The sequence below is a fragment of the Vogesella sp. genome, assembly GCF_046297735.1.
Classification (GTDB): domain Bacteria; phylum Pseudomonadota; class Gammaproteobacteria; order Burkholderiales; family Chromobacteriaceae; genus Vogesella; species Vogesella urethralis.
In genome coordinates this window covers 167679-279847 of sequence record NZ_JBKBHK010000001.1, presented here as the reverse complement: position 1 = coordinate 279847, position 112169 = coordinate 167679, and the positions used below count along the sequence as shown (strand labels likewise).

Here is a 112169-nt window from a genome sequence, read left to right as displayed (position 1 = left end):
ACAAACTCTCTTTTACTACAATTCGGATGAAACCATGCTATTGCACTTTAGCCATTTTGATAATTTCCGAATATGCAAACACCTTTTCCTGATGAGAAAACCTATATAGCGCCAATAGTACACAGTACAAATAATCGCCTGGCGTTCAGCATGGGGCTATAATGACCAATCAGAACACGATCGAGAATCACATCCCTTATGATAAATCCATCTCATTTCGACATTCAATCTCTTCGAATATTTTTGCAAGTCGCAGAGACTGGCAGCCTGACCAAGGCAGTGGAAAAATCACACATAACCATGTCAGCCCTGAGCAAACGTATAGCTGAACTTGAGCGTATAGTAGGCTGCCCTCTATTTTTTAGATTGCCACGTGGACTAGAACTTACACCGGCGGGAAAGGAGCTTGTTCACCATTCTCGTGCAGTTCTAGACATGATATCCCGCATGGCTAGCGGGATGAGTGACTTTGCAGATGGTTTACGTGGGCATATCCGAGTTTGGGCTAACACTTCAGCAATTGTTCAGTTTCTGCCTCAAGACCTAGCCAGTTTCTTGGGAGCTCACCCCCTAGTTCGCATCAGCCTGCAAGAAAGTTTAGGAACAAAAATTACAGCCGCACTAAAATTGGGAGAGGCTGACATCGGTATTTTTGCAGGTAACGTTATTGCAGAAGGAATAGATAGATTTCCCTATCGACAAGATTCTTTAGTTGTCTTAGTGCCTGCAGGGCATATTCTATCATCCCGCCACGAGGTCGAATTCCTTGAAACGCTAGACTTTGATTTTGTTGGACTTAATGAAGGCAGCTCCCTTTTACAGCTCATGACTGATGCTGCGGCTTCTCATGACAGAACAGTACGCTTGCGAATACAAGTTAGCAGCTTTGATGGTGTTTGCCGTATGATTGAGGCTGGATTGGGGATAGGTATATTACCAGTCGGAGCGGTACGACATGAGACCCTAGGAGCGGGTTTACAGGCTATTTCTTTAAAAGATAACTGGGCCAAACGTGAATTATGGCTTGGGGTTAGATCAGGGGTAGTATTGCAGCCGGACACCTCCAATCTACTAATGCATTTAAGACAGAAAGAAGGCCACTAAATTACTCAGCTGAATCGCCCCAGCTTCTCTAGACACTCCGGAGCTGTTGGTGGACTGACCCGACTCCTGTAGGCAATCCTGCCCTATGATTTGAGCATAGGAGGATGTCCATGAGCACACAGCGTTTCACCCCTGAATTCAAAGAAGAAGCCATCAAGTAGGTTACTGAACGCGGCTACTCTGTGGCCGAGGTTTCTGCCCGGCTTGGGGTTTCCAGCTGCGTAATTGCACAAACTTGATCACGAGTTTGCTTTCGGCATGCGCACTTGATTGCATTGCTCTGCTCATTTCTCACCGGGGGGCATCTCAGAGTTGGGGAAAAACCGTATGCTAAGGGTGCAAGTTGTCCGGTTGAAACCATAGACACCGCACCAATAGCACCGGAACACTGATGCCGCCACTATCGTGCCACCCACGAAACGAAACAATGCCATTATTCGGCCTCCTCTCGGATAGGCAGACGTAGCTTTGCCGCGATGTCGAAGCTCATAGCGATCTCGCTGTGCAGGGCAACCGGTTGCCTCTCTGTCCGGTACTCGATCAGCAGTTGGCCAACCTTGGTCACGGTCGACGTCCCCCCAATCTCAGTAGCACTACACTTTAGAGTCCAAGGCTAATTTACCGAATTTCTCCGCCAGTAATTTGGCGTAGGCCGCTGGCGTCAAACCGCCCAGCGCTTTCTTCGGCCTTTCGTTGTTGTATTCCCTTCGCCAGACTTCGATTACGATGTGAGCATGGTGCAGACTGGTGAACCAGTGTTCGTTCAGGCATTCGTCCCGGAAGCGCCCGTTAAACGATTCGATGTAAGCGTTCTGATTTGGCTTGCCCGGCTCAATGAGGAACAGCTGAACACCCCGAGCGTGCACCCAATCCAACATCGCCCGGCTGCAGAACTCCTTGCCGTTATCCGTCCTGATGGCTTTGGGCAAGCCACGCGTCTGCGCCAACTGATCAAGGACACGCGTCAGGTGCACGCCGCTCATTGCCCGTTCCGGCACAATGGCCACCGCTTCGTGCGTGGCGTCATCAACGATAGTCAGGCTCTTGATGACACGCCCCTCTGCTGTCCGGTCGAACACGAAGTCCATCGACCAAACCTGGTTGGCCGCCATCGGTCGCGCCAGCGGATGACGGTCTGCCACCGGCACTTTCTTGCGCTTGCGCGGACGAATTTGCAGACCCGTTTCGGCATAAAGTCGGTCCACGCGCTTGTGATTGACCTGCATACCTTCCTGCCGCAGTTTCAGGTAAATCATGCTGGCCCCGTAGCGCCGGTGGCGCTGCGCCAGGGTGATGATTTTTTCCTTGAGCGTGGCATTACGATCTGGCTGAGGCTGGTAGCGGAAGGCACTGGGGCTCATGCCCGCCACACGCAACGAGCGGCGTTCACTCAGTCCCTTGCCCATCAGGTGGCGCACCAACTCACGTCGTGACGGTGCGCTCACCACTTCTTTCGGAGAGCTTCCTTGGTGATCTCGTTCTCGAGCATGGGCTCAGCCAGGAGCTTCTTCAATCGTGCATTCTCGGCTTCCAGCTCTTTGAGACGCTTGGCCTCCGAGACATTCATGCCGCCAAACTTGCTGCGCCAGAGGTAATAGCTGGCTTCCGAGAAGGCATGCTTGCGGCACAGTTCAGCTACGGGCATGCCGGCTTCTGCTTCACGCAGGAAGCCAATGATCTGTTCTTCGGTGAATCGTTTCTTCATGTCCAACTCCTTGTCATGGTGGATTGGACGCTAAAGTCACGCGCTACTCAAGATGGGGTGGACGTCGGGGGGACGTCGGTGGGCCAAATGCGCTGTTCGCTCCCCCCCAGCACTGCTCCTATGACACGAGAAATCACGATTTCAAATCGTGAAGTGCAACATTCTCAATCGAAGTGCCCACCGACCAGCCTACCTGTTGCGACTTACCAATTTCTCAATCTAAAAATTCCATAAACATCAATCATTTGCATGCCATTTTGCATAAATTCTGGTATGATTACAGTGTAATCAATTGGTGCGCAAATGACAGCGACGCGGAAGAAGCAACTAGCCACAGCCCAAGATGGATATCGCAAACGCCGCCGCAAAGAAGGCTTTACGCGGCTACAGACATGGCTTCCTAGAGAGGCTATGCAGAACTTGGCGGAACTCAGAGAAGTCTTGGGGCTAGGTCAGGCAGAGATACTGGAATTGGCGCTTGCCAATTTGAAGGGTGAGTTACAAACTCGCGATAATGAGGTGCAAATATGACAACAGTAAGCAAAATAGAGTGGACTGAGCGAACTTGGAACCCGACGGTGGGCTGCACCAAGATTTCCCCGGGCTGCAAGCACTGCTACGCAGAGGGTATGGCCGGTCGGTTACAAGCGATGAAGACTCCTGGCTACGAAAACGGTTTCGAATTGACGCTGTTGCCGCAACGCTTGGAAGACCCTCTGAAGCGCAAGACACCGACCACTTACTTCGTGAACTCCATGTCGGATCTGTTCCATGAGGACGTGTCATTCGACTACGTAGCTAAGGTCTTCAACGTCATCGAGCGCGCGCATTGGCACACCTTCCAGATCCTGACCAAACGGGCAGATCGCCTGGAGGCGTTCTTTGCAGGAAAAACCGCGCCACGCAATGCCTGGCTCGGCGTATCGGTAGAGGATCGCAAATATGGCGTGCCGCGCATTGATCACCTGCGCCGTGTCGATGCTGCGATCCGGTTCCTCTCGGTTGAACCGCTACTCGAGGATGTAGGCATCCTGGACTTAACCCACATTCACTGGGTCATCGTAGGTGGAGAGTCCGGACCAAAAGCTCGACCGATGAAGATCGACTGGGTCGACTCGATTCGCGGTCAATGCGAAGACGCCGGTGTCGCATTCTTCTTCAAGCAGTGGGGGGGCTGGGGTGCCGATGGCGTGAAACGCGCCAAGAAGTACAACGGTCGTGAACTGCATGGTCGCACGTGGGACCAGATGCCGGATGTAGAACAACGAATCTAAGACAGAGAAACCAGAAACGGATGACAGCCAAAAGCAAGTATTTGTGGAAGCTAGGGTTCCCGCTTCCAGAACTGCAACAACACAGCGCGGTCAAGCACAAGATCATCGAGTCCTATGTGCGCGATTACATCATGACGCTGATGAAACGCGCCAACATTCCTAAGCTGCAACTGACCTTGGTAGATGGTTTCTCTGGCGGCGGCTGTTATCTGGACGAGGGCGGCATGCCAGTCGACGGCTCCCCTCTGCTGATGATGCGAGCTGTGCAAGAAGCGCGCGCTCTCATCAATCTCGAACGAACCATTCCGCGTGAAATCAGTGCCGATTATGAGTTCATCGATATCTGCCCCGATACGGTCGATTACCTTCGTTATTGGCTGAACGGCCGCACCGAGGAAGGGATCCTCCCCTCCCATGATACTCAGCGTGCCCGGGTGCAATGCGGCGACTTCCTCAAGGAGCTACCACGACTGATCGACACGATTCAACGCCGCAAGATGGGAGAACGGGCCATCTTCGTGCTCGACCAGTACAACTACTACGATTTACCGCTTCCCTATATCAAACAGATCCTGCACACGCTCAAGAGTGCAGAGGTGATCTTGACTTTCAATGTCGGCGCAATGATCACCTTTCTGTCGGATCGAGCCGCTAACCGGAAGCCGATCGAGCATGTCGGCCTAGACAAGTACATCCCCTGGGAAGACCTCAAGCGACTCAAGGCCCAAGAACAGCAGACCTGGCGTCGCACTCTGCAGCGCTATATCGCCCATGGCATCCAACAGGAAACTGGCGCACACTATGCAACGCTGTTCTTCGTGAAGCCGCATGGGCTGAACAAGTGGGACTACTGGCTAGTCCACCTCTCCAAACACTACAAGGCCCATGAGGTAATGAAGGATTTACACTGGCAGCACGCCACCGAGTTCGGCCATGAACTAGAACCTGGGGTGTTCATCCAGGGCTACGATGCCAATCAGGATCAGGATTACACCGGCCAGGACACCTTTGACTTTAGCAAGACATCTCGGGCTGCTTGTGTGGATGGATTACGTGAACATTTTGGCCACCAGTTGGCCGCATTGCAGCAACCGATCCAGCTCGGTCAACTCGTCCATGCTTGTGCGAGTCGATCACCCGGATCGACCCAGCATTTCCTCGATGCGGCCAAGCTGCTGCACCATTCAAACGACGTGATCATTACCGGGGCAGATGGACGTAAGCGGCAGCACTCGAAGCATTACCGCCTAGATGACGTGATTGAGTTCTCCCCACAGATCCGGCTGATCTAGAAGATCAGCCGAATAACCCCTCCGAGCCAACCACCTGCCCAACACGCAACGGCTTGGTTCTTAGCATTCCGGTCAACTGCATGTTCAACAGGTGACCGGCAATCCGTTTGGTGAGCTTAACGGCGCTCTGGCTGGGATTGGCAGATGCAAAGAACAAGGCAAAGATGGGAGACCCTTGATCTGGTAACTTGATCGGGTCTAGCACAACGGGGAAGATAGTGCGCAACCGACGTTGCATGTAGGCCAGAATCTCGTCTTGGCTGAGCACCCGCTGGCGCTTCACGGCCATCTCCTCTTCCGCGAACAAGTCAGTTTGGTCGGTATCCCGATAAAAGTCTTCCACCCAGTCCGTCGTGCCAAACAAACGCGTCAGCGCTTCCGACTTGCTGGCATCGACCTTGTCGAACTGATTGGCTGCCTGCCGACACACTGCGTTGAGTGGGAACAGATACCAGAGATCGATCGCCCCGGTGGCTGCGATCTGCTGCAAGGTCTCCCAACGTACAGCCATGCCATAGGGATCCAGAAACATGACGGCCCGACTACCCTTCCAACCGATCTGCTGGAGTAACTCACCGACCCGGGCATTACCGTCTCCGGCCAACACCGCAACTCGTTTCCCGGGGTATGTCTGCGCCAGCTCGTTGAGTGCTTTGACATGCTTGGCCTTGAGGTCGATGAAGTAATAGTCATCAAACCCAGGTTGGACCTCGAGAGCCAGCTTGGCCGAGCCATCAATCCGAACGGTTTTACCATCAAGGGTGATCGCGCACTCACCAGTGCCGGCGAAAGCATCGATGAACACCCGCCGAAACGGCGAGCTGGGCAGCGGCTTACCCTGCAAGGCTGTGTTGAAAGCCTCCAAGTAGCGCTGCAGCATTTCCAACTTGATCACCGTCCAGTTACCACCAAAGCCGTGATAGTGCAGATCGCTCATCACCAAAGACCCCAACAATACCAATGTCTTTTGTTTACCACATAAGCATTCAGAACGACAAGGCAAAGGGAAGTGGTCTAAGGAGCTGAAGCCGCAGAACAGCGATCCACGCCTTGATGGTGCGCAAAAGCAACAAACCGCAGAGCGATACACTGGCGGTGCCACTCAGCTTTTAGACTGTACTGACCTCCAAAAATGGGAGCAGCTCCTCAATTCTAGTCAGCAAAACGTCACTCCACGACTTCGGATTCAACCGTGGTTTTTGACTTCCAGTCTTCTCCCCTTCCTTGGGACGAGGCACTCGCGGGTGATTGATACGGTGTATCTCTATCGCAGCAAACAGTTCTTTCGCCCGCTTGAAGTGGTTGTCTTCTTTCCACTTGTTGTGCCGATCTGGCCAGCGGTTCTGGACTGCCGTCAGCACCAGTAATTCTTGGAACGTCTGATCATCAAGTCGAGAGAAATCATTAGTATGCAACAGGATGGTGCATTGGCCATTCATCTCGCCAGGCTTCAGTTCCATTTCCAGCAGGTAAAAAAACTGACCTTCACTGCCTGGCACTACCTCGACCCAGACCACCTGTCGTGGTCGCACATTACCGTCTGGATCGGTGATTTTGTGCCAAGTACGTCGTTTACCGACTTTCTCTGGGAAGAGCGCAATCGCCTCACCGCCTACCACCAAACCATCGCCAAGTTTGCGTGTCGCGATCATCCAGTACTCAGCCGCTGTCGCCACACGCAGATACCGCAGCATCTCCAGGAACAGAGTCAGCTCCCGGTCGACCTGTTCGACTCGGCTTTGAAACTCGCTGACCCCTTGCGTACCGAGAGTGTCCTCGGCGTGACTGCCATCTTCCATGGTAAAGGCATCGACAAGCACATCAATCGTACTGCCTGGCAGACTGGCTGGGCGATCGACTTTGGGGCGACGCTGTTTGAACTCCAGGTCATCAAATGCGCTGAACTGGTTAGTACGGTTGAGAACGACCAGACGGGGCAGGCGTTGATCTGCGGGCTGATCCTCAAGATCGTAATCGTCTTCCTCATCGTCATCAAGGAGAGGATTGTAATGGGGTGGCTTCCCACTTCCCGTTCCATCGGCCTGCCCTCGCCCATCAAACGGATCGTCGCTTTCCAGTTCAACGCCGGAGAACCCGAATGAATGCGAGCACCCCCGCAACTCCATGGCAAAGACAGCCCACTGGTCCTTGTCACCCGTATTGGTCAGTGGCATCCGCTTACCGGATACCGCGAGCAGAGTCGTGTCGGTAAACGGAAAGTTGGCTTTAATAGTGAGAGGCCGTTTACTGCTCTCACTCAACGGGGCGTTATTGGCCTGGATGGTGGCTAAGTGCTGATGCCCCCCCAGCAAGACAGCTTTGGCTGTCGGCGAGGCAACTGCACGTGCTAGCGTCGCCGCTTCTTTACGGTTGAGACGTTGCTTCACATGGAGGACGGGCGTTCCGTTTTCCATCCGGCTTTTGCCCCAATCCACGTAATTCTCAAGTCGCCCTTGCAAGGCGCCGGACAATAGGCGGGAAGACACTCCAATATAGAAACGCAACAACTCGGAAGAAGGGACAACCAACCACTTCGTCATTCGGTCGCCCAGAACAGGGACGATCGCGTATAAGGTGGACGCAAGCTGGGCGCGATTGTCTTTACCAAAGCATAGATAGCGTTCTGGTAAGACCGTCGGAACCAGCTGACCATTAAGGTCGACGGATTCATCAAGCATGACCAGCCGCACTTGGCTCACATCGACGCGGAAGGGAGTTTCAACCACCGGCGGTCCAGCAATGCGCTTACCATCCAGCCAAATTGTTCCGACTTTGTACTCTCGTAGAGAAGCGGAGTGCACACGAAACGCTAGAGTTTTGTCATTAAGTGACGATTTTTTGTATGGCTCGCCAAATCCGGCTGAGGTCAGGCCGGAAAAATAAACCATAGCACGTGCTCCAAGCCGGCCTCGTGCCTCGATAGGACCAACGCCATCCACACGCCAAATCCCCTCATACCGGGCTAAACGCTTGTCTGTAAACCGCGCCATTATCTAAAGTGATTTCCAAATAATGACAGATATTCTCACTATGAATTGTTGATTTGCAAATATTTCTAGAACTTACACCACCACTAGGTATACGGTGCGGTGCGACGACAATGATGCGGGACTCGACACCAATACGCTGTGCGAGATCCTTCAACACTCCCGACTTGCCGACGCCGCCGGCACCGCAGATCTCGAGGTACCTACCCTTCGCCAGCGCTGAGAATGCGGCGGCAACATGGCCGCTACGGTCGATCGCCACGCCGTGTACGCTGGTGCCGATGGTGTCCAGCGCGCTCACCGCCATCTCAGCGAGCTGCTCGCGCGCGACATGCAGGCGCCGGTCACCTGCGAGCCGATAGCTGCGGTCCCTGGTAAGTCGATCGCGCAGCTCGGCGGCATCTAGGTCCCCACCAGCAGCATCGACCTGTAGTGCGATTTGTTGTAGTGAATCCCACAGTTCGCCGGCTCGCCCCGCGTCCTGGGGTGCGAGTTGCAGTGCGCAGCGTTCGCGGGCCAACTGCGCGCAGATCGATCCGGGTTGCTCGAAATCGAACGCCAACACCTGGAAGTGTGAAAGCAATTGCCAGACGGCCTCGTCATCGTAGGTCGCACCGGCCGTGCGCATGTGCCCCCGGAAAGCAGCGACGAACTCGCGCATCGCCTGGTGTGCTGCACCGGGCTGGTTCAGTCGGCCGAAGAAGCCATCAGCGTCTTGGTACTCGCGCGCCCACTTCAACACATCCTGGATGTGCAGCTCGATCTTGGTAGACGTGCGCGCAATCGCCACCGCGAGCTCGTAACGCATCGTTTCGAACTCGACCTTGGCAGCAGCCCGGCAGGCCAGCGCAACCACATCCGCGAAGATCTTGTCGCTTGCAGAAAAGGCGATCGTGCGCTTCGCCTGCAGTTCCAGCGTGGCCGGGTGACCTTGGCGGTCGTGGCCGGTGATGATGACGTCGTCCATTGGATGGTCAAAGCCGGCCCGTTGGAACGCCACTCGCGTGACCACGACGCCCGGAAGTCCGCGGGCCTCACCGCCAGACAACAGCGGCAGCAGGTACTGCGCGCCTACATGGCCCTCTAGCAGAGCGCCGGAGGGGCCAGCGGCAGCCGGACTGGCAACAGAAGGGGCGCCATCAGCGCGGCGAGATATACTCGCACGCTTGGCCCCTATCGCTCCGGTCTTCTTGGTGGAGGCATTCTTGCTCTTGGGCACGGGCTTGGAAGGCTTGGTCTCGGGCATCGCCATGTTTGTCCGTCGCTATTGCATCGCACGCCGCCAGTGTCAGGTTCATTTGGCGCGCGACAGGTATTTCTAGAAATTGTCGCACCAAGGGCGCAACGAGGATAGTCGCGCAGTCCGGCAGAGTCGGTGTACCCACCAGCGCAATGTCTTGCCTTCCCAAGCTGGAAACGAAGATGCGGGATGAATTGACCTCAGCTCACAGACTCGACTTCCGTATGTCCGCTGTTTTGGCATTCGAATGTTGTTTATCGGGCGCCCCCTGTCACTCGGTCCACGTGACCGGGCTTTCCGTTGCTTAGCTCATGTAGTGACGGACAGCGTCGTACACAAACTTTGGCGCAATGATGTGACGTAGTGCTGCTGCGGCGCGATTACCTGTGGACTGCCCTGAGACGCAACGCATCATGAGGGATACCATGAAGTACATCATCGGCTATCCCTGCTTCATCAGCTCGGAAGAACGCAAGACAAAGGTTATCCGCTGAACCTTGAAAAGAGATAGTGAAACTGAAGGGCGTAAATAAAAAACCCGCCTGTGAGGAACACAAAGCGGGTTTATCTAAATCGAGGCGGGATTCGAACCCGCAACCGCCCCTTCGTTAGAGAGGTGCTCTGTCCAGTTGAGCTACACGGCTAAGTACTACTTTACGTAGAAATAATACCATAGTCAACTTTAAAGCGCGTATTGGCCCGTACATTCTAGGAGGGCATGTTCGGTATTCGGTGTGAGCCAGCTGCTTCCCATGAGTCTGTCGATAGGCAGCTTTGGCCGAACTTCAGACGGTCAAGCTGCCAGCAAAGATGGCCAACGCCAGCACTAGAGCCTAGAAGTGGCCGGGTGCTACCGGCACAGCAGGCCCGACTCACCGGAATCTGCAACTGCTTAAGCATGCCATCCTGGTACTGACTACTTGTTGGCAGGCCGACTTCCCACGCGGGTACCACGGGGTTGCCAAACCCGAATAGGCAAACAAAACCTTTCTTCCCATACATGTGATGCTGCCTGGCCTTGTAATTGCAATCCAGGTATTACAAGGGCCTTGCCGACGTGGTTGGCCAGCTTGGCCAGCGTTTTGCCGGGGTGAAGATCCTTGTCCTAGCGTCAAGCACTTACAGCTTCGATTACCGATTCACGCGAGGCTTTGCGCTTATCGTGAGAAATGGGCTTGTTCGAAATAGCGCAGCCTGAAAACTTTCTGTAATCCACAAAAACATTGTACGCAAGTATTTTATACTTTAGTATTAGAGAAATTACTGCCTACCCTTCGGTTTAATCGTTGGGTTCTTACTGCCTAGGGATCCTTTCGGATCCCTTTCGCTTTTCTGATCAGATAGTCTGCGATGCTCCCCAATATCAGTGCAAGAAGGGCCACCGGCTCATAGGCAGTGTCATAGACAATGATCAGGTTCTTGGTGACCCAGCTTTCCGCTAGTGCAGTCGAACACGAAATCCATCGGCAGGACCTGGTTAGCTGCCATTGGCCGAGCCAGCTGGTAACGGTTGGCCATAGGTACCTTCTTGCGTTTGCGCCTGCGGATTTGCAAGCCCGCCTCGGCATAGAGTCTGTCAACGCGCTTGTGATTGACCTGCATGCCAGCCTGCCTCAACTTCAGGTAAATCATACCCGCGCCATAACAACGGTGGTGCTGCGCCAGCGCGATGATCTTCGCCTTGAGGGCAACATTGCGGTCAATGGCGGGCTGGTAACGGAATGAACTGGGGCTGATGCCGGCCAGGCGCAGCGATCGACACTCGCTGCGCCCCTTGGTGACCAGGTGGTGCACCAGATCCCGCCATGACGGTGCGCTCAGCACTTTTTTCGGAGGGCTTCCTTGGTGATTTCGTTCTCGAGCAGCGTTTCGGCAAGGGGTTTCTCCAGCCGCGCATTCTCAGCTTCAAGCTCCTTGAGGCGCTTGGCTTCTGACTCATTCATCCCGCCAAACTTGCTGCACCAGGGGTAATAGCTGGCTTCCGAAAAGGCGTGCTTATGGCACAGTTCGGCGACGGGGATGCCGGTTTTGGCTTCAAACAGGAAGCCAATGATCTGTTCTTCGGTGAAGCGCTTCTTCACGTCCAACCCCTTGTCATGGTGGCTTGGACGCTAAAGTCTCGTACTACTCAGATGGGGTGGAGGTCGCGTCAAGCCCACGTCCAACAGCCTCCTCCCATGACTCTCCCCGCATAAGCCGAGCGCTAATTTGTTCCTGCAGACGGTCCGATTCTGGTTTTAGGAAAGCCCACCGATGACGCTCCATATCAAAGTCAGAAACAGAAATTGACTCCCTCACTTCCACATCCGTGACGTATCTCCGCGCTGCATCCCAAAACCTCTCTGCACTCTCCAGCTCATGGACAGGGATAATGGGCTGCCTATAAGTTTGAGCCAGATACTGCAACACGGCTAGACCGTATCCCCGTCGCACAAAATTTTTATCAATTATTATTTCATACAAATACAAGCAATCATTAAGGGGAGATAATGCATAGACAGCAATGCCAACACGTTCACCCTCGGAGCTGAATATGATTCCACTATAATCAGGGGCTGGTGACGTTAGAGTATGGTCATAGCGTAACCTTTTCTCTACCGTGATTTGTGGTGGGTTAAAAAATTCGGAGTGTAAGGGTTTGCGACGGAGCCACTTCGCCATCGCCAGTTTAATCAGTTGATACTTCATGTTTCATGCCTACGCTTAATCGAATGTATTGCTCTGAAAACGCGGCGAGCCTAGATTTTCTGACGGAAATATCATCTTTCGACGAGCTGCTAGACCGCCTTGGAATGTATGCCTCTATTACGTCACCAAGGTGGGCATGAAGCATCCCTGATTTATTCAATATCCATGACCCGTTAGCACGGCCATCACCCATATCAACAATCATTTGACATGAAACTTGACTCAAAAACAACTGAACAAGCCGGTCCCTAGTAGCAATATAAGGGAAAACTAGAGCATTTCCATAGCTTTTAGTCGGAAAGAGTGCAAGCGCAGGCAGTGCTAAATCATATGAAATATTCTGCAGCTTTGTCTGCTGCTCTTGCTGGCTTTTTGCTATCTTCATGTCACTTTTAATTTTCTTCAAATCCTTATTGGTAAACAATTCTGGGCGTTCTGCGGCCAAGAACATTAGGGCTGCAAAGTAATAGTGGAGTTGAAAGAAAGGAAGGTCTGAATTTTGCAAAAGGCCTGACAACCACTCCAGCTTGCTAGCCGCTGTTGCAGTCTGATGAAATAAGTAGACGATGGCAGCAAGATAACCTGACAGCAGTTGAACATTTGCTGCGATAGCCTTGCGTGTTGCCTCCATCGAAGCATCAAACTCAACTGCACCCTGTTTTGCCTCAGACCAGCCAAAGTTACGTTCGAGAAGCTCTGCATACTCGTGTAGTTTTTCAGAGGCTCCGGCATACTTTTGCCTCTGCTCAATCATCGCGATTACAGGATTAAGTTCGATTGGATGGGATCGTAGCAATTTGGCGATGTACTCACTATTCTCAGGTCGCCTATTCTCAACAAGGTCACTGAAAATGTTGTTATCCAGAATCAGCGAATGAAGAAAAATTCGATCGTCTACTGCCACCCCTGTCGACTGAATAAGTGGCTTGATATATAGAGCATCATCTTCCACCGGTCGTGTTTCTTGAGGAACACCATCCAGAACCCATTGCTCATCAATTAGTGATTTAATTAGCATGCCTTTTATTTCCTCCCTGTGTTGGCCATAAGCCCATGCTGGCAAGTTCAGCTAAATTGGCAATGCAGTAGCCATCCTTGATAAGAAATCTTTCGATGTACACATCAAGTGATACTTCATTGGTTTAGCAGGTCATATCCTTACCCGATCTAGACCAAGATGCAACAAGATTATCCTTCAGTCACTTTTCGATAAGTCCGAACCCAACCATAGCAACCCTATCAAAACTAAAAACATGTTCAGCTGGCGACTCCTCACAACGCCCGACCAGTCTATTTTGAAACTGGCGGCCACCTCTTCTCAATAGGATCCGAGCTGAACAAATTGGGCACTGAGCGCTGTAGCGAACCAAGCGTATCTCTCTTTTCGCGCCAGATGGGTCATCTGAAAGAGTCACCAATTCTAATTGTGCGTGATCTACCTCGTTGAATGCCGTGAATAACAGCGGAGCCATCGTAATGCGCCAGTTGACTAGCTGTACATAAGGCTCTAGCCATAGAAAGCCCATGATGCCGACACCGATAGCGGAGCCAACTACCTTAATAAAATCAGAAAAGCCATGTTGGTCGTAAACTATTGAGATAAAAGACAGCAGGAGGTAGCTACCGACGAAAATAAAGGTAATAACGCAATAGGTGAGAAAAAGCCATTTTCTCCAGCCATACAGTTTGTACCCTGACTTAAGAAACCAGCCAATCCACCAGGCTGGTTGAATCTGGGTGTCCATGATGTACTGAACCGTGATACCTGCTGTGGCTGTACCTGAATGACTGGGAACAGTTTGCTTTGGGATAACAGCGAAGTAGCAGAAAAAATACTTGGAGGTGTTGCCTGAGCCGCCCGGGCTTGCCTGCTTGGCCGGCAGGCAAAAGCCTGAGTAGCCATGCTGGGCAGCCCAGCTTCTTAAACCATCACCATGAATTTCATCGAAATCTTGCAAGACCTTCCAGGTCGGCGCCAGCCACCCCGATGCAGACTTGTCGCTAATCTCGTCCAAGCAAGCCCGGAGATTCTCTGCGTCATATGCAGTGGAGCTATGCCCCTCCCCAACACGCTGGATTTCATAGTCCAACCACGCCTGCAACACACGATACGGCTTCGTCGTCTTTCGCACATGCCGAAGGAAGCCCTGCAGGCATAGCAAGCCTGACAGATAGTCTTGCAGACTAGCCATGGCATCGTCGACTGCCTTTTTCTCTTGTTTTTCAATCGCTTCCATAACTGTCCAAAACAGTTTTATGACAAATTGAGACTATTCTAGCCGCATATCTGGCTCTAGCGTGACTTCTGTGTTCAACGCCAAGAGTAAACGCCATGACCAACGCTACCCAACCGATGATGACTTTCGCCCTCGCTGATGATGGGCGAGTGGTCCACGTAGATGATGTACCAACCGGCATGAACTGTGAGTGCACCTGCCCTGGTTGTCATAAGCGCCTGATTGCAAAGAATGCCGGACGCGAGAAAACCCACCACTTCGCCCACGAAGCAGGAACCGATGCGCAAGGGTGTGCTGAGACAGCTCTGCACCAAGCCGCCAAGCAAGTGGTGTTGGAGTTTCACCGCATCAAAGCACCCGCTGGGCAACTCTCTCTGCAACAAGATGCAGAGCTACATCTGACGAATGTGCTGCTCGAGCATCGACTGCAAGCTGTCAGTGGTGATGTAGTCGTCGACTGCTATGCCCAGTCCGCACATGGCGCTTTTGCCATTGAGATTGCCGTCCATCACAAGGTCGATGAGGTGAAAGCCGACAAACTGCAGGAGTTGTCTCTACCGACCTTGGAGATTGACCTCAGTGACATGGTTACCCTGCCGTGGAGCTGGACTGAGCTTGAAGGTGCCGTTCTGTTTGATCTTGAAAGAAGGAAGTGGATTGAAGTGGCGACCGAACCTTTATCATCCGCTGGTGAGCTGGATGCTCTGACACCCATTTCCAACCTGATGGATCAGTGCCCGGATGCGCAACGCTTTGCCGTCGGTAATGTATGGATCTGGTTCAGACGGTTGCCCCATGGTAATTATTCGGTTTTCCACCGCTTTGATGAGCCAACCCGGCGCATTGTGGAATCCATTTGCCGAGGCCGTGGACGCTGGGAACCACGCTACAAAAACTGGATTATTTTCGATCGGTTCAAAGACGTCGTGTTATCCGAGCTTATCAGTCGAACAGAGCCGCTTGACCAATGACGCCACGAGGTAAATTTAATTACTCTGATACAGATAAAGCCAGAAGCGACGTACTTCTGGCTTTTTTGCGGCAAACCTTGGAAATTTATTTCCAACGTCAGAAATGGCATGCCAATTTAAATAAATCATTAACCTAAAAGAAAAAATAGATTTTGACTTTCGTAAAATACCGAACTAGCTTCTTGTATATGTACCAAATGTTGTGAACTTTTGAAGAGGTGTCACATGAGAACGCCTGAGCAAGTTCGAGCTGAGTTTGATCGGTGCGGAATATCTATTCGTACTTGGGCAAGATTTCACGGCTACCCGGCAGCACTGGTCTACCAGGTTTTAAAAGGGAATAAGCCTTGCCGAATTGGCATGAGCCATGAAATTGCCGTCCGTCTAGGCTTGAAAGACGGTGTGGTCAGTGACCCCCAAGAGCTGACTAACACGCTGTCGGCAGAATTTTCAGAGAAAATTGAAGCCATGACTGGCTGACTATTTCCACCCAGCCATTTCATATTCATATAGGAGAGTGCCATGTAAAACCCGTGCGCGATGTTGAAAGTTGAAGAGCACGGAAAGGCAAAGCCCCCAAGTTCTGCGAAAACCTGAGGGCTTTATGAAGCTGACTAGATATGCACCCAGTCAGTTCCATTCTGGCTTTTCCGATAGGGACAGTCAAGGTCGATTTGCCCGAGACCGTCCCTGCTCATCCCTGTCAAGCTAATTCACGCTTTCAGTGAATTGGCCGCCGAAAGGAAAAGCCATGAAGCCCCATCCAGAATGGAGGGCCCCTACGGTCCGCCCCCGTCCAGAGCAGCCGAGCATTCAGCTCGACATGTACCACGCCCATCAGCTCTGGCATCCTCGAGATGCCACACACCACAGCCTCCTTGTCGTGGTCGACAGAACCACCAGGCTCATTCTGAGCACGTTCCTTGTAGCCAACGCTAAAAGCCAAGAGCTGCACAATGCACGGGAAGGTGAACAATCATGCTGATCCCTTCCGTCCGCAAGATTCACAACCACAACAGCCATAAAGTCATCGGCCTTTCCTTCAGCTACAAAATGAACGGTCAGATCCCTTGGGAAAGCACCCTGGAGAGAGACTGGCTGCTTCATCTGGAAGCCAACCCAGCCATTCGCGAAATATATGGGCAACCGCGGAAGTTTCACTATTGCCTTGATGGTGAGTGGCATCAGTACACCCCAGACTTTGAAGTGCACTGGAAGGACAAGAGCCGGCTGGTAACAATTTACGAAGTCAAGCCAGAAGAAAAAGCATTAGATGCTGCCTTCAAGGCGATGGCCAATGCCATTGGACTTCACCTTGCCACATTGGGCTACGAATACATCGTGGTGGATAGCAAGCTCATCCGTTCTGGCAACCAACTCGCCAATCTGAATTTCCTGAAACACTATGTGGATGTGTTTGTTACCCAACGGGATCGACAGCACATCGCGAATTTTCTATCCCAGGTCACGACCTGCCGATTGGCAGGGCTGGCCATCCGTTTTGGCAACAACGACCTCACCTTGGCAGGGCTGTACCGACTGCTTTGGGAAGGATGGCTGGACTACGACAAGCGAAAAAAAGTAAGCCCACTGCTCACGGTACGCCTGGCCGAAGGAGCACGCATATGACACATTTTTTACGCGCTGGGCTCTCGCTCACCCTTTATGGCCAGCCATTTCGTGTCCTCACTGCCCAGCCTGACCAGGGCGCAACCCTCCTGAATGAGCGAACCTCCAACGTCAAGCAGTTAAGCTGCGAAGACATCGAGACCTACGACCAACAAGGCGTCCTGAAAATTGCCGTGGACCAGGATGTCCTGTTCCGGGACGATGGGCTACCACCTATTCCCTCCGCTCTTCCAGAGCATCATCGACGAACACTACAGCGGCGACTACAGTATGTGCGTGCCGTGCTCGACAACACCCAATCTTTTTCACGGTCGTGGGAAGTGGCGCCGATTGCCTCGAAGATTGCCACCATGATCGGCGACGCCAAAGCACCAAGTACCACATCCATCTACCGATGGTGTCGTTCCTTCCTCAGTAGCGGAGAGGACGTGATGTCACTTGCGCCCCTAACAGCCAATTGCGGTCGCCATTACGGCCAGGTGGATGCCGAAGTGCTGGAGCTGTTCTACGAAACGGTTGATACCTTTTACCTGACCCGCGCGCGGCTCAGTAAACGCGACGCGCATGCCGAGCTGGTGGACCGCATCACGGAGGCAAATGCGGCACGATCTGCCGACGCCAAGTTACGAGCTGTCAGCTATGGCGGGTTTTGCAAGCTCATCAACCGTCTGCTGGACCCCTTCATTTTGAAGGCAAGACGCTTCGGTGAAAAATACGCGCGTCGCTACTTCAGAACGCGTCGTAACGGGCCGATTGCCATGTTCCCATTGGAGCGGGTGGAAATCGATCACACCCGGCTGGATGTCATCGTTGTCCACCCAATCACAAAACAACCGCTGAAAAGACCGACCTGCACTGTTGCAATCGACCGGAGAACCCGAATGGTGTGCGGCATCTACATTGATCTAGAGCCTCCCTCGAGTATTGCGGTGCTGATGTGCTTGCGTCAGGCCGTTACCAGTAAGCAAGCCATCCTGGATAGCTTGCCGAATGGCAGCAGTTTCACCTGGCCGGTAGAGGGGCAGTTCCGTCTGATCTGCATGGACAATGGCCCGGAATTTCATGGCCATGCTCACAAGCAGTTTTGTGCGGGCATGCACGCAGACATGCAGTACTGCCCTCCAGGGATGCCGTGGTACCGGGCACCTGGCGAGCGGTTCATCGGCACCCAGAATCGACGGCTGATCCACAAACTCCCCGGAACAACCTACTCGAACACCAGGGAACGTGGGGATTACCCTTCTGAAAAGCTCGCCCACCTGACGCTGCATGAGCTGCGCCAACTGGTCTATCGCTGGGTCGTGATGGAATACCACAACACTCGTCACAGCGAACTTGGCGAGACACCGTTGCAGTGCTGGACCCGTCTGGTTGAAGAACACCCTATTCCACCCTTACCCAGCAGCCTCACCCTCGAGGTCGAGACCGGGCTCACCTTTGAACGAACAATCAGTAATGGGCGCATCGGCACCAAAGGTTTGATCTACCACCACCCCTATCTCATACACCTGCAGGAGCGCTTGGCCGCCAAACAGAAAGTGATGCTGCGGATCGACCCTGAAGATGTCACGCAAGCGTACATCTACGACCCCATCAACAAGGGCCTGATCCGGCTGGAATGCCTGACTCAGGATCTTGAGCCAGGGACAAGTTGGCTCGATTTTCAACGTAAACGCAAAGGCAGAACCGTTCAATCCGATACCGTCGAGGGTCGCACACCTGATGCAGAAACACTGCGGCAAGAAAAGGCTAAGTTGCGGCGAGAAGTTCACCAACTCCACCAAGACGCCGAGCATGATCTTGCTCAGCAGAGTCGGAAGCGCACGAAGACGAAAAATCGTAACCAGACAGCCTCCTCCCAAGAACAACATCGCAGCACAGCATCAACCAGCCTATATCCAGCTGAAAGCTTGGGCGAGGACTGGTTTATTGATCTTTCACCTGATCCGGGAGCCACATCATGAAACATGATCCAAAACGCATTCATGAGCTGCTGAAAAAGGTCGCGACTATCCGAATTCGTTATCCCTTATTCAACGCTATCCTCGCCGACATGGATCGATGCCTGACCGAATCGCCAGATCTGCGTGAGCCGCTCTGCATGCTCATCACCGGTGATACAGGCGTAGGCAAAAGTACTCTGATCGACACTTTCCACGGTATGCATCCTCCGCACAGCACGGAAGAAGGGACCGAAATACCCGTTCTAGTTGCCTCGGTACCCCTTCCTGCCACCATCGGTGGGCTGTTCAGTTCAATGTTGTATGCCATGGGAGCTCCGTTCCCGGATCGAGGAAACATCGAATTCAAGCGCCGGCGCCTGATCGAACTCCTGAGACGATGCCATACACGGCTAGTGATCCTCGATGAATTCCAGCACCTGGTGGAAAGAGGAAAGCGGCAACGCATCGAAGCTGTTGCCGATGCTATCAAGAGCCTGATCAATCAGTCCGACATCCCTTTCCTCTTAGTCGGCATGCCAGCAGCACACTCGGTTTTGGAGTATAGCCCCCAACTCGCTGGGCGTTTTCCGCTACGCCCCAAGCTACCATCCTTTAACTGGCTCGAACGACCATCCGATTTCGAACGCCTGCTGGCCTGTTTCGAGCAGGCACTCCCCTTTGAAAAACCAAGTGGCTTCTGCGACGACACCCTGCCCGCTCGCTTCTACCTGGCAACAGGCGGCAACTTCCGGTCGTTTACGACGCTGATCCACGATGCATCGCGCACGGTCTTGATGAACGACGGTGTCCGGATTGAGCGGGAGCAACTCATTCAAAGCTACGACAAGCTACTGGCTGCAAACCGCCGCCTTCGGGCCAATCCATTCAAGGAAAAAAATACTGCCATTGAGCATTGGGTCGATCAGCTTCGGGAGGCCGGCCGTGACTGTTAGCAATCCAATCAACCCTTCGCGGCTTCCTCGCCTCTTGTTCCGTTTTCGACCCGATAAAGCGGAAAGCTTCGCAGGATATCTGCTACGTCTGGCTGATGCGAACTACATGCACCACGCGCACGAGCTTCTGGAATACCTGCAGCAAAAGCGGGAAAGACGAGATCAGGGTTCATTCATTCCCCAACTTGGCGTGTATTCACTTTACCCTATCTGCCTGGAAGTCGGGATATCCGCGGAAGAGTTTGCTTGGTGGTGCAAACCAATGGATACACTGAACAACAGGTATCGCAAGTTCCTGCACCATGGTTGTAAATGGCCTGTGCATCTACTGCGCAACCAATATCGAGCGTGGTGCCCCGCTTGCCTGAGAGAAAAGGCGCTACACCTTTCCGTTTGGGATTGGCATCTTACCACTTGCTGCCATAAGCATCAGGCGCTGCTCGTCGATCGTTGCCCTGCGTGCCAGCAGCGGGTGAAATGGCGCTACTCTCAATTGCGTTACTGTTCATGCGGCTTCCCGTTATATGAAGGAGCCTTCCCTATCGTTCCGGAGGGAAAAACGCTGGACATCGAAGCCCTGTCGCCCACGGAGCTGCAGCGTTTCATCACCCTTGCACTGCTGATGCACTCACCTAGTTCTAGTCAGCTGGACATATCGCTACTGGCAAAATCAAATGTTGCTCAGCTCCACCTTACCCTAACCGCAATCCCCCCCGAACAGCTACTGGACGCGACCCAATTCGAAAAGGCTGTGTGCAAGCAACTCGATGTGCGTCTCTTCCAACAGCCCACTTGGGGGCCGCGCTACGCGGCCTCGCCGCTATTAGGTGGACTGCAAATCGATGCCGTATTCGATGAAGAGCTCGTCACAATCGCTGATAGTTGGATGCAAGCCTTGCCCCTGGATGCCACTGCAGGTGCCCCGCGCTCGGTCACATCGCAAACATCACTGCCGATTGGGGCAGTCGCTATCACATTGAACGTCACGGCCCATGTGGTGCGCAGACTGATCAAGAAAGAGGTATTGATTGGTTTGGCGGATACGGCCTGCGCGGAGCAGCGCCGGCGACAGTCTCACATGGTTAGCGGTGAGAGCCTGGCACGTCTTCAGCAAGCGCTGTCGACAACGACTTGCCGCGATACGCAAGGGAAACTCGTCCGATTTGACCACTTCGGCATTGATTTTGCGACCCGGCTCAACCTTTTCAAGGATGTCCTCAATGGGAGCCTGGCCATTTGCACCTTTGATCCACGTATCGGATTACCTAGCGTCGAATTGATCATTCCGGAGAAGCACACAAATAATCCTAACCGTATGAATGTAGGCATGGTCGCAAAAGCGCTCGGGATTTATACCGATGCCGTTTATCGCGTTGCAAAAGCGGGCTTGCTTCGTTACGAACCTTATCGGAGGCGGCAGTTGCTCATCTCCATCGAGGATCTGCAAGCCTTCCATAGAGAGTACGTCTTTGTTCGGGAGCTGGCACAACAACTAGGCTGCAATGCCACCAATCTTGCCGATAAGCTCATGTCCGCGGGCGTTCAGCCAGTGCACGGTCCAGCAATCGATGGTGGGCTAGTTTATGTTTTTCGTCGAAGTGAACTCGATCACCTGGATCTCAATACAATCGCGGCCAGCAGTACTTACCACAGCCGCTGCGGCCGCGGTCACAAGCGCCCCGTGGTGAACAACGATATCTCCGATCTACTGACACACAAGGCTGCTTGCCAACTGCTCGGGATTACACCATCTCAGTTAGACAAGATTTGTCGATCAGGACTACTCTCACCATCATATACCGAAACCCATGGCTCACAAGTAACCTACTCTATTGAAGCAGTGGAAGCATACCGGATCCACTACCAAACAAATCCAAATCTTATAACCCGACATGAAGCGGAAGCAATCACAAATAGCAAAGGCATACGTTTTAGATTTGATGTCCTGCGGCAGGGCCTTGTCATTCAAGTTTTTAATGGGATTGAAATTCGCTACAAAAAAGACGAACTAGAGAAGGCAATTGATTTTTTACAGTCTACCATTGATACAAAAAAACTGGCATCAATTACAGGTGTGAGCTTGGCAAGGGTAAGGTGGGAAGCTAAGTATGGGTGCCTTATTGGCATGGCTGTTCATACAGGGTATGGAGTCAGACGATTTCTCTTTCCACTCACTGCCATTTCTGTGTTGCAGGAAGTTGCAGCCTCTCGAACACCATGGAAACGAAGAAAAGAGTCCGCCCACCAAGTCAACTCTCCAACTCACTGATCAGTAGCTTGCTTTTCATTTTTCAAGATTTCCTCTCCAACAATCCTCAAAAACTGATCCGCAGGTATGTTCAGCCCACGACTCAGCAGGTAAAGGGTCTCTAGCGATGGGGACCTCTTACCTCCTTCAAGTAGAGAGATATAGGTTCTATCCAAATCCGCCTCGAACGCCAACTTCTCTTGTGACAGCCCCGCCTCCTTCCGCATTCTTCTAAGTAGCGTCCCAAATAATTCATTAAGCATGTGCAACTCACTCTATCGGCGTTGTTCCGTACAGAATAGCTAATTGCAAGCTTTGTGTACATCCATGTAAAATTTCAAATTTTCCCCACATTAAAAATCACTCATATCAGGCGCGGCCGAGCATAAGTCAATAATATTCAAAGAGTTTCATTTCCATTTTTAGCCCCTTGCGACAATATCGCATTTTATTGACATGTAGTTATGCAAAAGGCACACTCTTCGGTGTGCCTTTTTTATTGGGGCAATTGCGGAATCAGAAATCATGAAAAATAACCTGATAGGTTCGGACTATTCAAAACTAGGCCAAGCGATTGTTTCTAGTTTTTTTGTGGATCAAAACGAGAAAGAACTGTCGATATTTCTGTGTGGCGGCGCAATGGCAAATGGGAGTGCGCGACTAAAATTTTGGGAAGTCTGCAAAAATGAAAAGAATATTATCGTAAAATTCCCAGAAGGCCTCTTTGATGAGTTGCTAGAAAAGAATGCATACAATCTACTGGAACTAGAAGAAATTCTGGCAGATAGCGTTGATGCCATAGTTATTTTCCCAGAAAGCCCAGGATCGTGGGCTGAGCTGGGTGCCTTTGCCGAGAATAGCCACCTGCGGAGAAAAATTGTATGTATTGCCGAGAAGAAATTTAGATCAAGTTTTTCATTTATAAATCTTGGTCCAATTCGCGTCCTAAAGAAAAACGAACCATCAAAAATAATTGATTTTAAATATTCTGATTTGTCAGACAGAGAAAGAACAAAAGAGTTAATAGCCTTGGTCGCACATGCCGCCAAGAAAATAAAGCGCCAATTTCCCAGTAGGAAAGTTGGCCTCTTTAGGCTGGAGGAATTAATACAACTCTCCTTGTATTGCATCGACTCTGCGGACTGGTCACAAATGAAACAAATATATAAAAATGTAGAAATTGGTATCTCGTCAGAAAAGTACGATAAAATTTTCGACATTTGCATTAATATGCTACTAATTCAGGGGAAAATTGAAAAAGATGGCGAGGGGAAATTTTTTCTAAGTGATTTTCATACTAGGCAAATTGAAAACAAAATGTACAGAGAAAAAATAAGACAACTACAGAGAATCAGAGTGGAAATTATGAATGCAAGTTTTCGTAGACATGCTGAAGTGAAGATGGGTAGAATGATAGCACTCTCTCCCTAGCGGGTGATGCTATCCTTGATAGCTAGCCGAATGGTGTTTCGCCATTCAACATTGCTGCCTGGTGGTGGACATTACAGACTTGGTCTGTAAATGGCCCCGCCATTTACAGACCAAGTCTGTAATGTTAGACCTTATGTCGTAGGGAGAGAGTCCATGCCTCCATCACATCCTCTAAAAAAGCCTGAAGCTCTTTACAAAGCCAGAATTCTAGGCTTTCCTGAGATCGATTCAGTATCAGATTTGAGCAACAAACTTAGACTTCCAGTCTCTACGATAAATTATTATGCGTATCGCAATGAGAAGTTTGGGTACAAAGAGTTTTCGATCCCAAAGAAGCCACACGGCAAAAGAATACTCCACTCTCCAGTTAGGCAGTTGAAGTTTATACAGGCCTGGATACTGAGAAATATTCTTGACAAATTAAATTCAAGCAATGCTGCGACGGCGTTTGAAATAGGAAAAAACATCGCCACCAATGCAAGAATACACATTGGTCAAAGTTACATTGTCAATGTTGACATTAAAGATTTCTTTAGCTCGACTCCAGCAAAAAAAGTCTACTCAATATTCCGCTCGATTGGATACTCTGATCAAATTTGCTGGACTCTAACAAATTTAGTTACTTTTAATGGATTTCTTCCCCAGGGCGGCCCGTGCTCACCAAAGTTGGCCAATTTGATTTGCCATAGACTTGATGCAAGACTATTAGGCTTTTCCAAGAAAAACAATCTATCGTATTCCAGGTATGCCGACGATATTACAGTATCAACATCCAGTAGAGTGCATATAGCTAAAATACTAAGATTTTTGAATGTTGTCATTGCCGAAGAAGGGTACTCGCTCAGGCATGAAAAAACTTGTATTTTGGGTAGAAGGCGAGCAAAAAAAGTGACTGGCCTTGTCGTATCCAATGAAGTGCGAGTTGGCAGGAAAAAATATCGAGAGCTTAGGGCAATTATATACACCGGTATAAAAGACAATGATCCTAGCAAAATTTCATACGCAGAAGGGTATTTGAATTTTTTAAAAGGAATCGATAATAAAACTTATCGGCAGTTGAAGAGATACTGGGAAAAACTAGCCTCCCAGCATCAGACGGATCCACGCGTAGCGGGCAGCCCGGATAAGGCGCAGCCGCATCCGGGAAACAACGCCACCGCCCCACCATAAAAAGGTTGGCCGCATTACCCCTTACAGGGCATGCGGCCAACCTTTTTGCCTTCACCCTCGCCTGCTATCTGCTTGTCGGCGCTACACCCTTCCCCGGATGCGCCGTTGGCTTATCCGGGCTACCTGTTACCCACCGCAACCATTGCCCACCGCAGGTTTGGCCTGACTGCCGTTTTTAATGCCATGCCCTGTTGCGCGATGCTGCTGGCGGGAGGTGGGGCGATGGTGCAATATCGACGAAACCGCGTGGCGGGTGGCTGCTACTTTTTTACCGTCACCTTGCAGGACCGGCGGCAGCGTTATCTGGTGGAGCATGTGGTGTGGCTGCGGGAGGCGTTTCGGGTGACGATGCGGCGGCGGCCATTCGTGATCGACGCCATCGTGGTGCTACCCGATCACCTGCACTGCATCTGGACGTTGCCACCGGGTGATGATGACTACCCGGCGCGCTGGCAGGCCATCAAGGCGCATTTTGTCAAACGGCTGCACCGGCTGGGCATACGCGGCAAGGCCGGGCCGGATGGGGCGGCGGGCATCTGGCAGCGCCGCTATTGGGAGCACACCTTGCGTGATGAGGCCGATTTTGCCCACCACGTGGCCTATATCCACCACAACCCGGTGAAGCACGGGCTGACCGTCCATGCGGATGATTGGCCGTTCTCCAGCATCCACAGCCGCCGCTGGCAGGAACAAAACCGTAGCCCGGATAAGGCGTAGCCGCATCCGGGGAGCAACGCCACCGCCCCACCATAAAAAGGTTGGCCGCATCACCGTTTACCCGGTATGCGGCCAACCTTTTTGCTTCTGCCCTCGCCCGCTTGCTGCCTGTAACCAACATGCCATGCCCCGCCTGCAGCGTTGGCTTATCCGGCCTGCCGCTTTTGACAGCTATACGTCGCTGCGTATGCGCTGCTGGCCTGCATGGCGGCGGGCGGCGGGTTTACAGGTGGCGCTCGAAGTGTTGTACCAGGCGGCGCAGGTCGTCGGCGGTGGTGTGCAGTTGCGCGGCGTAGTGGTGGGTCTGGCTGATGTTGTGGCTGTTTTGTTCGGTCAGCGCGTTCATCGATTCCATGTTCAATGCGACTTCGGTGGAGGTGGAAGATTGCTGCTGCAGCATGTCGGCTACGGTTTGTGCGGCGCTGGATACGCCGTGGCTGGCCTGACGGATGGCACCCAGGCTGTCGCTGGCCACACGTACGGCCTGCTCTACCTGGGCTACCTGGGCCAGGGCGTCCTGAATGTTGCGGGTGACTTCGGCGGTGCGTTGCGCCAGTACGTCGATGGACTGCTCGATTTCCTTGGTATTGCCGGCGGTGCGCTCGGCCAGGCTGCGTACTTCGTCGGCCACTACCGCAAAGCCGCGGCCGGTTTCGCCGGCGCGGGCGGCTTCAATGGCGGCGTTTAGCGCCAGCAGGTTGGTCTGGTTGGCAATGTCCTTGATCACCAGCGCCACATTGCCAATGTCTTGCGTGGATTGCTGCAACACGGCAATGGCGTCGTTGGTGGCGTGAAATTCCTGCATGGCCAGGCTGGTGGCGTGCTCGGTCTGCTGCATGGCTTGTTCGCCAGCCACGGTGAGCTGGCGGGCCTGGTCGGCGTGGCCGGCACCGTTACGTGTAGCGTGCGAGATTTCGGTTACCGATACCGACAGTTGTTCCAGCGCGGCGGCCACGCGGCCAATGCCGTCCAGCGCCTGTTCGCCACGCCCTTTGAGCGCAGCGGCTTGCTCGTGGACGGCCGCTGCAATATGGCCAACGTCATTGGCGCCGCCCACCACATCGGCAATGACGGCACGGGTGTTGATGCGCATGGATTCCAGCTCGGTGCCGATGTCGCGCATGTCGGCACAGCCGTCGGCAACAAACGGCACGGCAAAGTTACCCTCGCCCAGTTGCTGGATGCCGTGGCGGATGCGTGCCAGCGGCTGTACGGCCTGCCGGCGCAGCAGCAGGGCGCCGGCGATCAGCCAGGCCGCAGCCAGCAGGCTAAGTGCCAATTGCGCGCCGTCGGGCAGCAATAGCTCGGTAAACAGCGCCAGCACGGCGGGGGCTACCATCAGCAACAGCAGGCGGTCCAGGCTGGCACCGTGGTCGATACGGGTGCGCGGCATGCTGGCGCGCTTGGCACGGATGGCGGCGTACAGCTGCTCGGCGGCGGCAACTTGCTGGCGGTCCGGGCTGTTGCGTACTGACATATAGCCGATGATGTTGCCGTTTTCGCGCAGCGGGGTGGCGTAAGCGTCTACCCAGTAGAAGTCGCCATTCTTGCTGCGGTTTTTTACCAGGCCGCGCCATGGCTGGCCGGCCTTGATGGTGTGCCACATGTCTTCAAATGCCTCTGACGGCATATCGGGGTGGCGCACGATATTGTGCGGCTGGCCGATCAGTTCGTCCTCGGTAAAGCCGCTGATATCGATGAAAGCGCGGTTGGCGTAGGTGATGGTGCCCTGCAAGTCGGTTTTGGTGACGATGGGGCGTTTGGGGTCTAAAAAGCGTTCGGTCTGAGTAACAGGCAGGTTGCTACGCATGGTGGGTATCCTTGGCTAATGCCGCGCCTCTACATGTTAATTTATATCAATTGGTGACAATATATTATAAATAAACCTATAAATAAGCAATTGACATGAATAAAGACCGGCACGTGTCGTGGTGCCAGGTATTGTTCTGACTGCAAAACAGATTGATCTGTCTATAGACATACAGTAGACATTTAATAAGTAACAGTTCAACGATAGCCTAAAGCGTTGATTTTTGCGCGGCATATGTCATGCAAATTACTTACAAGCCCGCATGGCTATTGCTGCTTGCACTGTTGGCGGTGGCGGTACGAGGGCACGCTCACCAGCCGTTGCTGATCGCAGTAGACAGCCACAGCCCGCCGTTTGCGTTTGAAAACGCGCAGCGGCAGCCGCAGGGGATTTATGTAGGTATTCTGCAAGCCGTGGCGCAGCGTAGTGGCGTACCGTTGCAGGTTCGGGCCATGCCGTGGCGCCGCGCCATGCAGGGGCTGGATTTGTCGCAGCATGGCGTGGCCGGGCTATACAAGAACGCCGAGCGCGCAGCGCGTTACCTGTATTCCGACCCTATCTGGCAAGAAGACGTGCACCTGTTTACCCTGCCCGCCTCCAGCTTGCAGGCACAGCGGGCCGAGCAGCTGGTTGGCACGCGGCTGGGCACGCTGGCCGGCTGGTACTACAGCGACACGCTGCAGCAGATGCAGCAGCGCGGTGAGGTGGTGCTGGAAACCAGCGAGTCGGACGCGCAAAACATCGGCAAACTGCGTGCACGACGGCTGGACGGCGTCCTGGCGGTGAAAGATTCGGTGCATTACCTGCTGCAGCACCACCCGCGCCAGCGCCAGGCATTGCGTGATGGTGGCCTGGTCGTCAGCAACGCTACCTATATCGCGCTGCCGTTTACCCCCGGCAATGTGGTGCTGATGGACCGCATCAATACCGCTTTGCGGCAAATGGGCACGGCCCGCTCGCCGGCCACTACCGGGCGCTAACGCCTGCCAGAACGGTGAACAGCGCCGCCACCCGCAGTGCCGCCCCCTTGCCGGCTAACCGCAGCGGGCCGCGGTAAGGCGGCAAGCGCAAGCTGCTGCCCCTCATGCGTTTTCAAAACCCTGCAGCACGTTCACGGCATTGATGCCGATTTCGTCCACCCTGTAGCCGCCTTCCATCACGAACAGCGTCGGCACGCCCACCGCCGCAATGGCGGCGCCGATGCGGCAGAAATCGGCCGTGGTCAGGCGGAAGTGGCTGATCGGGTCGCCTTCGTAGGTATCCACCCCCAGCGACACCACCAGCAGGTCGGGTCGGTACTGACGCAGTTGGCCGCAGGCGTGCTGCAGCGCCTCGCCGTAGCCATCCCACGCCGTGCCGTGCGGCAGCGGATAGTTGAGGTTGAAGCCCAGGCCGGCGCCACGGCCGGTTTCGTCGCGGTGGCCGGAAAAATACGGGTAGGATCGGCGCGGGTCGCCGTGCAGCGACACGAACAGCACGTCGTCACGGTCATAAAAGATGCTCTGCGTGCCGTTGCCATGGTGGAAGTCCACGTCCAGCACCGCCACGCGCTGGCTGCCGTTGTCGCGGCTCCACTGCGCGGCAATGGCGGCGTTGTTAAGGTAGCAGTAGCCGCCCATGTACTCGGCAGCGGCGTGGTGGCCGGGCGGGCGGCACAGTGCAAAGGCACTGCGTTGGCCGCCGTGCAGCAGGCTGGCGCCGGTCAGCGCCAGGTTGGCGCTACTGCTCACGGCCTGCCAGGTGCCGGCGGTAATGGCCACCCCGGCGTCCATGGCATAAAAGCCCAGCTTGCCGTCGATGTGTTCCGGTTCGATGTCGCTGCGCAGGTCACGCACCGGCCAAACCAGCGGCAGCGCGTCGTGCTGGTGGCCCAGTGCCTGCCACTCGCCCCAGGCCTGCTGCAAAAAGCGTACATAGCGCTTGCTGTGTACGCGGGCGTAGTGTTCCGGCCCAAATGCCTGCGGCGCCACGATATCGCCCAGCCCTACCTGCAGGCTGCGCGCCAGCACGATTTCGGCGCGTTCCGGCATCTCAAAACACGGCGACACCTTGCCGTCTTTCAGTTCGCTGGCGTGGTGCAGCTGGTGGTCGGGGCTATAGATGGTCAGCATGGCGGTGGCCTCAAGGCAGTCGGAATAACGGCCAGTCTACGCCCGGCGCCGGGCAATATTTTTGCTTTTCTTGCCCGCCAATGCAGAATACGGGCAAAGAAAACCAGCAAAAAAGCCATCATGAAAAAAGAAACCGCCAGCAACACCCTGGACGCCACCGACCGTGCCATTCTGCGCCACGTGCAACAAGACGGCGCGCTGTCTACCCCGCAGCTGGCCGAACGGCTGGCGCTGAGCGTGACGCCGTGCTGGCGCCGGCTAAAACGGCTGCAGGACGACGGCTATATCCGCGACTATCAGGCCAACCTGGACCGGCGCCGCCTGGGGCTGGACGTGCTGGCCTACGTCAGCCTCAGTTTTGCCAGCGTCGGCAATCCGCAGCCCAACGCCTTCGAGGCGCTGATTGGCGACCACGCGCAAGTGCTGGCCTGCCACAAGATAACCGGCAACGCCGACTACATGCTGGTGGTGGTGGCGGCCAACCTGGACCACTACAGCCAGTTTGTGGAATGGCTGCGCGCCATCCCCGGCATCCACACCATTCATTCCAACCTGGCGCTAAAGGAAGTGAAAGCCGATAGCCGGCTACCGCTGGGCGAGTAAACAACGCGCCCTGGCAGCGCTGCAGAACACCGTGTTTTGCCCCCACCTTGCCTGCCCGGCCAACCGCTGCGCTACACTGGTTCGCTACGGTCGCCAACGCGGCCAACCTTGCCCAACCCCTTATCGAGAAAGCCCCCTGCCATGCAATACCGCACCCTTGGCCATACCGGCATCGACGTCAGCCTGATCTCGCTGGGCACCATGACCTGGGGCGAGCAAAACAGCGAAGCCGACGCCCACAGCCAGCTGGACCTGGCGCTGGAACACGGCGTCAACCTGATCGACACCGCCGAGATGTACCCGGTACCGCCACGCCCGGAAACCCAGGGCCGCACCGAACAATACATCGGCAACTGGCTGGCCGCCGGCGGCCGCCGCGACCGCATCGTGCTGGCCACCAAGGCCGCCGGCCCCAGCAGCGACCCGAAACGCCCCAGCCATATCCGCGCTGGCCGTACCCATTTCAGCCGCGCCAACCTCACCGAAGCGCTGCACGACAGCCTGCGCCGGCTGCAAACCGATTACGTGGACCTGTACCAGCTGCACTGGCCGGACCGCAACGTGAACATCTTCGGCCAGGCGCTGTACCCGTACCAGGACGACCCGGCCGGCAGCGTGGCCATCGAAGAAACGCTGGCCGTGCTGCAGGATTTCATCCGCGACGGCAAGGTGCGCGCCATCGGCGTCTCCAACGAAAGCCCGTGGGGCGTGGCGCGCTTTCTGGCCGCCGCCGAATACCGTGGCCTGCCGCGCATTGCCAGCATCCAGAACGCCTACAGCCTGCTGAACCGCAGCTTCGAAAACGGCCTGTCCGAATTCAGCCACCGCGACGGCGTCGGCCTGCTGGCCTACTCGCCGCTGGCCTTCGGCATGCTCAGCGGCAAATACCGTGACGGCGCCCGCCCGGCCGGTGCGCGGCTGTCGCTGTTCGACCGTTTCACCCGCTACAGCAACCCGCAAGCCGAAGCCGCTACCGAACGCTACGTGGCACTGGCCGAAGCACGCGGCCTCAACCCGGCGCAGATGGCGCTGGCCTTCGTCAACAGCCGCCCGTTTGTGACCAGCAACATCATCGGCGCCACCACCCTGCCGCAGCTGAAGGAAAACCTGGCCAGCCTCAGCCTGACGCTGGACGCCGACACGCTGGCCGCCATCGACGCCATCCACCACGGCCAACCCAACCCGGCTCCCTGAGCGAGCACGCCATGCACATTGCCATCCTCACCTTCGACGGTTTCAACGAGCTGGATTCGCTGATCGCGCTGGGCATGCTGAACCGCGTGCGCGACGCCGACTGGCGCGTGTCGCTGGCCTGCCCGGCGCGCTGCCCTGAGGCGGCAGGCGGTTGCCTGGGCGAGTGCCCTCCCCGGATGCGCCGTTGGCTTATCGGGCTAGGGTCTATGCTGAGGCGGTGAGCGGCTAACCGCGTGAATGCCCTCCCCGGATGCGGCTGCGCCTTATCCGGGCTACCACTCGGCTGCAATGAAGAAGCTTGGCCGCAACACCGTACATCCGGCTTGCGGCCAACCTTTTGCCCCCTCGCCTGCCCACCTGCTTGCCGGGGTCAGGCCACGCCCGGCCCGACAATCTGCAGCGTGGACACGCCCAAGCCGCCGCCCTTGTGCAGGCGGATCTGGCTGCCGATACGTTCTTTCATCGCGTCTACGTGACTGATGACGCCGATCATCTTGCCGCTGGCCTGGATGGCGTCCAGCGCGTCCAGCGCCACTTCCAGCGTATCGCCGTCTAGCGTGCCGAAGCCTTCGTCCAGAAACAGCGAATCGATCGACGTCTTGTGGCTGACCAGGTCGGACAGCGCCAGCGCCAGCGCCATGCTCACCAGAAAGCTTTCCCCGCCGGACAGCGTGCGCGTGTCGCGCACGGCGTCGGCCTGCCAGGTATCGACAATTTCCAGCTCCAGTTCGCCACTGCACTTGCGCTGCAGCAGGTAGCGGCCGTGCAGCCGTGCCAGGTGGCGGTTGGCCAGGTGCATCAGGTGGTCCAGCGTCAGCCCTTGTGCAAACTTGCGGTATTTGTCGCCCTCGCGCGAGCCGATCAGGCTGTTCAGCCGCTGCCACAGGTCGGCCTCGCCAGCCTGCTGCGCAATGTCGGCCAGCAGCGCCTGTTGCTGCTGGCGGCGGCTGGCGTCGTCCTGCAGCAAGGCCTGCAGCGCGCCCAGCTGTTGCGATAACTGCTGGCGCTGGCTATCCAGCGCCGCCAGCCGGGCGTCCAGCTCGGCCAGGCCCAGCGTGGTGAGTGCCTGTTGCTGCAAGCCCTGCAAAGCCTGGGCAGCATGCTGCTGCACGCTGGCGGCGGCCTGTACCGCAGCGGTCAGCTGCTGCAGGCGGGTCTGCAAGGCTTGCCTGGCCTCGGCCGGCAGGCTGGCTTGCTGCCAGGCGGTTTCGTCGGCAAACGGGCTGGCGGCCAAGGCGGCCTGCCACGCGGCTAGCTGCCGGGCCAGGGCGTCGTCGTCGCGGGCCAGGTCGGCCGTCAGCTGCACCTGCTGGCCCTGCAAAGCCGCCAGCTCGGCGCTGCTGGCTTCCACGCTGGCCGTCCAGTGCGCCAGGTCCGGCCCGGTATCGGCCACCGCGTCGGGGGCTGGCAGCTGCAGGGCCTGCCAGCGTTGCTGCCACTGGCCGGCCAGCTGGCTGGCCGCGTGGGCGTGTTGCTGCAAGGTGGCCAACTGTGGCGCCAGCGTCTGGCTGGCCTGTTGCTGCGCCTGCCATTGCTGCCATAGTTGGCCGCAGGTAGCCAGGGTGGCCGCCAGGTCTTGCTGCCAGGTGATGCCGCTGGCGGCAATGTCAGCCTGCAAGGCCGCCATCGCGGCGGTGTGTTGCTGTTCGGCTTGCTGCAGGTTGGCCGCCAGCGTGGCGAGGGCGCTGCCGGCGTGCTGGCAGGCCTGTTGTTGCAACGCGCATTGCTGATCCGCCAACTGCCGGCGCTGCCGGATGGCGTCGGTACGCTGGCGTGCCGTCTGCTGCGCCGCCTCGGCCAGTTCGGCCTGCTGCAGCCGCTGCTGCAGTGTGGCCTGTCGCTCTCGGGCGGCGGCCAGGCTGGTGTCGATGGCGGCCGCGTCCTGCCATGGCAACGAACCGGCCTGCGTTTGCCAGGCGGCCTCGGCCTGCATGTGTGCGGCCACGGTGGCGTCCAGCGCCTGCTGCAGCCGCTGCTGGCTGCCTTCCAGCCGTGCCAGTTCGGCACCGGCCAGCCGGCCCTGCTCTTCCCGTTGCGCAAGTTCGGCTTCTTTCTGCTTCAGCGCGCGCTCGGTGTCGGAGACGTCCAGCTGGCGGTAGGCGGCGATACCGGGGTGCTCGTGGGCACCGCATAGCGGGCAGGCTTCGCCCGGCTGCAAGGCGGCGCGGTGGGCTTCCAGGCTCTGGATGCGCTGCTCCTGTGCCAGCAGCTGCCGTTTGTCGGCAACCTGCTCTTTCAATTGGCGGTAATCGGCACGCAGCTGTGTCAGCTGCGCCTGTGCCGCGTGCTGTTGCTGCTGCACGGCCACCAGCTCGTCCTGCTGCTGGCGGCGGGTACTGTCCAGCTGGCGCAGGCGTTCGGCCTCTTGCTGGCGCTGTTGCCAGCTTTGCTGCTGGTCGCGGGCGGCGGCCCAGTCGTTGCGTAGTGTGGCCAAGGGCTGGCCTTGCAACAGGCCGTCCAGCTGCGCATCGGCGGCGGCCAGCGCCGCTTCGCTGTCGTGCAGTTCGGCGTCCGCGGCGGCCAGCTGCTGCTGGCTGGCAGCCAACTGCTGCTGCGCCTCGTCCAGTGCCGCCTGTTGTGCTTGTTGCGCCTGCCGCTGCCGGGCAATGGCTTGCGCGGCCTCACTGGCGGCGTGCTGACGCACCTGCCAGCCGGCCAGTTGCTCGCCCAGGCCAGCAAGGTGCGCGTGCTGACCTAGCCAGTTGGCCAGCTCGTCCTGCTGCTGCTGCGCCTGCTGGTGCTGCTGCGCGGCCGCCACGGCCAGGCGGCTAGCGCACTGCCAGCCTTGCCAGTGGGCGTGGCGCCGGCGCTGTGCGGTGTCGTCCAGCTGGCGGGCCAGCTGCTGCAGCGCGTGTTGCGTGTGCTGCTGCCGGCCGGCCGCGTCTTGCCAGGCCTGCCATGCCGGACGCAGCGCCTCGGCCGGCTCGGCCAGCTGCAAGGCGTGCTGCTGCGGCGCGGCGTCCGCCAGCGCCTGCTGTGCGGCCAACAGCGCAGCCTCGGCCTGGCCGGCGTCGTGTTCGGCCTGCTGCAGTGCCTGCCGCCACTGGCGCCAGCCCAGCACGCTGCCGTGCTCGGCCTGCAGGCTGGCCAGCTGCGTGCCTAACGCCTCGGCCTCGGCCTGCATCTGGCTGCGGCGCTCGTCGTCCAGCAGCTGCACGCCGTCGGCGCGGGCTTGCAGCTGGGCCAGCTGTTCGCGGGCGTCACGCGCCTGCTCGAACACGCGCTGCGAGATCTGGCCGTAGATGTCGCTGCCGGTGAGTTCTTCCAGCAGTTCGGCGCGCTCGTTGGCGCTGGCATTCAGGAAGGCGGCAAAGCCGCCCTGCGCCAGCAGCATGGACTTGGTAAAGCGGGCAAAGTCTAGGCCGGTAATGGCTTCGATGCGGCGCAGCTTGTCGTTGATGTGGGTGGTGAGGATGGTGCCGTCGGCGCTGGCCAGCTCCACCTTGGGCGCTTGCAGCGCGCCGTCGGCCTTGTCGCGGGCGCGGCGCTGGCTCCAGAACGCGCGGTAGACCTGGCCTTTGACCTCGAACGCCACCTCGGCCAGGCAGTCGGCGGTGTGGCGGCTCATGATGTCGTTGGCCGAGGCGGAGATGGTCTTCAGGCGCGGCGTTTCGTGGTATAGCGCCAGGCAGATGGCGTCCAGCAGCGTGGATTTGCCGGCGCCGGTGGGGCCGGTAATGGCAAACAGGCCGCTACCGGCAAACGGTGGCCGGGTGAAGTCGATGTGCCATTCGCCTTGCAGCGCGTTGAGGTTTTTCAGGCGCAGGGTCAGGATCTTCATGCCGTGCCCTCCTGCAGGCTGGCCACCACGCTGGCGTAGCGTGCGGCCAACTGTGCGCGCAGCGCGTCGTCCAGCTGCTCTTGCGCCAGGCGCTTGTCGAACACGTCGAACGGCGTCAGCTCGTCCAGCGTTTCGCGCTGGCTGGCTTGCAGCGCGGCCGGGGCGTTGCTGCGCGCGCGGCGCAGGCGCAGCACCTCTACCGGCAGGCCGTCGCACAGCGCCTGCACGCGAGGCTGCAGGTCGCTGAGGTAGTCGTCGCCGCGTACCTGGATATCCAGCCACACCGGTTTGCCGCCCTCGCCCAGGCTGGCGGCCTGCTGCAACTGCGGCGCCAGCTCGTCCAGCGTGCCGGCCAGCGACAGCATGGGCTGGAAACACGGCACCGGCAGCGCGGTAATGCCCATCAGGCCCAGCGGCTCCAGGTCGACCAGCAGCACTTCTTTTTGCTGCCGGGCTTCGTCAAAACCCAGGGCAATCGGCGAGCCGCTGTAGCGGATGTGCTCCAGGCCGCCTACCCGCTGCGGGCGATGGATATGGCCCAGCGCAATGTAATCGGCCGGCGGAAAGGCGCTGGTGGGAAACGCTTCCAGCGCGCCCACGTAGATCTCGCGCACCGCCTCGCTGGCGCTGGCGCCGACGGTAGTAAGGTGGCCGGTAGCCACAATGGGCAGCGGCAGGCCCAGCGCCTCGCGCCGGGCACAGGCGGCCTGGTAAACAGCCTGGTAATGGGCGTGGATGGCGGCTTGCAGGGTGAGCTGTTTGTCTTCGGCGCTTTGGCCGGCCTGGCTTTGCATCACGTCGCGGGCGCGAATGAACGGAATGGCACACACGATGGCGCCGGGCTGGCCGTTTCGCTGCGGCAACACCAGCACTTGCTCGTCGGGGTTGGCCGCTACCGCCGGCACCACACTGGCACCCAGGCAGGCCAGCAGCGGGCCGCTTTCACCCAGCGTGGCCACCGAGTCGTGATTGCCGCCCAACACCAGCAGCCGGCAGCCCAGCTGGTGCAGCGCCACTACCAGCCGGTTGTAGCATTCGCGGGCATAGCTGGGCGGTGCGCCGGTATCGAACACGTCACCGGCGACGATGACGGCGTCTACCGCGTGTTGCTGCACCTGCAGCAGCAGCCAGTCCAGAAAAGCCTGGTGTTCGGCCAGGCGGGTCTTGCCAAGAAAGTGCTGGCCGAGGTGCCAGTCGGAAGTGTGCAAAAGGCGCATGTGGGAGCCATGACGAAACGATGCGCCGATTGTAACAAGCCCGCCGTGCGGGCGTGCAAGGTTGGCCGCAGCGTCTGCGCTACTTATGCTCAGACCGCCTGGCGGGTACCCGGATACTTTTCGTCCACCATGGCATTGATCAGCCGCACCACGTCGGCGCTGGCAGCGTCGGCGCGCGCCATGCTGGCAATGATGGCGTCCAGCGTCTGGTTATCGTGCATCCAGTCTTCGGCCAGATGGTGCAGCGCCTGGTGCACCGCGTGGTGAACTTGCTGATGCGGTGCCTCGATGCCACGGAAGCTGGGGTAAGCGCCAAACTGCGCCTTGCCGCCGCCTTCGTAGTACCACTTGCCTAGGCGGCAAGCCTGGTGATCCACCTTCACCGCACCGGCGGCGTCGCTGTCCAGCCCGCGCTCCAGCGCCGAGTAGCCGTTCTGCATGAAGATGACGTGATCCAGCTTCACCAGCGAGGCAAACGCCAGGTCCTTGGCGTAGGACACATTGCTGATGTTGGCCGCCGCGGTACGTTCCACACGCTGGAAACCATCGCGGAAGCCGCCTACCTTGCCGCTGATATCGGCGCTTTGCCCGCCCAGGCGCAACACCTGCTCGACGATGGTTTCGATACGCGCCGACAGCGACGCAATCACCACGCTGATCTCGCCGGTGGCGTTGTGGGTACGGTCGGCCAGCTTGCGTACTTCGTCGGCCACCACGGCAAAACCGCGGCCAACCTCGCCGGCACGCGCCGCTTCGATGGCGGCATTCAGCGCCAGCAGGTTGGTCTGATCGGTAATGTCGGAAATCAGCGCCACGGTCTGCCCGATACGGGTGCTTTCCTCCGCCAGCTGGCGGGCGCTGGCTGCCATGCCCTGCATTTCTTCGTTCATGCCTTGCAGTTCACTACTGAGGGCGGCCACGGTAACCATGCTGTCGCTGGCACCCTGACGGCCTTCGTCGGCGTTGGCCAGCGCTTTTTCCATTTGCTGGCTCAGCGTGATCAGGTCCAGCTGGTTGCCCTTGAGGTTGCGCAGCAAGCCGGCCGTGTTCTGGGTATGCAGCTCGCCCAGCAGCTGGTTGCGCCGCGACAGCTCTGCCACCTGCTGCATGGCGTCCAGCGAAGCATTGATATTGCGCGACAGGTCGGCAAACTCGCCGGGTAGGCCGTCCACAAACGCGCGCCGGTAATATTCGCCGTGGCTGGCGCGCTCGAAACAGCCCTGTACGTCTTTGGAGTGCGATTCGACAATGTCGAGAAAATCATTCAGCGCCCAGGCGATCTTGCCGACTTCGCCCAGGCCTTTGGTGCGCGTCACACGGACGTGCAGATTGCCGCGGGCGGCTTCCTGCAAGGCCTGGTAAATGCGTTCAAAGCCTTCGTCGACGCGCTTTTTCTTGTACAGCGCGTGCCCGACAAAGGCAAAGGCCAGCGGCGGCAGGATGGTATTGGTCAGGCTGGGGCCGTCGTGCCACAGGCTGAGGCCGGCCATGATGACGGTCAGCAGCAGGAACAGGCCATACGCCAGCATCTGGTGCTGGCCGATGAACAGGTGGCCACGGCTGACGGAGCTGGTGCGGGAAAGGACTTCGGTCATGACAGGTCTCGGCTTACAGGGCTTCTTGTTGGTACAGGTCGAGGATGAAACGCTCGTAACTGGTTTTGCGGTTGGCCAGCGTTTGCATCAGCCATTGCCATGAGGCTTGCGGGGCATTGGCGGTACCGGCTTGCTGCTCGATGCTCAGCATGTCACGGTAAATGCCTTCCATGGTGGTGCGCATGGTGATGGTGATGGGACGGCGTACCGAGAAGTAACCGACCACCTTGCCATCCTGGTAGTCGGGGCGCACGTCGGCAAATACCCAGTAGTGGTCGCCGTTGGCGGTCATGTTCTTGACGAAGCCAAAAAACTCGCGCTGTTGCTGCAGCGTCTGCCACAGCCCGAAAAAAGCGCCACGCGGCATGTCCGGGTGGCGGATGATGTTGTGCTGCACGTCGATCAGCTGCTCTTCGCTGAAGTCGGCCATGCGCATAAAGGTTTTGTTGGCGTAGGTGATGCGGCCTTTGAGGTCGGTCTTGCTGACGATCAGCTCTTCGCTGCTGAACGGTATTTCTCGCTGCGTGGGTACCACTCGCTGCTTCATGCTTGCCCCTGCGGATTATGTTTGCAGGCAACTTAGCATGGGCTTGACATGCCATGGACATGCCATCGATATGCTTGACCAAGATCAGCAAAAACCGGGGCATGCCGCCATTCAGGCCGCCACTACCGGGTATACCGCGTCGCCCCACAGGGTATCGGGGTGTTCCAGCATCAGCGTGATCAGTACCGGAATCAGCTTGCCCAACAGACGCACGCAGTCGCGCAGCTGCTTGCGGTTGACCTGGCTATTCCAGGTGGCGCCGCCATGTACCAGCTGGTTGCGCAAGGTATAAAGCCGGTTGAACACTACGCCCAGCAAGGCTGGCGTATCGCCGCTGGCCAGCGCATGCAGCGCACGGCGCTTGCCCTGTTCGAAACGCTGCAGCCAGTCTTGCTGGCTGATCTTGCCGCTTTGATGGTCCCAGAAGCTCTGGAACAGATACGGCGTATCCAGCATGACGCGGATATTGCCGGCGTACTCCTGCCACACCAGGTTGTGCAGCTGCCGCGCGTGGTCCAGCCCGTGCAGTTTTTGCAGGAAGGCCTGGAAGCTGGCCTGCTCCGACAAGCGCTGGCTGTCTTCGATATCTTGCGCATAGGCAGCATTGAACGCGATCCACAAGAAAATAAAGCGGCCGTCGTCATCGTCTGCCTGCAGCGCGCGTTGCCACCAGCTGAGTGCCCGATGCAAGCGCAGGTTGAGGTTTTCCGGGTAGTGGTCGCGCACCTGACGGTGCCGCTGCTTCAGGGTGTCGTAGTGTGCCTGGCTCATGATGATCCCGTGCCGGTAATTCAGGTGAATGAACATGCCGTCCGACTATATCAATAGAGCCAAGCAGTATGCCGGTGGCAAATCATGCCCTAATAGCCAGCAGGCAGCGGGCCGCTATTCTGCCAGCATGCCCGGATCTGTCCTGATAAAACGGAATGCGTCCATGACACGTTACCTGATTTTGCTGACGGGCCTGCTGGCCCTCCCCTCCTTGGCGGCCAACGTGGTGATCTTCCGCGGTGCCGGCACGTGTGACGGTTGCCCGGAAGCGGTAGGCAAGCTGCTGCAACAGCAGCACCATCGCGTCAGCTATGTGGACGAGCACACGCTGTCGGCGCAACGGCTGCGGGGTGCCACACTCTATGTACAGCCGGGCGGCTCCGACGATATCGATGAAACCCTGCAGGCCTTGCAGCCAGCCCAGGTACAAGCGTTGCGCCGCTTTGTGGCCAACGGTGGCCACTACCTGGGGATTTGTGCCGGCGCCTACCTGGCGGCGCGCTACAGCGACCGCGCGGCGGCGACGCCGGCTTTCGGCCTGCTGGCCATCGACGAGCTGCACGCGGAAGTAGCCGATCCTGCGCCTTCGCTACTGCCGATGCGCTGGGGCAAACAGGTACGCCGGGTATACAACCAGAGTGGGCCACACATGGGTACTACACCGCCGGCCGGTGCCAGCGTACTTGCCCGCTATCAGGCCAGCGGCCGCATTGCCGCGCTGGGTAGCCGCTACGGCAAGGGCCGGTTACTGCTGATCGGCCCGCACTTCGAGGCCGATGCCGACTGGTACCGCAGCGACGGCCTGACCTTGCAGTACGGTTTGAATACCGATCTGTTCTACCGCGCACTGGCCTGGCTACCCCTGCCGGCAGCGGTGCGCTGAACGGCAACGCGCCCCCGGTGCAGACAGTCTGGCAACGGGGGCGCGGCTACGGCCGAGGCAGTCGGCTATTACAGCTTGTCGCTACCGTTCAGGCCCAGCATGAAGGTGCCGTGCGGGCGGATAGGCAGGTAGCGCTGGTAGAAGCCCAGGTAGGTCGCCAACGGGTTCAGGTCGCGGAACAGGTCCGGGTACAGCGTTTTGGCGACGTACTGCAGCAAGGCGGCGTCCATCACGCTACGGGTTGCACCGTGGTACACGGCGTAGACGCGCTGGTTTTTCACCGCTGGCAGGTCGGCCCAGCCGGGGCGCTGGGTAAAGCCCTTCAGCCGCTGCAAGGCGCTGGTGGCCGCAATGTCCTGGCCGATTTGCATGGCGCTGGGGCTGGTAACGCTTTCGTAACCGGCGATCAGGATGACTTCTGGCTTGCTGGCCATCAGCTGTTCCGGGTGAATGGTGCCCCAGTCTTTGACAAACGGCTGGGCAATATTGTCCCCGCCAGCCAGCTGGGCCATGGCACCCCACATATTCTTGCCACAGGTATAGCTGTATTCGGCCGGGCCCTTGTCGCCCAGCTCGATATAGATGCGCGGCGGCGTACGCTTGGCCTTGGCGACGCGCTGGGTAATGGTTTCCACTACCTGGCGGTAGTCATTGGCAATACGCTGCGCGCGGTCGGTTTCGCCGCTGATCTGCCCCAGGATGCGGGTGCTGGCCAAGTCAAACTGGACCTGCCCGCCAAGCGCGTGGTGCTGGGCTTCTACTTCGAAGACTACATGGCCATTGGCGGCGAAAAGGCGTACGACAAGGTGGTAGGCATCTCGCGCGAAGCATGGGAAGGCTGGCGCCCGGCCAACTGGGCACTGTTTAGCGCCAAGCGCCCGTCGCTGAAAACACTGGCCGACGTGGGCGAGGTAGAAGTGCAGACCTTCTCGGTTGAAAAAGTGCTGGCGCTGAAGCCGGACGTGCTGGTACTGGCCGAATGGCAGTACAAGGGCCTGGGCCCGGACGTGAAGCGCCTGGAGGACGCCGGTGTGCCGGTGGTGGTGGTGGACTACAACATGGAGCTGCCGGCCAATCACCGCGCCAGCACCCTGCTGCTGGGCAAGATTGCCGGTGACGAAAAACGCGCCACCCAGCTGGCCAACGAGTACACCCAAGCCATCACCCAGGTGCAGCAGCGCATCGCCAAGGCCGGCCTGCCCAAGCCGCGCTTCTACGTGGAATTCGGCAACAAGGGGCCGTCCGAATACGGCTTCAGCTACGGCAAGGGCATGTGGGGCCCGCTGGGTGCGCTGGCCGGCGGCGACAATATTGCCGCACCGTTCGTGGAATGGTACGGCCCGATGAACCCGGAAAAGGTGCTGGCAGCACAACCGGAGGTGGTGTTCATCTCTGGTACCGAATCCACCAAGAACCCTACCGCCATGCTGCTGGGCCAGGGCGTGGACCGCAAGATCGCCACCCAGCGCCTGCAGGGTTTCAGCCAGCGCAGTGGCTGGGCCAGCCTGCCGGCAGTGAAGAACCAGCGTGTCTATGGCGTCTACCAGGGCGCATCGCGCACGATACTGGACTACACCATGGTGCAGTTCATGGCCAAGGCGCTGTACCCGTCGCTGTTCAAAGACCTCCAGCCAGAGGCCAACTACCTGCGCTTCTACCAACGCTACTTGCCGGTTGCTGCCGGCGGTACCTTCATGGTGGGCCTGTAAGCGCCGGCAACCCGGGCAACCGGGTTGCACGCTGGCCCTTTTTACACCGGCAGGCTACAGGCCTGCCTTTTTCCGTTTCCCGTACCGGAGTCACCCATGCTGGATTCCACCGCGCTACACAGCGCACTTGCCCGCCAGCGCTCACGCGAAAAGCGCCGCTGGCGTTACCTGCTGTTCTTTGTACTGCTGATTGCCGGCAGCCTGCTGCTGGACGTCGCCACCGGCCCGTCACTGCTGCCATTGCGTGACGTGGTGACCACCTTGCTGTCGCCATCGCAAGCCGACAGCATGACCCAGGCCATCGTGATGGACATGCGCCTGCCCATTGCGCTGATGGCGCTGGTCGTTGGCGCGGCGCTGGGCCTGGGCGGCGCGCAGATGCAGACCCTGCTGGACAACCCGCTGGCCAGCCCGTTTACGCTGGGCCTGGCGGCGGCGGCCGGATTTGGTGCCGCGCTGGCGCTGGTCAGCGGCGGTTTCGGCCTGTCACCGCTGATTGCCATTCCGGTGGGTGCCTTTGTTTGCTGCATGTTGGCCGCAGGCTTGCTGTTCGGCCTGGCGCTGATGCAGCACGTGAGCAGCCAGACCATCATCCTGGCCGGCATTGCCTTGCTGTTCCTGTTCCAGTCGCTGCTGTCGCTGCTGCAGTTCCTGTCGTCGCCGGAGCTGAACCAGCAGATCGTGTTCTGGCTGTTCGGCAGCCTGATGCGTACCACCTGGGACTCGCTGGCCATTACTGCCGCGGTAACCGTACTCTGTGCCGTCCTGCTGTACCGCGACGCATGGCAGCTTACCTGCCTGCGGCTGGGTGAGGCACGGGCACGCAGCCTGGGGGTAGACGTTACCCGTCTGCGCCTGAAAACGCTGGTGCTGGTGGCCTTGATGACGGCTACCGCCATCAGCTTTGTCGGCATCATCGGCTTTATCGGCCTGGTGGCACCGCACATCGCCCGCATGCTGATCGGCGAAGACCAGCGCTTCCTGATTCCGCTTTCTGCCTTGTGCGGCGCCTGCATGCTGTCAGTGTCGTCGGTACTGTCCAAATCCATCATCCCCGGGGTCTTGTTCCCGATCGGTATCGTCACCGCCATCATCGGCGTGCCGTTTTTCATCTGGCTGATCCTGGGAAAGGGGCGCAAACGTGCTTGAGCTGAACAAACTGACGCTGGCCATCGGCAAGCAAACGCTGGTAGACGGGCTGAACCTGCAACTGCAGCCCGGCCAGCTGCACGTGATCATCGGCCCCAACGGCACCGGCAAGACCAGCTTGCTGCGTGCGCTGTTCGGCGAGCTTGCCCCCGAAGCAGGTGACATCCGTTTTGACGGCGAGCCGCTGTCGCGGCTGCATCTGGCGCGCTGGCGCAAACGCTTTGGCTACATGCCGCAGAACATCCAGCTGGAGCTGGACCTGAGCGTGCTGGAAGTGGTGGTACTGGGCCGCCTGGACAGCCTGAGCATGCGCCTGGCCGACGAAGACATTCTGGCTGCGCTGCAAGCGCTGCAGGCGCTGGGCATCGCCCACCTGGCCGACCGGGCGCTGTACTCGCTCAGCGGCGGGCAACGCCAGATGGTGCTGTTTGCCCAGGTGCTGCTGCGCGACCCGCACATCATGATGCTGGACGAACCGGTCAGCGCGCTGGACCTGCAACACCAGATGCAATTGATGGAACACCTGCACCACCAGACCCGCGCCAAACAGTGGGTAAGCCTGGTAGTACTGCACGACCTCAACCTGGCCGCCCAGTTTGCCGACCAGCTGATCGTACTGGCCGGCGGCAAGCTGCAGGCCTTTGGCCCGCCTGCCCAGGTGCTGGACGCCGCGCTGATCAGCCGCCTGTACCAGGTGCCGGTAGACATCCACCACGACCGCGACGGCCAACCGTATATCCGTACCCTGAGACAGGAGCACCCGCAACCATGCTGAACCGTCACCCCCTGGCCACTGCCCTGCTGCTGGCTACCCTCGCCACCCCGGCGTTGGCCGCCGAGCACGTTGTCCGCATGCTAAACATCGGCAGCGATGGTGCCACCATGGTGTTTGAGCCCGCCTTTGTCCGCGCCGAAGTAGGCGACACCGTACGCTTTGTGCCGGAAACCAGCGGCCACTACGTGCGCAGCCTGGCGGTACCTGCCGGTGCCAGCAACTGGCAAAGCAGCGAAGATCAGGCCTATACCGTCACCCTTGGCCAGCCCGGCCTGTACTTTTACCAGTGCCCGCCCCACCTGATGATGGGCATGATCGGGCTGATCCAGGCCGGGCCTGCGGCCAACCTGGCAGCGGTGCAAGCCAGCATGCAGGCACAGAAAGGCCGCATGTACAGCAACAGCCAGCGCGTGGATGCGCTGCTGCAACAAGTGGCACCCTGAATGGCATCGCTTGCCGACAGCCGCCGTACGTGGCAGCAACTAAGCCCGGCGGCACGGCTGCTGGTCGCCAACGGCCTGGCCTTCAATCTGGGCTTCTACATGATGATGCCCTTCCTAGCGCAGCACCTGGGCGGCACGCTGGGCATGGCCGGCTGGGCCGCCGGTCTGGTGATGGGCATGCGCGTGTTCAGCCAGCAGGGTTTGTTCTTGCTGGGCGGTACGCTGGGCGACCGCATCGGCTACCGCCCGGCCATTATCGGCGGCTGCCTGGTGCGCAGTGCCGGCTTTGCGCTGCTGGGTTGGGCCGAGCACTTGCCGCTGCTGTTACTGGCCGCCTTTCTTACCGGTTTTGCCGGGGCGCTGTTCACGCCGTGCGCGCAAGCCTATCTGGCCGCCGAGTGCCGCGATGTCACGCAAAGGCAGCAGGCGTTTGCCCTGCACAATCTGGCCAGCGAGGCCGGCATGCTGTTGGGGCCGCTGGCAGGCATGCTGCTGACCGGTGTCAGCTATGGGCTGACCGGCATGGTGTCAGGCGGCGTGTTCCTGTTGCTGACCGTGCTGCAGTGGCGCGTCCTGCCGGGCGAACCACCCCGCGCGCAGCGCGGCAAGGACAGCATCTGGCAACAATGGCGCACGCTGCTGCAGAACCGTGCGTTCCTGCGCTTTACCGCGCTGGCCAGCTGTTACTCGCTGCTGTTCCACCAGCTGTACCTGGCGGTGCCCGCCTTCATTCACAGCCAGCCGCATGCCACCTGGCTGCTGGGCAGCGTATTCACCGTTACCGCCGCCATCGGGGTGTGCATGCAGTTGGCCGCCACCCGTCTGGTGCAGCAACGGCTGGGCTTGGCCACCGGCATGGGCTTGGGGCTGGCACTGATGGGCAGCAGCTACCTGCTGCTGGCATGGCTGGCCAGCTGGCCAGCGCTGGCGGTGTTGGGCATGGCGGTGCTGTTTTCGCTGGGGTCCATCCTGTGCTACCCGCTGTTCTCGGCGCATCTGCCGCATTACGCCGGGCAGCAGCCACTGGGTGGCTATTACGGCTTTCACGCCAGCAGCGGCGGTTGCGTGGCCTTGTTGGCCAATGTGGGCATCGGTGCCGTACTGGGCGAGGCTGGCAGCACGCCGCCGCCAGCGCTATGGTACGGATTGGCCGCCGCCGGCCTGCTGGCGGGCGCTTTGCTGTACCGCCAGTTGCGTCAGGAGCGGACGGCACAAGGCTAGCAGCACGTTCAGGGTGATTCGCACGGGTCTTGCTGGCCGAGCACACTGTGCGTGGAGCGCAAGTGGAGGTAGCTGACGGATTGGCCCAAGCTGGATTGAATGGCCGCCCGCGCTTCGCGCTGCAGTCGGCGCAAGCTGCCGTCCTGCTGCATGGCTCGCAGGCCACTTTCGATGGTGGCAAAACGTTGCGTGTCTTGCCTTGTTACATGGAAAAACTGGCCGGCCGGGTAACATACGGCCAGATGGCGGTGCACCTGCAGGCCACGGCGTATCAGGTCTGCTTCGTTCAGCAAGGCCTCGCGGGCAGACCATAGCACGACGTCGAAACGGCGATGCTGCAGCATGCCCAGCAATGACGCCATACTCAGCGCGGGTTCGACCGACAGCCCGTTGTCGCGCAGGATGGCAGTATCGGGCCAGTCTCGTACCTGGCCAATGCGCAAGCGCTGCAAGTCAGGCAGGGTACGCACCGCAGCCAGCGCATCGGCATCCGCCTGGCGGCTAATCAGCAAGCGCATACCATTCAGGCCGCTGTCCAGGTTGATCGGAATGCGGTCAAGCTGCTTTTCGCGGTGTGCGCTATAGCCGCCAGCAAACACGTTGATAGCCCGATTGTCATTGCGCAACTCGCTAATGACACGATTTTTGACGGCCGCCATCGGCCGCAGTCTGACGTCGCAGTGTTTACAGGCGCGCGGCACCGCTTGCTGCAGGATGGCGGCTGGCCCGTATTGCTGCAAACCCACCTCGCGGGCGGCAATATTGAAGACTAAGCTCGGCGCCTGCGAGGAAGCTGCAGCCTGGGTGGGCATGGTAGCCATCAGTAACAGTGGCAGTGCAAGGGAAAGTCGTGGCATGGGCATTTCCCAAGACAAAACAGCATTCTAGCCGAGGCGTATCGGCATTATTAATAATATTAATCTATCAAATTGCGAAGTGCTATCAAGCTGGTGGCGTGACTATCGGCGGTGGCGCTTTGCTGTCAGTGCCGGTGAGACTATCATCCGCCCTTCCGCTTTTTTGGCCCCGACAGCCATGCCTTATCTGATCACCGTCACCGCCTTGTGGGCGTTTTCTTTCAGCCTGATCGGCGAATACCTGGCCGGCAAAGTGGACAGTGACTTTGCCGTGCTGCTGCGCGTGCTGGTGGCCACCGCGCTGTTCCTGCCGTTTACCACCTGGCGCGGTTTGCCACGCCGGCTGTTGGGCGGCTTCTGGCTGGCTGGCGCGCTGCAGTTTGGTGTGACCTACCTGTGCCTTTACCGCAGCTTCCATGTACTGACGGTAGCCGAAGTCTTGCTGTTTACCGTGCTGACACCAATCTACGTCACCCTGCTGGACGACGCCCTCTCGCGCCGGCTCAACTACTGGGCACTGTTGGCCGCAGCAGTGGCGGTGGGCGGCGGCATCATCATCCGCTTCCAGCCGCTGACGGGGGATTACCTCACCGGTTTCCTGTTGCTGCAGCTGGCCAACCTCACCTTTGCCGCCGGCCAGGTATTATGCCGCCGCCTGCTACAGCGCTACCCCACCGCAGTGCCGCTGCACCGCCTGTTCGGCCACTTTTTTCTGGGTGCCATGCTGCTGGCGCTGCCTTCTTTCTTGCTGTTTGGCGACAGTTCGCGCCTGCCGCAGACCAGCCTGCAATGGGGGGTGTTGCTGTATATGGGCGTGTTTGCCACGGCGCTGGGCATGTACTGGTGGGTGAAAGGCAGTACCCGCGTCAGTGCCGGCACGCTGGCCATCATGAACGAATTGCACGTACCGGCTGGCTTGCTGGTTAACGTGCTGCTGTGGCACCGCGACACCGACCTGCAAAGGCTGGCGCTGGGTGGCGGGGTGATCTTGCTATCGCTATGGCTGAACCGTCTGGGCCAGACTTCATCGCGAGCAACGCTATAGCCAGCCGTGCAGAGGCGTGTCGGGCATGCAGTTTGTGCCGGCTTGCGGTACCCTCTGCCCTCTCATCGTTTTACAGCGGCAGCTCGCGCTGCCCCAGATTCATGCGTATCCAGGATTTTCACCAGCAGTTGGCCGCCATCGGCGCGCGCCCCTGTCACATCGGCCGTATCAATCGTGCCTGGCTCAAGGGCCTGCCGCTGGACAACGGCACCCGCCACCAGAAGAGCGAACACTACTTTCCGCTATCGGTACGCGACGGCTTGCCGCCGATCAGCGCACAAATGGCCGCGCTGGCGCGCATCCACTCACAGCACGAAGCCGCGGACGGCTCTTTGCGCCTGCTGGTCAAGCTGGCAGACGAACAAATGGTGGAAAGCGTGCTGTTGCCACGCGATGGCTTGTGCGTGTCCAGCCAGGTGGGGTGCGCCGTCGGCTGTACGTTCTGCATGACCGGTAAATCTGGCTTGCTGCGGCAGCTGGGTAGCGCCGAGATTGCGGCCCAGGTGGCGCTGGCGCGCCAGCTGCGTCCGGTGAAAAAAGTGGTATTCATGGGCATGGGCGAACCGGCGCACAATCTGGACAACGTGCTGGAAGCCATCGAGCTGCTGGGAACCGACGGCAATATCGGCCACAAGAACCTGGTGTTTTCCACGGTAGGTGACGAGCGGGTGTTCGAGCGCCTGCCGCAGCTGCGGGTAAAGCCGGCACTGGCGCTATCCTTGCATACCACCCGCGCCGAACTGCGCGCCCAGTTGCTACCGCGCGCGCCGCGGCTGACACCGGAACAGCTGGTGGAGATGGGCGACGCCTACGCCCGCCAGGTCGGCTACCCCATCCAGTACCAGTGGACCCTGCTGGCCGGCATCAACGACACCCAGCAAGAACTGGACGCCGTCATCCGGCTACTGAAGGGCCGCTACGGTTTGCTGAACGTCATCCCCTACAACAGTGTGGAAGGCGATAGTTACCAGCGGCCGGATGATGCCCGTGTACTTGCCATCCGCCGCTATCTGCACGAACACGGCGTCCTGACCAAGGTACGCAACTCGGCGGGGCAGGACGTAGACGGTGGCTGCGGCCAACTGCGCGCACGCGCCGCCAGTGTGATCGACCATAGCCGCCTGCTGCGCCGCAAATCGCAGCAATTTTGACAAATGCATGCTACGGGGGCTATTTCTTGCCCTACGGCATTCGTTAAACGCGGGGCTGATTAACGACTATGCTGGCAGCGCATGTCGCCTGACGGCGGCATCCCGTTTTTTCACAGGAGACCGCGCATGAGCCAGCCAGCCCCCCTTAGCCACGCACCGGCGGCCGATACGGCCGAATACAACGCTTTTTTCCCCTCTCCCTATTCGCTGTCACTGTATACCTCCCCGCACACCGACTTCGACGGCGGCGATTACCCGCAGCCTTACCGTGGTGATGGCAAGGTGCTGGTAATAGCCAGCGACGAACGCTATCTGAAGATGGCCAACGGCAAACTGTTTTCCACCGGCAACCACCCGGTCGAGACCTTGCTGCCACTGCTGCACCTGCACCGAGCCGGTTTTGCCATCGAGATCGCTACGCTCTCCGGCAACGCCGCCAAGCTGGAACACTGGGCCATGCCCCATGCCGACACGGCAGTGCAGGATTTTTACCAGCAGTTGCTGCCGCAGCTCCAGGCCCCGCGCAAGCTGGCCGACGTGTTGCCGCAGCTGGGTAACAGCACAGCGCCTTACCTGGCGCTGTTCATTCCCGGTGGCCACGCTGCACTCAATGGCCTGCCGTTCAGTCGCGACCTGAAACAAGCGCTGCACTGGGCCATACAGCACGAGCGCTTCGTCATCTCGCTCTGCCATGGCCCGGCCGGCTTGCTGGCGGCAGCAGTGGATGAGGCAGATGACAACTTTTTGTTCAGCGGCTATTCGCTATGCGTGTTCCCCGACGCCATTGACGCCGGCGCCAATCTGGACATCGGTTACATGCCGGGGCCGATGCCTTGGTTGTTGGCCGCAAAGCTGCAACAACTGGGCATGACGGTGCTGAATGAGGGGATTAGCGGCCAGTGTCACCGCGACCGCCTGCTGCTGACTGGCGACTCGCCACTGGCGTCCAATGCGCTGGGGCGTCTGGCGGCCAACGCGTTACTGGAGAAGTACGGCCACTAAGCCACAATCTGGCGGGCCATGCCCATAGCCGCCCTGCACGCTGGGTTGTCTTTGTCAGGGCGGCTGAAGGGCATGCTCAATAATCTTCGCCATGCGTGGCAAAGATTTGCGCCACACTATTCGGCACCAGGAAAGGACACCTCATGCTTACCAAGCGATCTGCAAAAGAACGCGGCCATGCCAACCACGGCTGGTTGGACAGTTATAACAGTTTTTCCTTTGCCGCTTATTACGACCCGGCGCACATGGGCTGGGGTAATCTGAGAGTACTCAACGACGACCGCATTGAGCCCGATAGCGGTTTCGGACGTCACCAACATCGTGACATGGAAATAGTGAGCTACGTACTGGAAGGTGCGCTGGCACACGAAGACAGCCTGGGCAACCGTAGCGTTATCCCGGCCGGAGACGTGCAGCGTATGAGTGCCGGTACTGGCGTCATGCACAGCGAGTTCAACGCTTCCAAAGGCGAAACCCACTTCCTGCAAATCTGGCTCTATCCGTTGGCAGAAGGCATGGCACCAGGCTATGAACAACGTGCGGTGCCCGCTACCGACAAGCGTGGCCGCTTGTGCGTGATTGCCTCGCCGCAAGGTAGCGATAGCGGTGTAACCATCCACGCTGATGCCACCCTGTATGCCGGCCTGTTTGACGCAGCAGAACACGCTACCCTGGCACTGAATGCGCAACGCAAGGCTTATGTTTTTCTGGCACGTGGCCAACTCAGTGTAAACGGCGAGATTCTGCAGGCCGGTGACGCGCTGCTGGTTACGGCGGAGAGCCAGTTGTATTTCAGCGACGGGCAGGATGCCGAAGTGCTGGTTTTTGACCTCGGCGATTAGTCAGACAGCGTTAAAAACCGCCGCCGGCATGCTAAAGACTTGCTGGCGGCGTAATTTTTACAACCGGCGCATATGCCACTCTAGCGTCAGTCGATATATTGTCCTGTCAAGCGGGCGTATGAATATAATGTCGTGTCGTTCAGATCTGTACCGTTTTTTATCGCCCCGCGGGATACCCCAACTTGCACAGCCCCACTCTCGTTGCTATCGCTGCCATCCTGATGGTGCTCATGACGCTCATGCTGCTCGCAGCCTGGCGCTTGAACACGCACATTCCGGGCATGAAAGGCTGGACGCTGGCATTTGGCTGTGGCCTGCTGGTCTGTCTTAACCTGCTGCTGCGTGGCAGTGGTCATGAATGGCTGATGGTGATCATGACGCAGCTGTCGTCATTCCTGCTGGCCTGGTTGAACCTGGCAGCGGCACGGCGTTACCTGGGGCGGCGTGCACTACCGGTGCTGGTAGGCGTGGGCTGTGCCGTGATGGTGCTGGCCTGTGCCTTGTACTTCACGCTGCTGGAGTCAAACCAGGGCGCCCGTTTCCTGCTGCAAAGCTATACCGCTGGTTTGCTGTTTGTGATGGCAGCTGGCCAGATGGCTACCGGTGGTGTACGCGAGTACCCGGCCCGTTACCTGTTTGCCGCCATCAGCGGCGGCCACGGCCTGTTTTTGCTGCTGCGCCCGTGGCTGTTCAGACTGGGGGAGCACGGCATGTTTGATAGCCACGGCACGCTGGTGGTGTCGCATCTGGCGGTAGTGGAGTCCATTATCGCCGTCGTAATGCTGGGCTTTAGCGTAGTCATGCTGGCTAACGAGCACGTGACACGCGAATTGAAACAGATGGCCGACCGCGATTCGCTGACCGGCGCCTATAATCGCCGCGCTTTTCTGGTACTGCTGGATCAGCTTACCCACTACGCCCAGCGCATGCGGTTTCCGGTGTCGGTACTGCTGCTGGACCTCGACCACTTCAAGCGCATTAACGACACCTGGGGTCACCAGCGTGGTGACCAGGCGTTGTGCCACGTAGTGGGCATTGCCCAGCAGTGTGTACGGGAAGGTGATGTCATCGGCCGCCTGGGGGGCGAGGAATTTGCGATTGCCCTACCCAACGCAGGCCCGGTCGAAGCCGAACAGATTGCCAGCCGCTTGCGCATGGCGATGGCATCCCAGCCCTTGCACTATGCGGGTCACACATTGCCCTTAACAGCCAGTATCGGCGTGGCCAGCTGGCAGGCCGGTGAAAGCCCGGACAGCCTGATGAACCGGGCTGATGCTGCCATGTACCGCGCCAAGGGCTTGGGGCGCGACCGCGTCATCATGGCTTGACAGCACAGTCTGTTCTGCCAGCCAGGCTTTAAGCTCGCCCTCCTGCCCTCATCTGCCTGCCATGCCGCGCCTTGCGGCCAACCTTGTCTACTACCGCAGGAGCCCCGCATGAGCGAGCAACCGTACACCCCGCCCCGCGTCTGGGAGTGGAAACAGGCCAATGGCGGCCAGTTTGCCAATATCAACCGCCCGATTGCCGGCCCTACCCACGAGCAAGCGCTGCCACGCGGCCAACATCCGCTGCAGCTGTACTCGCTGGCCACCCCCAACGGTGTGAAAGTCACCATCCTGCTGGAAGAACTGCTGGCGCTGGGCCACACCGGCGCCGAATACGACGCCTGGCTGATCCGCATCCAGCAGGGCGACCAGTTCGGCAGCGGCTTTGTCGAGGTCAACCCCAACAGCAAGATCCCCGCACTGATGGACTACAGCGGCGAGCAACCGGTACGCGTGTTCGAGTCCGGCGCCATCCTGCTGTACCTGGCCGAAAAGTTTGGCGCGTTCCTGCCGCAGGACTTAGCCGGCCGCACCGAAACGCTGAACTGGCTGTTCTGGCAGATGGGTAGCGCGCCGTACCTGGGGGGCGGTTTCGGTCATTTCTACCAGTACGCGCCGGTGAAGATCGAATACGCGATCGACCGCTTCAGCATGGAGGCCAAGCGCCAGCTGGACGTGCTGAACCGCCGCCTGGCCGACAGCCCGTACCTGGGTGGTGACAGCTACAGCATTGCCGATATCGCGGTATGGCCGTGGTACGGTGCGCTGGTGCTGGGCCAGCTGTACGGCGCCGCCGAGTTCCTGCAGGTGGACGACTACCCGCACGTACAGCGCTGGGCACGCGAGATCGCCGAACGCCCGGCGGTACAACGTGGCCGCCGCGTCAACCGCACCTGGGGCGACGAGGCCGAGCAACTGGCCGAACGCCACAGCGCTGCCGACCTGGACCGCTAAGCGCCCAAAAGCACAAGGCCGCTGCATGTGCAGCGGCCTTGTCGCGCCATGCGGCCAACGTTTGCGCAACGTGGCCGGCTATGGCATCAATCGCGGAAGTTGTTGAACTGCAGCGGGAAGCCGTTTTCCATATCGCCGGCAATTTCCTTGCGCATCAGCGCCATTACTTCTTGCAGCACGTCGCGCTTGGCGCCGGAAACGCGCACCGCCTCGCCCTGGATGCTGGCTTGCACTTTCAGCTTGCTGTCCTTGATGAGCTTTACGATCTTCTTGGCCAGGTCGGTTTCCAGGCCTTCCTTCACGGTCAGCACCTTCTTCACCTTGTTGCCGCTGACCTTTTCCAGCTTGCCGTACTCCATGCAGCGCACATCCACGCCGCGCTTGGCCAGCTTGGTAGTCAGGATGTCGTTCACCTGATCCAGCTGGAATTCGCTGTCGGCAAACAGCGTCAGCGTCTTGTCGCCGCTTTCGATACGGGCGTCGCTGCCCTTGAAGTCGTAGCGGGTAGAAACTTCCTTGTTGGATTGGTCTACTGCATTGCGGACTTCGTTTTTGTCCACTTCGGACACAATGTCAAACGATGGCATCTTGTTCTTCCTTATGCGAGAGTGGCGCGTATTCTAGCCGAAGTTGGCCGCCAGCAGTGCAGCCGGCAATGCGGGCCACGCCCAGGCCGTCAGCGCCAGCAGGTTCAGCAGCACCGTCAACCAGAACACACGGCGAAAACCGGGCTTGGCCGATTTGTGACGCAACCAGTGCTGCGCCAGCGCCGCACCGGGCCAGCCGCCAAACATGGCCAGCAGGTGCAGGGTGCTTTCCGGCGTGCGCCAGCGCCCGGCCTGCGCCGCACGCTTGTCTTGCCAGTACAGCACAAACAGCAGCGCGGACAACACCAGCGCCGCGGCAGCAGCCCAGCGTGGCAGCAGCCACAGCGCCAGCAGCCACCACACCAGCGCCGGCCACTGCGGCCACGGCCACGCCGCGCGCGCGGGTCTGGCTGCCGCCAGAACGAGCAGATCCGGCAAGGTGGCAAACGCCGCCCACACCGCCACCTCACGCCCCTGCCCGTTCAGGCCGCGCTTGAAATAGACGCGCTCGCCCGCTTGCGGGCGGCGTGGCGAGGCGGCAAACGCCGAAACGTGTACGAACAGCTCGTCGCCGTCGCCAGTTTCTATAAAGCCGAAACCGCGCGACGCGTCCCAATGCCGGATACAGCCCTGCTGCTTGGCGGCGGCCGGCACGGGGCTAGCGGCAGAACGTGCCCACGCGGCCAACGGGCGACCATCGCGCCCGGTACCGGCGCGGTAGCTGACGCCTTCGCCCACCGCCGGCGGCTGGCCGGTAAAGGCGGAATGGTGCACAAACAGGCGGCTGCCATCCTGCTGCCGGATGAAACCAAAGCCGCGTGCCGAATCCCAACTGCCGAGCGTGCCCTGCAGCGTGCTCTCTGCTGCGCTCATTTGAGCAGCATGAACTCCACCAGCACGTTCTTGAACACGAAGCCCACCACGCCGAAGCCCAGCACGATGAACAACGCGATCATGCCAGTCTTGCCGGCGTTGGACTTCTTGCCCAGATCGTAAATGATGAAGCCCATGAAAATGATCAAGCCGGTGAGCAGGATGCCCATCGACCAGTTGGTAAATTGCTCTTCGCTCATGATGTCTTTGCGCTAAAAGGTTGGCCGCCATTATAGAAGCGGTAATAAAAAACCGCACCCCGTGGGGTGCGGTTTGAACAGATCGATACCGTTTGGCTTACTTGTTCAGACGGCCGGCAATGCGCATGCGCAGTGCGTTCAGCTTGATGAAGCCGCCAGCGTCGGCTTGGTTGTAGGCGCCGCCGTCGTCGTCGAAGGTAGCGATGTTCATGTCGAACAGCGAGTTGGTTTTGGAGTCGCGGCTCACCACGATCACATTGCCCTTGTACAGCTTCAGGCGTACCCAGCCGTTAACGGTTTGCTGGGTGTAGTCGATCAGGGTTTGCAGCGCCTTGCGCTCCGGCGCCCACCAGTAGCCGTTGTAAATCAGGCTGGCGTAACGCGGCATCAGGTCGTCCTTCAGGTGGGCCACTTCGCGGTCCAGCGTGATGGACTCGATGGCACGGTGCGCCTTCAGGATGATGGTACCGCCCGGGGTTTCGTAGCAACCACGCGACTTCATGCCCACGTAGCGGTTTTCCACCAGGTCCAGACGGCCGATGCCGTGCTTGCCGCCCAGCTCGTTCAGCTTGGCCAGCACTTCGTGGGCCGCCAGGCGTACACCGTTCAGCGCCACGATGTCGCCTTTTTCGAACTCTACGTCCAGGTATTCCGGCGCATCCGGCGCGGCTTCCGGCGATACGGTCCAGCGCCACATGGCTTCTTCCGCCTCGGCGGACGGGTTTTCCAGGTGACGGCCTTCAAAGGAGATGTGCAGCAGGTTGGCGTCCATCGAGTACGGCGCGCCACCGTTCTTGTGCTTCATGTCCACCGGAATGCCGTTTTTCTCGGCGTAGGCCAGCAGCTTCTCGCGGGACAGCAGGTCCCACTCGCGCCATGGGGCGATCACTTTCACGTCCGGCTTCAGGCCGTAGTAGCCCAGCTCGAAACGCACCTGGTCGTTACCCTTGCCGGTCGCACCGTGCGATACCGCGTCGGCACCGGTCAGGTTGGCGATCTCGATCTGGCGCTTGGCGATCAGCGGGCGGGCAATGGAGGTACCCAGCAGGTACTCGCCTTCGTAAATGGTGTTGGCGCGGAACATCGGGAACACGAAGTCACGCACGAACTCTTCGCGCAGGTCGTCGATGAAAATGTTTTCCGGCTTGATGCCGAACTGCAGCGCCTTCTGGCGAGCCGGCTCCAGCTCTTCGCCTTGCCCCAGGTCGGCGGTGAAGGTCACCACTTCACACTGATAGGTGTCTTGCAACCACTTCAGGATCACCGAAGTATCCAGGCCACCGGAATAGGCCAGTACCACTTTATTGATGTCTGCCATCGTCTTCTCTCTCAGTCTACAAGCCGGGTCAGTCGTGTACACGACCCAGCATCAGGTATTCAATCAGGGCTTTCTGGGCGTGCATGCGGTTTTCCGCTTCGTCCCATACCACGCTTTGCGGGCCGTCGATCACTTCGGCCGCCACTTCTTCGCCGCGGTGTGCCGGCAGGCAGTGCATGAACAGCGCATCCGGCTTGGCCAGCTTCATCAGGTCTTCGCTGACCATGTAACCGGCAAACGCATCGCGCCGCGCTTCGGCCTCGCCTTCAAAGCCCATGCTGGTAAACACGTCGGTGGTCACCAGATCGGCGCCGGCCACGGCGGACGCCGGGTTGTGGAAGGCTTCGAAACAGTCACTATCATAATGCTGGCCGTCCAGCACCTGCAGCTCGTACCCCACCGGCGTGGCCACCTTGAGCTTGAAGCCCAGCAGCTTGGCGGCCTGCAGCCAGGTACGCGCCATATTGTTGCCGTCGCCGATCCAGGCCACCGTCTTGCCGGCAATGCTGCCACGGTGCTCTATATAGGTCAGGATATCGGCCAGGATCTGGCACGGGTGGTATTCGTTGGTCAGACCGTTGATCACCGGCACGCGGGAGTACGCAGCCAACCTTTCCACCATGCTCTGCTCGAAAGTGCGGATCATGATGATGTCGACCATGCGCGACAGCACGCGGGCGGTGTCTTCCACCGGCTCGCCACGGCCGATCTGCGAGCTCTTGCCGTCCAGGAACATGGCGTGGCCGCCCAGCTGCGACATGCCGGCCTCGAACGATACGCGGGTACGCGTGGAGTTCTTTTCGAAAATCATCGACATGACGCGGCCAACCAGCGGTTGGTACAACTCGCCGGACACTTGTCGTCGCTTCAGTACCTGGGCGCGCTCGAAGATGTGTTGGTACTCCGCGGCGGAAAGGTCTGTGAACTGGAGAAAGTGTTTGGGCTGCTTCATATCGGGTTCCGGAAAAAATTAATGCCACGGCGCTGTGAAAACAAGGCGTTTTCATGCGCGGCGGCACATTACTACACGCAAACCATCTGTCATCGGGTTGATCAACGCAATTTTTGCCATGATGAAATCATGATTTACAAAATTGCGACATGGTTATATGTATACGAAATCCACACTGGTGACAAGCCCGCGCCAGCTGGCGCAAGGCGGCAAGGCGCCAGAAAAAAGCCGGAATGCTGCAAGATCAATCACTTGCAGCATTCCGGCGATTTGTTACCAGTTTCAACCTGGGGCATGACTGTTTAATAAAACATCATGCCCTGTCAGAACGGTCAGTTGAACCAGCTGCGACTGGGCAGTTCGGCCAGTTCGTCGTCGCGCAGCACGCGCACGCAGTAGTCGCCGCCACTCTCGTCCAGGCCGTGCATTTCGATGGATTTCTGCGTTTTCAGCAGCCGCGCCATATAGGCCACGATATTGGCCTCGATCACCTGCCCCGGCACCAGCACCGGAATGCCCGGCGGGTACGGCACCACCTGGTCGCAGCAAACGCGGCCGTTCAGCGCCGGGTTGGGCAGCCCGTCGTCGTCCAGCAGCGGCAGGCGCTCGCCGGCCTCGTAAAACGCGTCGCGCGGCAGGCAGGCCAGCCGCGAAAACCCCGGAATCTCCGGCATGCGGCCCGCCGCACGCGGCGGGCGCTGCTCTTTAGCCAATCGCAGCAGTGCGTCGAACAGCCGTGACATCTTGCTACGCGTGGTGCCCACCGTCAGCAACAGGGTGATGGTGTTGAAGGTGGACTTTTCGATCTGGATATTGAAGCGCTCGAACAGCGCACGCTGCAGCTCGTCGGCCGAGTAGCCGCTTTGCGAAATGTCTACCGTCAGCTTGGTGGGGTCCAGCCGCACGCCATCCTCGCGCACCGCCTCGGGCAGCAGGTCGTCCAGCTCCAGCACGCGGAAGGCGCCGGTGGAGTTAATCTTCTGCCGCAGCTCTTGCGCCAGCTTCAGTGCGCGGTCCAGCAGCCGGAAGCCCTCGGTCACCGCTTGCTTGCGCGCCACGTCCAGGCTGGCGATCAGGTTGTACTGTGGGCTGGTGGAGGTGTGCATGTTGAAGTTTTCGCGGAACAGGTGCTCGTCAAAGCCGGGGTCGTTGACGTGAATCATGCTCGCCTGCGAGAACGCCGACAGGATCTTGTGTGTGCTCTGGGTAACGTAATCGGCACCCGACTCCAGCGCCGTCGGCCGGAACGCATGGTGGAACCGGGCGTGGCCGTACCAGGCCTCGTCCACGATCACCTTGATACCAGCCGCGTGCGCGGCTTCGATGATGGGCTTGAGGTCGTAACGCAGGCCGTCGTAGGTGCAACTGGTCAAAATCAGCACGCGGGCGTCGGGGTTGGCCGCAATGGCGTCGAAGATCACCTGCTTGGGCACCGGGCCGAAAATGCCGTACTGGCGGTTGACCGAGGAGTCCAGATACACCGGGCGCGCGCCGGACAAAATCACGCCATGGTGGACCGACTTGTGGCAGTTGCGGTCCAGCAGCAGCTTGTCGCCGGGGGCCAGCAGCGTCTGGAAGATCACCTTGTTGGAGGTGGAGGTGCCATTGGTAGCGAAGTAGGTTTTGCGCGCGCCAAACGCCTTGGCGGCCAGGGTTTGCGCCTCGGCAATGACGCCGGTGGGGTGCAGCAGCGAATCGAGCATTGGCACCGACACCGACAGGTCGGCGCGCAGCATCTCTTCGCCGACAAAGTCGTAAAAGTCGCCCACCCACGGGCTGCCTTTCAGCGAGTCGCCACCGGCATGGCCCGGCGTGTGCCACGAATCCTTGGCCATGCGCACGTATTGCTTGAGCTTGTCGTAGAACGGCGTGGCCGCCTTCTCGCCCATCTCGGCAGCCAGAATGCGGAACCAGCCGTTGAAATCGCGCTCGTCGCGGTAGAAGTAACCGTCAATCGCGTGGCTGGCCAGCTCTTCCATCAGCACTTTCTCGTCGTCATCCTGCAGCAGGATGTACAGCGACAGCTCGGGGCGCAGCTGGTTGATCTGGTTGGCCAGTTGTACCGCCGGCTGGGTGGCGCCCTTCTCTTTCAGGCCCTTGTCGATCAGCACGATCTGGATCTCGCCATCGCAGCCGACGCGCTCCAGCGCCTCGCTGCTGCGGCCAACCCCCTGGAACACCAGGCCGAACGGGTTGGCCATCTTGCCCGTTACTGCCTCCAGCGCCGCCAGTACATCGCTGCGCCAGGCGGCGTCATCACTCACCACCAACACTCTGCTCACCGGATTCATCGGTGCTCTCCTCTTGATACTGCGTTTTTTATGCTGTCTGTCGTGCTGTTATGGCCGTCGCTGCGGCGTTGTTTGGCGCTATCGTAAGCACAGCCGCACCATGCTGTCATGCTGCAGTCGCAAAACAGCGTAGCCGATGTCGCCTTGCCAGCAGCCACCGCCCCAATCCGTTACAATGCCGCCCATGCTGACCGACATCGAAAAGAACCTGCTGCGCGACCATTACCGCGCCATTTCCGACAACCTGCCCGGCTTCCGTCCGCGCGCGGCGCAGCGCCGCATGCTGGCCGAAATCGCCAACGCCTTCGGCCGCTGCACCATGCCGCCCACGGATAACGAGCAGGAGCCGGAAGACAATAGCGGGGACAGCATCGTGGTGGTGGAAGGCCCCACCGGTGTCGGCAAGAGCCTGGCCTACCTGCTGGCCGGCGGCGTGATGGCCAAGTCGCGCGGCAAGAAACTGGTGGTCACCAGCGCCACCATCGCGCTGCAGGAACAGCTGGTCAACCGCGACCTGCCGTTCATGATCGACAAGAGCGGCCTGGCAGTGACCTTTGCGCTGGCCAAGGGCCGCGGCCGTTACCTGTGCCCGTACCGCCTGTACCAATTGACAGCCGACACCGCCCAGGGCGAGCTGCTGGCAATGGACCCGAGCATGGCCCTGTGGGAGCGCAAGCCGGAGCAGGCCGAGATCGACGCCCTGCGCCAGCTGGCCGACGCCTTCCATTACCGCCGCTGGAACGGCGACCGCGACAGCTGGCCGGAAAACATCCAGGACGAGCTGTGGCGCCGCGTCACCAACGACCGCCACGGCTGCCTAAAAGCCGGCTGCCCCAACCGCGCCGAATGCCCGTTCTACCTGGCGCGCGACATGCTGGAAAACGTGGACGTGGTGGTGGCCAACCATGACTTGCTGCTGGCCGACGTATCGATGGGCGGCGGTGTAATTTTGCCGGCACCGGAACAAAGCCTGTACTGCATCGATGAAGCGCACCACCTGGCCAAGAAGGCGGTCAACCAGTTTGCTGCCGAACACAGCCTGGCGCAGGCCATGGCCTGGCTGGACAAGGTGCCGGCGCTGGCCACTCGCGTGCAAACGCTGATCGACAAGCCCGAGCTGTGCGCCAACGCGATGGACGCCGCCGGCGCCTGCATGGAAAGCCTCACCGAATGGCTGTGGCTGCTGCAAGGCCAGACCGAGCTGGAAGCCAATAGCGACAACCTGGAACCCAGCTGGCTGATCGAAGACGGCATCCTGCCCGAGCACATGAAGATTCCGGCGGCCAACATGGCACTGTCGGCACGGGCGCTGTACAAGAACCTTACCGGCATCAGCGATGCCATCGGCGCGCTGCGCAAGGACAAACAACAGGACGCCGTGCTGCTGGACAAGTTGGCCGCCGACACCGGCTTCTTCGTCAGCAAAGTCGAACCGATGGTGGCGCTGTGGGACCTGTACGAACGCGAGCCGGACGAAAACGCGCCGCCGATCGCCAAATGGGTCACCCGTCGCGCCGATGGCAAGGGCGACTACATTTTCTCGGCCTCGCCGGTTACCGCTGCCGGCAGCCTGGCGGCCAACCTGTGGCGGCGCGCCTCCGGCGCCCTGCTCACCTCCGCCACGCTACGCTCGCTGGGCAATTTCGACCTGCTGCTGTCGCAGACCGGCCTGAAATGGCTGCCCGACGTACAGTGCGTGGCACTGGAGTCGCCGTTCAACTTTACCGAACAGGGCGAGCTGTACCTGCCGCCGCTGCACGCCACGCCCAAAGACCCGGCTGCGCACACCCGCGAGATCATCGACTGGCTGCCCAAGCTGATCGACCTGTCCCAACCGCTGGGCACGCTGGTGCTATTTACCTCGCGCAAACAGATGCAGGAAGTGGCGGAAGGCATTCCGGCCGAGCTGCGCCAGTATGTACAGATGCAGGGCGAGCTGCCCAAGGCGGTTCTGCTGGAAAACCACTACGCAGCACTGAAAGCCGACCGCCCCAGCGTGCTGTTCGGACTGGACTCGTTCTCGGAAGGGCTGGACCTGCCGGGCGAAGCCTGCGTGCATGTGATCATCGCCAAGCTGCCGTTTGCCATGCCGGACGACCCGGTTGGCCGCACGCTATCGCGCTGGATCGAAAAGCGCGGCGGCAACCCGTTCATCGAGCTGACCGTACCGGAAGCGTCGATCAAGCTGGTACAGGCGGTAGGCCGCCTGATCCGCACCGAAAGCGACTATGGTCGTGTCACCATCCTGGACAACCGCATCGTGCGCCAACAGTACGGCAAACGCCTGCTGGCATCGCTGCCAGCTTTCCGTCGGCTCTGACATTAGGGAAAACCGTGGCGCAACAAGCTGCCTAAAACGTGAAGTGAAATCGATTTTAGGCTAGAATTAGGGTCAACCCGAATGACCTGCCAGGCAATACCATGCCCTTTTCAATAAAGCAGGCTACGGGCTGAGACCACACCCACAAGAACAAGCGCCCGGTTAAAGCCATGATCTGCAACCCGTACGAAATCGTTATCCAAGGCCTGACTTCCGAAGGCCGTACCTTCCGCCCCAGCGACTGGGCCGAGCGCCTGGCCGGCATCCTGGCTTCTTTCGGCGACGACCAGAAACTGGCCTACCACCAGTTTGTGCGCCCGATGATGCTGGACAACGTCCGCTGCGTCGCCGTGGACAAAAAGCTGGAAAAAATCCAGCCTGCCGTCTACCGCTTCCTGATGGACTTCGCCAAAGACAACGATCTGCGTATCGTGGACTGCCGCACGCTGATCGACGAAGTCTACCCCAATCAGTTTCTGGCCTGAGCCTGTTTCCCTGCCTAGCGTGGCCCTGCCAGTTCCACATTCACGAGCAGCATGCGGTGCCGGGAAGGCCCGGTATTTGCTACCATATACGCCTAATCCATTAAGCGACTGAAGCATGGCCATCGTTATCAAGAATCAGCAAGACATCGAAAAAATGCGTATCGCCGGCCGTCTGGCGGCCGAGGTACTGGACTACATCACGCCGTTCGTCAAACCGGGCGTTACCACCGAAGAGCTGAACCGCCTGTGCCACGACTATATGGTCAACGTGCAAGGCACCCTCCCTGCCCCGCTGAACTACGCCCCCGACGGCGGTACGCCGTACCCGAAATCGATCTGCACCTCGGTCAATCACGTGATCTGCCACGGCATTCCCGATGACAAGCCGCTGAAAAAAGGCGACATCGTCAACCTGGACATCACCGTGATCAAGGACGGTTACCACGGCGATAACAGCCGCATGTACTACGTGGGCGAGGTGAGCGAGTTTGCCCGCCGCCTGTGCAAGGTAACCTACGAGTGCATGTGGAAAGGCATCGAGAAGGTGAAGCCGGGCGCGCGCCTGGGCGACATCGGCCACGCCATCCAGCGCCACGCCGAAGCCGCCGGCTACAGCGTGGTGCAGGAGTTCTGCGGCCATGGCATCGGCACCAAGTTTCACGAAGAACCGCAGGTTCTGCATTACGGCCAACCCGGCACCGGCCTGGAGCTGAAGGAAGGCATGATCTTCACCATCGAGCCGATGATCAACCAAGGCAAACGCCACCTGCGCCTGCTTGCCGACGGCTGGACCGTAGTCACCAAAGACCGCAGCCTGTCTGCACAGTGGGAACACACCATCCTGGTAACCGCCGACGGCTACGAAATCCTCACCACCTCGGAGGGCACCCCGCCCAAGCCAGTGTGGAAGAAATAAACAAGTAGTGCGTTAACACAAGCCCCGCCCGAGCGGGGCTTTTTGCTAGTAGCAAAACGATAGCGCTACTTCCGGCAGGGGTGACAGGCGGCGATACAAGGCCGCCGTCCTCGACGAGCATTCCGATGCCACCGACGCCGATGATGCGCACGCCATACCAACTCAGCGCCACACCACTACCGTCGCGGCCAACGACTTCAGCAGCGGGGAAGGCGCCAAGCAGCTAACGGCGTTGCCGCGATGGGTGGTCAGCCGGCTGCCATAGACCTGTCTGCGGTGAGCGCTTCCGTGGTAAGGTATTGGTGCTCAAAATTTCAGGACGGCGCGATTGTAGCTTGCCAATCCCCGCCAGCCCAGCAGCCATGAAACGGGCAGCAAAGCGGGTATCAGCATGGCAAATAACAAGCAAAGCCCTTTTAAGTAAAAGGTTTAAAGCAACTATGCTACTGATGATCGACAACTACGACTCCTTTACCTACAACCTGGTGCAGTACTTTGGCGAGCTGGGGCAGGAGGTAAAGGTGTTCCGTAATGATGAAATCACGCTGCAGGAAATCGAAGCGCTGAATCCGCAGTATCTGGTGTTGTCGCCGGGGCCGTGCACGCCGAACGAGGCGGGTATTTCGGTGCCGGCCATCCATCATTTTGCCGGCAAGCTGCCGATCATGGGCGTGTGCCTGGGGCACCAGAGTATCGGCCAGGCGTTCGGTGGTAAGATTATCCACGCCAAGCAGCTGATGCACGGCAAGGTGTCGCCGGTGTCGCACCATAATGTTGGCATGTTCCGTGACCTGCCTAATCCTGTCACTTGCACGCGCTACCATTCGCTGGTGATCGAGCGCGAAACGCTGCCCGATTGCCTGGAAATCACCGCCTGGACCGAGGATGGCGAGATCATGGGCGTACGCCACAAGACCTTGCCGATCGAGGGCGTACAGTTCCACCCCGAGTCGATCCTGACCGAGCATGGTCACCAGATGCTGCAGAACTTCCTCACCGAATTCGCCTGAGCCGCTTACACCCCCATTGCCGGAGATATTGCATGATCACACCGCAGGCCGCGCTTAACCGCCTGATCGACCAGAACGAACTGTTTCACGATGAAATGCTGGACCTGATGCGCCAGATCATGCGCGGCGAAGTGCCGCCATCGCTGATTGCGGCCATCCTGATCGGCTTGCGCGTCAAAACCGAGAGCGTGCTGGAGATTGCGGCCGCGGCACAGGTGATGCGCGAGTTTGCCACTACCGTCCCAGTACAGCAGCGTACGCATCTTGTGGACACCTGCGGTACCGGCGGCGACAAGAGCCATACCTTCAATATTTCCACGACCGCCGCCTTTGTTAGCGCGGCGGCCGGTGCCCGTGTAGCCAAGCATGGCGGCCGCTCGGTGTCGTCCAGCTCCGGCAGTGCCGACGTGCTGGAGGCGCTGGGCGTCAACTTGGCGCTGGACGCCGCCGGCGTAGCGCGCTGTATCGACCAGATCGGCGTCGGCTTCATGTTCGCCCCCAATCACCACACCGCCATGAAGTATGTGGCGCCGGTGCGCAAGGAGCTGGGCGTTCGCACCATCTTCAATATCCTGGGCCCGCTGACCAACCCGGCCGGCGCACCCAACCAGGTAATGGGCGTGTTCCACCCCGACCTGGTAGGCATCCAGGCGCGGGTGCTGCGCCAGCTGGGCAGCGAGCACGTGATGATCGTGCACGGTAGCGACGGCCTGGATGAAATCACGCTGTCCGGCGCTACCCATGTGGCGGAGCTGAAAGATGGCGTCATTCTGGATTACACGCTGAGCCCGGCTGATTTCGGCCTGGCACAAGCGCCGTTGTCGGCCATCCGTGCCGAGAGCGCCGAGGCTTCCCGACAGTTCCTGCTGGACGTGCTGGCCGGCAAGCCCGGCCCGGCACGCGATATCGTGCTGCTGAATGCTGGTGCGGCCATCTACACCGCCGGTGTGGCAGCAACGCTGGCCGACGGCGTGCTAGCCGCGGCTGCCGCCATCGACAGCGGCGCTGCGCGAGCCAAGCTCGACGCGCTGGTACAGCTGAGTCACAATATCGGCTGATGCCATTTGCAATGCACTACAGTTTTCAATAAACAAACAGATAAGCACTAGCCCATGACTATCGCTCAATCCATTTTCAAAGCCTACGACATCCGTGGTGTCGTCGGTGACACCCTCACTGCGGATGGTGCCTACCTGATCGGCCGCGCCATCGGCAGCGAAGCACGCCTGCGCAAGGTGTCGGCCATCTGCATCGGTCGCGATGGCCGCTTGTCCGGCCCGGAGCTTTCTGGCCGTCTGGCTGACGGTATTCGCGCTGCCGGTGTTGACGTAATCGACGTTGGCCGCGTCGCCACCCCGATGCTGTACTTTGCCGCTTACCAGCTGGAAACCTTCTCCGGCGTGATGGTGACCGGCAGCCACAACCCGCCCGACTACAACGGCTTCAAGATGATGCTGGACGGCGAGACGCTGGCTGGTGACTGGATCCAGACCCTGTATCAGCGCATCATCAACAACGACTTCGCCAGCGGTGAAGGCAGCTACCGCACCCACGACATTGCCGACGCCTACCACCAGCGCGTGGTCAGCGACGTGAAGCTGGCGCGGCCGATGAAGGTGATTGTCGATTGCGGCAACGGCGTGCCGGGCGACTTTGCGCCGCGCCTGTTCAAGGCGCTGGGTTGCGAAGTACAAGAGCTGTTCTGCGAGGTGGACGGCCATTTCCCCAACCACCATCCGGACCCGGCCAAACCGGAAAACCTGCAAGACGTCATCCGCGCACTGCAAGACACCGACGCCGAAATCGGCCTGGCTTTCGATGGCGACGGCGACCGCCTGGGTGTGGTCACCAAAGACGGCAACATCATCTGGCCGGACCGCCAGATGATGCTGTTTGCCGAAGACGTGCTCAGCCGCCAACCGGGTGCGCGCATCATTTACGACGTGAAGTGTACCCGCCTGCTGGCGCCGGCGATCAAGGCTGCCGGCGGTTTGCCGATGATCAACCGCACCGGCCACAGCTTCATGAAGGCGGCGCTGAAAGCGCACCCGGATGCGGCGCTGGCCGGCGAGATGTCAGGCCACATCTTCTTCAAGGAACGCTGGTACGGCTTTGACGACGGCTTGTACACCGGCGCCCGCCTGCTGGAAATCCTGTCCAAGGTGGCCGACCCGTCGGCCGTGCTGAACGCGCTGCCGAATGCCGTTTCCACGCCGGAACTGAACCTGAAGACGGCCGAAGGCGAAAACCACGCGCTGATCGCCCGCCTGCAGCAAACTGCCCAGTTTGACGGCGCCGAAGACATCATCACCATCGATGGTTTGCGCGTAGAGTACGCCGACGGTTTCGGCCTGATGCGCGCGTCCAATACCACGCCGGTGGTGGTGCTGCGTTTCGAAGCCGATAACGAAGCCGCGCTGCAACGCATCCAGAACGATTTCCGCCGTGTACTGGCGCAGGAAACCAGCGCAACGCTGCCGTTCTAGGCGATAATGGCGCCCGAGCCAGCCCTGCCGCTTGCCGGCAGGGCACCATGACGTACCAAAGGTTGGCCGCGGCCAACCTTTTGCATTTGCCGGCGCTTGCGCCGCACAGAAAGGACCCCCGATGTACGAAGAAGCCGCCAGTGCCTTCCAGACCGTGCGCGACCTGATGCGCTTTGCCGTGTCACGCTTCAACGAAGCCGAGCTTACCTACGGCCACGGCACCCAGAACGCCTACGACGAGGCGGCCTATTTGATCCTGTCGGCACTGAACCTGCCGATCCAGCAGCTGGAGCCGTATCTGGACGCGCGCTTGCTGCCGGGCGAAGTGGCCGACGTGCTGGCGCTGATCCGTCGTCGTGCCGAAGAGCGCGTGCCGGTGGCGTACCTGACCAACGAGGCGTGGCAGGGCGAGTTCAATTTCTACGTGGACGAGCGCGTGCTGGTGCCGCGTAGCTTCATCTACGAGCTGATGGGCGAGCCGCTGGCACCGTGGATTGAGCATCCGGAGCTGGTGCATCGCGCGCTGGACCTGTGCACTGGCTCTGGCTGCCTGGCGATCCAGATGGCGCATCACTACCCGGATGCCGAGATCGACGCGGTAGACATCTCGCTGGACGCGCTGGAAGTGGCCAGCATCAACATCCAGAATTACGGTCTGGAAGACCGCATCCAGCTGATTCACAGCGATCTGGTAGAGGGCCTGGAAGAACCGTACGACCTGATCATCTCCAACCCGCCGTACGTGGACGCCGAATCGGTTGCCGCGCTGCCGGCCGAGTACCTGCACGAGCCCGAGCTGGCGCTGGGCTCGGGCGAAGATGGTCTGGACGCTACCCATGTCATTCTGCAGAATGCGGCCCGCCTGCTGAACCCGCAGGGTGTGCTGTTGGTGGAAATTGGCCACAACCGCGATGTGCTGGAGGCCGCGTACCCCAGCCTGCCGTTCGTGTGGATGGAAACCCAGAGTGGCGACGGCTTTGTGTTCCTGCTGACGCGCGAAGACCTGGTGGCTGCCGGCATGGGCGACCCGATGAACGACGCGGATTTTGCCGATAGCTAAGCCGTAACACCGCGTTGAAGCAGCAAGGGCCTGTCGCTTGGCGACAGGCCCTTGCTGCTTATGCCTCACCCGCCACCGACAGCCAGCAGGCTATCGGTCAGCGGCGGTATCAGAATGCCGGTACCACAGCGCCCTGGTACTTGCTCTCGATGAACTTCTTGGTTTCGGGGCTGGTCAGCGCGGCAGCCAGCTTCTTGATGGCCGGGCTGTTTACGTTGTCCTTGCGGGAAACCAGCAGGTTGGCGTACGGCGAGGTGGTTTCAGCAAACAGGCCGTCTTTTTTCGGGTTCAGCTTGGCTTCCAGCGCGTAGTTGGCGTTGATCAGCGCCAGGTCTACCTGGTTCAGCACACGCGGCAGCGTGGCGGCTTCCAGTTCCTTGATCTTCAGGTCTTTCGGGTTAGCCGCAATGTCTTTCTTGGTCGGGTACAGGTTCTTGCGGTCTTTCAGCTTGATCACGCCGCCCTGATCCAGCAGCAGCAGCGCGCGGCCGGCGTTGGTCGGGTCATTCGGGATCGCCACGGTGGCGCCCTTCGGCAGCTCGGCTACCTTCTTGAACTTGGCCGAGTAGGCTGCGAACGGCTCGATGTGCACCGGCTTGCTGGCCACTACCAGGGTAGTACCGCGGTCTTTGTTGAATTTGTCCAGGTACGGGATGTGCTGGAAGAAGTTGGCGTCCAGCTGCTTTTCTTGTACCTGGGTGTTCGGCAGCACGTAGTCGTTGAACACCTTCACTTCCAGATCCACGCCTTGCTTCGCCAACGTCGGTTTCAGCGCTTCCAGGATCTCGGCGTGCGGCACCGGCGATGCGGCAACAACCAGTTTCACGTTTTGGGCCTGGGCGGCAAAGGCGATGGTGGCGAGGCTGACGGCAGCGGCCAGTTTGCTGATGCGGGTCATGGTTTTTCCTTTTTGAGAGAAAGTCTTCCCCCTGCCCGGCCGGATCGGCACAGGCATGCGGGGCACAGCATGATGAACGGCGTTAAAGCAGGCGGTATGGCCTTAGTCGAAGCGACAGCGGCGTACCAGGCTGTCACCGGCAGACTGCAGGCCTTGCACTAGCGCCAGCAGCAGTACCACAGTGACGATCATGATTTCAGTCTGGAAGCGCTGATAGCCGTAGCGGATGGCCAGGTCACCCAGGCCGCCACCACCGATCACGCCAGACATGGCGGTGTAGCCCACCAGCGCCACCGCGGTGACGGTGGCCGCACCGATCAGGCCCGGCAGCGATTCCGGCAGCAGCACCTTGAACACGATGTGCGGCAAGCGCGCACCCATGGACTGGCTGGCTTCGATCACGCCACGGTCCACTTCGCGCAGCACGTTTTCTACCAGACGGGCAAAGAACGGTACCGCGCCCACCACCAGCGGCACGATGGCGCCAGCCACGCCGATGGATGTCCCCACCAGCAGCAGCGTCAACGGCATCAGCACGATCAGCAGGATGACAAACGGCAGCGAACGCAGCACATTCACCAAGAAAGACAGCACCGCGTACAGGCGCGGACGAGCACGCAGCTGGCCCGGCGCCGAGATAAACAGCAACACGCCGAGCGGCAAGCCGGCCAGCACGGTAAACAGCATCGACACACCGAGCATGGTGAGGGTATCCAGCGTGGCCTGCCCGATTTCGACCCAATCGACTTCCAGTAGCAGGTTCCAGTCAAAATCCAGCATTTACAGCACCTCGCAACGCACGCCCTCGCGGGCAAAGATGGCCGGCAGTGCCGACACGTCCACATCCGACGCCACCACGCCGGCCAGCAGCTGGCCGAAAGGGGTGTCCTTGATTTCCGACAGCGTGCCGGACAGCAGGTTGACGCGCAGACCGACCTCGCGCCCAACCTTGTCCAGTACCGGCTGCAGCGTCGGCTCGCCGACGAAGGTGAGCTTGATCACCGGGGTGGACACACGCTGGCGCCAGATGCCTTGCAGTGCGCCCTGCCCCATGCCGGTTTCCGCCAGCAGGCTTTGCGTTACCGCGTGCTGCGGCGCCAGGAACACGTCCAGCACCTTGCCCTGCTCCACTACGCGGCCGTGATCCAGTACCGCGACGCTGTCGCACAGCTGGCGAATGACGCGCATGTCGTGGGTAATCAGCACGATGGTCAGGCCCAGCTGGCGGTTGATGTCGGCCAGCAGCGCCAGGATGGCGTCGGTAGTTTCCGGGTCCAGCGCACTGGTAGCCTCGTCGCACAGCAACAGGTCGGGGTGATTGGCCAGCGCCCGGGCAATGCCGACGCGCTGCTTCTGGCCGCCGGACAGCTGCGACGGACGCTTGTGTTTGTGATCCTGCAGCCCCACCAGCGCCAGCAGTTCGTCCACGCGGGCGTCCATCTGCGCCGGGCTCAGGCCACCGGCCAGCTCCAGCGGAAAGCGCACGTTGGCCGCCACGGTGCGCGAGCGCAGCAGGTTGAAATGCTGGAATACCATGCCGATGCGCTGGCGGCGTTGTTGCAGTGCGCGCTCGTCCAGGCGGGTGATGTCCTCACCGTGCAGGCTGACGTGGCCGGTATCCGGCCGCTCCAGCAGGTTGAGGCAGCGGATCAGCGTGCTTTTGCCGGCGCCGGAGCGGCCGATGATGCCGTAGATCTCGCCACTGGCAATCTGCAGGCTGACGTTGTCCAGCGCGGCGATGGTTTTGCCGCCGTGCTGGTAGTGTTTGCTGATGCTTTGTACTTCGATCATGCCTTGCCCTGTACCGCTGCAACGTGGCAGCGGCTTGTCGTTTGATATGGAGGGCAAGTCTATAGCTGTCTACTGGATACAAAAAATAATATAAAGTGACATTCATATTCCGCAGGGGAATTTAACAAAGCAGGCTTAGCATTGGCAGGCATGAAGCCGCGCCGCAAACGCCAGCAAAACAAAACCCCCGCAGCCGAAGCTGTCGGGGGTTGGCAAGGTTGGCCGCACGGGCGCGCAGGCTTACCAGCAACGCTTGATCAGGTTACCCAGCTGGATCAGGCGGGCATGGAAGAAATGGCCGGCCTCCGGCAACACGATCACCGGCAGATGCTGCGGGCGCGCCCAGTCCATGACCGCCGACAGTGGAATCACCTCGTCGGCCTCGCCGTGGATCACCAGCGTATCGGCCGGCACCGGCGGCGTGGGGATGGCGTACTTGCCCACCGCCACGCCCATCAGCAGCAGCTTGTCTGACGCGATGCGGGCACGCACCTGCGCCGCCACGAAACCGCCAAACGAAAAACCGGCCAGCGCCAGCGGCAGCTCGCCCTGCTCGGCGCGGGCATGCGCCACCACTGCCAACACGTCGTCCACCTCGCCGGCACCGTAATCGTGCTCGCCCTCGCTGTGGCCAACGCCACGCAGATTGGGCAGGTAGCAGGCATAGCCCAGCTGCGACAGCGACTTGGCGGCGGTCTGGATGACCTTGTTGGTGTTGGTGCCGCCCTGCGTAGGGTTGGGGTGGCAGATCACCGCAATGCCGGTAGCGTCGCCCACCGCCGGAATAAAGATGGTTTCCAGCTTGCCTACCGGCCCCGCGATGTCGAGTTTGTGCGGCTGCTTCAGCATCAGATCTTCAGCCTTTCCACGATGCGGCCGTGCACCATGTGCTCTTCCACGATCTCGTCGATGTCTTCCTTGTCGATGAAGGTGTACCAGGTCTCGTTCGGGTATACCACCAGCACCGGGCCTTCGTCGCAACGGCCCAGACAGCCGGCCTTGTTGACGCGGATCTGGCCGCTGCCGGCCAGGCCGCGCGCCTTGATCTGGTCTTTCATGTACGCCAGCAGCTCGCTGGCGCCGTGGTTGTTACAGCACATCTCGCCTTCGGCGCGCTGGTTGCAGCAGATGAACACGTGTTTGTCGAAGTAGCTCATGCTTGTTCTCGCAGTGGGTGTGCAGCCGGGGTTGGCCGCAAGATGTTATTCGTCGGCGTCCGCCCAGCCGGAAATACCGATGGTGGCGGCGTTATCGAACTTGGCATACTGGCCAATGAAGGCCAGCCGTACGCGGCCGGTGGGGCCGTTACGGTGCTTACCGATAATGGCCTCGGCCTGGTTTTTCAGGTCGATCTCTTCCGGTTTGTAATAGGCTTCGCGGTACATGAAGATGATCAAGTCGGCGTCCTGCTCGATGGCACCCGATTCGCGCAAGTCGGACATCATCGGGCGCTTGTCGGTACGCTGCTCTACCGCCCGCGACAGCTGCGACAGCGCAATCACCGGCACCTGCAGCTCCTTGGCCAGGCCTTTCAGACCGCGCGAAATCTCGCCCAGCTCGGCAGTACGGTTGTCGTTCTTGCCGGAGCCGCTCATCAGCTGCAGGTAGTCGATGACGATCAGGCCCAGCTTGCCGCCGTGCTGGCGCGCCAGACGACGGGCGCGGGCACGCAGCTCCAGCGCGGTCAGCGCCGGGGTTTCGTCGATGTACATCGGTGCTTCGGACAGTTTGCCGATGGCGTAGGTCAGCTTTTGCCAGTCTTCGTCGCCCAGTTTGCCGGTACGCAGCACGTGCTGATCGAGGCGGCCAACCGAACCCAGCATCCGCATCACCAGCTGGGCACCGCCCATCTCCATCGAGAATACCGCTACCGGCAGGCCGGCTTCGATGGCCACGTTTTCGGCAATGTTCATCGAGAAGGCGGTTTTACCCATCGACGGACGGCCGGCCACGATGATGAGGTCACCCGGCTGCAGGCCGGAAGTGCGCGCGTCCAGATCGTGGAAGCCGGTAGGCACACCGGTGACTTCGTCCGGGTTGTCGCGGCTGTACAGCATGTCGATACGCTCGACTACCTCTTTCAGCAGCGCCGGCATCTCCAGAAAGCCCTGCTTGGATTTGGCGGTGGATTCGGCAATCTGGAACACCTTGCCTTCGGCCTCGTCCAGCAGCTGGGCGGCGTCGCGCCCTTGCGGGTTGTAGGCCGACTCGGCGATTTCGGTGCCCACCTGCGCCAGCGCGCGCATCACCGAGCGCTCGCGCACGATCTCGGCGTAGCGGCGGATGTTGGCCGCCGACGGCGTGTTCTGCGCCAGCGAGGCCAGGTAGGCCAGGCCGCCGACGTTGGCCAGCTCGGCATGTTTGTCCAGGCTTTCGGACACCGTCACCACGTCGGCCGGGCGCGCCAGGTCCACCAGCTGCGCGATGTGGCGGAAGATGATGCGGTGGTCGTGACGGTAGAAGTCGCCGTCGGTCAGCAGGTCGGCAACTTTTTCCCAGGCGCTGTTATCCAGCAGCAGGCCGCCCAGCACCGACTGTTCGGCTTCGATGGAGTGTGGCGGGGTACGGATGGCCGCCACGGAGGCGTCGTTGAATTCAAATTCGCTCATAGGTCCTGGCTTGGGCACAAACAACAAAGGTTGGCCGCGGCCAACCCTGTGCGCCGGCGCGAGGCCGGCAGGGAAGAGAATGCGATTCTAGCAGTTTTTACCGGCCACAAAGCCGGAAGACCACGCCCACTGGAAGTTATAGCCGCCCAGCCAGCCGGTGATGTCCACCACCTCGCCGATGAAGTACAGCCCCGGCACGCTGGCCGCTTCCATGGTCTTGGACGACAAGGCCTTGGTCGACACACCGCCACGGGTCACTTCGGCCTTTTTGTAGCCCTGGGTGCCGTTGGGCAATACGCGCCAGTTGTGCAGCGTTTCGGCCAGCTGGCGGCGCTTTTTCGGCGACAGGTCACGGCCACGCAGGTGCGCGCCCTGCCCGTCCAGCCAGGCTTCGGCAAAACGGCGCGGCCAACCCAGCTCGCCCATGGCGTTGGCTAGCAGCTGGTCGCTGCCGGCACGCTCCTCCAGCCACGCCTCGGCGTCGGTATCGGGCAGCAGGTCGATGACAATCTCCTGCCCCGGCTGCCAGTAGCTGGAAATCTGCAGGATGGCCGGGCCGGACAGGCCTTTGTGGGTGAACAACACGTTCTCGCGAAAGCGCACCTTGCCGATGCGTACTTCCACGTCCAGCGACACGCCGGCCAGCGGCGCAAAGCGGGTAGCGTCGTCCACGTGGAAGGTTAGCGGCACCAGCGCCGGGTCGAGCTTGGTCACCGGCAGGCCAAACTGCTCGGCAATACGGTAACCGAGGCCGGTGGCGCCGATTTGCGGAATAGACAGCCCGCCGGTTGCCACCACCAGAGACTGGCAGTGAAAGGTGCCGATGCTGGTATCCACACGGAAGCCGCCGGCGTCGTTGCGGCCAACCTCGGCGATCTGCACCCCCATGCGGCGGTCAACGCCGGCGTCGCGGCACTCGGCGTCCAGCATGTCGATCAGCTGCTGGCTGCTGTCATCGCAGAACAGCTGGCCCAGCTTTTTCTCGTGGTAGGCAATGCCGTGGCGTTCCACCATGGCGATGAAGTGTTGCGGCGTGAACTGCGCCAGCGCAGAACGGCAGAAATTGGGGTTATCCGACACATAGCAGTCATGACGGGCGTGGATATTGGTGAAGTTGCTGCGCCCCCCGCCCGAGATGCGGATTTTTTCCGCCAGCTTGTCGGCGTGATCCAGCAGCAGCACGCTGCGGCCACGCTGGCCGGCGGTGGCAGCACACATCATGCCGGCTGCGCCGGCGCCTAACACGATTACATCAAACTGCACGTGACGAACCTCAAAAAGAATTAGCTTATATAGTGTAGTGATTTGGTCAACAATTGGCGATGCCGGCCAATTACAGTAAACTGTAGTAGTCGAACAGCACATGCTGTTTTGCTTGTTAACTCTGGAGAGCACGATGGAACACAAACTGCCCGAACTGCCGTACGCCCTGGACGCCCTGGCGCCGATCATTTCCAAGGAAACCCTGGAATTCCACTACGGCAAGCATCACCAGACCTACATCACCAACCTGAACAACCTGATCAAGGGCACCGAGTTCGAGAACGCCTCCCTGGAAGAGATCGTGAAGAAATCCTCCGGCGGCATTTTCAACAACGCTGCGCAGGTTTGGAACCACACTTTCTACTGGTTCGGCCTTGCCCCGAACGCTGGCGGCGAACCGACCGGCGCGCTGGCTGACGCCATCAGCGCCAAATGGGGCTCGTTCGACGAGTTCAAGAAAGCCTTTGCTGCCTGTGCCGTTGGCACCTTCGGCTCCGGCTGGGCCTGGCTGGTGAAAAACGCCGACGGCAGCCTGGACCTGGTATCCACCAGCAACGCTGCCACCCCGCTGACCACCGACAAGAAGCCGCTGCTGACTTGCGACGTGTGGGAACACGCTTACTACATCGACTACCGCAACAGCCGCCCGAACTACCTGGAAGGCTTCTGGAAGCTGGTGAACTGGAACTTCGTGGCCGACAACTTCGCCGCCTGATTCCGCTTCGCCGCACCATGAAAGGCCCCGCAAGGGGCCTTTTTCTTTCCCTGGCGCAGGCCTGGCCACGGCAAGCAGCAATGACAAGGCCTGCTTGCAGGGCAAGCAGGCCTTGTTGGCCCCGCCTGGCGGGGCGCCGTGGCAGTGCTTACTGTTCTGCCTGCGTCTGACTGATGACTACCTGATGCTTCTGGCGCAGCTGCTCCAGATAGGCTGACATTACACTATTGGCCGACATGTCACCCAACAGCATACCCAACTGGGCAGACTCTTGCGGGCTAAGGTTCTGCGCTGGCAGCACCTTGTCGATGCTGTACAGCACGTACTCGCCGTTATCCCGCTTGACACCGGCAAAACCCGGGGTCTGCTTGGGGTTGGCAGCAAACACGGCGCGCAGCTCGGCCAGCGGAGTACCGGCGGGGTCACGACGCGACAGGCTCTTGACCTCGCCCCAGGCCAATACCGGTGCCTTGCCGGCTTTCAGCTCTGCCAGCATGGCAGCACCACGCTCTGCAGCCAGCTTGGCACCTTCACGTGCTGCCAGCTCGGTGCGGATTTCTGCCTGTACCTCGCTCAAAGCACGCTGTCGAGCAGGCTGGAACTCGGCCACCCGCACTACCACCAGCGTGTTGTTGCCCACGTCTACCGGCTCGCTGTTGTGCTTTTTCTTCAGTACGTCGTCACTGAAGGCAGCCTCCAGTAGCTTGGCATTGCCCAGCAGCGGGTCGCCTGCCTTGCCGCTACGCGGCACGAAGTCGGTTTGCTGCGCCTTGAGGTTCAGCGCCGCCTCTACACCCTTCAGCGAATCGCCTTGCTGGTAGGCCACGTCAGTCAGCTTTTCCACTGCCGCACGGTAGGCTGCGGCCGCTTTCTGCTTGCGCAACTTGTCGATGACCGCGGCTTTCTGTGATGCAAAGTCACTGCTCTTCACCGCATCCAGCTTCAGAATGTGGTAACCGAACTCGGTTTCTACTACCTCGCTGATCTGGCCGGGCTTCATGGCGAACGCTACGCTCTCGAACGGCTTGGTCATCACCCCTCGGCCAAAGAAGCCCAGGTCGCCGCCATTTTCGGCCGAGCCCGGGTCTTGAGAGCGCGCCTTGGCCAGCTCGGCAAAACGGGCCGGGTTGGCACGCACTTCTTTCAGCAGCGCCTCGGCCTGCGCTTTCACCTTGGCCTTGTCGGCCGCAGGTGCGTTGGCGTCAGCCGTCAGCAGGATGTGCGAGACCTGACGCTCTTCATTGCTGAACTCGCCAGCATTCTTGTCGAAATAAGCCTGCGCTTCGGCGTCGCTGATGGCAATGCCCTGAGCGATGGCGTCCTGCGACAGGGTGACGTATTCCAGGCGTGCCTGATCGGCAGTTTTGAAACGCTTGAGATTGGCATCGTAGAAGGCCTTCACCATGGCGTCGTCCAGCTTGACGTTGGCCGCAAACTGCTCGGGCTTCAGCACCACGCTGCGCACTTCGCGCACCTCGGATACCAACGCCGCCATGCGAGTTGCCAACGTTTGCGATACAAAGCTGCCGTACTGGTATGGTGCTACCTGAGCCTGCAACAGCAGGTCGCGACTGACTTGCTCTTCGAATGCCTGCGGTGTCAGGTAACGCGACTGTAGAAACTCGGTGTATCGTGCGGCGCTGAATTTACCGTTCTCCTGGAATGCCGGAATGGCGGCAATGGCAGCACGCAACTGCTGCGGCGACACGGCCAGGCGGTTGCCACGCGCTTCTGCCAGCAACATCTCCTGACGGATCAGGTTTTCCAGCACAGCCTGACGCGAGGCGGCATTGACCGGTTGGCCTTCCAGCTGACGCTCAACGTCCTTTTGATAAATCTTGGCATTGCCCACCTTGGCCAGGTAAGGGTCTTCCACCGCAGCACTGTAGCTACCGACGCCGAAACCCACGAAGGTGAGCGCCACAGCACCAAGAATGATCTTGATGGCAAGATTGTTGTTCTGAACGAAATCAAACATGAGGTTCGGGGTCTACCAAAGAAACAAGGTGAACGTTGGCCGTTCACCTTGCTGATTGTCTGGCGCGGCCTGCGGACAGGACAGCGCATAGTGACTGGCACGCTGGTACCCGGCATTGCTGCCGGGCGGTCGCTGATTACAGCGCGTCTTTCAGCGCCTTGCCGGCGCGGAATTTCGGAGACTTGGCAGCAGCGATGGTAATGGTCTCGCCAGTCTTCGGGTTGCGACCACTACGCTCGGCGCGCTCGCCTACGTAGAAGGTACCAAAGCCTACAACAGTGACGGTGTCGCCAGCCTTCAGCGCCTCGGTAACAGCATCGATCATGCCGTCCAGTGCCTTGCCGGCAGCTGCTTTGGAAATGTCTGCCTTGGCGGCGATAGCGTCAATCAGTTCAGACTTGTTCACGTTAAGTCCCCTTTCGTCGTTCTCGGTGTACGGAGTACTGAATAAAACCGCTAGCTTTATAACAAGGCCAAAATCCTTGTGTCAAGCGGCTTTCAGCGGGGGTGAAGGTCTTTTCACCCCCTCCTGAAAGCTGATGCTAGCGCGCTTTCTTCAGCAAATCAAAACAATGCGTCATTAATGCGTCATTGTGGCGGACTTTGTCGCAACTTCAGCAGCGGCGGGCGTTACAGCCAATTCTGCCTCGGTTAGCGGCTGCGGCTCGCTTTCCAGTGCGTATGACAAAACCTCATCGATCCACTTAACCGGCAGGATTTCGAGCTTGTTCTTGATGTTGGCCGGAATCTCGGCCAGATCCTTCACGTTGCCCTTCGGGATCAGCGCACGCTTGATGCCACCGCGTTGCGCCGCCAGCAGCTTCTCTTTCAAGCCGCCAATCGGCAGCACTTCGCCGCGCAGCGTGATCTCACCGGTCATCGCCACGTCAGCGCGCACCGGAATACCGGTAAGCACCGACACCAGCGCCGTAGTCATCGCAATACCGGCCGACGGGCCATCTTTCGGCGTAGCGCCTTCCGGCACGTGGATATGCATGTCGTGCTTCTCGTAGAAGTCCGGCTTGATACCCAGCGTACGCGCACGGCTGCGCACCACGCTCATGGCCGCGGTAATCGACTCCTGCATCACCTCGCCCAGCTGGCCGGTGCGGATGATATTGCCCTTGCCCGGCAAGGCGACCGCCTCGATGGTGAGCAGCTCGCCGCCCACTTCGGTCCAGGCCAGGCCGGTTACCTGGCCGATGCGGTTTTCTTCTTCGGCCAGGCCAAAGTCGAAACGGCGCACGCCCAAGTATTTTTCCAGGGTCTTGCTGCTGACCGTGGTCTTGGTCACCTTGTCGCTCTTCTTGCTGCTGTGTGCAGTCACCACCTTGCGGCAGATCTTGGCGATCTCGCGATCCAGGCTACGCACGCCCGCTTCACGGGTGTAGTAGCGCACGATGTCGCGAATGGCCGCCTCTTGCACTACCAGCTCGCCTTCCACCACACCATTGTTCTTCATCTGCTTGGGCAGCAGGTAGGTGGTAGCGATGTTGACCTTTTCGTCCTCGGTGTAGCCGGCCAGACGGATGATTTCCATGCGGTCCAGCAGCGCCGGCGGAATATTCAGCGAGTTGGCGGTAGCCACGAACATCACGTCGGACAGATCGAAATCCACCTCGGCGTAATGGTCGACAAAGGCGTGGTTCTGTTCCGGGTCCAGCACCTCCAGCAGCGCCGCAGACGGGTCGCCACGGAAATCGGCGCCCAGCTTGTCCACTTCGTCCAGCAGGAACAGCGGGTTTTTCACACCCACCTTGGTCATGTTTTGCAGCACTTTGCCCGGCATGGAGCCAATATAGGTACGACGGTGACCGCGGATCTCGGACTCGTCGCGCACGCCGCCCAGCGCCATGCGTACGAACTTGCGGCCGGTGGCACGGGCAATCGACTGCCCCAGCGAGGTCTTGCCCACGCCCGGCGGGCCTACCAGGCACAGAATGGGCGCTTTCAGGCGATCAACGCGCTGCTGCACCGCCAGGTACTCCAGAATGCGCTCCTTGACCTTCTCCAGGCCAAAGTGGTCTTCGTCGAGTACGGTTTCCGCCGCATCGATATCCTTGCTGATCTTGCTCTTTTTCTTCCAGGGCAGATCGATCAGGGTTTCGATGTAGTTGCGCACCACGGTGGCTTCGGCAGACATCGGCGACATCATGCGCAGTTTCTTCAGCTCGGACAGTGCCTTTTCCTTGCCGTCCTTGCTCATGCCGGCGGCCTTGATCTTGCGCTCCAGCTCGTCGAGGTCGTTACCTTCCTCGCCTTCACCCAGCTCTTTCTGGATGGCCTTGACCTGCTCGTTCAGGTAGTACTCGCGCTGGCTCTTTTCCATCTGGCGCTTGACGCGGCCACGGATGCGCTTTTCCACCTGCAGGATGTCGATCTCGCTTTCCATCATGGCCAGCAGGTGCTCGATGCGCGCCTTGATGTCGAACATCTCCAGCACTTCCTGCTTGTTTTCCAGACGCAGCGGCAGGTGCACCACCACCGAGTCAGCCAGACGGCCAGCCTTGTCGACGCCGGACAACGAGGACAGCACCTCGGCAGGCACTTTCTTGTTCAGCTTCACGAACTGCTCGAACTGGGCCAGCAGTGCGCGGCGCAGCGCCTCCACTTCCGGCGTGTCTTCGCTATCGAAAGGCACCGGATCGATGGTGGCGGTAAAGTATTCTTCGTGATCCTGCACTGCGGCCAACTTGGCACGCTGACGGCCTTCAACCAGCACCTTCACCGTGCCGTCCGGCAGCTTCAGCATCTGCAGGATGCTGGCGATGGTACCGATCTCGTGCAGGTCGTCCGCCTGGGGCTCGTCCTTGTCGGCGGCGCGTTGCGCCACCAGCAGGATCTGCTTGCCCTCTTCCATGGCCTGTTCCAGCGCCTTGATGGATTTGGGTCGGCCCACAAACAGCGGAATCACCATGTGTGGAAACACCACCACGTCACGCAGGGGCAGCAGCGCGAGGGTGGCTTGGTCTTTTAGTTCGGCGGGTTGTGGCATATCACCTAACCTTGCTCTTGGTAGAATTCAGTCTAGTGGCAGATGTGGGCAAATCTGACCATATCAAGCATGCTAAAGCACTTAATAGCAGCTGCAAACAAAAACCGCCCTCGCGGGCGGTTTGGCGAACAGGGAACCCGTCCAGCAATCAGGCAGACTTGGCGGCAGCCTCGTCAGCCGGGGCTTCCGGCTGCGCCATGATGAAAGCCGGTTTCTGACCTTGCTCGATCACTTTTTCGTCTACCACGACCTTGCTGACGCCTTCCAGCGACGGCAGTTCGTACATGGTATCCAGCAGCGAGCGTTCCAGAATGGAGCGCAAGCCACGGGCGCCGGTCTTGCGAATCAGCGCCTGCTTGGCAATCACACGCAGCGCCGACGGCAGCACTTCCAGCTCTACCTGCTCCATCGCAAACAAACGCTGGTACTGCTTGATCAGCGCGTTACGCGGCTGGGTCAGGATGCTGACCAGCGCTTCTTCGTCCAGCTCTTCCAGCGTGGTCACTACCGGCAGACGGCCGATCAGCTCGGGGATAAGGCCGAACTTGATCAGGTCTTCCGGCTCTACCTCGCGGAACAGCGTGCTGATCGACTTGCCGTCTTCCTTGGACATCACCTCGGCGCCAAAGCCGATGCCACCCTTTTCCGAGCGACGGCGGATGATCTTTTCCAGACCATCAAACGCGCCACCGCAAATGAACAGGATGTTGGTGGTGTCAACCTGGATGAACTCCTGGTTCGGGTGCTTGCGGCCACCTTGCGGCGGTACCGAAGCCACCGTGCCTTCGATCAGCTTCAGCAGTGCCTGCTGCACGCCCTCGCCCGACACGTCGCGGGTGATGGACGGGTTTTCCGACTTGCGGGAAATCTTGTCGATCTCGTCCAGGTACACGATGCCGCGCTGTGCTTTTTCTACGTCGTAGTCGCACTTCTGCAGCAGTTTCTGGATGATGTGCTCGACGTCTTCGCCCACGTAGCCGGCTTCGGTCAGCGTGGTAGCGTCCGCAATCACGAACGGCACGTCCAGCAGCTTGGCCAGGGTCTGCGCCAGCAGCGTCTTGCCGGAGCCGGTGGGGCCAATCAGCAGGATGTTGCTCTTGGACAGCTCCACGTCGTCCTTGCTGCTGGGGGTGTACAACCGTTTGTAGTGGTTGTACACCGCCACCGCCAGCGACTTCTTGGCCGGGTCCTGGCCAATGATGTACTGGTCCAGCGTGCTGCGGATTTCCTGCGGCGTCGGCAAGGCAGGCGGTGCGCCCGACTCGGCCTTGTCGCCGATCTTGGCTTCTGTCTCTTCGCGAATGATGTCGCCGCACAGGTCTACACACTCGTTGCAGATGTAGACCTGCGGGCCGGCGATCAGACGCTGCACCTCGTGCTGGCTCTTGCCGCAGAAGGAGCAGTACAGCAGCTTGTCGTTACTGCCTTTGTCTGCCATCAGATAGACGTCCTGAATTAAACAGCCGCATCCAGACGCGAACTCAGCACCTTGTCGATCAGGCCGTATTCACGGCTCTGCTCGGCAGACATGAAGTTGTCGCGTTCGGTATCGGCTTGTACTTGTTCGATGGTCTGGCCGGTATGTTTGGCCAGCAGTTCGTTCATGTGCGCCTTGGTTTTCACCAGTTCGCGGGCATGAATTTCGATATCGGTCACCTGGCCGCTCAGGCCGCCACCATACAGCAGCGGCTGGTGGATCATCACGCGGCTGTTCGGCAGCGCAAAGCGCTTACCCTTGGCACCGGCAGACAGCAGGAAAGCACCCATGCTGGCAGCCTGGCCAATGCACAGGGTGGAGACATCCGGCTTGATGAAGTTCATCGTGTCGTAGATCGACATGCCGGCGGTAATGGAACCGCCCGGCGAGTTGATGTACAGGTAGATGTCCTTGTCCGGATTCTCCGACTCCAGGAACAGCAGCTGTGCTACCACCAGATTGGCCGACTCGTCGGTAACGGGGCCTACCAGGAACACGATACGCTCCTTCAGCAGGCGCGAGAAAATGTCGTAGGCGCGTTCGCCACGGCCACTTTGCTCCACCACCATGGGCACCAGGCCCAGACCTTGCGGTTCAAACATCGATTTCATCGACCTCTCCGGTTGCAGTGATACAGATCAGGCGTTGTTGCCCATCAGGGTTTCGAAGGAAACGTCCTTCTGTACAACATTGGCGCGACCCAGCACAAATTCAACCACATTATCTTCCAGCACCATGGAAGTCGGGCCTTCCAGGCGGCCGGCTTCAGCGTAGTACCAGTCGATCACGTCTTGCGGCTGCTCGTAGCTCTCGGCGAACTCTTCCACCAGGGCTTTTACTTGCTCCGGCTTGGCTTCCAGCTGGTTGGCTTCTACCACTTGCGCCAGGATCAGGCCCAGGGCCACGCGGCGCTCGGCTTGCTTGGTGAACAGGTCGGCCGGCAGCGGCATGTCTTGCAGCTTCATGCCGCGCTGTTGCAGGTCTTGACGAGCCTGGTCCATCAGACGGCCCACTTCCAGGTCTACCAGCGCTTTCGGCAGGTCGATCGGGGTCACGTCGATCAGGGCTTGCATCACGTTTTCTTTCACCTGGGCGGACAGGCGGCGCTTCACTTCACGCTCCACGTTCTTGCGGATTTCGGCACGCATCTTGGCTACGTCACCGTCGGCAATGCCCAGCAGCTTGGCGAACTCTTCGTTCACTTCCGGCAGTTCGGCAGCCGCCACGTTTTTCACGGTGATCTCGAACACGGCGGTTTTGCCGGCCACGTCCTGACCATGGTAGTCAGCCGGGAAGTTCACTTCCACGGTCTTGGTTTCGCCTTCTTTGGCGCCGATGATGCCGGCTTCGAATTCCGGCAGCATCTGGCCCTGGCCCAGCATGAACGGGAAGTTCTCGCTGCTGCCGCCTTCGAAGGCGACGCCGTCGATGGTGCCTTTGAAGTCGATGATCACGCGGTCACCGTTGGCAGCTTCGCGCTCAACACGGTTGAAGCGGGTGCGTTGCTTGCGCAGGATGTCGACAGTCTTGTCGATCTCGGCGTCGGTCACTTCGGTATTCGGCTTTTCGATTTCCTTGCCGGCCAGTTCGCCGATCACGATCTCCGGGTAAACCTCGAAGGAAGCGGAGAACTTGAAGGTCTCGGCATCGCCTTCAGCCGGTTCGAAACGCGGGTAGCCGGCTACGCGCAGCTTTTGCTCAACGGCAGCCTTGTAGAAGCTCTGCTGAACTTGCTCGCCCAGCACTTCTTCACGCACTTGGGCGCCGTAGTTGGCTTCGATGATCTTGGCCGGAGCCTTGCCCGGGCGGAAACCCTGGATCTTGGCGGTGCGCGCTACGCGCTTCAGGCGGTCGGCCACTTGGGCGTCGATAGCAGCCAGCGGCAGTGCAATGCTCATGCGACGCTCCAGGCCGCTCAGCGTTTCCAGTTGTACTTGCATGTCCAATCCTTAGATTCAAAAGGTGTGGGGTTGTAGCCAGAAGCGGGAAAGCCATCGGGTAAACCGCGATGCTTGGGGAATCTTGCAGATTTTGCTTTCCAGCGCCATGAAATATGTATTGTCGAGCTGCGTGTCAGCCCGCAAAACGGGCCAAGGCAGGCGGCCAAAGCAAAGGGCGAGTATAGCACGCAGTGTCGAATTGAACAGTCCACGATGCCGTTGCCCTGTCCTGCCCGCCAGCTCGTCGGCACCGCCCCCGTCAAATCAAGCGCTTGCCGCGCTACGCCACCCGGCCGATTGCGGCCAACCTTGCCCCGCGCTATCGTAAGCCACCCCGACTCCATGACGAATACGCATGTCCACCCTTACCCACTTTGACGCCAGCGGCCAGGCCCATATGGTCGACGTCGGCAACAAGGCCGAAACCCGCCGCGTGGCAGTTGCCAGCGGCCATATCAGCATGCACGCCGACACCTACGCGCTGCTGCAAGCCGGCAACAGCAAGAAAGGCGACGTACTGGGCATTGCCCGCATCGCCGCCATCCAGGGCAGCAAGCGCACCGCCGACCTCATTCCGCTGTGCCACCCGCTGGCGCTCAGCCACGTGGCGGTGGATTTCCGCTACCAGGACGACGCCTGCCGCCTGCACCTCACCGTGACTGCCGAAACGGTTGGCCGCACCGGCGTGGAAATGGAGGCACTCAGCGCCGTCATGGCCGGCCTGCTGACCGTGTACGACATGCTGAAAGCCGTCGACCGCGGCATGACTATCGCCGGCGTGCGGCTGCTGGAAAAACAGGGCGGCAAGAGCGGCCACTGGCGCGCCGATGCCGAAGACGCGGAGGTGGCGCCATGAGCACCCTGCAAGCCGTACCGCTCGACAAGGCCTACCGCCTGCTGAACCACGGCCCGACCGTACTGGTGAGCAGCGCCCACGACGGGCACCACAACGTGATGGCCGCCGCCTGGGCCATGCCGCTGGATTTCGACCCGCCGAAAATCCTGGTGGTGATCGACAAGGCCACCCATACCCGCAAGCTGATGGAAGCCTCCGGCGAGTTTGCGCTGAACGTGCCCGGCCGCGACCAGGCCCACGCCGTGGTCGCCGCCGGCAGCGCCAGTGGCGCCGACTGCGACAAGTTTGCCGCCAGCGGGCTGCAACCCATGCCGGCGCAGCGCATCGGCGCGCCGCTGGTCGCCGGCTGCAGCGCCTACCTGGAATGCCGCATCATCCAGGAACCGCACAACCAGCAACAGTACGACCTGTTTATCGCCGAGGTGGTCGCCGCCCAAGCCGACAGCCGCGTCTTCAGCGACGGCCGCTGGCACTTCGACGGGCACGACGACCTGCGCAGCTTGCACCACGTGGCCGGCGGTGCCTTCTTCGTCAGCGGCGAGATGGTCAGCGGCCAACCCTGAACCACCTCGCCAGACGCATCCCCGCCGTCGCTTAATGCCAGTCAGTTAGGCGAATGCGCTTGGTTTTCAAGTAGCAGGACGTGAATGAAGCGCCCCATCCCGTTGGCGCGAGCCGGTCAAAATGGCGCGCACCAGGTTTTAAGACGCCGATTTGTTTGAGCTCCGAGCCGTTAGCGAGGAGCGAGTTCGGCGGCGCCTGGGGCGTGCCGTTTTGACCGGGGTTTCGAGCAGCCCCGGGTTGCGGGGGAATGAAAAGGGGGCGGCAATCCGCCCCCTTTCCCGTCTGCCGGGCGGAACCGGCATCTAATCATCGTCCGCAGAGCGGACACACTAGCGTACTTCAACGCAACAAATCGCTAACCAAAAAGACGCCAGTCAGCGTTAGCTGACTGGCATTACGCCGTGGCGGGTTTTGTTTTTGCACGTTTGGCGCTACAGCTCAGGCCGTAGCCACCTGCTGCAGGTACTGCGCCACCTTGGCAGCGGGTACTTTCTGCAGCTTGCACAGCAAATCGTGACCGGGCTGGCGCACGCCGTGACGCTGCTGCAAGGTGTGCTGCAGATACTGCCACAGGTTGGCCGCCATTTCGGCATCGGCCAGCGCCCGGTGCGCCCGCCCGGTGGCCGGCAGGCCAGCCCAGCGCGTCAGCGTGCCCAGCTTGTGATCCGGCGCCTGCGGCAACAGCCGGCGCGACAGCAGCAGCGTGCAGGCAAACGCCTGCTTGCGCTGCAGGCCCAGCAAACCCAGCTCGTAGTCCCAGAACTTGCTATCGAAGCTGGCGTTGTGCGCCACCAGCGGCGCACTGCCGACAAAACGCGCCGCCTCGGCCATTACCTGCGCCGCCGGCGGCGCCGCCTGCAGCATGGCATTGCTGATGCCGGTAAGCTGCTGGATCATCGGCGGCACCCACACACCGGCATTCATCAGGCTCTGGTAGCGGTCCACCACCTCGCCGGCTTCCAGCAGCACGATACCGATTTCGGTAGCCCGCCCCTGCGGCCCCGGCGCCACGCCGGTGGTTTCAAAGTCGATAACGGCCAGCCGCTGGCTCATGCCAACGCCTGCTTCGCGGCCTCGGCCGGGCTGAGGCCATCGTAGAACATGTCGGTGTACCACTCGGCCTGCTCTTCGATGTGGTCTTGCGCTTCCGCTTCGGTGGCGCCAGCGGCGACCAGGTGGGCTTCTACCTCGGTGCACCAGGCCAGCAGGGCCAGGGTTTCATCGTCCAGCTCGTCGATGTCGTTCTTTTTGCGCGACATGGGGTTTCCTTTGCTTGCTTCGTCATTGAACAGCCGCGCATTGTACGCAGCTTTGCCGTGTCGCGCGCTAGCGCGTCATCACATCACCGTACACCACACCGGGCTGCGGCTTGCGCTTGGCAGACGGCGCGTCGTACAGCACCAGCCAGGCCAGCTCGCCCAGCCAGTGCGCCGGCATGGCGCACAGCGCCTCGGCCCGATCCACCCCCTTGCCGTGCGGCAGGGCCAGGTGCTCGTGCACGCCGTCCCACCACAAGGCAGCCGTTTCGCCTGCCGCCACACCGGCCAGCAAGCCGCGTGCGCCCTGCCAGCGGAACACGCGCACGGCACCGTCCAGCACCATGGTCGGCCCGGCCAGCAGCATCAGGTCGTCGCCATCCAGGTACAAGTCGCGCACCCCAAGGCCCGCCAGCGGCAGGAAATGCTTGCGGTACAGCAAGCCACTGTCGTCCAGTGGCTGCAGGCGCAATTCGCCCTTGTGCTCGGCCACCCGCACTTCCAGCAGGCAACTCCAGCCGCGCAACACCGGGCCACGCAAGCCCAGCAGCAGGCGGCCATCTACTGCCGCCAGACCTTCCACGTCAAAACCGTTGTCCTTGCCGGGAATGGCCATGAACGGCGCCAGCTGTGGATCGTCGGCCAGCAAGGCCGTGAGCTCGTTGTGCTTTTTCTTGCCCTTGAGTATGGCAGCCGAGCGTCCGTCTGCCGTGCTTTTCTGCAGCGAAAATACGCCGTCGCCGTCGTCTTGCAGTGGGATGCGCGCCAGCAGGCAGCGGTTGCCGTCGTGACTGACGGTGGCCAGCCGCTTCAGGTTGGCCGCAGCATCGCGTTCCGGCCTCGGCGCCTTGCGCTTCAGCCCGTGCGAGCCTACCAGCCACAGATAGCCATCGGCCACCGCCAGGCCTTCCAGGTCGGCTTCGATGTCGGCGCTATCCGGCAGGTCGAGGTAATCGGCCAGCGGGTAATGGCCATCGGCCACGAAGTGCAAGCCCTCGGCATGGCGATCGCGCAGCAGGCGGTCCAGGCCGCAGGCTTCGTCGCCGGCCACCCACAAGGTATCGCCGATGGCCACCGCGCCGGACAGGTTGTCGTGCACCAGTTGCGCGCTATCCAGCGCCAGGCTTACCGCATTGACAGCAAGTTTCTTCGGCATCGTGCTCTCCTTTCGCCCTCAGTCAGCCGGCAAGCTGACACACCAAGGCGTGTCTTCCACAGATAAATGACAAGCCAGCCGCACGGTAGCCGGCGCATCCGGCCACTGCTCGCTGGCGGCGGCGGCCGCATCGCACAAGCCGGCGCGCAGCAGCACATTGCGTTCCTTGCGGCCAACCTGTACCTGCCGCGGCTGCAACGGGTGGCCGATGGTGACCGCACAGGTACCGCACGTGCCCTGCCCGCAACGCCAATGCAAGGGCACGTCGTGAAAGCGCGCCACGTCGATCAGCAAGTCACCGGCGCTGGCCTCCACCTCGGCCAGCAGTTCACCGCCCCGCTCGAAACGCAGCAGCGTCACAGCGCGTACACCGGCAGCAACTCGCCCGCCGTTACCGCCTGGCCGGGCTGCAGCCGCACCAGACCATCGGCCCAGGCGCACGAGGTCAACACGCCGGACCCCTGGTTCGGATAGCGCTGCAGCAGCAGCCGGCCATCCTGCTGCACCACACGCACGCGCAGAAACTCTTCGCGCCGGGCGTCGGGCTTGCTCCAGTCAAAACCGGCCGGCAGCCAGTACTGCGGCTGCCACGCCGGCACCACCTCGCCCTGGCGCGCACGCAGGAAGTCGCGCACCAGCACCGCAAAGGTGACATAACCGGACACCGGGTTGCCGGGCAGGCCGATGAAATCGGCGTCACCGATACGGCCGCTGGCCAGCGGCTTGCCAGGCTTGATGGCGATTTTCCACAGCTGCAGCTCGCCCTCGGCTTCCACAGCCGCCTTGACGTGATCTTCCTCACCCACCGACACGCCGCCGCAGGTCATCACCACGTCGGCGACTGCCGACGCTTCGCGCAGTGCCTGACGTGTGGCAGCCAGGTTGTCGGCGATGATGCCCAGGTCCAGCACCTCGCACCCCAGCGCCTGCAGCGCCGGCACCAGCCAGTAACGGTTGGAGTTGTAGATCTTGCCCGGTGCCGCCGGCTGGCCTGGCTCCAGCAACTCGTCGCCGGTAAAGAACACCGCCACCCGCAAGCGGGCGTGCACGCTGAGCGCCGCCGCGCCGATGGACGCCGCCAAGCCCAGGTCGGCGTCGCGCAGGCGCTGGCCGGCGGCCAGTACGGTCTGGCCATCGGCAATATCTTCGCCGCGGCGGCGGATGTTCTGGCCGGCACTGACCGGCGCCGTGAACACTACGCTGCCATCAGCCTGCAGCTCGGCCTGTTCCTGCATCACCACCGCATCGGCACCCGGCGGCACCGGCGCGCCGGTGAAAATGCGCGCGGCCGTGCCGGCGTCGAGTGGCGCAGGCACACTCCCCGCCGGAATGCGCTGACTGACCGGCAAGGCCGCCCCCGCCTCCGCCGCCCGCACGGCGTAGCCATCCATCGCGCTGTTATCGTGCGGTGGCACCGCCAGCGTGGACACCAGATCGCTGGCCAGCACGCGGCCAGCGGCTTGCAACAGGGGAAGGGTTTCAGTACGGGCCGGCACGCGGGCGCGTGCCAGTAGCCAGTCGCGGGTTTGCTCGACGGTTTGCATGGCAGGGACAGGCACAAAAAATGAAAGCCGCATCTTCTCACAGACGCGGCTGACAGGTAAGGCAAACGGCTCAAGCGGCGGCAGGGTTGGCCGCCAGCGGCGGGTCCTCGAAGCGCTTCCAGTCGGTAATGTGGATGCGGGACAACTGCAGGCTGCTGGCCAGGCGCCGCTCGATGTCTTCCAGCACGTGATGGTTATGGATGGTGCCGGCCAGCGTGATCTCGGCGTGGCGGCTGACGGGATGGTCGGGCGTGACAAACCAGATGCAGTAACGATTCATGACAGACACCAGAAATTGGCCTAATCACAGTATCGGCCCAATGCCTGCCATTCTTGAAGTTTTTTATCGAACGCCAGCGTATGCGCCGGGCTGCTGGACGGCAGCACCAACACCGGCACCCCGCTGGCGGCCAACTGTGGCGCCGCCTTGCCCGCCGTCTGGCCGTTGAACGCCACCACGCGCAGCGCCGGCAAGCTGGCCACCAGCTCGGCCAGCGGGTTGGCGCGCGCGTCGCGGATGGCGCTGTCGAGGCTGCCACGGCGCGAGGCCTCGGCCACCACGTCCCACAGCCCGACACCGTGCTGCTGCATGGCAGCCAGTCGCTGCGGGTACGGCATGTCCGCCAGCGGCACTGCCAGCACCGCGCCCAGCAGGCGCCAGAACTGGTTGCGCGGGTGGGCGTAGTACTGCGCCGCCGCCAGCGAGGCGTCGCCAGGCAGCGAGCCCAGAATCAGGATGCGGGTATCGGCGTCTACCACCGGGGCAAAGCTGGCTTTGCGCATGCGGCCAACCTAGAACAGGCTGCCCTGCTGCGCCGCCAGCTGCAGCCGCACCGGGCCGAAGCTGCGGCGGTGCTCGGCCAGCGCACCGTGCTCGGCCAGTGCCTTTAGGTGCTCGGCGGTGGGGTAGCCTTTGTGACGGGCAAAACCGTACTGCGGGTGGATGGCGTCCAGCGCGATCATTTCGGCGTCGCGCGCGGTCTTGGCCAGGATGGATGCCGCCGAAATCTCTTGCACCTTGGCGTCGCCCTTGACGATGGCCTCGGCCGGCACCAGCAGCTGCTTGGGCACCTTGTTGCCGTCGATCAGCGCCTTGTCCGGCAACACTTGCAAGCCGGCCACCGCACGCGACATCGCCAGCATGGTGGCCTGAAAGATATTGAGCTGGTCGATTTCCTGCGCGCTGGCGCTGGCAATGCACCACGCCAGCGCCTGCTCGCGGATCAGCGGCGCCAGCGCCTCGCGGCGGGCTTCGCTGAGCTTTTTGGAGTCGGCCAGGCCGGCGATGGGCTGCGCCGGGTCCAGAATGACCGCCGCGGCAAACACCGAGCCGATCAGCGGGCCACGGCCCGCTTCGTCTACGCCACAGATCAGCATCGTGCCACTTTCAGGATGGCCTCGGCCGCCAGCCTGGCGGAATCGGCCTTCAGGCTGAGGTGCAGCTCGGTAAAGGTGTCGATGATGTCCTGCCGGCTGGCCTGGTTGTCGTACAGCTCGGCCACCGCCGCGGTGAGTTTTTCCACCGTGGCGTCTTTCTGCAGCAGCTCGGGCACCACAAAGCGCTTGGCCAGGATATTGGGCAAGCCCACATACGGCAGCTTGAGCTTGCGCTTTACCAGCTGGTAGGTCAGCCACGACAGCTTGTAGCTGATCACCATCGGCCGCTTGGTCAGTGCCACTTCCAGCGTAGCGGTGCCGCTGGTGACCAGCACCACGTCGGCAGCGATCATCGCCATCTGGGCGTGGCCGAACAGCTTGCGGATAGGCAGGTCCCACGCTTTGTGCCGGGTCAGCAGCTGGTCGAACTGGTCCAGGGTTGGCCGCGTGGCCAGCGGCACCAGAAACTGTGCGTCCGGGTAGCGCGCCAGCAGCTGCCGCGCCACCTCGATATACAGGCCGCCCATGAATTCCAGCTCGCTCTTGCGGCTGCCGGGCATCAGCGCAAACACCGGCGCCTGCCGCGGCAGGCTCAGTTGCTCGCGCATGGCAGCGCGGTCCGGCTGCAACGGGATTTCGCTGGCCAGCGGGTGGCCGACAAACGTGGCCGGCACGCCGGCCGCGTCGTACAGCGGTTTTTCCATCGGAAACAGGCACAGCACCTGATCGGCGCTGTCGCCGATCTTCACCACCCGCTCCGGCCGCCACGCCCACACCGACGGGCTGACGTAATGCACGGTGCGCAAGCCGGCCTGCTTCAGCCATTTTTCCAGCGCCAGGTTGAAATCTGGCGCATCGATGCCGATGAACACGTCCGGCTTTTCCGCCAGCAGCGTGTCGCGCAGCGTGCGGCGGATGCGCAGCAGCTCGGGCAGGCGCGACAGCACCTCCACGTAGCCGCGCACCGCCAGCCGCTCTTGCGGCACCTGGCTGGTGAAACCGCGCGCCAGCATGCGCGGGCCGCCGATGCCGGCAAACTCGACATCGGGGTGCGCCGCTTTCAGCGCGTCCATCAGGTGCGCGCCCAGCAAGTCGCCCGAGGCTTCGCCGGCGACCATGGCCACCTTCAGGGCACCCGGGCGGGTAAACAGCCGCTCCGCCATGGCTTAACGGATGATGCCGCGGTTGGCCGCAGCAAAGAAGCGGACGAAGGCGTCCAGCTCGGTCTTGCCTGCGGCGGCTTCGGTTTCGATCTCGGCACGTGCCTCGTCAAAACCCAGGCCCTTGCGGTACAGCGACTTGTAGGCGTTGCGCACGGTACGGATCTGCTCCGCGCTGAAACCGCGACGCTTCAGGCCTTCGGCGTTGATGCCGGCCGGCACCGCGCGGTTGCCGTGCGCCATCACGTACGGCGGCACGTCTTGCGCCACGGCGCTGGAGAAGGCGGTCATGGCGTGGTCGCCGATGTGGCAGAACTGGTGCACGCTGGTAAAGCCGCCCAGGATCACCCAGTCGCCCACGTGGACGTGGCCGCCCAGCGTGGCGTTGTTGGCGAAGATGGTGTTATCGCCGATCTGGCAGTCGTGGCCCAGATGCACGTAAGCCATGATCCAGTTGTTGTTGCCCAGACGGGTGACGCCCACGTCTTGCGCGGTACCGAGGTTGAAGGTGCAGAACTCGCGGATGGTGTTGCCGTCGCCGATTTCCAGGCGCGTCGGCTCGCCGGCGTATTTCTTGTCCTGCGGGATGGCACCCAGCGAGCAGAACTGGAAGATGCGGTTGTTCTTGCCGATGGTGGTATGCCCCTCGATCACCACGTGGGGGCCCACCCAGGTGCCGCTGCCGATGCTGACATTGGCACCGATGATGCTGTAGGCGCCGATTTCGACGTCGTCAGCAATCTGCGCGCCATCGGCAATGATGGCGGTGGGATGAATGGCCATGGTTATACCTCGCGTTTGGCACACATGATTTGCGCTTCACAGGCCACTTGGCCGTCTACCAGCGCACGGGCGTTGTACTTGGCAATGCCGCGCTTCATGGTCAGCTGCTCCACTTCCAGCGTCAGCTGGTCGCCCGGCACCACCTGGCGCTTGAAGCGGGCGTTGTCGATGCCGACGAAGAAGTACAGTTCGTTTTCCGGGCGCTCGCCTTCGCTGCGGATCGACAGGATGCCGGCAGCCTGAGCCAGCGCCTCGATGATCAGCACGCCCGGCATCACCGGGTACTGTTCGAAGTGGCCCATGAAGAACGGCTCGTTGACGGTCACGTTCTTGATGGCCTTGATGCGCTCGTTGGTCACAAACTCGGTGACGCGGTCCACCAGCAGGAACGGGTAGCGGTGCGGCAGGTAACGCATGATCTCGCGTACGTCGATGGATACGGCAGCAGCGTTGCTCACGGCTTCAGTCATGGTTGGGAGTCCTTATTGTCCTGCGCTTGTTGCAGCGCTTTTTCAAGTTGTTTGACACGGGTAACCAGCTCGTCCAGATGGCGCAGGTGCGCCGCGTTGGACAGCCATTCCTTGTGGGTGGCCATCGGGTACACCGCGGTGTACGCGTCGGCCTTGCGGATGGATTTGGAAATCAGGGTACCGGCGCCCACGTGGGTACCGTCGGCGATATCCAGGTGGCCGATGATGCGAGCGGCGCCGCCAATGGTACAGCGGGCGCCGATGCGGGTACTGCCGGCCACGGCGGCACAGCCGGCCATGGCGGTATGGTCGCCCACATGCACGTTGTGCGCCAGCTGGATCTGGTTATCCAGCTTCACGTCGTTGCCGATCACGGTATCTTTCAGCGCGCCGCGGTCGATGGTGGTATTGGCGCCCACTTCCACGTCGTCGCCGATCACCACCACGCCGGTTTGCGGAATCTTGAACCAGCCATCGCCAGCCCAGGCCAGGCCAAAGCCGTCGGCACCGATCACCGCGCCGGCGTGCAGGATGACGCGGCTGCCCAGACGGCAACCATGGTAAATGGTGACATTGGGGTAGATGCGGGCATCGTCGCCGATGCTGACACCATCGCCGATCACCACCCCGGGGTGCAGGATGCAGCGCTGGCCAAGGGTAACGTTGCGGCCGATGCTGACCATTTCGCGCACTTCACAGCCCTCGCCCAGCACGCTGCCCTCGCCCACCACGGCGCGCGGGTGGATACCGGCCTGCGCGGCGGGCGGCGGCGTCAGCAAGGTGGCTACGCGGGCAAAGTACAGGTACGGGTCCGGCGTCAGGATCAGGCTGCGGCCAACCTTGGCTGCCGCTTCGGCCAGCGCCGGCTTGACGATGACGGCGCCAGCAGCCGTGCTGTCCAGCTGGCTGCGGTATTTGGGGTTGGCCAGAAAGGTCAGTTCTGCCGGCCCGGCTTCTTCCATGCTGGCAAGGCGATCGACGTCGATATCGTTGCCCTGCAGCTCGCCGCCCAGGGCGGCCACGATGTGCGATAGTTTCATGACAGTTAGCAAAGACGAAGCCGACGTAACGTCGGCTTCGGTTGATCAAGATGCCGGCAAACGGCTATTTACCCAGCTCTTTCAATACCTTGTCGGTGATATCCAGCGTGCGGCTGACATAGACCACATCCTGCAGGATCAGGTCGTACTGCTCGCGCTCTGCCATTTGGCGGATGATGCGATTGGCGCGTTCCTGCACGGCTGCAAACTCTTCGTTACGGCGCTGGTTGAGGTCATCGCGAAAGTCACGCGCCTTGGCCTGGTACTCACGGTCTACCGACTCCAGCTCGCGCTCCATCTGGCGACGCTCGGGGCTGGGGGTCTTGTTTCTGGCCAGCAAGCCTTCCAGCTCCTTGCCGCGCGCTGCCAGCTTTTTCAGTTCAGCTTCACGCGGGGCGAACTCGCGCTCCAGCTTCTTCTGGGCGTTCTGCGCCGGCGCCGCTTCGCGGTATACGCGCTCGGTATTGACGTAGCCAATTTTGATGTCAGCCGCTGCCGCCCCGAATGAAGCCAGGGTCAGCGGCAGCATCAGCAGCAAGTTTCTGAATGACATGGGCAGTAATCCTTAGAACACTTGACCGATGGTGAACTGGAAGCGTTGCAGCTGGTCGCCCGATTTCTTCTTCAGCGGCACACCATAGCTGAACTTCAGCGGGCCGATAGGTGACACCCAAGTCAGCGCGGCACCCGCAGAGTAGCGCAGGCCGGACGACGCAGATACCGAGGTGTCTTTCGGGTCCCACAGCGTACCGGCATCGAAGAACAGGCTGGTGCGCAGGCTGCGGTTATCACGCATACCCGGGAACGGGAACAGCAGCTCGGCCGAGGCGGTAACCTTACGGGTACCACCCAGCGCGTCACCATTGGTATCAAGCGGGCCCAGGCTGCCGTTTTCATAGCCACGCACGGAACCCAGACCACCCAGGTAGTAGTTCTGGAAGAACGGTACGCGCTTGGTCGCCCCGTAACCGTTGACAAAGCCTACATCTCCACTCACGGCCAACGTGTAGGTTTTGCTCAACGGCCAGAACCATTGCTGGCTATGCGACATACGGTAGTACTGGATATCACCGCCTGGCAGGCCGGCATCTACCGACACACCCATGGTGTAACCGGTAGTAGGCCACACGGCGCTGTCACGGGTATCGCGTGACCAGCCGGCCGACGACAGCAGCGTCACGTTGGACTTGCCGTACTGGTTGACGAAGTCCTTGTAGCGCTGCGGGCTGTCGTCGTACAAGGTGATGGCGGTATTTTCGGCACCAAAACTGTAATTGATACGGTCGTACTCGGTAATGGGCACCCCGAAGCGTACTGCACCGCCGTAGGTATTGGTTTTGTACTTGTTGGTATCGGTAGCCGACGGGTTGTACACGCGACGGTAGACGTCATAGCCGACGCTGACACCGTCCACGGTGTAGTACGGGTCGGTAAACGACACCGTCGCTACCTTGCTGGTCTTGCCGTTGGAGAAGCTGACAGACAGCGACTTGCCGGAACCCAATACGTTAGCTTGGGAGACCGACGCGCTAAGCTGCAGGCCATCGCCCTGGGCGTAACCGATACCGGCATTGATGGAACCGGTAGCACGCTCCTTGACGGTAACGTTCATATCCACCTGGTCGGGCGTATCGCCAACCGGCGGCGTATCGATGCTGACGGTTTCAAAGTAGCCCAGCAGCTCCAGGCGTTCCTTGCTGCGCTTTACCGCTGCACCATTGTACTGGGCGCTTTCCAGCTGACGCAGTTCGCGGCGAATCACCTCATCTCGGGTGCGGGTATTGCCGGCAATATTGACACGGCGCACGGTTGTCAGGCGACCCGGATCGACGAAGAAGGTCAAGCTGACGGTTTGTTTGTCTTTGTCGATTTCGGGTACCGGGTTGACACTGACAAAAGCGTAGCCCTCTGCTTCCAGACGCTCCGTCAGCGCGGTCACCGAATTATTGATGATCTCGCGGTTGAACAAGGCGCCGGGCTTGACGGTAATCAGTGGTTTGAGCTCGGCCTCCGGCACGCGCAGGTCGCCTGCCAGGCGGACGTCGGCAATCTTGTACTGCCGGCCCTCGCTGAGGTTGAGGGTGAGGTACATGTCCTGTTTGTCGGCACTGATTGCTACCTGGGTGGATTCGATATTGAACTCGGCATAGCCCTGGTTCAGATAGAAAGCACGGATTTTTTCCAGGTCGGCTGACAGCTGCTGCTTGGAGTAACGGTCGGAGCGCGACAACCAGGTCATGAAACCACTGGGGGTCAGCGACATCTCTTCCAGCAAGGTGTCTTCTTTGAAAGCGCGGTTGCCCACAATACGGATGTCGCTGATCTTGGCGGTGATGCCCTCTACGATATCCAGCGTCACCGCCACGCGGTTACGTTCAAGACGTGTAATCTGGGTTTGGATTTCTGCCGAGTATTTGCCCTTGCTGAAATACTGGCGTTTCAGTTCCTGTACCGCCTGGTCAAGCAAGCCCTGGTCGAAGATGCGGGATTCTGCCAGCCCGTTATCCTTCATGGCCTTGATCAGCTGCTCTTTCGGAAACTCCTTGCTGCCATTGATCTGCAATTGGGCAATGACCGGGCGTTCGCTTACCGACAGCACCAGCACGTCACCATCGGATTCCACACGCACGTCGTTGAAGAAACCGGTACCGTACAGCGCCTTGATGATTTCCGGCGTGCGTTGCGCGTCGAAGGTGTCGCCCACTTTCAATGGCAGATAATTGAAGACGGTACCCGGTTCGGTACGCTGCAGGCCCTCAACGCGAATGTCTTTGATGACGAATGTGTCTGCGGCCCAAGCCGGAGACAGAAAGGCGGCGGCAACGGCCGCAGCAAGTAAGCGTTTGTTCATGTTTGTTATGATCCTAGCCGGCCAGCAACCGGGCGAAGTCATTGAACAGGGCCAGCGTCATGACCATCAAAATGAAAGCCATCCCCAGACGCTGACCGACTTCGTATACGCGATCGGAGAGCGGTCGCCCTCTAATCCATTCCGCCACATGATACAGCAAGTGCCCGCCGTCCAGCATGGGCACTGGCAGCAGATTGAATACCCCCAGGCTGACACTGATCAGCGCCATGAATTCCAGCAACGCTACCAGACCAACACTGGCGCTCTTCCCGGCATACTCGGCGATGGTCAGCGGGCCACTCAGCGCTTCCAACGATACGCCACCCGTGATCATGGCGCCCAAGGTACTCAGCGTATGCCAGCTCAGGTCGACAGTACGCCCAAGCGCTGCCAGCATGGCCTCACCTGGCGCCACCTGTACACTTAGCGTCAGGCTGTCCATCCAGGTCTTGTCCAGCGCCGGGGCTGCACCGATGCGGCCAACGCTGCCGCCATCCTGCTCGACCACGTCGGGACGCACTTGCAGCTGCAGCGGCTTGCCGTCACGCAGCACGGTAACGCTGAACTGCTGACCGGGGTGATTGTGTACCCATTGCACCCACGCCTCCCAGCTGGCCAGCGGCTGGCCGTTTGCCGTCAGGAGCTTGTCCCCCGCTTTCAAGCCGGCACGGGCCGCCGCGCCCTCGGGCACTACGGCTGCTATTTGCGGCAGGTAACGTGCCGGCATCAGCCCCAGCTTGGCCAGCGTATTCTGATCCAGTTGTTGCAGGCCAAAAGCCGGCAGATCGAAACGTGCCGTCAGCAGCTGGCTATCACGTTGCAACGCCAGCTCCAGACGGCTGTCGTTGGCGATGGCCATGCCCATGGCTTCGCGCAACGCACCCCAGTCTTGTACCGCCTCGCCGTTAACGGCCATCACGCGGTCGCCCGGCTTCACGCCAGCGGCGGCAGCGGCGGTTTGCGCGGCCACGGTACCGACCAGTGGCTGAAGGCGGGTTTGCTCACCGCTCATGGTGACAGAAAACAGCACCACCGCCAGCAGCAGATTGGCCACCGGCCCGGCTAGCACGATGATCATGCGCTGCCATACCGGGCGCTGATTGAAAGCGCGCTGGCGGTCCTGCGGCGCTACCGGCGCCTCGCGCTCGTCCAGCATGCGCACGAAGCCACCCAGCGGAATCCACGCCAGTCGCCACTCGGTATCACCGAAGGTACGCGCCCACAGCGGCTTGCCAAACCCGATAGAGAACGTGAGCACCTTCACACCACACAGTCTGGCGGCCAAAAAATGCCCGAACTCGTGAAAGGTGACCAGTACGCCTATTACAAGCAGGAAAGACAATAAGGTCATGCTGCCACCCACTCACCCACCAGCGCACGCGTGGCAGCATCCTTGGCCAGCAGGCTGTCGAGATCATCGCTTAGCGACAGATCCATGCGGGACAGCGCCCGCTCGATCAGCTGCGGAATCTGAAGGAAGCGGATTCGGCCAGCGAGAAAGCTGGCAACCGCTACTTCGTTGGCCGCATTCAGCACCGCAGAGGCGTCGCCACCGGTGCGCAGGCTATCAAATGCCAGTCGCAGGCACGGGAAGCGCTGCAGGTCGGGCGCTTCGAAGGTCAGGCTGCCCAGCGTCAGGAAATCCAGCGCCTGCACCGGCGCGGCAATGCGCTGCGGCCAGGCCATGGCGTAGGCAATCGGCGTGCGCATGTCAGGCGAGCCCAGCTGCGCCATGATGGAGCCGTCGTGGTAGCGCACCATGGAGTGGATAACACTTTGCGGGTGCACTACCACCTTGATTTGCTCGGCCGGCGTATTGAACAGCCAGCGCGCCTCGATCACCTCTAGCCCCTTGTTCATCAGACTGGCGGAATCCACCGAAATCTTGCGCCCCATTACCCAGTTGGGGTGTTTGCAGGCGTCATCTGCCGTGACATGCTGCAATTGCTCAAGGCTATGATGCCGGAATGGGCCGCCCGATGCCGTCAGAATCAGCTCCACTACTCCGGCGGCCGTCAGATCACCATCGAAACCTGCCGGCAGCGACTGGAACAGCGCATTGTGCTCGCTATCCACCGGCAGCAAGGAGGCACCGCACTCGCGCACGGTGCGCATGAACAGGTCGCCAGCAACGACCAGGGATTCCTTATTGGCCAACAGAATGCGCTTGCCGGCCGCAGCTGCGGCCAGGGTTGGCCGCAAACCAGCGGCACCCACAATAGCTGCCATCACCATATCGACTTCGGGCGCACATGCGACTTCGGTCAACGCTGCCTCTCCGCACAATACTTCGGTACGGCTGCCAGCTGCGGCCAACTGGCGGCGCAAGCTGGCTGCTGCCGAGGCATCCACCAGCACTGCGTAGCGCGGCTGGTATTGCAGACACTGCTGCAACAGTTTGTCGGCCTGACTATGCGCTGCCAGGGCAAAAACACGGTAGCGCTGCGGATGCATGGCAACGACGTCCAGCGTGTTGCTGCCAATGCTGCCAGTGGCGCCCAGTACGGTAATCAGTTGAATAGTCATGCGCAACTCAAGCAAACAACAAACGCAGCGCGTGCGACACCGCCAACACTGCGATCAAGCTGTCGATACGGTCATAAACGCCGCCATGGCCAGGCAGCAGGCTGCTGCTGTCCTTGATGCCCGCACTACGCTTGAACCAGGATTCCAGCAAGTCGCCCACTACGCTGACAGCGGTCAGGCCCAGCGCCAGCGGCAATAGCAACAGCAAGGGCAGCGAAATATTGAGCCAACCCAGATCGTTGACCAGCCACACATAGCCAGCTACGCCGATCACGGCCCCCACCACGCCCTCCCAGCTCTTGCCGGGGCTGATTGAGGGGGCCAACTTGTGCTTGCCAAAGGTCTTGCCGGCAAAATAGGCAGCCACATCAGCTACCCACACCATGCCCATCACCGCCAGCAGTTGCTTGCCGCTGACGGCAGAGTTGTCCGGATGCCAAGCCAGAAAAGCAAACCAGGCCGGGAACATCAGCAACCAGCCCAATAACATGGCCGGCACGCCTCGCGGAATGGGCCAACGCTTGCGCAGCCACAGCGGTGCCAACACCAACCAGACCAGCAGCGATACCGACATCATCACGCTATCGGGCACGAAGCCGGAGAACCAGGCCACCGCGGCTAGCAAGCTGCTACCTGCCAGATAGGTCAGCATGATGCCGCCACTCAAGCCCGCCATGCGGGCAAACTCCCACAGCGCGAGGACAATGATCAACCAGGAAAAGCCTGCCCAGGCGGTGGGCGGAAAGAAAAACAGCGCCGCCAGCATCAGGGGAAGCAGGACTAGCGCTGTGATGATACGCGTCTTGAGCATGAATCAGCCTCGACGTTGGGCTTCGGGCAGCTGCTCGCTGGTACGGCCGAAACGGCGCTCGCGGGCAGCGTAGGAGTCCAGCGCAGCCGACAAGGCTTCACGACCGAAATCCGGCCACAACAGGTCGGTAAAGTACAGTTCGCTATAGGCCAGCTGCCACAGCAAGAAATTGCTGATGCGCTGCTCGCCGCCGGTGCGGATAAACAAGTCGGGTTCCGGCGCATACGCAGTAGACAAGTTGGCCGCAATGTCGGCCTCCGTCATCTGCGTGACACCCTTTGCCAGCAAGCCATTCACCGCCTGCAGCACGTCCCAGCGACCGCCATAGTCGGCAGCGATAGTCAACGTCAGCGCGGTATTGGCAGCAGTCAACGCTTCGGCAGCGTCGATACGATCACAAATGGCTTGCGAAAGGCGCTCGCGCGAACCGATCACCTTCAGGCGGATATTGTTGCGATGCAAGCGCTCCACCTCACGCTCCAGCGCCACGAAGAACAGCTCCATCAGAAAACTGACTTCTTCTTCAGGGCGGCGCCAGTTCTCGGTAGAGAAGGCAAACAGGGTCAGGAACTCCACCCCCAACTCGGAGCAGGCCTTGACGGTGTCACGCACGGCGTCCAGGCCGCGCTTATGGCCGGCTACGCGTGGCAGGAAGCGCTGCTTGGCCCAGCGCCCGTTGCCATCCATGATGATGGCAATGTGCCGAGGCACACTGCGCGCCTCGGGCACATCTTGAGTAGAACTTGCAAACAAGGGAGGCCCCTTATACAGCCATCAGTTCGGCTTCTTTTGCGGCCAACGCCTTGTCGATCTCGGCGATGTACTTGTCGGTCAGCTTCTGGATGTCATCCTGGCCGCGGCGCTCTTCGTCCTCGGTGATGGCTTTGTCCTTCAGCAGGTTTTTGAAATCGTTGTTGGCGTCGCGACGTACGTTGCGCACGGCAACGCGGGCGCCTTCGGCCTCGGCGCGTACCACTTTGATCAGATCGCGGCGACGCTCTTCGGTCAGCGCCGGCATCGGCACGCGAATCAGCTCGCCCATCGACGACGGGTTCAGGCCCAGATCGCTGTCGCGGATGGCTTTCTCGATCTTGGAAACCATGTTCTTTTCCCAGGCTTGTACACCCAGGGTGCGTGCATCGATATTGGTGACGTTAGCTACCTGGTTTACCGGCACGTCGCTGCCGTAGTACTCAACCATAACGTGGTCCAGCAGGCCGGGGTGGGCACGACCGGTGCGCACCTTGCCCAGGTCGGTCTTGAAGGTCTCGAGCGATTTTTGCATCTTGTGCTCGGCCGACTTCTTCACGTCATTGATCATGATTACTCCCGTGTCTTTCTGAAAAACAAGGCGGAAAGCGGCGTACAGCCGTTTCCGCCTATGAGGATTCGTTAAAATCAGCAGTGTACCAGCGTGCCTTCGTCTTCGCCAAGCACCACGCGGGTCAATGCACCTTGCTTGAAGATACTGAATACCTTGATGTTCAGGTGCTGGTCGCGGCACAGTGCGAAGGCGGTAGCATCCATCACCTTCAGGTTGCGCGAGATCGCCTCGTCGAAAGTCAGCGTCTGGTAGCGTACGGCGTCCGGGTTTTTCTTCGGATCGTCGGTGTACACACCGTCAACCTTGGTAGCCTTCAGCATGATGTCCACGTTCATTTCCATACCGCGCAGTGCAGCGGCGGTGTCTGTGGTAAAGAACGGGTTGCCGGTGCCAGCGGCAAAAATCACCACTTTGCCTTCTTCCAGGTACTGCATGGCCTTGCCGCGCACGTAGGGCTCGGCAATCTGCTGCATGGTCAGCGCGGATTGCACACGGGCAATCAGGCCGGCTTTGGTCATGGCGTCTTTCAGTGCCAGCGCGTTCATCACGGTGGCCATCATGCCCATGTAGTCGGCAGTGGCACGATCCATGCCGGCAGCGGCCGGGGCCACGCCGCGGAAAATGTTACCGCCACCAATCACGATGCCGACTTGCACGCCCAGATCCACCACTTCCTTGATCTGGGAAACGATCTGCTCGATCGTATTGCGGTTAATCCCGTAGCTGTCATCACCCATCAGGGCTTCACCGGAAAGCTTCAGCAGAATGCGTTTATAGGCGGGGGATTGGCTCATGATTACCTCTGGCATGCGGTTTTGAATTCTTCAGTTTGCGAAACGGCACCCTGCGGTGCAGGGTGCCGTTGTATCGATCAGCTTAAGCTAGCGATCAGAGCTGGGCAGCAGCAGCGACTTCAGCAGCGTAGTCGACCACTTTCTTCTCGATGCCCTCGCCTACTACAAACATAGCAAAAGCTTTTACGGAAGCGCCTTTTTCGGCCAGCAGTTTTTCTACGGTCACGTCCGGGTTTTTCACGAACGGCTGACCCAGCAGGGTCACTTCAGCCAGGAACTTGTTGATGCGACCTTCAACCATTTTGGCAACGATGTCGGCCGGCTTGCCGGATTCAGCAGCCTGAGCGGTGTAGATCTTGCGCTCTTGTTCCAGCACGTCGGCAGAAACTTGGTCTTTGGAAACACAGATCGGCTTGGAAGCAGCAACGTGCATGGCCACGTCTTTGCCCACTTGCTCTTCACCTTTGAAATCGACGATCACGCCGATTTTGGCACCGTGCAGGTAGGTAGCGATGGCGCCGTCGGTTTCGTAGCGTACGAAACGACGGATGGTCATGTTCTCGCCCAGTTTGGCGATGGCAGCCTTGCGGATCTCTTCCACGGCTTCGCCATCCACTACAACAGCAGCCAGCGCTTCAACGTCGGCCGGGTTGGCTTCAACCACGGCTTTGGCAGCGGCGGTAGCCAGTGCGATGAAGGTCGGGTCTTTGGCGACGAAGTCGGTTTCGCAGTTCACTTCGACCAGGGCGCCAACGCCACCAGCTACGAAGGAACCGATGATGCCTTCGGCAGCCACGCGGCCAGCCATTTTGGAGGCTTTGGCACCGGACTTGATGCGCAGGATTTCTTCAGCTTTGGCCAGGTCGCCTTCAGCTTCTACCAGTGCTTTTTTGCACTCCATCATGCCCAGACCGGTCGCAGCGCGCAGGTCGGATACCATTTTTGCGGTGATTTCCGCCATGGTGAACTCCTTGAATTAAATCGTGATACGTTGAAACTGAGGTCTAAAAAAAGGGGCTTTCGCCCCTTTTCTTCTGCTTACTCGGCAGCAGCCGGCTCAGCAGCGATGATTTCCTGGATTGCCTGAGCGCGGCCTTCCAGAACAGCATCGGCGATACCGCGAGCGTACAGGCGGATAGCGCGGCTGGAGTCATCGTTACCCGGGATAACGTAGTCAATGCCATCCGGCGAGTTGTTGGTATCAACTACGCCGATTACCGGAATACCCAGTTTCTTGGCTTCAACAACGGCACCTTTCTGGTAGCCGGTATCGATAACGAAGATCGCATCCGGCAGACCTTTCATATCCTTGATACCGCCCAGCGAACGCTCCAGTTTTTCAACGTCGCGTTGCAGGTCCAGCAGTTCTTTCTTGTTGAAACCGGACTGGTCGCCAGCTTCGAGCTGAGCACGCTTGTCTTCAAGACGCTTGATGGACTGCTTAACGGTCTTGTAGTTGGTCAGCATGCCGCCCAGCCAGCGGTGATCCACGAACGGCACGCCTGCACGGGCGGCTTCTTCGCGGACGATCTCACGCGCTTGACGCTTGGTGCCCACAAACAGAACGGTACCCTTGTTGGCAGTCAGACGACGCACATATTCCTGGGCTTCCACGAACAGCGGCAGCGTTTTTTCCAGGTTGATGATGTGAATCTTGTTGCGGCTGCCAAAGATGTACTGAGCCATCTTCGGGTTCCAGAAGCGGGTTTGGTGGCCGAAGTGTACGCCGGCCTCAAGCATTTGACGCATGGTCACGTTGGTGGACATTCTGAATCTCCAAAAGGGTTATGCCTCCATCCGTACAGACAACCCGCAAACGGGCACCCTTTGGTACGGATGTGCGTGATATCCCCCAGACATTGAGGGAACTCGCAATTGTAACACTATAAAAAGGCGCAACTCAAGACAGTCGAATCAGATATCGCCATCCGGGTTTTGGCGCCGCAAGTGGCGCCGGCGCACGATCCACAGGATCAGCCACGTTGGCAACACCCCCAGAAAAAACACGATGATGCCAGTCCGCACCAGGCTATCTTGCGCTACCGCCAGCATCAGTACGACATACAACCAGCCAATCAGAATCAGATACATATCAAACATCCGTTTGAAAAATGGCAAAGATTCTGACAAGAATACATCACTACAACCTATACAGAGCTAACACCATGCAAACCCGCTTCACCGACACCTTCGGCGTTCAGCTGCCGCTGGTCTGCCCTGGCATGAGCTACATCGCCGTACCGGAGCTGGTGGCCGCCACCAGCAATGCAGGCGGCTTGGGCATCCTCGCTACCGGCCCATTGAATGCCGAACAAACCCGCACCGCCATTCGCCGCATTCGCGAACTGACCGACAAGCCGTTCGGCATTGGCTGCACCCTGATGATGCCGGGTGCCAAAGAGAATGCCGAAGTCGCGTTACAGGAAAAAGTACCGGTGATCAATTTCTCGTTGGGCAAGGGCGACTGGATCGTCAAGCGCGCCCGCGAGTATGGCGGCAAGGTGATCGCCACCGTGGTGACCGAAAAGCACGCCATCTCGGCAGAAAAAGCCGGCGTGGACGCCTTGCTGGTAACCGGCCACGAAGCGGCAGCCCACGGCGGCGAGGTAACGTCGCTGGTGCTGATTCCGGCCATCCGCAAGGTATCGTCGCTACCCATCATCGCCGCCGGCGGCTTCGGCACCGGCAGCGGCCTGATTGCCGCCCTGGCGCTGGGCGCCGACGCCATCGCCATGGGCAGCCGCCTGGCCATGACCCGCGAAAGCCCGGTGCACCAGCGCACCAAAGACATGATCCGCGAACGTAACGTGAGCGATACCATTTATTCCAAAAACTTTGATGGCCTGTGGTGCCGGGTGATGGATACCGCCACCGCCCGCAAAGCCACCCGCAAACCACTGGGCCTGCTGACCGCTGGCTGGCGCGCCATGGGCGTCAGCCGCAAGCTGGGCATGCCAGTGGGCAAGGTGGTTATCGGCGGCATGCTCACTCAGCCGCAATCGCTGCGACAGCTCGCCCAGTTCGGCGCCGCCACCGAATCGATCCGTCTGGCCATCGAAGAAGGCAACCACGACAAAGGGGTGCAGCTAATCGGCCAGGTACAGGGCTTGATCGACGACGTGCCCACTGTTGCCGAGCTGTTCAGCCGCCTGCAGCAAGAGGCCCGCGAGTGCCGCGATCGCCTGCCGCAGTGGTAAGCACGAGGCTTGTCTTTTCAATAAACGATAATTATTATCAATATTGAAAAGCGCAATGCGTGCCGCTCCGGTGCACCTTGCTGCGCCGGAGCCCGCCATGCTAGATCTCGATTACGACACCACGTTACCCAGCTGCCAACAACACACCTGCCGCGCCGACTGCCGGGCACTGCGCTTGCGCGCCAACCGGCTCACCACCTTCAGCGGCCTGGCTGCCGCATCAAGCCTGCACGATGCCCTGCTGCAGCAAGGCGGTACCCTGTGCCAAGCCGCGCGCGCCACATTCGCCCAGCAACAAGCCATTCCGTCGACAGACAAACGGTCGCTGCAGCACTATCTGTTGCAGCAGCGCAGCGGGCGGCGCTGGTTCTTCCGTCCACAAGCCATCGATCACGAAGCCGTGGCACTGACACTGGATGGCCTGTCGCTCACCGCACTGGCACATACTCCGCTAGCCCGACTAGACGCCACGCAGCGCCAGCTGGCCAGCCTGGCTGGCGCACTGGTGCAGACCGCGCCACTGGTATTACTGGACCTGCGCCACGCCGATCTCGACAGCACACTGCGCCGCCGCATCCTGCGCCACCTTGCCCAACGCGCGATATACGGCCGCACCATCCTGTGTGCGCTGGTCGAGGCCGGCGATAGCGAAGGCTTGTCGCACTGGCACATCACCCTGCAGGCACAGCCCCAACCGACCACCACCATCATGAGTCAACAGGCGGCATGACACTTGGGCACCCGAGCCGGAGCACGTAGAATGGCTAGCCCGCACCCGCCAGCCAAGCGCCATGACCATCCTGCACCTGCCACCGCATCCCCACCCCGCCCTGCCAACCCTGTGGTGCCTGTTCAACGGCGAACAGCTGTATCTGCAAGACGACGCCCTGCCCGGCGCACCGGGCCAGGCGCATACTGCCGTGCGTTACATCGGCCACAACGATGCGGCCAACCTGTACAGCGCCGAACTGATCGGCCCGCCGCCGGCAAACTGGCAAGCCGTCAGCTTGCGCCACGCCATTTATACGCTGCCGGCCGACATGAGCGCGCTGTTGGCACGCGCCGCCCAACTGCATCGCTTTGCCCGCAGCCACCGTTTCTGCGGCGTCTGCGCCAGCCCGCTGCAGCCCAACCGCCACGACTTGGGCCGTCAATGCCCATCGTGCGGGGAGCTGTACTATCCACGCCTGTCGCCGGCCATGATGGTGTTGATTACCCGCGGGCGCGAACTGCTGCTGGCACGCAGCCCGCATTTCGCCCCCGGCATGTACAGCGCACTGGCCGGCTTTGTAGAAGCCGGCGAGTCGCTGGAAGCCTGCGTCCACCGCGAGGCATTCGAGGAAGTGGGCGTACGCATCCACAACCTGCGTTACGCCATGTCGCAATCCTGGCCCTTTCCGCATTCGCTGATGCTGGCGTTCGTCGCCGACTATCTGGACGGCGACATCACACCGCAAGCCGGCGAAATCGAACATGCGGCCTGGTTCGACATCGATCAGCTGCCCGGGCTGCCTGCCGCCCGCTCGATTGCCCATCATCTGATTCACCAGCACATCCGCCAGCTGCGCCAAACCAACTAAGCTGCCGCCTCATGACAACGGCTATTGCCCGCCAGCTGGCTGCTGGTGGGCAAGCTACGGCAACCGACGCGCGCCTAATACCACCCGGCTTGGCAGCCAGCAGGCGGCCAAGCCGCCAACACACGCCCCCTGCCGCTACCTATCCGTGACAACCCGCTGGCCGGCCGCAACATGCCATTTCCAGCGCGATTCAATCGCTTTTATGTCAGTTGCACACCCATATTTTCACTCTGTTCTTTAAAAACATGACTTATCGATTTAATATCAAATACACAAAAACAGAGGCAGCAGCACAACAACTGCCTTCACCCAATCGAAGCACGTCTGCAAGGAAAATAACATCATGGGGAAAATGACACTGGCTCGACGCTTGGGCTTGGGTTTTGGCGCAGTCATCCTGCTGCTGGTACTGGGTTCTGCATTCACGCTGTACCGGCTTACCGTCATCCAGACCCGCGTATCCGAACTGGTAGAACACCGCATACCCGTCATCCAGTATTCGCGCACCCTTAGCGGCGCCCTGCTGGCCTCCACCAACGCCGCCCGCACCATCCTGCTGGAAAGCGACGACAAGCTGGTGGAAGAAAAAATGGCCATTCTGAAAAAGTCGGTGGTCACCGCCAATCAGCAATTCAAGCTGATGCAGGAAATTTCCTCCGACCCGGAGGAAGTGGTACTGGTAGAAAAAATCGGCAAGTCGCTGACGGAATTCAACCGCCTCACCGACAAGCTTATCCCTATGATTACCAAGCAAAAATGGGACGCCTCCATCATCGTCAGCGAGAAGATGGAGCCACAGGAAGGCCTGCTCGGCATGCAGCTGGACAAGCTGATCGCCCACCATACCAAGGTCATGGAAGAGCAAAAATCGTCCACCACCAGCACCTTGCGTGACACCATGGTGGCGGCCATCATTGCCATTATCGCCAGCGTAGCCGCCAGTATCGTCGTGGCACTCCTTATTGCCCGCGCCCTTACCCGCCAACTGGGCGGCGAGCCGGACTACGCCGCCACCGTGATGAAAGAAATCGCACACGGCAACCTGGGCATCCAGGTCAACCTGGCCAAGGGCGACAACTCGTCGCTGCTGTACAACCTGTCGCGCATGACCCACGAGCTGAACGACGCCCTGCGTACCGTGGAACGCAGCGTGCAGGAAAGCAGCAACGCATCGCAAGAACTGCGCGACACCATGCAGCGCCTGATGAGCCGCAGCGAAGAACAAAACCGCGCCGCTGACGAAATGGCAACAGTTATCCAACAAATGGCCGTCGGCGTACGCGAGTTGCACCAAAGTGCAGGTAGCGCCGAATTGGCGGCCCGCAACGCCAGTGGTGACGCCCGTGACGGCGTGGAAGTGATCAAGGGCGCCGTGAAGGAAATGGACGCCATCAGCACCCTGATCCAGAGCACCGCCGGCAGCATCAACGAACTGGGCCGCCAGTCGCAAACCATCGACAACATCGTTTCCGTCATCCGTGACGTGGCCGACCAGACCAACCTGCTGGCACTGAATGCCGCCATCGAAGCTGCTCGCGCTGGCGAACAAGGCCGTGGCTTTGCTGTGGTGGCCGACGAGGTACGCAAGCTGGCCGAGCGCACTACCAAGGCCACCGGTGAAATCGCCCAGATGATTGGTGCCATCCGCCTCAGCTCGCAACAAGCCGTGGAAGCGATGAACCAGTCGGTTGAGCGCGCCCATACCAGCGCCACCCAAGGCCAGCGCGCCGGCGAGTCGATCGTGGCCATCCAGAGCGGCACCGAAAATGTGGGCCAGAGCGTACTGAACATCGCCAGCGCCCTGTCCGAGCAAGCCCGCTCCGGCGAGCAGGTTTCGCGCGAGGTAGAACGCATCACCAGCATTGCCCACCGCAACCGCGAAGCCGCCGACGAAGCCGCCCGCGCCGCCGCACGCATGAGCGAACTGACAGAAGAAATCCGCCAGAGCTTCAGCCGCTTCCGCACCAACTAAGGTTGGCCGCAGCCCTGGCATCAGGCCAGACGCACAACAGCCCCGCCTGGATAATCAGCGGGGCTGTTGCTTTATCCGCGGCACACTGCGATGACGATACTCACGAGCCTGCTGCAGTCCGGCGCAACGCGAATCACGGCCGCCTGCGGCCAACCTTGGCCGGCAGCTGCGCCTGACGCACTCGCTTAGCCGCCCCGCTTGCCCAGCAGCCGCACCAGCCAGCCCACTTGGGGGGCGGCGACGTCCCCCCAATCTCAGTAGCACTACGCTTTAGAGTCCAAGGCTAATTTACCGGATTTCTCCGCCAGTAATTTGGCGTAGGCTGCTGGCGTCAAACCACCCAGCGCTTTCTTGGGCCTTTCGTTGTTGTATTCCCTTCGCCAGGCTTCGATCACGACCTGGGCATGGCGCAGACTGGTGAACCAGTGTTCGTTCAGACATTCGTCCCGGAAACGCCCGTTGAACGATTCGATGTAAGCGTTCTGATTCGGTTTGCCCGGCTCAATGAGGAACAGCTGAACACCCCGAGCATGCGCCCAATCCAACATCGCCCGGCTGCAGAACTCCTTGCCGTTATCCGTCCTGATCGCTTTGGGCAAGCCCCGTGTCTGCGCCAACTGGTCGAGAACGCGCGTCAGGTGCACGCCACTCATTGCCCGTTCCGGCACAATAGCTACCGCTTCGTGCGTAGCGTCATCAACGATAGTCAGGCTCTTGATGACACGCCCCTCTGCTGTCCGGTCGAACACGAAGTCCATCGACCAAACCTGGTTGGCCGCCATTGGCCGCACCAGCGGATGACGGTCTGCCACCGGCACTTTCTTGCGCTTACGCCGACGAATTTGCAGACCCGCCTCGGCATAGAGCCGATCCACGCGCTTGTGATTGACCTGCATACCTTCCTGCCGCAGTTTCAGGTAAATCATGCCGGCACCGTAGCGCCGGTGGCGCTGCGCCAGGGTGATGATTTTTTCCTTGAGCGAGGCATTACGGTCTGATCGCGGCTGGTAGCGGAAAGCGCTGGGGCTCCGAGACATTCATGCCACCAAACTTGCTGCGCCGGAGGTAGTAGCTGGCTTCCGAGAAGGCATGCTTGCGGCACAGCTCGGCTACTGGCATGCCGGCCTCTGCTTCGCGCAGGAAGCCGATGATCTGTTCTTCGGTGAATCGTTTCTTCATGTCCAACTCCTTGTCATGGTGGATTGGACGCTAAAGTCACTTGCTACTCAAGATGGGGTGGACGTCGGAATGTGCCTGAACCCGTGTGCTGCCTTCACCGTAGACGTTGATCTCTGCGACCGCCGCATTGCCGATCGGTTTGCCGGTTTTGGCGTCCACCATGTCTGGCAACTGTTTTCGCACTGCATCCGTTTGTCCCTTGAGCTCTTGCCAACAAGCACTTACCAACTTAAGCGCTTTAGATCACCAAGGCCGTGGATTCCCTTGTGTAACGTTTGTGGCAATACCTGTCTCAGGGTCGAGTATATATTTCTGATAAGCCGAACCCATTAACCAAATTGTGGCACCCGGCGTCCAAATTGCATGATCTGGCGGACTACCTGTATCTGGGTTTATATTATTACCACCATCGGGATAATTAATGACAAAGTAGGTGAATGGCCTACGAGCACCATCTTCGCCAATTTCTCGAGCATGGGCATGCAATACATCCCACCAACCTTCCCCACGGACGCTATCATCACGGCGAACTTGCCAAACAAACTCCCCAGAGTGATTAATCATGAATACATTATGATTGCAGGTATCCAGATCATGAAATCCGCGACTCCCACCCCAATCAACCATCAGGATGAAGTTATTAAAAAAACGGACAGAAGAAAAAATGGAATACTCAACACCATTTATAATTTTCTTATAACTCATTTCAACACCCGTGCATTTCCGAACCAATTCGCAAATTCATCTCGAGATAGCGGCCTGGTAGTTATTTGAAACTGCACACCGCCGCCGCCACCATTATCACCAGTCACTACGCCTTTTGCAGCGCCAGGGGATATACCGCCAGCCACACTCACATTCATTCTTGTTCCGGCTGGCAAAGTAACGTCACCAATCATGGACTGCGCCTGGGCAAAGTCGGCCCACGCGCGCGGGGCCTGGCGGCCGAATTCGGCGGTGATGGCGACCTGTGCCCCCACATTGGCCGCCACGCGCTGGGCGTCGAACGGGTTGGCAATGCCGGTTTCGGCATCGCCGCTGCGCACGCTGCTGTTGCCGGCGATGCCACTGATACCGGCGCGGGTGTCGGAGGCGGCGCTGCCGCTGTCTTGCCCGATGCCGGCGCTGCCGCTGGGTTTGCCGCTGCTGACGCCGACGTTGACGCTGTAGCCGCTGGCCTTATAGCTGGCCTGGTTGTGCAGATCGCTGAGGTGGGTGGCCGTGGTGTCCAGCCGGTTGACGCCGGCTTGCACGGCGACGTCGCTGCTGGCGATGACGCCGCCGCTGAGGGTGGTGTCGCCTTTTACCGTGAGCTGGAAGCCGCCGTCGCCGGCTTTGAGGCCGCTTTGTTCGGCCACGTTCAGGTAGTCGCTATCGATGCGGGTGTTGCCGGCGCTGACGCTGCCGCTGGCGCTCCCCGTACCGGCGGCGATGCTAAAGCCGGCGTTCTGTTGGTGGCTGTCGTAGCGGCTACTGTCTTGCAGGCTGTCGATGCGCAGTTGGCCGCCGATGTCACCAGCAACACGCTGCCCGCTGGCGACGGCGCCTTGCAGCGTGGTGGTTTAAACCACCAGACAGATGATGTCGCTGGTGAGACGGGACATCTAATGGGGGTTTAGCACTCCCCTAGGCGCAGGCCATATGCTTGAGCAAAAGTGGCGCCATCCCTACACAACGCGGTACGCATGGCTCGCACCGCGTCAAATGCGGCCCTTTTGTGTAGCACTGGCTTTTAGTGACGCTAGCGATAGCACCTCTTCGTAAACCCCTGGCCAATCCTCGTTAGCACGCTTCACCACACCCTGCATCAACTCGTCCAGCGGTGGCACGGGTTGCGGCGCAGGCAGTTGATGATAAGGCGCAGCCATCAACGGGTGGTCTAGCAAGGGGTTGGCCAGGCCTTCCCATTCGCGTAGCCGGAACAACAACAGGATTTCCACCGGCACCCGTCCCAGGTCCCACTCGGTGCTGAAGTCGTAGAACTTGGTCAACGTGTCGCGTCCGGCCTGGTGGGTATGGCGGTCGCAGGCTGCCAGCAGGCACGGCACCAGCGCCGCCGGGTCTGGCGTACGCCAGTGCTGCAGCAGGGCTTCGTAAATCGGTTCGTCGTAGGCGTAGGCTGGCCAGGCATGATCGGCATCGCCCACCCAGCTGGCAAACAGCCGCAACATGAAAGCCTGGGCCCGACGGTGTTCGCTTTCGTACTGCAGCTTCAGCTGATAGGTGTTATTCAGCGCAGCATGGGCGAGATAACCCTGATAAATGACTGCGTCTTTCCAGCCAAGAATCGAAAGAACCCCTAACATCTCGGCACAAGTCTTCAGATCAAAATTTCTCCAATTACGGTTACTTCTAGATGGTGTTAAAATATTGTCAAACCAATAACTCCAAAAAAAAGATTGCCGAACTCCAATTTCATAATAACGAGCCCATTTTGCAAGCTTATCCAACCAAGCATCATCCAAATGTGCTGTTGCTAAAATAGTCCTAAGCTGCACTCCAGCCAGGCTCTCAGCCGTATTTTTAGTAGCATTTACTTTATTGGGAATTTCTCGCTCAGGGAGTGCATCAGCACGGGTAACGTAGTCACTGATTGAATCAATATCAATCTGCATCGAACTTCTTGGCATGCGCTGCCAACTCTCCTCCAGTTTCCTGATTTTTTTTATAATTGTCTCTCTTGACGGCCACTTAGAACTAACACCTATACGGTCGCATTGAGCATTTACTTTGGCCATGATTCTACCTTAAACGTTGCCACACCCGAGGTGCCCGGCGCTGGCACACCAACCTTTACGGTAACGCCTTGCACTTTAAAAGTACCTGAACTCAGTGCGTCTTTTATCTTTTGAACCATAATCTTGTTCTCTGGAATACTGAATATGGACGGATTATTTACCCAGCCCCGCAACCTCGCCTCCGGATCCCCCGCCGTATTCTTCGCCCCACCAACACCCATCTGGGACGACTTGGCATCCATCACCACCACGG

The 112169-nt window shown here is 59.9% G+C and carries 106 protein-coding genes and 4 pseudogenes (1 of these 110 only partly in view); 44 read left to right on the top strand and 66 right to left on the bottom strand.

Translation table 11 applies throughout. From position 1 onward, the window contains the following. Nucleotides 1-198 precede the first annotated feature (198 nt). Nucleotides 199-390, top strand: a pseudogene (locus ACK4FZ_RS01300) (LysR family transcriptional regulator); the annotation flags it as partial. A gap of 69 nt (nucleotides 391-459) precedes the next feature. After that, the gene (locus tag ACK4FZ_RS01295; protein ID WP_409818168.1) at nucleotides 460-1104 is read left to right on the top strand and encodes a LysR substrate-binding domain-containing protein; all 645 of its coding nucleotides are present in this window, start codon (nucleotides 460-462) and stop codon (nucleotides 1102-1104) included. A gap of 593 nt (nucleotides 1105-1697) precedes the next feature. Here the strand turns inward: ACK4FZ_RS01295 and ACK4FZ_RS01290 are convergent. Beyond that, a protein-coding gene (locus tag ACK4FZ_RS01290; protein ID WP_409817936.1) for an IS3 family transposase occupies nucleotides 1698-2809 on the bottom strand; the annotation gives its coding sequence in 2 pieces (ribosomal slippage) (nucleotides 1698-2551 and nucleotides 2551-2809; 1113 coding nt in all). 527 nt (nucleotides 2810-3336) lie between these two features. On the opposite strand from ACK4FZ_RS01290, the gene ACK4FZ_RS01285 reads away from it, so the two are divergent. Both ACK4FZ_RS01285 and ACK4FZ_RS01280 read left to right on the top strand, forming a co-directional pair. Continuing rightward, nucleotides 3337-4083 (top strand): DUF5131 family protein, encoded by a 747-nt coding sequence (locus tag ACK4FZ_RS01285; RefSeq protein ID WP_409817935.1) that lies wholly within the window; start codon nucleotides 3337-3339, stop codon nucleotides 4081-4083. 20 nt (nucleotides 4084-4103) lie between these two features. Further along, nucleotides 4104-5375, top strand: a complete 1272-nt coding sequence (locus tag ACK4FZ_RS01280; RefSeq protein ID WP_409817934.1) for a three-Cys-motif partner protein TcmP — start codon at nucleotides 4104-4106, stop codon at nucleotides 5373-5375. A gap of 4 nt (nucleotides 5376-5379) precedes the next feature. On the opposite strand, the gene ACK4FZ_RS01275 is transcribed toward ACK4FZ_RS01280, so the two are convergent. The 7 genes and pseudogenes from ACK4FZ_RS01275 to ACK4FZ_RS01245 all read right to left on the bottom strand — a co-directional run bounded on the left by ACK4FZ_RS01275 (nucleotide 5380) and on the right by ACK4FZ_RS01245 (nucleotide 14527). Next, on the bottom strand, nucleotides 5380-6312 hold the full coding sequence (locus ACK4FZ_RS01275; protein ID WP_409817933.1) for a three-Cys-motif partner protein TcmP: 933 nt from the start codon (nucleotides 6310-6312) through the stop codon (nucleotides 5380-5382). Between the two features lie 172 nt (nucleotides 6313-6484). Continuing rightward, the gene (locus ACK4FZ_RS01270) at nucleotides 6485-8263 is read right to left on the bottom strand and encodes a hypothetical protein (RefSeq protein WP_409817932.1); all 1779 of its coding nucleotides are present in this window, start codon (nucleotides 8261-8263) and stop codon (nucleotides 6485-6487) included. 64 nt (nucleotides 8264-8327) lie between these two features. After that, nucleotides 8328-9329: a hypothetical protein gene (locus tag ACK4FZ_RS01265; RefSeq protein WP_409817931.1), complete on the bottom strand. Its 1002-nt coding sequence runs from the start codon at nucleotides 9327-9329 to the stop codon at nucleotides 8328-8330. A 1646-nt stretch (nucleotides 9330-10975) separates the two neighbouring features. Next, nucleotides 10976-11683, bottom strand: a pseudogene (locus ACK4FZ_RS01260) (transposase); the annotation flags it as partial. Between the two features lie 43 nt (nucleotides 11684-11726). Continuing rightward, the gene (locus tag ACK4FZ_RS01255; protein ID WP_409817930.1) at nucleotides 11727-12290 is read right to left on the bottom strand and encodes a GNAT family N-acetyltransferase; all 564 of its coding nucleotides are present in this window, start codon (nucleotides 12288-12290) and stop codon (nucleotides 11727-11729) included. After that, entirely contained in the window at nucleotides 12271-13308 is a 1038-nt protein-coding gene (locus tag ACK4FZ_RS01250) for a hypothetical protein (RefSeq protein ID WP_409817929.1), read from the bottom strand. Before ACK4FZ_RS01250 ends, ACK4FZ_RS01255 begins: the two co-directional genes overlap by 20 nt. 181 nt (nucleotides 13309-13489) lie before the next feature. Next, nucleotides 13490-14527 (bottom strand): hypothetical protein, encoded by a 1038-nt coding sequence (locus ACK4FZ_RS01245; protein WP_409817928.1) that lies wholly within the window; start codon nucleotides 14525-14527, stop codon nucleotides 13490-13492. Nucleotides 14528-14622: 95 nt separating this feature from the next. Between ACK4FZ_RS01245 and ACK4FZ_RS01240 the strand changes: the two genes are divergently transcribed. From ACK4FZ_RS01240 to ACK4FZ_RS01215, 6 genes are all read left to right on the top strand, one after another. Next, on the top strand, nucleotides 14623-15498 hold the full coding sequence (locus ACK4FZ_RS01240; RefSeq protein WP_409817927.1) for a hypothetical protein: 876 nt from the start codon (nucleotides 14623-14625) through the stop codon (nucleotides 15496-15498). A 225-nt stretch (nucleotides 15499-15723) separates the two neighbouring features. Beyond that, nucleotides 15724-15978, top strand: coding sequence for a DNA-binding protein (locus tag ACK4FZ_RS01235; RefSeq protein ID WP_017509815.1), 255 nt, complete (start codon nucleotides 15724-15726; stop codon nucleotides 15976-15978). Nucleotides 15979-16476: 498 nt separating this feature from the next. Further along, nucleotides 16477-17127 carry a TnsA endonuclease N-terminal domain-containing protein gene (locus ACK4FZ_RS01230; protein WP_409817926.1) on the top strand — a complete coding sequence of 217 codons (651 nt, stop codon included), beginning with the start codon at nucleotides 16477-16479 and terminating at the stop codon, nucleotides 17125-17127. Continuing rightward, the gene (locus ACK4FZ_RS01225; protein ID WP_409817925.1) at nucleotides 17124-19091 is read left to right on the top strand and encodes a Mu transposase C-terminal domain-containing protein; all 1968 of its coding nucleotides are present in this window, start codon (nucleotides 17124-17126) and stop codon (nucleotides 19089-19091) included. The genes ACK4FZ_RS01230 and ACK4FZ_RS01225 overlap by 4 nt, the downstream gene beginning before the upstream one ends. Continuing rightward, complete coding sequence (locus tag ACK4FZ_RS01220; protein ID WP_409817924.1) at nucleotides 19088-20023, top strand: TniB family NTP-binding protein; 936 nt, start codon at nucleotides 19088-19090, stop codon at nucleotides 20021-20023. Before ACK4FZ_RS01225 ends, ACK4FZ_RS01220 begins: the two co-directional genes overlap by 4 nt. Beyond that, nucleotides 20013-22292: a TniQ family protein gene (locus ACK4FZ_RS01215; RefSeq protein ID WP_409817923.1), complete on the top strand. Its 2280-nt coding sequence runs from the start codon at nucleotides 20013-20015 to the stop codon at nucleotides 22290-22292. Before ACK4FZ_RS01220 ends, ACK4FZ_RS01215 begins: the two co-directional genes overlap by 11 nt. Here the strand turns inward: ACK4FZ_RS01215 and ACK4FZ_RS01210 are convergent. Beyond that, complete coding sequence (locus ACK4FZ_RS01210) at nucleotides 22286-22534, bottom strand: helix-turn-helix domain-containing protein (RefSeq protein ID WP_409817922.1); 249 nt, start codon at nucleotides 22532-22534, stop codon at nucleotides 22286-22288. The two genes, ACK4FZ_RS01215 and ACK4FZ_RS01210, sit on opposite strands and share 7 nt — an antisense overlap. Before the next feature lie 262 nt (nucleotides 22535-22796). On the opposite strand from ACK4FZ_RS01210, the gene ACK4FZ_RS01205 reads away from it, so the two are divergent. From ACK4FZ_RS01205 to ACK4FZ_RS01195, 3 genes are all read left to right on the top strand, one after another. Then, entirely contained in the window at nucleotides 22797-23702 is a 906-nt protein-coding gene (locus ACK4FZ_RS01205; protein WP_409817921.1) for a retron St85 family effector protein, read from the top strand. Nucleotides 23703-23855: 153 nt separating this feature from the next. Then, nucleotides 23856-24872, top strand: coding sequence for a retron St85 family RNA-directed DNA polymerase (locus tag ACK4FZ_RS01200; RefSeq protein ID WP_409817920.1), 1017 nt, complete (start codon nucleotides 23856-23858; stop codon nucleotides 24870-24872). Nucleotides 24873-25094: 222 nt separating this feature from the next. Next, nucleotides 25095-25589 carry an REP-associated tyrosine transposase gene (locus ACK4FZ_RS01195; RefSeq protein WP_144374026.1) on the top strand — a complete coding sequence of 165 codons (495 nt, stop codon included), beginning with the start codon at nucleotides 25095-25097 and terminating at the stop codon, nucleotides 25587-25589. Between the two features lie 223 nt (nucleotides 25590-25812). On the opposite strand, the gene ACK4FZ_RS01190 is transcribed toward ACK4FZ_RS01195, so the two are convergent. Next, nucleotides 25813-27399: a methyl-accepting chemotaxis protein gene (locus tag ACK4FZ_RS01190; protein WP_409817919.1), complete on the bottom strand. Its 1587-nt coding sequence runs from the start codon at nucleotides 27397-27399 to the stop codon at nucleotides 25813-25815. 239 nt (nucleotides 27400-27638) lie between these two features. Here ACK4FZ_RS01190 and ACK4FZ_RS01185 point away from each other — a divergent pair, with 239 nt between their 5' ends. Continuing rightward, the gene (locus ACK4FZ_RS01185; protein WP_409817918.1) at nucleotides 27639-28379 is read left to right on the top strand and encodes a substrate-binding periplasmic protein; all 741 of its coding nucleotides are present in this window, start codon (nucleotides 27639-27641) and stop codon (nucleotides 28377-28379) included. A 102-nt stretch (nucleotides 28380-28481) separates the two neighbouring features. Here the strand turns inward: ACK4FZ_RS01185 and ACK4FZ_RS01180 are convergent, their stop codons facing one another. Beyond that, nucleotides 28482-29510 (bottom strand): histone deacetylase family protein, encoded by a 1029-nt coding sequence (locus tag ACK4FZ_RS01180; protein WP_409817917.1) that lies wholly within the window; start codon nucleotides 29508-29510, stop codon nucleotides 28482-28484. A gap of 120 nt (nucleotides 29511-29630) precedes the next feature. Here ACK4FZ_RS01180 and ACK4FZ_RS01175 point away from each other — a divergent pair, with 120 nt between their 5' ends. The 3 genes from ACK4FZ_RS01175 (at nucleotide 29631) to ACK4FZ_RS01165 (ending at nucleotide 31528) form a co-directional block, all read left to right on the top strand. After that, nucleotides 29631-30113, top strand: a complete 483-nt coding sequence (locus ACK4FZ_RS01175; protein ID WP_409817916.1) for an Lrp/AsnC family transcriptional regulator — start codon at nucleotides 29631-29633, stop codon at nucleotides 30111-30113. Nucleotides 30114-30254: 141 nt separating this feature from the next. Next, nucleotides 30255-31307, top strand: coding sequence for an NADP(H)-dependent aldo-keto reductase (locus ACK4FZ_RS01170; protein ID WP_409817915.1), 1053 nt, complete (start codon nucleotides 30255-30257; stop codon nucleotides 31305-31307). A gap of 11 nt (nucleotides 31308-31318) precedes the next feature. Next, entirely contained in the window at nucleotides 31319-31528 is a 210-nt protein-coding gene (locus tag ACK4FZ_RS01165; RefSeq protein WP_409817914.1) for a hypothetical protein, read from the top strand. Between the two features lie 149 nt (nucleotides 31529-31677). Here ACK4FZ_RS01165 and ACK4FZ_RS01160 read toward each other — a convergent pair whose 3' ends face one another. From ACK4FZ_RS01160 to ACK4FZ_RS01140, 5 genes are all read right to left on the bottom strand, one after another. Beyond that, nucleotides 31678-35088, bottom strand: a complete 3411-nt coding sequence (locus ACK4FZ_RS01160) for an AAA family ATPase (protein WP_409817913.1) — start codon at nucleotides 35086-35088, stop codon at nucleotides 31678-31680. After that, a complete protein-coding gene (sbcD, locus tag ACK4FZ_RS01155) occupies nucleotides 35085-36305 on the bottom strand; it encodes an exonuclease subunit SbcD (protein WP_409817912.1) in 1221 nt (406 codons plus the stop codon). The genes ACK4FZ_RS01160 and sbcD overlap by 4 nt, the downstream gene beginning before the upstream one ends. Nucleotides 36306-36394: 89 nt before the next feature. Further along, complete coding sequence (locus tag ACK4FZ_RS01150) at nucleotides 36395-37900, bottom strand: methyl-accepting chemotaxis protein (RefSeq protein WP_409817911.1); 1506 nt, start codon at nucleotides 37898-37900, stop codon at nucleotides 36395-36397. Between the two features lie 13 nt (nucleotides 37901-37913). Beyond that, the gene (locus ACK4FZ_RS01145) at nucleotides 37914-38447 is read right to left on the bottom strand and encodes a PAS domain-containing protein (RefSeq protein ID WP_409817910.1); all 534 of its coding nucleotides are present in this window, start codon (nucleotides 38445-38447) and stop codon (nucleotides 37914-37916) included. A gap of 111 nt (nucleotides 38448-38558) precedes the next feature. Next, the gene (locus ACK4FZ_RS01140) at nucleotides 38559-39218 is read right to left on the bottom strand and encodes a hypothetical protein (protein WP_409817909.1); all 660 of its coding nucleotides are present in this window, start codon (nucleotides 39216-39218) and stop codon (nucleotides 38559-38561) included. Nucleotides 39219-39381: 163 nt separating this feature from the next. On the opposite strand from ACK4FZ_RS01140, the gene ACK4FZ_RS01135 reads away from it, so the two are divergent. After that, nucleotides 39382-40101: a BPL-N domain-containing protein gene (locus tag ACK4FZ_RS01135; protein WP_409817908.1), complete on the top strand. Its 720-nt coding sequence runs from the start codon at nucleotides 39382-39384 to the stop codon at nucleotides 40099-40101. 68 nt (nucleotides 40102-40169) lie between these two features. Here the strand turns inward: ACK4FZ_RS01135 and ACK4FZ_RS01130 are convergent, their stop codons facing one another. Further along, entirely contained in the window at nucleotides 40170-40817 is a 648-nt protein-coding gene (locus ACK4FZ_RS01130; protein ID WP_409817907.1) for an ABC transporter substrate-binding protein, read from the bottom strand. Between the two features lie 30 nt (nucleotides 40818-40847). On the opposite strand from ACK4FZ_RS01130, the gene ACK4FZ_RS01125 reads away from it, so the two are divergent. The 5 genes from ACK4FZ_RS01125 to ACK4FZ_RS01105 all read left to right on the top strand — a co-directional run bounded on the left by ACK4FZ_RS01125 (nucleotide 40848) and on the right by ACK4FZ_RS01105 (nucleotide 45398). Further along, a complete protein-coding gene (locus ACK4FZ_RS01125; protein ID WP_409817906.1) occupies nucleotides 40848-41810 on the top strand; it encodes an ABC transporter substrate-binding protein in 963 nt (320 codons plus the stop codon). A gap of 99 nt (nucleotides 41811-41909) precedes the next feature. Continuing rightward, the gene (locus ACK4FZ_RS01120) at nucleotides 41910-42959 is read left to right on the top strand and encodes a FecCD family ABC transporter permease (protein ID WP_409818167.1); all 1050 of its coding nucleotides are present in this window, start codon (nucleotides 41910-41912) and stop codon (nucleotides 42957-42959) included. Then, complete coding sequence (locus ACK4FZ_RS01115; protein WP_409817905.1) at nucleotides 42952-43734, top strand: ABC transporter ATP-binding protein; 783 nt, start codon at nucleotides 42952-42954, stop codon at nucleotides 43732-43734. Before ACK4FZ_RS01120 ends, ACK4FZ_RS01115 begins: the two co-directional genes overlap by 8 nt. Next, a complete protein-coding gene (locus ACK4FZ_RS01110) occupies nucleotides 43728-44177 on the top strand; it encodes a pseudoazurin (RefSeq protein ID WP_409817904.1) in 450 nt (149 codons plus the stop codon). Before ACK4FZ_RS01115 ends, ACK4FZ_RS01110 begins: the two co-directional genes overlap by 7 nt. After that, the gene (locus ACK4FZ_RS01105; protein ID WP_409817903.1) at nucleotides 44178-45398 is read left to right on the top strand and encodes an MFS transporter; all 1221 of its coding nucleotides are present in this window, start codon (nucleotides 44178-44180) and stop codon (nucleotides 45396-45398) included. 8 nt (nucleotides 45399-45406) lie between these two features. On the opposite strand, the gene ACK4FZ_RS01100 is transcribed toward ACK4FZ_RS01105, so the two are convergent. Continuing rightward, nucleotides 45407-46255: a hypothetical protein gene (locus ACK4FZ_RS01100; RefSeq protein WP_409817902.1), complete on the bottom strand. Its 849-nt coding sequence runs from the start codon at nucleotides 46253-46255 to the stop codon at nucleotides 45407-45409. Between the two features lie 178 nt (nucleotides 46256-46433). Here ACK4FZ_RS01100 and ACK4FZ_RS01095 point away from each other — a divergent pair, with 178 nt between their 5' ends. The 6 genes from ACK4FZ_RS01095 (at nucleotide 46434) to yghU (ending at nucleotide 52574) form a co-directional block, all read left to right on the top strand. Beyond that, nucleotides 46434-47300, top strand: coding sequence for an EamA family transporter (locus tag ACK4FZ_RS01095; protein ID WP_409817901.1), 867 nt, complete (start codon nucleotides 46434-46436; stop codon nucleotides 47298-47300). Between the two features lie 101 nt (nucleotides 47301-47401). Next, nucleotides 47402-48451 (top strand): RNA methyltransferase, encoded by a 1050-nt coding sequence (locus tag ACK4FZ_RS01090; protein WP_409817900.1) that lies wholly within the window; start codon nucleotides 47402-47404, stop codon nucleotides 48449-48451. A 126-nt stretch (nucleotides 48452-48577) separates the two neighbouring features. After that, entirely contained in the window at nucleotides 48578-49453 is an 876-nt protein-coding gene (hchA, locus tag ACK4FZ_RS01085) for a glyoxalase III HchA (RefSeq protein WP_409817899.1), read from the top strand. 143 nt (nucleotides 49454-49596) lie between these two features. Then, the gene (locus ACK4FZ_RS01080; RefSeq protein ID WP_409817898.1) at nucleotides 49597-50295 is read left to right on the top strand and encodes a pirin family protein; all 699 of its coding nucleotides are present in this window, start codon (nucleotides 49597-49599) and stop codon (nucleotides 50293-50295) included. Between the two features lie 230 nt (nucleotides 50296-50525). Beyond that, nucleotides 50526-51623 (top strand): GGDEF domain-containing protein, encoded by a 1098-nt coding sequence (locus tag ACK4FZ_RS01075; protein ID WP_409817897.1) that lies wholly within the window; start codon nucleotides 50526-50528, stop codon nucleotides 51621-51623. Between the two features lie 108 nt (nucleotides 51624-51731). Next, on the top strand, nucleotides 51732-52574 hold the full coding sequence (gene yghU / locus ACK4FZ_RS01070) for a glutathione-dependent disulfide-bond oxidoreductase (RefSeq protein ID WP_144372193.1): 843 nt from the start codon (nucleotides 51732-51734) through the stop codon (nucleotides 52572-52574). An 86-nt stretch (nucleotides 52575-52660) separates the two neighbouring features. On the opposite strand, the gene ACK4FZ_RS01065 is transcribed toward yghU, so the two are convergent. The 5 genes from ACK4FZ_RS01065 to argF all read right to left on the bottom strand — a co-directional run bounded on the left by ACK4FZ_RS01065 (nucleotide 52661) and on the right by argF (nucleotide 56504). Next, nucleotides 52661-53161, bottom strand: coding sequence for a YajQ family cyclic di-GMP-binding protein (locus tag ACK4FZ_RS01065; protein ID WP_144372192.1), 501 nt, complete (start codon nucleotides 53159-53161; stop codon nucleotides 52661-52663). 33 nt (nucleotides 53162-53194) lie between these two features. Next, complete coding sequence (locus tag ACK4FZ_RS01060) at nucleotides 53195-54034, bottom strand: DUF1294 domain-containing protein (RefSeq protein WP_409817896.1); 840 nt, start codon at nucleotides 54032-54034, stop codon at nucleotides 53195-53197. Beyond that, on the bottom strand, nucleotides 54031-54234 hold the full coding sequence (locus ACK4FZ_RS01055) for a DUF2788 domain-containing protein (RefSeq protein ID WP_017509796.1): 204 nt from the start codon (nucleotides 54232-54234) through the stop codon (nucleotides 54031-54033). The genes ACK4FZ_RS01060 and ACK4FZ_RS01055 overlap by 4 nt, the downstream gene beginning before the upstream one ends. Nucleotides 54235-54331: 97 nt before the next feature. Then, nucleotides 54332-55552 carry an argininosuccinate synthase gene (locus tag ACK4FZ_RS01050; protein WP_144372190.1) on the bottom strand — a complete coding sequence of 407 codons (1221 nt, stop codon included), beginning with the start codon at nucleotides 55550-55552 and terminating at the stop codon, nucleotides 54332-54334. A gap of 28 nt (nucleotides 55553-55580) precedes the next feature. After that, nucleotides 55581-56504 (bottom strand): ornithine carbamoyltransferase, encoded by a 924-nt coding sequence (argF, locus tag ACK4FZ_RS01045; protein ID WP_409817895.1) that lies wholly within the window; start codon nucleotides 56502-56504, stop codon nucleotides 55581-55583. Nucleotides 56505-56525: 21 nt separating this feature from the next. Here argF and ACK4FZ_RS01040 point away from each other — a divergent pair, with 21 nt between their 5' ends. Beyond that, the gene (locus tag ACK4FZ_RS01040; RefSeq protein WP_409817894.1) at nucleotides 56526-56810 is read left to right on the top strand and encodes a hypothetical protein; all 285 of its coding nucleotides are present in this window, start codon (nucleotides 56526-56528) and stop codon (nucleotides 56808-56810) included. Nucleotides 56811-56836: 26 nt separating this feature from the next. On the opposite strand, the gene ACK4FZ_RS01035 is transcribed toward ACK4FZ_RS01040, so the two are convergent. Next, a complete protein-coding gene (locus tag ACK4FZ_RS01035; RefSeq protein ID WP_144372188.1) occupies nucleotides 56837-58795 on the bottom strand; it encodes an aminotransferase class I/II-fold pyridoxal phosphate-dependent enzyme in 1959 nt (652 codons plus the stop codon). A 184-nt stretch (nucleotides 58796-58979) separates the two neighbouring features. On the opposite strand from ACK4FZ_RS01035, the gene dinG reads away from it, so the two are divergent. From dinG to prmB, 7 genes are all read left to right on the top strand, one after another. Next, a complete protein-coding gene (gene dinG / locus ACK4FZ_RS01030) occupies nucleotides 58980-61115 on the top strand; it encodes an ATP-dependent DNA helicase DinG (RefSeq protein WP_409817893.1) in 2136 nt (711 codons plus the stop codon). 170 nt (nucleotides 61116-61285) lie between these two features. Next, nucleotides 61286-61600: a DUF3579 domain-containing protein gene (locus ACK4FZ_RS01025; protein WP_017509791.1), complete on the top strand. Its 315-nt coding sequence runs from the start codon at nucleotides 61286-61288 to the stop codon at nucleotides 61598-61600. A gap of 115 nt (nucleotides 61601-61715) precedes the next feature. After that, a complete protein-coding gene (gene map, locus ACK4FZ_RS01020) occupies nucleotides 61716-62516 on the top strand; it encodes a type I methionyl aminopeptidase (RefSeq protein ID WP_409817892.1) in 801 nt (266 codons plus the stop codon). A gap of 440 nt (nucleotides 62517-62956) precedes the next feature. After that, a complete protein-coding gene (gene pabA / locus ACK4FZ_RS01015) occupies nucleotides 62957-63526 on the top strand; it encodes an aminodeoxychorismate/anthranilate synthase component II (protein WP_409817891.1) in 570 nt (189 codons plus the stop codon). A 32-nt stretch (nucleotides 63527-63558) separates the two neighbouring features. After that, nucleotides 63559-64584, top strand: a complete 1026-nt coding sequence (gene trpD, locus ACK4FZ_RS01010) for an anthranilate phosphoribosyltransferase (protein WP_409817890.1) — start codon at nucleotides 63559-63561, stop codon at nucleotides 64582-64584. A gap of 54 nt (nucleotides 64585-64638) precedes the next feature. After that, complete coding sequence (locus tag ACK4FZ_RS01005; protein ID WP_409817889.1) at nucleotides 64639-66012, top strand: phosphomannomutase/phosphoglucomutase; 1374 nt, start codon at nucleotides 64639-64641, stop codon at nucleotides 66010-66012. Between the two features lie 121 nt (nucleotides 66013-66133). Beyond that, nucleotides 66134-67072 carry a 50S ribosomal protein L3 N(5)-glutamine methyltransferase gene (prmB, locus tag ACK4FZ_RS01000; RefSeq protein WP_409817888.1) on the top strand — a complete coding sequence of 313 codons (939 nt, stop codon included), beginning with the start codon at nucleotides 66134-66136 and terminating at the stop codon, nucleotides 67070-67072. A gap of 109 nt (nucleotides 67073-67181) precedes the next feature. Here the strand turns inward: prmB and ACK4FZ_RS00995 are convergent, their stop codons facing one another. The 7 genes from ACK4FZ_RS00995 to ACK4FZ_RS00965 form a co-directional block, all read right to left on the bottom strand. Continuing rightward, the gene (locus ACK4FZ_RS00995) at nucleotides 67182-67970 is read right to left on the bottom strand and encodes a MetQ/NlpA family ABC transporter substrate-binding protein (protein WP_409817887.1); all 789 of its coding nucleotides are present in this window, start codon (nucleotides 67968-67970) and stop codon (nucleotides 67182-67184) included. A 102-nt stretch (nucleotides 67971-68072) separates the two neighbouring features. Next, nucleotides 68073-68750 (bottom strand): methionine ABC transporter permease, encoded by a 678-nt coding sequence (locus ACK4FZ_RS00990; RefSeq protein WP_409817886.1) that lies wholly within the window; start codon nucleotides 68748-68750, stop codon nucleotides 68073-68075. Further along, nucleotides 68751-69761 (bottom strand): methionine ABC transporter ATP-binding protein, encoded by a 1011-nt coding sequence (locus ACK4FZ_RS00985; RefSeq protein ID WP_409817885.1) that lies wholly within the window; start codon nucleotides 69759-69761, stop codon nucleotides 68751-68753. A gap of 240 nt (nucleotides 69762-70001) precedes the next feature. Continuing rightward, entirely contained in the window at nucleotides 70002-70610 is a 609-nt protein-coding gene (locus ACK4FZ_RS00980) for an alpha/beta hydrolase (RefSeq protein WP_409817884.1), read from the bottom strand. Beyond that, nucleotides 70610-70918, bottom strand: coding sequence for a (2Fe-2S) ferredoxin domain-containing protein (locus ACK4FZ_RS00975; RefSeq protein WP_144372176.1), 309 nt, complete (start codon nucleotides 70916-70918; stop codon nucleotides 70610-70612). Before ACK4FZ_RS00975 ends, ACK4FZ_RS00980 begins: the two co-directional genes overlap by 1 nt. A 45-nt stretch (nucleotides 70919-70963) precedes the next feature. Then, nucleotides 70964-72370 (bottom strand): replicative DNA helicase, encoded by a 1407-nt coding sequence (dnaB, locus tag ACK4FZ_RS00970; RefSeq protein ID WP_409817883.1) that lies wholly within the window; start codon nucleotides 72368-72370, stop codon nucleotides 70964-70966. An 87-nt stretch (nucleotides 72371-72457) separates the two neighbouring features. Continuing rightward, on the bottom strand, nucleotides 72458-73633 hold the full coding sequence (locus tag ACK4FZ_RS00965; RefSeq protein WP_409817882.1) for an NAD(P)/FAD-dependent oxidoreductase: 1176 nt from the start codon (nucleotides 73631-73633) through the stop codon (nucleotides 72458-72460). A gap of 133 nt (nucleotides 73634-73766) precedes the next feature. On the opposite strand from ACK4FZ_RS00965, the gene sodB reads away from it, so the two are divergent. Then, nucleotides 73767-74348 carry a superoxide dismutase [Fe] gene (gene sodB, locus ACK4FZ_RS00960; protein WP_409817881.1) on the top strand — a complete coding sequence of 194 codons (582 nt, stop codon included), beginning with the start codon at nucleotides 73767-73769 and terminating at the stop codon, nucleotides 74346-74348. Between the two features lie 148 nt (nucleotides 74349-74496). Here the strand turns inward: sodB and ACK4FZ_RS00955 are convergent, their stop codons facing one another. The 6 genes from ACK4FZ_RS00955 to tig all read right to left on the bottom strand — a co-directional run bounded on the left by ACK4FZ_RS00955 (nucleotide 74497) and on the right by tig (nucleotide 82738). Then, a complete protein-coding gene (locus ACK4FZ_RS00955; RefSeq protein ID WP_409817880.1) occupies nucleotides 74497-76326 on the bottom strand; it encodes a SurA N-terminal domain-containing protein in 1830 nt (609 codons plus the stop codon). 136 nt (nucleotides 76327-76462) lie between these two features. Beyond that, complete coding sequence (locus tag ACK4FZ_RS00950) at nucleotides 76463-76732, bottom strand: HU family DNA-binding protein (protein WP_144372172.1); 270 nt, start codon at nucleotides 76730-76732, stop codon at nucleotides 76463-76465. 174 nt (nucleotides 76733-76906) lie between these two features. After that, on the bottom strand, nucleotides 76907-79321 hold the full coding sequence (lon, locus tag ACK4FZ_RS00945) for an endopeptidase La (RefSeq protein WP_409817879.1): 2415 nt from the start codon (nucleotides 79319-79321) through the stop codon (nucleotides 76907-76909). 148 nt (nucleotides 79322-79469) lie between these two features. Beyond that, the gene (gene clpX, locus ACK4FZ_RS00940) at nucleotides 79470-80759 is read right to left on the bottom strand and encodes an ATP-dependent Clp protease ATP-binding subunit ClpX (RefSeq protein WP_144372170.1); all 1290 of its coding nucleotides are present in this window, start codon (nucleotides 80757-80759) and stop codon (nucleotides 79470-79472) included. 17 nt (nucleotides 80760-80776) lie between these two features. Continuing rightward, nucleotides 80777-81409 (bottom strand): ATP-dependent Clp endopeptidase proteolytic subunit ClpP, encoded by a 633-nt coding sequence (clpP, locus tag ACK4FZ_RS00935; protein ID WP_144372169.1) that lies wholly within the window; start codon nucleotides 81407-81409, stop codon nucleotides 80777-80779. 27 nt (nucleotides 81410-81436) lie between these two features. Continuing rightward, complete coding sequence (gene tig, locus ACK4FZ_RS00930) at nucleotides 81437-82738, bottom strand: trigger factor (protein WP_144372168.1); 1302 nt, start codon at nucleotides 82736-82738, stop codon at nucleotides 81437-81439. 355 nt (nucleotides 82739-83093) lie between these two features. Here tig and moaC point away from each other — a divergent pair, with 355 nt between their 5' ends. Beyond that, complete coding sequence (gene moaC, locus ACK4FZ_RS00925) at nucleotides 83094-83594, top strand: cyclic pyranopterin monophosphate synthase MoaC (protein ID WP_409817878.1); 501 nt, start codon at nucleotides 83094-83096, stop codon at nucleotides 83592-83594. Then, complete coding sequence (locus ACK4FZ_RS00920; protein ID WP_409817877.1) at nucleotides 83591-84157, top strand: flavin reductase family protein; 567 nt, start codon at nucleotides 83591-83593, stop codon at nucleotides 84155-84157. Before moaC ends, ACK4FZ_RS00920 begins: the two co-directional genes overlap by 4 nt. Nucleotides 84158-84596: 439 nt before the next feature. On the opposite strand, the gene ACK4FZ_RS00915 is transcribed toward ACK4FZ_RS00920, so the two are convergent. The 23 genes from ACK4FZ_RS00915 to ACK4FZ_RS00805 form a co-directional block, all read right to left on the bottom strand. Continuing rightward, nucleotides 84597-85211: a PolC-type DNA polymerase III gene (locus ACK4FZ_RS00915; RefSeq protein ID WP_409817876.1), complete on the bottom strand. Its 615-nt coding sequence runs from the start codon at nucleotides 85209-85211 to the stop codon at nucleotides 84597-84599. Next, nucleotides 85208-85417 carry a hypothetical protein gene (locus ACK4FZ_RS00910; RefSeq protein ID WP_144372164.1) on the bottom strand — a complete coding sequence of 70 codons (210 nt, stop codon included), beginning with the start codon at nucleotides 85415-85417 and terminating at the stop codon, nucleotides 85208-85210. Before ACK4FZ_RS00910 ends, ACK4FZ_RS00915 begins: the two co-directional genes overlap by 4 nt. A 67-nt stretch (nucleotides 85418-85484) precedes the next feature. Further along, on the bottom strand, nucleotides 85485-86570 hold the full coding sequence (locus tag ACK4FZ_RS00905; RefSeq protein ID WP_409817875.1) for a DUF3616 domain-containing protein: 1086 nt from the start codon (nucleotides 86568-86570) through the stop codon (nucleotides 85485-85487). Nucleotides 86571-86588: 18 nt separating this feature from the next. After that, on the bottom strand, nucleotides 86589-86930 hold the full coding sequence (locus ACK4FZ_RS00900) for a 2Fe-2S iron-sulfur cluster-binding protein (RefSeq protein WP_409817874.1): 342 nt from the start codon (nucleotides 86928-86930) through the stop codon (nucleotides 86589-86591). After that, nucleotides 86927-88114: a gephyrin-like molybdotransferase Glp gene (gene glp, locus ACK4FZ_RS00895; protein WP_409817873.1), complete on the bottom strand. Its 1188-nt coding sequence runs from the start codon at nucleotides 88112-88114 to the stop codon at nucleotides 86927-86929. The genes ACK4FZ_RS00900 and glp overlap by 4 nt, the downstream gene beginning before the upstream one ends. 70 nt (nucleotides 88115-88184) lie before the next feature. Further along, a complete protein-coding gene (locus tag ACK4FZ_RS00890; protein WP_144372160.1) occupies nucleotides 88185-88394 on the bottom strand; it encodes a hypothetical protein in 210 nt (69 codons plus the stop codon). 20 nt (nucleotides 88395-88414) lie between these two features. Continuing rightward, on the bottom strand, nucleotides 88415-88897 hold the full coding sequence (locus ACK4FZ_RS00885) for a DNA-deoxyinosine glycosylase (RefSeq protein WP_409817872.1): 483 nt from the start codon (nucleotides 88895-88897) through the stop codon (nucleotides 88415-88417). Nucleotides 88898-88906: 9 nt separating this feature from the next. Further along, the gene (gene rnhB, locus ACK4FZ_RS00880; protein ID WP_409817871.1) at nucleotides 88907-89491 is read right to left on the bottom strand and encodes a ribonuclease HII; all 585 of its coding nucleotides are present in this window, start codon (nucleotides 89489-89491) and stop codon (nucleotides 88907-88909) included. Further along, nucleotides 89485-90654 (bottom strand): lipid-A-disaccharide synthase, encoded by a 1170-nt coding sequence (gene lpxB / locus ACK4FZ_RS00875; RefSeq protein WP_409817870.1) that lies wholly within the window; start codon nucleotides 90652-90654, stop codon nucleotides 89485-89487. Before lpxB ends, rnhB begins: the two co-directional genes overlap by 7 nt. Before the next feature lie 3 nt (nucleotides 90655-90657). After that, nucleotides 90658-91434, bottom strand: coding sequence for an acyl-ACP--UDP-N-acetylglucosamine O-acyltransferase (lpxA, locus tag ACK4FZ_RS00870; RefSeq protein ID WP_409817869.1), 777 nt, complete (start codon nucleotides 91432-91434; stop codon nucleotides 90658-90660). A gap of 2 nt (nucleotides 91435-91436) precedes the next feature. Beyond that, the gene (gene fabZ, locus ACK4FZ_RS00865) at nucleotides 91437-91904 is read right to left on the bottom strand and encodes a 3-hydroxyacyl-ACP dehydratase FabZ (RefSeq protein WP_144372156.1); all 468 of its coding nucleotides are present in this window, start codon (nucleotides 91902-91904) and stop codon (nucleotides 91437-91439) included. Beyond that, a complete protein-coding gene (lpxD, locus tag ACK4FZ_RS00860) occupies nucleotides 91901-92944 on the bottom strand; it encodes a UDP-3-O-(3-hydroxymyristoyl)glucosamine N-acyltransferase (RefSeq protein ID WP_409817868.1) in 1044 nt (347 codons plus the stop codon). The genes fabZ and lpxD overlap by 4 nt, the downstream gene beginning before the upstream one ends. Nucleotides 92945-93008: 64 nt before the next feature. Beyond that, entirely contained in the window at nucleotides 93009-93497 is a 489-nt protein-coding gene (locus tag ACK4FZ_RS00855; protein ID WP_409817867.1) for an OmpH family outer membrane protein, read from the bottom strand. Between the two features lie 12 nt (nucleotides 93498-93509). Continuing rightward, nucleotides 93510-95795, bottom strand: a complete 2286-nt coding sequence (gene bamA, locus ACK4FZ_RS00850; RefSeq protein ID WP_409817866.1) for an outer membrane protein assembly factor BamA — start codon at nucleotides 95793-95795, stop codon at nucleotides 93510-93512. Between the two features lie 13 nt (nucleotides 95796-95808). After that, the gene (gene rseP, locus ACK4FZ_RS00845) at nucleotides 95809-97146 is read right to left on the bottom strand and encodes an RIP metalloprotease RseP (protein WP_409817865.1); all 1338 of its coding nucleotides are present in this window, start codon (nucleotides 97144-97146) and stop codon (nucleotides 95809-95811) included. After that, on the bottom strand, nucleotides 97143-98321 hold the full coding sequence (gene ispC, locus ACK4FZ_RS00840; protein ID WP_409817864.1) for a 1-deoxy-D-xylulose-5-phosphate reductoisomerase: 1179 nt from the start codon (nucleotides 98319-98321) through the stop codon (nucleotides 97143-97145). Before ispC ends, rseP begins: the two co-directional genes overlap by 4 nt. 7 nt (nucleotides 98322-98328) lie before the next feature. Further along, nucleotides 98329-99132, bottom strand: a complete 804-nt coding sequence (locus tag ACK4FZ_RS00835) for a phosphatidate cytidylyltransferase (RefSeq protein ID WP_409817863.1) — start codon at nucleotides 99130-99132, stop codon at nucleotides 98329-98331. A 3-nt stretch (nucleotides 99133-99135) separates the two neighbouring features. After that, nucleotides 99136-99885, bottom strand: coding sequence for a polyprenyl diphosphate synthase (gene uppS / locus ACK4FZ_RS00830; RefSeq protein WP_409817862.1), 750 nt, complete (start codon nucleotides 99883-99885; stop codon nucleotides 99136-99138). Nucleotides 99886-99895: 10 nt separating this feature from the next. After that, complete coding sequence (frr, locus tag ACK4FZ_RS00825) at nucleotides 99896-100453, bottom strand: ribosome recycling factor (protein WP_409817861.1); 558 nt, start codon at nucleotides 100451-100453, stop codon at nucleotides 99896-99898. 77 nt (nucleotides 100454-100530) lie between these two features. Then, complete coding sequence (gene pyrH, locus ACK4FZ_RS00820) at nucleotides 100531-101250, bottom strand: UMP kinase (protein ID WP_144372148.1); 720 nt, start codon at nucleotides 101248-101250, stop codon at nucleotides 100531-100533. 94 nt (nucleotides 101251-101344) lie between these two features. Beyond that, a complete protein-coding gene (tsf, locus tag ACK4FZ_RS00815) occupies nucleotides 101345-102211 on the bottom strand; it encodes a translation elongation factor Ts (protein WP_144372147.1) in 867 nt (288 codons plus the stop codon). A 77-nt stretch (nucleotides 102212-102288) separates the two neighbouring features. Beyond that, nucleotides 102289-103017: a 30S ribosomal protein S2 gene (gene rpsB / locus ACK4FZ_RS00810; protein ID WP_144372146.1), complete on the bottom strand. Its 729-nt coding sequence runs from the start codon at nucleotides 103015-103017 to the stop codon at nucleotides 102289-102291. A 147-nt stretch (nucleotides 103018-103164) separates the two neighbouring features. After that, nucleotides 103165-103341 carry a hypothetical protein gene (locus ACK4FZ_RS00805; protein ID WP_170252378.1) on the bottom strand — a complete coding sequence of 59 codons (177 nt, stop codon included), beginning with the start codon at nucleotides 103339-103341 and terminating at the stop codon, nucleotides 103165-103167. A gap of 74 nt (nucleotides 103342-103415) precedes the next feature. On the opposite strand from ACK4FZ_RS00805, the gene ACK4FZ_RS00800 reads away from it, so the two are divergent. The 4 genes from ACK4FZ_RS00800 to ACK4FZ_RS00785 all read left to right on the top strand — a co-directional run bounded on the left by ACK4FZ_RS00800 (nucleotide 103416) and on the right by ACK4FZ_RS00785 (nucleotide 107999). Then, nucleotides 103416-104447, top strand: coding sequence for an NAD(P)H-dependent flavin oxidoreductase (locus ACK4FZ_RS00800; RefSeq protein ID WP_409817860.1), 1032 nt, complete (start codon nucleotides 103416-103418; stop codon nucleotides 104445-104447). Nucleotides 104448-104544: 97 nt separating this feature from the next. After that, the gene (locus ACK4FZ_RS00795) at nucleotides 104545-105177 is read left to right on the top strand and encodes a hypothetical protein (RefSeq protein ID WP_409817859.1); all 633 of its coding nucleotides are present in this window, start codon (nucleotides 104545-104547) and stop codon (nucleotides 105175-105177) included. Between the two features lie 61 nt (nucleotides 105178-105238). Continuing rightward, on the top strand, nucleotides 105239-106027 hold the full coding sequence (gene nudC, locus ACK4FZ_RS00790; RefSeq protein WP_409817858.1) for an NAD(+) diphosphatase: 789 nt from the start codon (nucleotides 105239-105241) through the stop codon (nucleotides 106025-106027). A gap of 343 nt (nucleotides 106028-106370) precedes the next feature. After that, nucleotides 106371-107999, top strand: a complete 1629-nt coding sequence (locus ACK4FZ_RS00785; RefSeq protein WP_409817857.1) for a methyl-accepting chemotaxis protein — start codon at nucleotides 106371-106373, stop codon at nucleotides 107997-107999. A gap of 263 nt (nucleotides 108000-108262) precedes the next feature. On the opposite strand, the pseudogene ACK4FZ_RS00780 reads toward ACK4FZ_RS00785, so the two are convergent. The 6 genes and pseudogenes from ACK4FZ_RS00780 to ACK4FZ_RS00755 form a co-directional block, all read right to left on the bottom strand. Continuing rightward, a pseudogene (locus ACK4FZ_RS00780) lies at nucleotides 108263-109178 on the bottom strand (IS3 family transposase). A 243-nt stretch (nucleotides 109179-109421) separates the two neighbouring features. Then, complete coding sequence (locus ACK4FZ_RS00775; RefSeq protein WP_409817856.1) at nucleotides 109422-109883, bottom strand: hypothetical protein; 462 nt, start codon at nucleotides 109881-109883, stop codon at nucleotides 109422-109424. Further along, on the bottom strand, nucleotides 109880-110536 hold the full coding sequence (locus ACK4FZ_RS00770) for a hypothetical protein (RefSeq protein ID WP_409817855.1): 657 nt from the start codon (nucleotides 110534-110536) through the stop codon (nucleotides 109880-109882). The genes ACK4FZ_RS00775 and ACK4FZ_RS00770 overlap by 4 nt, the downstream gene beginning before the upstream one ends. A 96-nt stretch (nucleotides 110537-110632) precedes the next feature. Next, a pseudogene (locus ACK4FZ_RS00765) lies at nucleotides 110633-110731 on the bottom strand (hemagglutinin repeat-containing protein); the annotation flags it as partial. A 147-nt stretch (nucleotides 110732-110878) separates the two neighbouring features. Then, nucleotides 110879-111916 (bottom strand): hypothetical protein, encoded by a 1038-nt coding sequence (locus ACK4FZ_RS00760; RefSeq protein WP_409817854.1) that lies wholly within the window; start codon nucleotides 111914-111916, stop codon nucleotides 110879-110881. Beyond that, nucleotides 111904-112169: the end of a hemagglutinin repeat-containing protein gene (locus ACK4FZ_RS00755; protein ID WP_409817853.1), read on the bottom strand. Its footprint extends 9079 nt past the window's final position; the window shows 266 of its 9345 coding nt (coding positions 9080-9345); the start codon falls outside the window, past its right edge; the stop codon is at nucleotides 111904-111906. Before ACK4FZ_RS00755 ends, ACK4FZ_RS00760 begins: the two co-directional genes overlap by 13 nt.

What these genes read in the sequence shown, in the direction of transcription:
- ACK4FZ_RS01295 (WP_409818168.1), top strand. Translation starts at nt 460, where the DNA reads ATGAGTGACTTTGCAGATGGTTTACGTGGGCATATCCGAGTTTGGGCT.
- ACK4FZ_RS01285 (WP_409817935.1), top strand. Translation starts at nt 3,337, where the DNA reads ATGACAACAGTAAGCAAAATAGAGTGGACTGAGCGAACTTGGAACCCG.
- ACK4FZ_RS01280 (WP_409817934.1), top strand. Translation starts at nt 4,104, where the DNA reads ATGACAGCCAAAAGCAAGTATTTGTGGAAGCTAGGGTTCCCGCTTCCA.
- ACK4FZ_RS01275 (WP_409817933.1), bottom strand. Translation starts at nt 6,312, where the DNA reads ATGAGCGATCTGCACTATCACGGCTTTGGTGGTAACTGGACGGTGATC.
- ACK4FZ_RS01270 (WP_409817932.1), bottom strand. Translation starts at nt 8,263, where the DNA reads ATGGTTTATTTTTCCGGCCTGACCTCAGCCGGATTTGGCGAGCCATAC.
- ACK4FZ_RS01265 (WP_409817931.1), bottom strand. Translation starts at nt 9,329, where the DNA reads ATGGACGACGTCATCATCACCGGCCACGACCGCCAAGGTCACCCGGCC.
- ACK4FZ_RS01255 (WP_409817930.1), bottom strand. Translation starts at nt 12,290, where the DNA reads ATGAAGTATCAACTGATTAAACTGGCGATGGCGAAGTGGCTCCGTCGC.
- ACK4FZ_RS01250 (WP_409817929.1), bottom strand. Translation starts at nt 13,308, where the DNA reads ATGCTAATTAAATCACTAATTGATGAGCAATGGGTTCTGGATGGTGTT.
- ACK4FZ_RS01245 (WP_409817928.1), bottom strand. Translation starts at nt 14,527, where the DNA reads ATGGAAGCGATTGAAAAACAAGAGAAAAAGGCAGTCGACGATGCCATG.
- ACK4FZ_RS01240 (WP_409817927.1), top strand. Translation starts at nt 14,623, where the DNA reads ATGACCAACGCTACCCAACCGATGATGACTTTCGCCCTCGCTGATGAT.
- ACK4FZ_RS01235 (WP_017509815.1), top strand. Translation starts at nt 15,724, where the DNA reads ATGAGAACGCCTGAGCAAGTTCGAGCTGAGTTTGATCGGTGCGGAATA.
- ACK4FZ_RS01230 (WP_409817926.1), top strand. Translation starts at nt 16,477, where the DNA reads ATGCTGATCCCTTCCGTCCGCAAGATTCACAACCACAACAGCCATAAA.
- ACK4FZ_RS01225 (WP_409817925.1), top strand. Translation starts at nt 17,124, where the DNA reads ATGACACATTTTTTACGCGCTGGGCTCTCGCTCACCCTTTATGGCCAG.
- ACK4FZ_RS01220 (WP_409817924.1), top strand. Translation starts at nt 19,088, where the DNA reads ATGAAACATGATCCAAAACGCATTCATGAGCTGCTGAAAAAGGTCGCG.
- ACK4FZ_RS01210 (WP_409817922.1), bottom strand. Translation starts at nt 22,534, where the DNA reads ATGCTTAATGAATTATTTGGGACGCTACTTAGAAGAATGCGGAAGGAG.
- ACK4FZ_RS01205 (WP_409817921.1), top strand. Translation starts at nt 22,797, where the DNA reads ATGAAAAATAACCTGATAGGTTCGGACTATTCAAAACTAGGCCAAGCG.
- ACK4FZ_RS01200 (WP_409817920.1), top strand. Translation starts at nt 23,856, where the DNA reads ATGCCTCCATCACATCCTCTAAAAAAGCCTGAAGCTCTTTACAAAGCC.
- ACK4FZ_RS01195 (WP_144374026.1), top strand. Translation starts at nt 25,095, where the DNA reads ATGGTGCAATATCGACGAAACCGCGTGGCGGGTGGCTGCTACTTTTTT.
- ACK4FZ_RS01190 (WP_409817919.1), bottom strand. Translation starts at nt 27,399, where the DNA reads ATGCGTAGCAACCTGCCTGTTACTCAGACCGAACGCTTTTTAGACCCC.
- ACK4FZ_RS01185 (WP_409817918.1), top strand. Translation starts at nt 27,639, where the DNA reads ATGCAAATTACTTACAAGCCCGCATGGCTATTGCTGCTTGCACTGTTG.
- ACK4FZ_RS01180 (WP_409817917.1), bottom strand. Translation starts at nt 29,510, where the DNA reads ATGCTGACCATCTATAGCCCCGACCACCAGCTGCACCACGCCAGCGAA.
- ACK4FZ_RS01175 (WP_409817916.1), top strand. Translation starts at nt 29,631, where the DNA reads ATGAAAAAAGAAACCGCCAGCAACACCCTGGACGCCACCGACCGTGCC.
- ACK4FZ_RS01170 (WP_409817915.1), top strand. Translation starts at nt 30,255, where the DNA reads ATGCAATACCGCACCCTTGGCCATACCGGCATCGACGTCAGCCTGATC.
- ACK4FZ_RS01165 (WP_409817914.1), top strand. Translation starts at nt 31,319, where the DNA reads ATGCACATTGCCATCCTCACCTTCGACGGTTTCAACGAGCTGGATTCG.
- ACK4FZ_RS01160 (WP_409817913.1), bottom strand. Translation starts at nt 35,088, where the DNA reads ATGAAGATCCTGACCCTGCGCCTGAAAAACCTCAACGCGCTGCAAGGC.
- sbcD (WP_409817912.1), bottom strand. Translation starts at nt 36,305, where the DNA reads ATGCGCCTTTTGCACACTTCCGACTGGCACCTCGGCCAGCACTTTCTT.
- ACK4FZ_RS01150 (WP_409817911.1), bottom strand. Translation starts at nt 37,900, where the DNA reads ATGACCGAAGTCCTTTCCCGCACCAGCTCCGTCAGCCGTGGCCACCTG.
- ACK4FZ_RS01145 (WP_409817910.1), bottom strand. Translation starts at nt 38,447, where the DNA reads ATGAAGCAGCGAGTGGTACCCACGCAGCGAGAAATACCGTTCAGCAGC.
- ACK4FZ_RS01140 (WP_409817909.1), bottom strand. Translation starts at nt 39,218, where the DNA reads ATGAGCCAGGCACACTACGACACCCTGAAGCAGCGGCACCGTCAGGTG.
- ACK4FZ_RS01135 (WP_409817908.1), top strand. Translation starts at nt 39,382, where the DNA reads ATGACACGTTACCTGATTTTGCTGACGGGCCTGCTGGCCCTCCCCTCC.
- ACK4FZ_RS01110 (WP_409817904.1), top strand. Translation starts at nt 43,728, where the DNA reads ATGCTGAACCGTCACCCCCTGGCCACTGCCCTGCTGCTGGCTACCCTC.
- ACK4FZ_RS01105 (WP_409817903.1), top strand. Translation starts at nt 44,178, where the DNA reads ATGGCATCGCTTGCCGACAGCCGCCGTACGTGGCAGCAACTAAGCCCG.
- ACK4FZ_RS01100 (WP_409817902.1), bottom strand. Translation starts at nt 46,255, where the DNA reads ATGCCACGACTTTCCCTTGCACTGCCACTGTTACTGATGGCTACCATG.
- ACK4FZ_RS01095 (WP_409817901.1), top strand. Translation starts at nt 46,434, where the DNA reads ATGCCTTATCTGATCACCGTCACCGCCTTGTGGGCGTTTTCTTTCAGC.
- ACK4FZ_RS01090 (WP_409817900.1), top strand. Translation starts at nt 47,402, where the DNA reads ATGCGTATCCAGGATTTTCACCAGCAGTTGGCCGCCATCGGCGCGCGC.
- hchA (WP_409817899.1), top strand. Translation starts at nt 48,578, where the DNA reads ATGAGCCAGCCAGCCCCCCTTAGCCACGCACCGGCGGCCGATACGGCC.
- ACK4FZ_RS01080 (WP_409817898.1), top strand. Translation starts at nt 49,597, where the DNA reads ATGCTTACCAAGCGATCTGCAAAAGAACGCGGCCATGCCAACCACGGC.
- ACK4FZ_RS01075 (WP_409817897.1), top strand. Translation starts at nt 50,526, where the DNA reads ATGACGCTCATGCTGCTCGCAGCCTGGCGCTTGAACACGCACATTCCG.
- yghU (WP_144372193.1), top strand. Translation starts at nt 51,732, where the DNA reads ATGAGCGAGCAACCGTACACCCCGCCCCGCGTCTGGGAGTGGAAACAG.
- ACK4FZ_RS01065 (WP_144372192.1), bottom strand. Translation starts at nt 53,161, where the DNA reads ATGCCATCGTTTGACATTGTGTCCGAAGTGGACAAAAACGAAGTCCGC.
- ACK4FZ_RS01060 (WP_409817896.1), bottom strand. Translation starts at nt 54,034, where the DNA reads ATGAGCGCAGCAGAGAGCACGCTGCAGGGCACGCTCGGCAGTTGGGAT.
- ACK4FZ_RS01055 (WP_017509796.1), bottom strand. Translation starts at nt 54,234, where the DNA reads ATGAGCGAAGAGCAATTTACCAACTGGTCGATGGGCATCCTGCTCACC.
- ACK4FZ_RS01050 (WP_144372190.1), bottom strand. Translation starts at nt 55,552, where the DNA reads ATGGCAGACATCAATAAAGTGGTACTGGCCTATTCCGGTGGCCTGGAT.
- argF (WP_409817895.1), bottom strand. Translation starts at nt 56,504, where the DNA reads ATGAAGCAGCCCAAACACTTTCTCCAGTTCACAGACCTTTCCGCCGCG.
- ACK4FZ_RS01040 (WP_409817894.1), top strand. Translation starts at nt 56,526, where the DNA reads ATGCCACGGCGCTGTGAAAACAAGGCGTTTTCATGCGCGGCGGCACAT.
- ACK4FZ_RS01035 (WP_144372188.1), bottom strand. Translation starts at nt 58,795, where the DNA reads ATGAATCCGGTGAGCAGAGTGTTGGTGGTGAGTGATGACGCCGCCTGG.
- dinG (WP_409817893.1), top strand. Translation starts at nt 58,980, where the DNA reads ATGCTGACCGACATCGAAAAGAACCTGCTGCGCGACCATTACCGCGCC.
- ACK4FZ_RS01025 (WP_017509791.1), top strand. Translation starts at nt 61,286, where the DNA reads ATGATCTGCAACCCGTACGAAATCGTTATCCAAGGCCTGACTTCCGAA.
- map (WP_409817892.1), top strand. Translation starts at nt 61,716, where the DNA reads ATGGCCATCGTTATCAAGAATCAGCAAGACATCGAAAAAATGCGTATC.
- pabA (WP_409817891.1), top strand. Translation starts at nt 62,957, where the DNA reads ATGCTACTGATGATCGACAACTACGACTCCTTTACCTACAACCTGGTG.
- trpD (WP_409817890.1), top strand. Translation starts at nt 63,559, where the DNA reads ATGATCACACCGCAGGCCGCGCTTAACCGCCTGATCGACCAGAACGAA.
- ACK4FZ_RS01005 (WP_409817889.1), top strand. Translation starts at nt 64,639, where the DNA reads ATGACTATCGCTCAATCCATTTTCAAAGCCTACGACATCCGTGGTGTC.
- prmB (WP_409817888.1), top strand. Translation starts at nt 66,134, where the DNA reads ATGTACGAAGAAGCCGCCAGTGCCTTCCAGACCGTGCGCGACCTGATG.
- ACK4FZ_RS00995 (WP_409817887.1), bottom strand. Translation starts at nt 67,970, where the DNA reads ATGACCCGCATCAGCAAACTGGCCGCTGCCGTCAGCCTCGCCACCATC.
- ACK4FZ_RS00990 (WP_409817886.1), bottom strand. Translation starts at nt 68,750, where the DNA reads ATGCTGGATTTTGACTGGAACCTGCTACTGGAAGTCGATTGGGTCGAA.
- ACK4FZ_RS00985 (WP_409817885.1), bottom strand. Translation starts at nt 69,761, where the DNA reads ATGATCGAAGTACAAAGCATCAGCAAACACTACCAGCACGGCGGCAAA.
- ACK4FZ_RS00980 (WP_409817884.1), bottom strand. Translation starts at nt 70,610, where the DNA reads ATGCTGAAGCAGCCGCACAAACTCGACATCGCGGGGCCGGTAGGCAAG.
- ACK4FZ_RS00975 (WP_144372176.1), bottom strand. Translation starts at nt 70,918, where the DNA reads ATGAGCTACTTCGACAAACACGTGTTCATCTGCTGCAACCAGCGCGCC.
- dnaB (WP_409817883.1), bottom strand. Translation starts at nt 72,370, where the DNA reads ATGAGCGAATTTGAATTCAACGACGCCTCCGTGGCGGCCATCCGTACC.
- sodB (WP_409817881.1), top strand. Translation starts at nt 73,767, where the DNA reads ATGGAACACAAACTGCCCGAACTGCCGTACGCCCTGGACGCCCTGGCG.
- ACK4FZ_RS00955 (WP_409817880.1), bottom strand. Translation starts at nt 76,326, where the DNA reads ATGTTTGATTTCGTTCAGAACAACAATCTTGCCATCAAGATCATTCTT.
- lon (WP_409817879.1), bottom strand. Translation starts at nt 79,321, where the DNA reads ATGCCACAACCCGCCGAACTAAAAGACCAAGCCACCCTCGCGCTGCTG.
- clpX (WP_144372170.1), bottom strand. Translation starts at nt 80,759, where the DNA reads ATGGCAGACAAAGGCAGTAACGACAAGCTGCTGTACTGCTCCTTCTGC.
- clpP (WP_144372169.1), bottom strand. Translation starts at nt 81,409, where the DNA reads ATGAAATCGATGTTTGAACCGCAAGGTCTGGGCCTGGTGCCCATGGTG.
- tig (WP_144372168.1), bottom strand. Translation starts at nt 82,738, where the DNA reads ATGCAAGTACAACTGGAAACGCTGAGCGGCCTGGAGCGTCGCATGAGC.
- moaC (WP_409817878.1), top strand. Translation starts at nt 83,094, where the DNA reads ATGTCCACCCTTACCCACTTTGACGCCAGCGGCCAGGCCCATATGGTC.
- ACK4FZ_RS00920 (WP_409817877.1), top strand. Translation starts at nt 83,591, where the DNA reads ATGAGCACCCTGCAAGCCGTACCGCTCGACAAGGCCTACCGCCTGCTG.
- ACK4FZ_RS00915 (WP_409817876.1), bottom strand. Translation starts at nt 85,211, where the DNA reads ATGAGCCAGCGGCTGGCCGTTATCGACTTTGAAACCACCGGCGTGGCG.
- ACK4FZ_RS00910 (WP_144372164.1), bottom strand. Translation starts at nt 85,417, where the DNA reads ATGTCGCGCAAAAAGAACGACATCGACGAGCTGGACGATGAAACCCTG.
- ACK4FZ_RS00905 (WP_409817875.1), bottom strand. Translation starts at nt 86,570, where the DNA reads ATGCCGAAGAAACTTGCTGTCAATGCGGTAAGCCTGGCGCTGGATAGC.
- glp (WP_409817873.1), bottom strand. Translation starts at nt 88,114, where the DNA reads ATGCAAACCGTCGAGCAAACCCGCGACTGGCTACTGGCACGCGCCCGC.
- ACK4FZ_RS00890 (WP_144372160.1), bottom strand. Translation starts at nt 88,394, where the DNA reads ATGAATCGTTACTGCATCTGGTTTGTCACGCCCGACCATCCCGTCAGC.
- ACK4FZ_RS00885 (WP_409817872.1), bottom strand. Translation starts at nt 88,897, where the DNA reads ATGCGCAAAGCCAGCTTTGCCCCGGTGGTAGACGCCGATACCCGCATC.
- rnhB (WP_409817871.1), bottom strand. Translation starts at nt 89,491, where the DNA reads ATGCTGATCTGTGGCGTAGACGAAGCGGGCCGTGGCCCGCTGATCGGC.
- lpxB (WP_409817870.1), bottom strand. Translation starts at nt 90,654, where the DNA reads ATGGCGGAGCGGCTGTTTACCCGCCCGGGTGCCCTGAAGGTGGCCATG.
- lpxA (WP_409817869.1), bottom strand. Translation starts at nt 91,434, where the DNA reads ATGGCCATTCATCCCACCGCCATCATTGCCGATGGCGCGCAGATTGCT.
- fabZ (WP_144372156.1), bottom strand. Translation starts at nt 91,904, where the DNA reads ATGACTGAAGCCGTGAGCAACGCTGCTGCCGTATCCATCGACGTACGC.
- lpxD (WP_409817868.1), bottom strand. Translation starts at nt 92,944, where the DNA reads ATGAAACTATCGCACATCGTGGCCGCCCTGGGCGGCGAGCTGCAGGGC.
- ACK4FZ_RS00855 (WP_409817867.1), bottom strand. Translation starts at nt 93,497, where the DNA reads ATGTCATTCAGAAACTTGCTGCTGATGCTGCCGCTGACCCTGGCTTCA.
- bamA (WP_409817866.1), bottom strand. Translation starts at nt 95,795, where the DNA reads ATGAACAAACGCTTACTTGCTGCGGCCGTTGCCGCCGCCTTTCTGTCT.
- rseP (WP_409817865.1), bottom strand. Translation starts at nt 97,146, where the DNA reads ATGACCTTATTGTCTTTCCTGCTTGTAATAGGCGTACTGGTCACCTTT.
- ispC (WP_409817864.1), bottom strand. Translation starts at nt 98,321, where the DNA reads ATGACTATTCAACTGATTACCGTACTGGGCGCCACTGGCAGCATTGGC.
- ACK4FZ_RS00835 (WP_409817863.1), bottom strand. Translation starts at nt 99,132, where the DNA reads ATGCTCAAGACGCGTATCATCACAGCGCTAGTCCTGCTTCCCCTGATG.
- frr (WP_409817861.1), bottom strand. Translation starts at nt 100,453, where the DNA reads ATGATCAATGACGTGAAGAAGTCGGCCGAGCACAAGATGCAAAAATCG.
- pyrH (WP_144372148.1), bottom strand. Translation starts at nt 101,250, where the DNA reads ATGAGCCAATCCCCCGCCTATAAACGCATTCTGCTGAAGCTTTCCGGT.
- tsf (WP_144372147.1), bottom strand. Translation starts at nt 102,211, where the DNA reads ATGGCGGAAATCACCGCAAAAATGGTATCCGACCTGCGCGCTGCGACC.
- rpsB (WP_144372146.1), bottom strand. Translation starts at nt 103,017, where the DNA reads ATGTCCACCAACGTGACCATGCGTCAAATGCTTGAGGCCGGCGTACAC.
- ACK4FZ_RS00805 (WP_170252378.1), bottom strand. Translation starts at nt 103,341, where the DNA reads ATGTATCTGATTCTGATTGGCTGGTTGTATGTCGTACTGATGCTGGCG.
- ACK4FZ_RS00800 (WP_409817860.1), top strand. Translation starts at nt 103,416, where the DNA reads ATGCAAACCCGCTTCACCGACACCTTCGGCGTTCAGCTGCCGCTGGTC.
- ACK4FZ_RS00795 (WP_409817859.1), top strand. Translation starts at nt 104,545, where the DNA reads ATGCTAGATCTCGATTACGACACCACGTTACCCAGCTGCCAACAACAC.
- nudC (WP_409817858.1), top strand. Translation starts at nt 105,239, where the DNA reads ATGACCATCCTGCACCTGCCACCGCATCCCCACCCCGCCCTGCCAACC.
- ACK4FZ_RS00785 (WP_409817857.1), top strand. Translation starts at nt 106,371, where the DNA reads ATGGGGAAAATGACACTGGCTCGACGCTTGGGCTTGGGTTTTGGCGCA.
- ACK4FZ_RS00775 (WP_409817856.1), bottom strand. Translation starts at nt 109,883, where the DNA reads ATGAGTTATAAGAAAATTATAAATGGTGTTGAGTATTCCATTTTTTCT.
- ACK4FZ_RS00760 (WP_409817854.1), bottom strand. Translation starts at nt 111,916, where the DNA reads ATGGCCAAAGTAAATGCTCAATGCGACCGTATAGGTGTTAGTTCTAAG.